This is a genomic window from Vulgatibacter sp. (assembly GCF_041687135.1).
Classification (GTDB): Bacteria; Myxococcota; Myxococcia; order Myxococcales; family Vulgatibacteraceae; genus JAWLCN01.
The window spans coordinates 1-114,084 of record NZ_JAWLCN010000011.1 but is presented as its reverse complement, the minus strand read 5'-3'; the positions used below and the strand labels follow the sequence as shown (position 1 = coordinate 114,084).

The window sequence follows — 114,084 nt, the reverse complement described above, 5'->3', positions numbered from 1 at the left end:
CGTAATCCTCGAAGTGGTAGTGGCCATGGCACTGGCTGAAGACCAGGTGCGGGTTGCCGCTCGGCGGCCCCACCGCCAGGTCGGCGGTGCCGAGGTTCGGCGTGCGGGTGGAGAAGCGCAGCAGCCTGCGGTCGCCGGTGCCGGCGACGCAGCCCTCGACCACCGCGCAGGAGTTCGCCTCGAAGTTGGTGACGAGGTAGTTGAGCGAGCTGGAGAGCACCCCGGCGTCGACGCTCAAGTCCGGCAGCGGCATCGTGGTACAGACGCCCTTCACGCAGCCCTGCCCCGCGTCGCACTCCACGCCGCAGGCGCCGCAGTGGAGCGGGCTGTCCTGCAGGTTGGCGCAGAAGCCGTCGCAATCGGTCTCGGTGGCGCGGCAATCCTCGGTGCAGCCGCCGTCGAGGCAGCGCTGCCCGTTGCCGCAGACCGTGCCGCAGCCGCCGCAATTGTTGGGGTCCGCGGCCAGGTCGGCGCAGTAGCCTTCGCACGCGGAGGTGGGCTCGGGGCAGGCGCAGCCGCCGTCGATGCAGACCTCGCCGAGGCCGCAGGTTGTGCCGCAGGCGCCGCAGTTCTCGGGGTCGGTGCCGAGCGCGACGCAGCGGCCGTCGCAGGGGCTCTCGTTGCCGAAGCAGCGGAGCTCGCAGACGCCGTCGCTGCAGCGCTCGTCCTCGGCGCAGGCCTTGTCGCAGGCGCCGCAGTGATCCTCGTTGTCGAGCACCGGAACGCAGGTGCCGCCGCAGGCGAGCTCGTCCGCCCTGCAGCCGCAGGCGCCGGCGCTGCATTCCTGGTTGCCTTCGCAGGCGTCGTCGCATGCGCCGCAGTGCAGGCTGTCGCTCTGGAGGTCCACGCAGCTCGTGCCGCAGGCGGTGCGGCCGCCCCGGCAATCGAGGACGCAGGCGCCCTCGCTGCAGACCTCGCCCGTGGCGCAGGCCGTGCCGCACGCGCCGCAATTGGCTCCGTCGCCCTGGAGGTCGACGCAGGTGTTGCCGCAACGGGTCTCGCCGCCGCAGTCCGCGCAGGCGAAGCCGTCTCCGTCGGCGGCACAGACCTCGGTGGCGCCGCAGGCGACCCCGCAGCCGCCGCAGCTCTCCCTGGCCCCGGGGTCGGTGCAGACCCCGGCGCAGGCGATCGCACCTTCGGCGCAGCAGACGCCGTCGGTGCAGGCGCTGCCCGGCTCGCAGACGTTGCCGCACGCGCCGCAATTCGCCTCGTCGCTCCCCGTGTCGACACACGAGCCACCACACTCGGTCTGCGCACAGCTCGCCTCGTCCTCGCCGCAGCCCGTGGCCGCGATCGCGACGACGAAGAGCAACGCCAAACGGCACCACCGCTTCATGGGGACCCCTCCCGTTGACCTGGAGGGGCGATTCTTCCACCCCCGCTGCCCAAAAGAAAAGCGGGCGCCCTCACGAAGAGGACGCCCGCCCTTTTACTCGCCGTATGTCGGCCGCTTACGGGCTGACGAGATCCGCCGGCCCATGAACGACGCCGCATCACATCACTGCTGCAGCACCAGGTCCTCGGTGGAGAAGGGCAGGAGGTTGTACCGCTGCTGGTACTGGTTCTGGATTCCCGTGATCGAGCTGAAGACGTCGCCGACCTGGTAGTTCCAGTTGCCCAGCGCCGAGTTGCCGTAGTCGTCGACCACCACACCACCAGTGACGACGAATTCCTTGTACTGCGCGTCGGGTGGCGAAGTGACGGTGACGTTCTCGATCCGGAGGAGCACGCTCTCGTAGGCCTCCGCCAGGGCGCCGGTGGGCGCGATGTCCGCCGGATTGACGACCGTCGCGGCGGGAATCGTTCCGGCGCCGATGGTGGTCACCTGCGGCGACGTGATCTCCGAGAGGTTGTTGTACTCGACGTAGCTGCCCGAGATCCGAACGTCGTCACCGAGGGCAACCGTGGGCGTCGTACCCGTGTAGACGTAGATCCCCGACCACGGACCACCCGCGCGGTCCTGGCACCAGAATCCGGTGCTCGACCGGATGCGGCTGACGGCGCATTCGATGCTGACGTTCGAGCCTTCGGGCACGGGGTTCGTCTGGTCTCGGTTCTGGATCTGCGCGATCGTGACCGGGCAACCCATGGCGCCGGGGTTCGCCACGTCGGGGCAGAGGTCGCATAGGTCGCCCTTGCCGTCGTCGTCGGCGTCGGCCTGGTCGGCGTTCGGAAGGCCGGGGCAGTTGTCCTCGATCTCGTCGACGCCGTCGCCGTCGCGATCGTCGAGGCTCGCCAGGGTGCAGTCCTCCGTGCCGGCGTTCATCGGGCAGACGTCGCAGACGTCGCCGCGGGCGTCGCCGTCGAAGTCCGGCTGCAGCCCGCCGTCCATGGGACGGATCGGGTTGAAGACGCTGGGGCAGTTGTCGAACTCGTCGGCGATCCCGTCGCCGTCGCGATCCCCTTCGACCGCCTCGCCCGTGTAGAAGGTCGAGCCGAGCTCCACCGGGTCGGGGAGCGAGGAATCGGTGTTGTCGCGGCTGGGAACACAGGTCGGCTCGTTCTCCGGCGCGCCGCAGAAGAAGAGCGGGTAGGCGGAGCCGTTGCTGCCCTCGAGCGTGGCGAAGCTCGCGCCCACCTCGTCGGAGAGGCAGACCTTCTTCTGGTTGCCGCAGACGTCGACCGCGTCGCAGCCCGCCTCGGCGCGCAAGCCATCGACGAGGTCCGCCTCGCCGTAGAGGAGCTTGCCCGCGCGGAAGACGGCGAGCACGTCCTGCGCCTCCGCCTCGAGGACCGCGCGGTGATCCGCGTGGCCGCCGCCGACGAAGAGCGAGAGGTCGGCGACCTTGCCCACCTCGATGGTGCCGAGCACGTCGCCGACCGCCATCGCCTCGGCGCCGTTGCGGGTCGCCATCAGCCAGAGCTGCTCGTCGGTGAAGTAGGAGCCGTAGTAGGTCTGGTTGAGCGAGTCGATGCAGGCGAGCTCGCGCAGCATGTTCATCGAGCCGGACTGGAGCCAGTCGGTGCCCAGGGCGATGGTGACGCCGAAGGAGTCGTACTGGGTCACGGCGGCGGTGTCGCCGTAGAGGCTGATGTTGGTGCGCGGCGACCAGACCAGCTTGCTGCCGGTGGCGGCGAGCTCGGCGATCTGCATCGGGTCGAGGCCGACGCCGTGGATCAGCGCGGTCTGCGGCTCGATGAGGTCGTTGTCGCCGCTGCGGATGCACTCGAACTCATTGCGGGCGGCGGCGTCGATGCCCTCGCCGACGTGGGGCGCGTAGCCGTCGTAGCTCGAGAAGTAGCTCGGGGTGCGGATGTTGCCGTACTGGCAGCCCGAGGTCCGCTTCGCGCCGTTGGAGTCGCCGAGCGGGAAGGTGTCGTAGCGCACGCCCCGCTTGCCCGGGAGGCCGAGCAGGCTCGCGGCGTGGTCGAGGTTGCGGAGCAGGCCGACGATGTTGTTGCCCGAGACCGAGCCGTTGGTCGCGGTGGCGCCAGCCATGAGGAAGCGCAGCTCGGCCCACTGGAGCGCGGGGATGCTGCTCGTGGCGCCGCCGGAGGAGAGCTCGTCGTGCCCATCGGCGCCGGTGCGCCAGTCGTGGCGGTGCTCGTACTTCTCGGCGGTCCGCGGCTGCGGCGCCTTGAGGTAGGTGATGTGATCGTGGGCGTTGATCAGGCCCGGCGAGAGGACGGCGTCCTCGCAGGCGACGCGGCTCGCGCCAGCGGCGAGGACGTGCTCCTCACAGCCGCAGCCGACGCACTGGATCACGCCGTCGGCGTCGACCAGCACCTGGCCGCGGCGGAAGACCTCGCCGGGGACGAGGATGTCGGCGGTGACGAGGAGGTTGCCGTCGCCGGCGGTGGCCTCGCAGCCACTGGCGGGAACGGTGTTCTCGCAGGTGGTGACGGTCGGGAGGGGATGGCCGCTGGTGAAGTCGCCGCCGGTGCCACCGGTGCCGCCGCTTCCGCCAGCACCGCCCGCTCCGCCTTCGCCACCCGCGCCGCCGCTGCCGCCCATGCCGCCATCGCCGCCGGCGCCACCCACGCCACCGTCACCGCCGGTACCACCGCTGCCGCCGGTCGCGCCGGTGCCGCCCTGGCCGCCGTGGGGCTCGGTGTCGCCGCCGCAGGCAGCCGTGCCCACCAGCGCCAGCACCGCGAGAATTGCGAGCTGCTTCTTCATGGTTTCTCCCGATCCCCCAGCGTTTTCGGCTTTCGTAGCCCCAAAGCGCCGCAGCGCGAGGGCCCAAGGCGCGCGTCTCATACCCCACAGTCGGACTTTGCCGCCAGTCCGGGTCCGGAAACGTCACGCGCGCGTTGCACGCTGTGCGGGCAGGCGCCCGCATGTTAGTTGGCGGCCCGACCGCCGGAGTGCGGCAGGAGGTCCCCGTGGCAGCTCGGATCATCGACGGCAAGGCGATCGCGGCACAGGTGCGCGGCGAGGTGGCGGAGGGCGTGCGCGCCTTCGCCGCAGCCCACGGCAGGGCGCCGCGGCTCGAGTTGATCCGGGTCGGCGACGACCCGGCCTCTGCCAGCTACGTGCGGAGCAAGCACAAGGCCGCCACCGAGGCGGGGATCGAAGTGGCCGAGCACCACCTCCCGGAAGACGCGGGGACGGCCCAGATCCTCACCCTGATCGAGCGGCTCAACGCCGACGAGGAGGTGGACGGCATCCTCGCCCAGCTGCCCCTGCCCGCAGGTTGCGACGAGCAGGCGGTGCTGGACGCCATCGATCCGGCGAAGGACGTCGACGGCCTCCACCTCGTCAACCAGGGAAAGCTCCTCGCGGGCAGGAAGGACGGCCTCGTCGCCTGCACCCCCGCCGGCGTGATGCGCCTCCTCCGCGAGGCGGGCTGCGATCCCAGGGGAAAAAAGGCGGTGGTGATCGGCCGCTCCAGCCTCGTCGGCAAGCCGGTGGCCCTGCTCCTCCTCCAGGCGGACGCCACGGTCACCATCTGTCACACGAAAACGGCGGATCTGGAGGCGGAGGTCCGCGCCGCCGAGATCGTGGTCGCGGCCGCGGGAAGCCTGGGCCTCGTCCGCGGCGCCTGGATCCGGGAGGGCGCCTGGGTGATCGACGTGGCGATGAACCGCGACGAGGCGGGCAAGCTCGCCGGCGACGTGGAGTTCGCCGCCGCCGCAGAGCGCGCCGCCGCGATCACCCCGGTGCCTGGCGGCGTGGGGCCGATGACGATCGCCCTCCTCCTCCAGAACACCCTCCGCGCCGCCGTTCTGCGCACCGGCAGCGATTGACTCTTCGAGGCGTAACGGCCACTTGTCGCACCACGATAGCGGCTGCTTGACACTTCGGTCGCCGCCGATAGCATGCGCGCCGATTTCGCCCCTGGGAGGGACCCACATCATGGCCAACTCGCGTCGAACCCCGCTCTACGAGGCCCACAAGCGTCACGGCGGCAGGCTGGTGGAGTTTGCCGGCTGGGAGCTCCCCGTGCAGTACGCCGGCGTGATCGAGGAGCACAAGGCCGTGCGCGAGGCCGCCGGCCTCTTCGACGTCTCGCACATGGGCGAGGTGTGGTTCCTCGGCGAGGGCGCGCTGGAGGCCTGCAACGAGCTGGTCACCAACGACCTCGCCCGCCTCGCCGACGGCCAGGCGATGTACGCCGGCCTGCTCAACGAGCGCGGCGGCTTCGTCGACGACGTGATCTGCTACCGCTTCTCGCCCACGAAGATCCTCGTCTGCGTCAACGCCTCCAACGCCGACAAGGACTACGCCTGGATGCGCGACCACGCGCGCGAGGGCGTCACGGTGAAGAACGAGAGCGACGACTGGGCGCAGCTCGCGCTGCAGGGCCCGAAGGCCGTCGCCATCGCGCAGAAGCTCACCTCGCACGATCTCTCCGCGATCAAATTCTTCCACTTCGCGGAGATCGAGCTGGGCGGCAAGGCCGTGATCATGGCCCGCACCGGCTACACCGGCGAGGACGGCTTCGAGATCTTCTGCCAGCCGGGCGACGCCGAGACGCTCTGGGAGGCGCTCCTCGAGGCGGGCAAGGCAGACGGCCTCCAGCCCGCGGGCCTGGGCGCCCGCGACTCGCTGCGCACCGAGGCGAAGCTCGCCCTCTACGGCAACGACATCGACGACGACCACACGCCCCTCGAGGCCGGCCTCGGCTGGATCGTGAAGTGGGACAAGGGCGACTTCATGGGCAGGGACGCCCTCGAGGAGCAGAAGGCCGAGGGCGTGCAGCGCAAGCTCGTCGGCTTCACCCTCACCGAGCGCGGGATCCCGCGCCACGGCTACCCGATCCTCAAGGACGGCGAGCGCGTGGGTGAGGTCACCTCCGGCACCCAGAGCCCCACCCTCGGCATGCCCATCGGCCTCGCCTACGTGCCCACCGAGCTCGCGGCGGAGGGCTCGACCTTCCACGTCGAGATCCGGGGCAAGCCCGTCGCCGCCAAGGTCGTGAAGACTCCCTTCTACAAGCGGCAGGCCTGAAGCCCGCCCCTCACCCAAGGAGGCCTGCGATGGCCGACTACCCCAAGGATCTGAAGTACACCAAGGACCACGAGTGGGCCCGCATCGAGGGCAACCAGGTCACGGTCGGCATCACCGCCTTCGCGCAGGAGAGCCTGGGCGACGTGGTCTACGTGGAACTTCCCGAGGTCGGCACCGAGATCAAGGCGGGCCAGCCCTTCGGCGTGGTCGAGTCGACCAAGGCCGTGAGCGAGCTCTTCGCCCCCCTGAGCGGCAAGGTCGTGGAGCGGAACGACGCGGTCGTCGACTCCCCCGAGACCGTGAATAACGACCCCTACACCGCCGGTTGGATGATTCGCGTCGAGGCGAGCAACGAGACGGAGCTCGCGTCGCTGCTGGATCAGACCGCCTACACCCAGTTCGTCGAGGAACAGGGCCACTAGGCCCTTCCCCTTCTCCGCCACATAGAGAAAGCCGGTCCATGCGCTACCATCCCCACACCGAGTCCGACATCCGGGAGATGCTCGCGAAGATCGGGGTCCAGAGCCTCGACGAGCTCTTCACCTCGATCCCCCAGAGCTTGCAGATGGACCGGCCCCTGGCCGTGGAGCCCGCCCTCGACGAGCGGGCTCTCATGGAGCACCTCGAGGAGCTCGCTGCGAAGCAGCCGAAGGCCGTCCCCTTCCTCGGCGCCGGTGCCTACCCGCACCACGTGCCGCCCTCGGTGGATCAGCTCCTGCTCCGCGGCGAGCTCTACACGGCCTACACGCCCTACCAGCCGGAGATCGCGCAGGGCACCCTGCAGATCACCTTCGAGTTCCAGACCTTCGTCACGCTGCTGACCGGTCTCGAGATCGCCAACGCCTCGATGTACGACGGCGCGTCGGCCACCGCAGAAGCGGCGCTGATGTCGATCAGGGTCGGCAACGGCAAGCGCAGCAAAGTGGTCGTCTCCAAGGCGCTCCACCCCGAGTACCGCGAGACGGTGCGGACCTACCTGGGCGAGGGCTTCGAGCTCGTCGAGGTGGCCTTCGACCCGCTCACCGGCAAGACCGACCTCGCCGCCCTCGAGGCTGCGGTGGACGCCAACACCGCCGGCGTGATCATCGGATACCCCAATTTCTTCGGCGTGGTCGACGATCTGCCCGGCGCCTCGAAGATCGCGCAGCAGCACGGCGCGCTCTGCATCTCCGCGACCACCGAGGCGCTGGCCTTCGGGCTGCTCCAGGCCCCGGGCCAGCTCGGCGCCGACATCGCCGTGGGCGAGATGCAGTCCTTCGGCAACGGCGTGAACTTCGGCGGGCCGGGCCTGGGCTTCTTCGCCACCCGCGAGAAGTTCCTCCGCCAGTTCCCCGGCCGCGTCGCCGGCGCCACCGTGGACAGGAAGGGCGAGCGCGGCTTCGTGCTCACCCTCTCCACCCGCGAGCAGCACATCCGCCGCGAGAAGGCGACGTCGAACATCTGCACCAACCACGGCCTCAACGCCGCGGCGGCGACGATCCACCTCTCGATGCTCGGCAAGCACGGCCTGCGCGCGATGGCGCTCCTCAACTGGCGCCGCGCGAAGTACGCCCGCGAGCAGCTCGCCGCGAAGGGGCTCGAGCCCGTCTTCAGCGGCCCCGTCTTCAACGAGTTCGCCGTCCACGCGCCGAAGGATGCGGTGCAGCGGATCGGCGAGGCCGGCCTCGCCGGCGGCCTGAAGCTCGACCGCTACTACACCGAGCTCGGCGATGGACTGCTGCTCTGCGTCACCGAGCTGCACGACAAGGCCCGCATCGACGCCCTCGTGGCGGCGCTCTCCTAGAGGTACACCGACGTGGCCACCGAACGCTTCTTTCCCAAGTCCTCCCCCGGCGCTCACGGCATCCAGTACCGCGAGCCGCTGATCTTCGAGCGCTCCGAGCAGGGCCGCATGGGCGTCTCGCTCCCGGACGCCGGCGTGCCCGAGGCGGATCCCGCCAGCGAGATCCCCGCGGAGCTCCTCCGCGGCGAGATCGAGAACATGCCCTCGGTGACCGAGGTGCAGGCGGTTCGCCACTTCGTGCGCCTCTCGCAGCTGAACTACTCGGTGGACACCGGCTTCTTCCCGCTGGGCTCGTGCACCATGAAGTTCAACCCGAAGGTGAACGAGTGGGCGGCGCGCCTCCCCGGCTTCGCCGGCGCGCACCCCTACCTGCCGGAAGAGCAGAGCCAGGGCGCGCTGGAGCTGATGTACCGCCTCGAGCGGATGCTCTCCGAGATCGCCGGCCTGCACGTCACCACCCTCGAGCCTGCAGCAGGCGCGCAGGGTGAGCTCTCCGGCCTGATGATGATCCGCGCGTGGCACATGGCCAACCACGGCAAGCCGCGCAAGAAGGTCCTCATCCCCGACTCCGCCCACGGCACCAACCCCGCGTCGGCGGCGCTCAACGGCTACGTCGCCGTCGAGCTCAAGTCGAACAAGGACGGTGTGCTCGAGCCCGAGACGGTCGCCGCGGCGATGGACGAGGACGTCGCCGCGATCATGATGACCAACCCCAACACGCTGGGCATCTTCGAGACCCACGTGAAGGAGATCGCCGAGATCGTCCACGCCCGCGGCGGCCTGGTCTACGGCGACGGCGCCAACATGAACGCGCTGCTCGGTCGCGCCCGCCCCGGCGACATGGGCATCGACGTGATGCAGTACAACCTGCACAAGACCTTCTCCACGCCGCACGGCGGTGGCGGTCCCGGCTCGGGCCCCGTCTCGGTGGCGAAGACGCTGGAGCCCTTCCTCCCCCGCCCGATCGTGGTGAAGGACGGCAACCACTACCACCTCGAGTTCGACCGCCCGCAGTCGGTCGGCAAGCTCCGCACCTTCTGGGGCAACTTCGGGATGATGGTCCGGGCCTACACGTACATGCGTGAGCTCGGCCCCGAGGGGCTCAAGGCCTGCTCCGATCTCGCGGTGCTCAACGCGCAGTACATCCGCGCGCTGATCGAGAAGGAGTGGAACGTCCCCTACGGCAACCGCTCGCTCCACGAGGTCGTCTACAACGACAAGAACCTCAAGGAGACCGGCTGCACCACGATGGACGTGGCCAAGGCCCTGGTCGACCACGGCTACCACCCGCCCACCGTCTACTTCCCGCTCATCGTCCCCGGCGCGATCATGGTCGAGCCGACGGAGACCGAGACCAAGGAGACGCTGGAGAACTTCGCCCAGGCGATGATGGCGATCGCGGCGCAGGCCCGCGAGGAGCCGGAGGCGCTGAAGGAGATGCCGAAGAAGCCGATCGTCGAGCGTCTCGACGAGACCCGTGCCGCCCGGAAGCCCGTGCTGCGCTGGACCCCGGGCTTCGGCGCCGAGGAGTAAGCTTCCCGGAACGAGCACGTCTACGGCGGTGTCCTTCCCGGGCGCCGCCGTTTTCGTTCCTGCCCGGGCGACAGCAACCGATCGGAGGACCGCGCATCCGTGCAGCCTTCGGTCGTTCGGAGACGAGAGGAAGACGCGATGAAGTGGAACCACCTGCCGGCGATGACGCTCTCCGCTGCGGTGCTGCTCGCTGGCTGCGCCCATGGCGGCGAGGAGAAGAAGGCGGGCCCTTCCACCCGTGCGGTGAAGCAGGGCGGCCTCGACGCGCGCCTCACCGGCTACGACTACCCGTTCCCCGTCTCCACCTTCGTCGTCGAGGCGCAGCAGCAGAAGCTCGAGATGGCCTACATGGACGTGCGCCCCGCCCAGCCGAACGGCAGGACGGTGGTGCTCCTCCACGGCAAGAACTTCTCCGGCGCCTACTGGGCCGACACCATCGAGCTGCTCCGCGACGCGGGCTACCGGGTGGTCGTCCCCGACCAGATCGGCTTCGGCAAATCCTCGAAGCCCGAGCGCTTCCAGTTCTCCTTCCAGCAGCTCGCCGCCAGCACCCGCGATCTGCTCGACTCGCTCGGCGTCGGCGACTTCTCCGTGGTCGGCCACTCGATGGGCGGCATGCTCGCCACGCGGATGGCGCTGATGTTCCCCGAGCGCGTCGAGAAGCTCGCGCTCGTGAACCCGATCGGCCTCGAGGATTGGAAGCAGCACGTCCCCTACCGCACCGTCGACGAGTGGTACGCGCAGGAGCTCCGCGCCACGCCCGAGGGCGTGAAGCGGTACATGGAGCAGAACTACTTCGACGGTCAGTGGAAGCCCGCCTACGACGCCCTCGTCGAGATGCCGATCGGCTGGATGCAGGGGCCGGACTGGCAGCAGGTGGCGTGGAACGCGGCCCTCACCTACGACATGGTCTTCACCCAGCCGGTGGTGCACGAGTTTCCGGAAGTGAAGGCGGAGACCCTGCTCGTCATCGGCCAGCGCGACCGCACGGCGGTGCGCACCGGCAGCGACGCAGCGGTCCACGCCCGGCTCGGCAACTACCCGCAGCTCGGCCGCAAGGCGGCGGCGGCGATCCCCAACGCCACGCTGGTGGAGCTGGCGGGGATCGGCCACCTGCCGCAGGTCGAGGCCTTCGACGCCTACGCCGCTGCCCTCGTCGGCTTCCTGCGCTGATTTTAGCGCGCCGGCGGCGCCGGCGGCTCGGCGCTGCCGGTCTGGCCGTCGGGTCGCGCCGCCTCGCCCCCCGGCGCGAGCTGCGGATCGCGCAGGCCGAAGCCTTCGCCCGGGGTGCTGAGCACCGCCACGTCGTTCGCCACCGGCTGGCCCTCCTCGACCACGAAGGAGGCGCGGACCTCCGCGCCCTGCTCGAGCTGGTCGGGCGCCATCAGGCTGCCACCCAGCGTCACCTGCGACGGACTCTCGAGACGCAGGCTGATCGGCTGGCCCTGCTCCGGCTGGATCCGCAGCTGGTCTTCGCTCACGCCGACCACGCGGCCGCTCACCTCCTCGAGTGCCGAGGCGCTGGGGTCGAGCTGCGCGCCGCCGGCGTCGTAGCGCTCGTAGAGCTGCCAGGGCTGGGCCTCCTCGACGTCCACGTAGGCGGCGGGCGCCTCCGCGCTCCCCAGGGGACGCTCCTCGCCGAGCGCCCGGCTGGTGGCGGCGTTGCCCCGGTTGTCGATGGGACCGCCGGGAGCGAACGTGCCCTTCGGCGCTGCGCCGTGCTCCCGCGAGCAGGCGACGAGCACGAGGGCCCCGACGACGAGTACGAGCGTGCGGCGCATCGTGTGAACCTCCTGTTCCCGATCAATCTGGGCAGGAGGGAGCGGGCGCTGCACGGAGGCCGGGACCTCGATCAGCGGAAGATGCGGAAGCCTGCCCGTCCGGTCTGCAGGTAGAAGCCGAACTGGAAGCGGATCTGCCCCCGCTCGTCCACCAGGCCCCGCGGCGGGTTGGGAAAGGGCTGCGCCCGCTCGAAGGCGGCGATCGCCTCGCGGTCGAGGAAGTCCACGCCGCTCGACTGCTCGACGTAGACGTCGCTCACCTTGCCGTCCGGCGCGAGGACCACGGTGAGCAGCGTGTGGCGATCCTTCCAGGCGTAGATCTCGCCGGTGGGATCGCGGCGCCGGAGCGCCTGGATCGGATCCCAGGTCTCGGAGACGTGGCGCTTCACCCGGTTGAAGAACGAGGCGTATTTCCACTCGCGGGTGTTGAGGAAGGTGGCCTCGCCCTCCTCCATCCCCTCGACGTGGTCGGGTGCCGGGCCGCCGGTGATCCGGTCGAGGGAGGCCTGGCTGGGAAAGAGCCTGGCGAGGGGCAGGCCGCTGCCGGCGGGGCCGCCGGCGCCGGTGGCGGCGTCCTCGCCCTCCCCTTCGCCCTGCTGGATCCGGAAGCGATCCGAGTTGCCCTGCAGCGCCTCGGACTCCTCTCGGTTCTCGAAGCCGCCGGCGCCCTTCGGGTTGTTCTTCAGGGCGAGCTCGTCACGCTTCTCCACCGAGGGGATCTCGAGCTTGTTGCCGGCCTTGCCCTTGCTCGCGTCCTCCCCCTTGCCAGCATCGCCGCGCGCGAGGCCGTCGCCGGTCTTCCCCTTCGGCGGACTGTCGGCGGGCTCGTCGGTGGGCTTCTGCGTGGTGGTCTGCTTCGGCATGGTGACCTTCGCCCCCGGCGCGCGGTTGCGGGCGATGGTCTCCTTGTCCGTCTGGTTCGAGCTCTCCGCGGCGAGCTTCGCGTTCGGATCCTCGCGGCCGTTGCCCGGCGCCGTCTCCACCACCTGCCCCGGCGGCTTCTCCGGCTTCTCCTCTTCCTCGGGCTTCTTCTCCTCCGGCTGCTTCTCCCGCGAGGGCTTCGGACCGATGGCCTTCGGCCCCTCGCTGCGGGCGGCGCCCATGGTCGCATCCCATTCGGACGCGGGGATCTCCACGAAGGAGACCTTCGGCTCCGGGGGCGGCGCGCTGGAGGCGGGGCGGAGGGTGAAGAGGAGGGCGAGCGCGGGCACACCGATCAGGTGGGCGAGGAGCGCGAGGACGATCGCGACCCAGGCCCGCCTGCGATTCCAGGTGGCGGCTTCTTTCCGCCTGCGCTCGCGAAGGTTCAAGTCCACCGGCAGACCAAGCTAACGCGCGGCAGGGGGGAATTCACTCCCTCGAAAGCGGAGCGAGCGGTCTCTTTTCAGTAGAGCTTCGTGGGCTCGGCGCCGTTGTAGTAGTGGCGCAGGATCGCCCGGTGGTCGTGGCCCCGCTCGGCGCGGCCGATGGCGCCGGTCTGGCACATGCCCACCCCGTGGCCCCAGCCCGCGCCCCGGAAGCGCCACCCGGTCGGTCGCTCGGCAGGCCCCTCGCGCTCCACCACGAAGAGGGCGGAGTTGAGGTTGCCGAGGAGGCGCCGGATCTTGAGCTCGCCGCTGACCACCGTGGCGCCGCCGGTGCCGGTGAAGGCGAGGCCCAAGGCCCGCCCCGAGACGCCGCGGCCGGTGACCTCGAGGTGGCGGATGGCGCCCACGCCGAGCCTCGAGCCCACCGCGTCCATCTCGGCTGCGGTGAAGCGGCGCTCCCAGCGGTATTTGTCCGCCCGGGAGAAGCTCGACTCGCGGCACATGCTGGGGACGTCCGAGGCGAGGAAGGTGTGGACGTCCTCCACCTTCGCCTCGAAGGGGACCAGCGGCGCCGGGTGGCCGAGCCAGTCGGGGACGCCGCGGAGGCTGGGGTTGGGGGGCGTGCCCCAGACCGCCTCGTTGTTCTCGGTGTGGCCGCCGCAGGTCGAGGAGTAGACCGAGTCGACCAGGGTGCCGTCCTGCGCGAAGAGCGCCTCGCCCCGGGAGGCGGCGATCGCCTGGTCGGTGCGCGGGTGCTCGCCGGAGAGCCCCTTGTAGACCTGGCAGTGCTGCTCGGCGCAGAGGAGGAAGGGGTCGCCGGTGTGGCGGGCGCCGATCTTCGCGAGGATCTCGCCCCGGGCGGTGACCGCTTGGGCTTTGAGCGCTTCGAGGGGCGCGGTGGCGAAGATCTCGCTGGGCACGATGCCGCGGATCAGCTCCTCGAGCGGAAGGGCGTTGACCACGGCGACGCCGCCGGCGGCGTCGACGGTGACGAGGAGGCGGCCGCGGTAGGTGCGGTCCTCGCGGCCGTGGGCCGCGTAGCCGATGTCGTGCTCGACGGCGTGGACGACGATGCCGCCCTGCGCGTCGACGGCGGCGGCGTTCTTCGCGGTGATGATGCGCTTGCCGGCGGCGTCGAGGATCTCGATGGAGCCGCTCGGCCGCCGCGCGAGGGCCGAGTGGAGCGTCGGCTGGGCGTCGTCGAACTTCGCCGCAGCCGCGTCGGCGAGGGCCTGCGCCTCGGCGCGGGTGCCCTTGCGGCCGATCAGGATCACGTAGCGGCGGTTGTCGAGGACGCGGCCGTGGAGGCCGAAGACCCCGCCGATGGTGGCGGCGCGTACGGGGTAGCCGCGCGCCGCCCACTTCGCCAGCGCGGCGCGGGCAGCGTCCTTGTCGTGGAAGGGAAGCTCCGCCACCTGCGCGCTCCAGGCGACCTCTGCTTCGCGGGTCTGCCTCGCGCGGAAGCGGAGCGTGGTGCCGGGGGCGACGGGGATGCGCTTGCTCCCGACCTCGATTGCGCCGGCGCCCTTCGCGGTGAGGCGGATCTCGTCCTCGCCCTCGTCGATGCGGACGGTGACGAGCGGGCTGCCGTCGGGAGCGAATTGGAGCCTATGGGCCCAGAGCGTCTCCATCGGATCGCGCGGCTCCACCTCTGCGGCGCTGGCGGCGGCGGGAAGGAGGAGGAGCGTGGCGGCGAGGAGAAGGGAGCGCATGGAGCGAGAACCGCGCGCACTCTAACAGAGCGATCCCCGTGACCCAACGCGGGCGGTCGGCGAGGCTGTGGGCCGTCGTGCGGCTACCAGCCGGTGCCGGCGTAATCACGGGCGCCCTCGATCGCCACGGCGCCGAGCTGGCGTTCAGCCGCCGAGGCCCACCGAGCGGCGGGCCCAGGCGCGGAAGGCGGCGGTGATCCGGCGCACGACGGGACCCACCTTGCCGCCGCCGAGCAGGTGTTCCTCGTCCTCGATGCCCACGCGGACTGCAGGGACGATCTCGCGCACGCTCGAGGTGATCATCGCCTCGTCGGCGCCGAGGAGATCGGCGGGGAGGAGGTGGCGCTCCTCCACCGGGATCCCTTCGGCCTGCGCCACCTCGAAGATCACGCTGCGGGTGACGCCCTCGAGGATCCCCACCTCGGACGGCGGCGTGATCAAGCGACCGCCCTGCACCACGAAGAGGTTCGAGGTGGAGCCCTCGGTGATGCGGCCGTCGCTGTCGAGCATCACCGCTTCGTAGGCGCCGCGGGCCTTCGCCTCGCGGAGGGCGAGCACGTTGTTCAGGTAGTTGCCCGTCTTGGCCTTCGGATCGATCGCCTCCCGCAGGTTCTTGCGCACGCCCACCAGCTGCACCTTCACGCCCTGCTCGTACGCCTCCGGCGGCGGCAGGTGGATCGGCTGGACGATCACCAGCATCTGCGGGTCCGAGGCGAGCGCGGTGTCGAGGCCGATGGCGCCGGCGCCGCGGGTGGCGACGATGCGGACGTAGCTCTCCTCGTTGCCTGCTGCGGCGAGGGTGCGCTCCACCTCGGCGAGGATCTTCTCGTCGCTCCAGGGCAGCTCCATCCCGATCCGCTCGGCGGAGCCCTGCATGCGGAGGAGGTGGCGGTCCATCGCGAAGGGCCTGCCGCCGTAGGTGCGAACCACCTCGTAGACCGAATCGCCGTAGAGGAAGCCGCGGTCGAAGACCGAGATCGTCGCCTCCTGCGGTGGGACGAGCGTGCCGTTCAGGTTGACGAGAGTTCCCATGGCTTTTTCCACAGAGCGATATCGCCGCAAGGCTTGGAGGAAAGGTAGGACAGGTCCATCTTGGCCCGGTGTTCGGGCGACGGCGAGCAAGAGAGCAGACGACCACCGCGGACGCCGTGGAGTGCACCCACTGCGGCTGCCGGATGAGCAGCACCGCGGCAGCGGACGGCGGGCGATACTACTCCTGCCCGCGCTGCACCCGCACCTACGCATCGATCTACTCGGAGACGATCCGCAAGGCCGCGGGCGTCCGCACCCCGGCCTCCGCTGCGAGCACCCGCCCCGACGAGAAATTCGCCGAGGCGAAGCGGCGGCTCGAAGCCTGGCTCCGCAGGCTCGACGAGCAGGATCCCTTCTTCGTCCTCGGCGTGCGCCCCGGCGCGAACATGGATCAGGTGCGCTCCCGCTACCGCGAGCTGGCGCTCGTCCACCACCCCGACCGCGGCGGCGACGAGCGGCAGATGCGCCGCATCCTCCGCGCCTACGACCAGATCCGCGTGCTCCACGCCACCGGCCGCGCCCCAAAGGGCGAGCCGAAGCGCATCGCCGCCCCCCTCGTCGACGAAGAGGTCTGAAGGCGGCGCCTGCCCGCGGTCGATCCAACCGCTCTCGGAGGGCGACCGGCTCCTGGATTGCTGTCGCCGTGGGCCTGGTCGCGGTAGATCCCGGTCGATGGAATCGATCGAAGGAAAGCGCTTCTTCACCTCCTGGAGCGGTGGCAAGGATGCCTGCCTCGCCACGTGGCGGATGGTGCGTGCGGGCGGCCTGCCCCGTGCCCTGCTCACGATCTGCCGCGAGGACGGCGCCCGCTCCCGCTCGCACGGTCTGTCGCCGGCCGTGCTGCGGGCACAGGCGGACGCACTCGGGTTGCCGCTGCACCTCCGCGCCGCCTCGTGGTCGGACTACGAGGAGGAATTCGTCGACGCACTGCGTGCCCTCCGTGCCAGCGGAATCGAGGCCGGCGTCTTCGGAGACATCGAGGGTGAAGCGCACCGCGGTTGGGTGGAGCGGGTCTGCGCGCGCGCCGACATCGAGGCCCATCTGCCGCTCTGGGGCAACGAGCGCCGTGCGCTGGTGGGAGAATTCATCGAGGCGGGCTTCGAAGCGCGGCTCGTGGTTGCACGCCAGGGCCACCTCGAGGCGGGTCATCTCGGAAGGCGGTTCGATACGGACCTGCTCGCTGAGCTGCGGGCCCGCGGCGTCGACGTTGCAGGCGAAGGCGGCGAATTCCACACCGTCGTCACCGGCGGTCCGCTCTTCCGCAGCCCGATCTCCCTGCGGGAGGGGCGCCGGGAGCTGCACAGTGGCTGCTTCTTCCTCGAGCTCGAGGCCGCAGAAGCCGACTCGATGGGGCCGTCCGTGCCGATGGCGAAGACGAATCGCCGCTGAAGCTCCAGGCCACGCCACCGGCCGCACGCCGCCCCCCCTCTCCCACGCGGGGTAGCTGGCTTGCGCGTCAGCTCCGCCCGAGCGCCGCGAGGATCTCCGCCGTCGGCGGGTTGCCCTTCTGCGCGTAGACGATGCGACCGTCGAGGCCGATGCCGTAGACGATGCGCTGCTGCGGACCGAGACCGAGCAGCTTGCCGACGCCGTAGGCCTTGCGGATGCGCCCGCCCTCGTCGACCAGAAGCGGGAAGTCGTAGCCCTGCCGCTGGGCGAAGCGCTGGTGCGCCTCGAGGCTCGCCGGGTTCACGCCGAAGACCACCGTGTCGGCGCTCTCGTAATCCGCCGCCGCGTCGCGCACCGCGCAGAGCTGCTTCGTGCAGGTCGGCGTCTCGTCCACCGGATAGAAGATCAGCACCACCCTCTTCTTCCCCAGGTAGGCGGCGAGATCGATCGTCCCCTTGGTGCTCTCGGCGCGGAAGGTCGGGGCCTCGTCGTTCACTGCGAGCATCGATGTCTCCTCCACGGGCGGCCTGCCTGATTGCCTGCCCAGCGCCGGGGGTGGTACGACCTTGGGATCCCTACCGCATTCGAACGCTTCCCTAGGAGCACGAAAGCCATGCGTCGCCTTGCGATCCTCCTCGGCCTGGGTGCCCTCCTCGCCGCCTGCAGCCAGCCCGACTTCTACGAGATGCGCCCCACCTCGCTCTCCTTCGAGACCAAGGGCATGACCCGCACCGTGCGCGCAGTGGCCAAGGACCGCCGCGGCAACGAGCACCCGACCTCCAAGCCCCTCGAGTGGAAGTCGAGCGACGAGAAGGTCGCCACCGTCGACGCGAAGGGCGTGGTCACCGCGGTGGGCTCCGGCGTCGCCACCATCAAGGCGATCCGCGGCGACCTCGTCGGCGAGGTGATGGTCGACGTGAACGCGGTGGAGAAGCTGGTGGTGGAGCCGGCCACCGAGATCCGCCTCGAGCAGGACGGCAAGCCCTACGCCCCGGTGATCAAGACCCTCGACATCCGTGGCAAGGAGCTCACCGGCCGCATGGTCCGGGTGAAGTGCGCCGACGAGAAGATCTGCACCACCGACGGCGACAAGCGCATCTGGGCCCACAACCCGGGCGAGACCACCTACGAGCTCAACGCCGACGGCCTGAAGCAGACGGTGAAAGTTGTGGTCGAGGCTGCAAAGCGTCGTTGACGCCGGCCGACAAGCTCTCTAAATTGCGCGCCGATTCTTGGAGCCGCTAGCTCAATGGCAGAGCAACGGCCTTTTAAGCCGATGGTTGTGGGTTCGACTCCCACGCGGCTCACCAAGTGAAGAAAGGTCCCCATCGTCCAGAGGCCCAGGACGCTGCCCTTTCAAGGCGGTAACCGGGGTTCGAATCCCCGTGGGGACGCCATCTCGAAGGCCGGGTGCTCGCAAGGGCACCCGGCCTTCACCTTTTCCGCCACCTTTCGGCAGGCGCCAGCCCGCCCCGCCTTGACCGCTGCCCTCCCCGCGGCGAGCCTTTCAACATGTCCAAGGCATTCGTGAAGGAAGACGGCGAGGGCGAGGAGCTCCCGGAGCTCCCCGCATTCGACGAGAGCGACGACGACGACGAGGGAGAAGCCCGCCCCCGCGGCGGCCGCTACATCACCCCCGAAGGCTTCAAGGCCCTGCAGGACGAGCTCGACCACCTCTGGAAGGTGGAGCGGCCCAAGGTCACCACCGAGGTGATGTGGGCCGCGGCGCAGGGCGACCGCTCCGAGAACGCCGAGTACATCTACGGCAAGAAGCGCCTCCGCGAGATCGACCGCCGTCTCCGCTTCCTCTCCAAGCGCCTCGACTCCCTCACCGTGGTTCATCCCTCGCCCGAGCAGGAGGGCACGGTGCGCTTCGGCGCCTGGGTCACGGTGGAGGACGAGGAGGGCGAGCAGCAGACCTACCGCATCGTCGGCCCCGACGAATTCGACGTGAAGAACCGCAAGATCTCGGTCGACTCCCCGCTGGCCAAGGCGCTCCTCGGCAAGAAGGAGGACGACGTGGCGCTGGTGGTCCGCCCGAAGGGCGAGGTGGAGCTCACCATCGTCGAGATCCGCTACCAGTGAAGCTTCGGGTCCACGAGCGTCTGCCCGGTCTCCACCCGCTGCATGCCTGGCATCGCTGGCGCGACGAGCTGGTCCACCGGGCGGCGCGGATCCCGAAGGTGCGCGGCCTCCGGGAGCGCGAGCGCGCCGACGGCAGCCGCCTGCTCGAGGGGGCGGTCGACGTCGAGATCCCGCTCATGGCCCGGGCCTTCGTCCCCCGCGACGCCCTCGTGGTCGAGCTCCTCGAACAGTGGGACGAGGAGCGGGTCGGCTGCGTCTGGATCCTCCGCTCCCGCGGCTTCTCCGCGGAGGCCGCCTCCGCAGCGGGCGAGCTCACGTTCCGGGACGACGGCCTCCTCGTGGAGGGGGAGGTCCGCGTCGACCTCTGCGCGCTCCCACAGCTGCCGAGCGGCCTGGCGAAGAGCGCGGGCCCCGGCCTCGAACAGCTCCTCGCCCGGCAGATCGAAGCGGGTTACCGGCTCCTCGCCCGCACCCTGCTCTAGGCCCCCGTGCCTCGCCCGCCGAAACGGCAAGCCCCACCCACGCGAGGGGCACCCCCCTGCCCGCCCGTGCAAAAGGGTCACAGTTTGTAGCGGGTGATTGGCACGATCGAACGAATCCCCACCCCGCTCCTCCCCCAGCGCCTCACCCTGGACGCCCTCCCCCTGCGTCCGGTGGTGCGCCGCTGGGCGGAGGCCACCGTCCGCGAGCTCACCCCCGTGGTGAAGCGCGTCCCTTCCACCGGGCAGCGGCGCCTGCTCGCGATCTTCGTCGACGGTCTCGGCGCGAAGCTCCTCGAGAAGGCGGCCCGCGACGGCACCATGCCCTTCCTCGCCAGGCTCCGGGACAGCAGGGCGATGCGCGAGACCCGCACCTTCTCGGGCATGCCCTCCACCACCACCGCCTACCAGGCGGGGCTCTTCTACGGCCTGCGCCATCCGGACGTGCCCGCGTTCAACTGGCTCGATCGCAAGAGCCGCGAGCAGCGGATGATGTTCAAGCCGCAGCACGCTGCGCAGGAGGAGGCGCGGATCCGCGCCCTCGCCGGCGACGGCCTGATGAAGGGCGGCGCGAGCTACCTCTCGATCCTCCGCGGCGGCGCAGCCGACCACCTCAACACCGTGGGCGCCGCGGCGGTCCTCGGCCGCGAAGAGCTGCCCAACCTCGACCGCGAGGAGCTCCCGGCGCTCCTGCAGATCCACGGGCAGACCGCCTTCGCCCTGGCGGCGCGGCTGGCGATGGAGACGGGCCCCTTCCTCTGGGACATGCGCCGCTTCGTCCGCGAGAAGGCGTCGAGCCGCCACGAGTTCATGTTCCTGCTCAACCACCTGCTCGTCGGCACCCTGGTGAAGGAGGTGGCGCAGGGGCAGGCGATCGTCGATCTCGTCCGCGGCGTCCCCCGCGTCTTCCTCAACTTCCACGACTTCGACGAGGTCTCGCACCGCCGCGGCCCCGACCTCGCCATGGAGCAGGTGCTCCGCGGCATCGACCACTCGGTGGAGGCGATGTTCGCCATCGCCGCCGCGGTGGACGATCCGGTGGACGTCTACGTCTTCAGCGACCATGGCCAGATCGAGGCGGTCCCCTTCGAGCGCGAATACGGCATGACCTTCGCCGACTGGATCCGCGGCCTCGGCGATGGCGGCAAGGCGCCGCCGGAGCTGCCCCGGAGCGTGGAGGTGGCGGTGGGCGCCAGCGCCGGGCCGCCCGCCTTCGAGCCCGACCTGCAGATCGTCGACTGCGGCGACTACGCGCAGATCTACTTCGAGGACGGCCCGCCGCTGGACGCCAGCGCCATCGTCGAGCGCCACGCCCGCACCTTCGCCCGGATCCTCACCTGCCCTGGCGTGGGCCTCGCCCTGGTGCGCCACGCAGGCGCCGCCCTCGCCTTCGATCCCGGCGGCAGGCTGGTCGATCCCGAGGATCCCGCCACCGTCCCGAAGGGCTGCTCGCCCCGCGGCGTGGCGGCTGCGCTGGAGGAGCTCGCCAGCTCGGAGGCAGCAGGCGACGTGCTCGTCTACGGGAGTTGGCGCGAGGGCGGCTGCGTTTCGCTTTCGTGGGAGTGGAGCTCCCACGGCGGCCCGAGCTTCGACGAGACGGAGAACTTCCTCCTCCATCCCGTGGGCATTCCCTTCGATGCCGCGCGGATCTCACACGCCGCCGATCTGCACCATGCGTTCCGGTCGCTCTACGGCGGACCGGCCTAGAGGCAAGGCGAGATGGCGAGCCCGAACCAGCAGCGACTCACCACCAGGCGGCGGCCACCCGATCCGGCGCGGGCGCCGTGGACGGTGGGCCGCGTACTCAAGCGGCTCGCCCTCGCGCTGGTGGCGGTCTCGCTCACCGCGATCCTCATCGGCTCGGCCTTCTTCAAACCGGTCTTCGCCGGCGGCTTCCGGATCGAGCCGCGCTTTCCCATCGGCCAGTGGTTCGCCGACCTGCCCAGCCACCTGTGGTGGGTGCTCGTCTTCGCGATCTTCACCGCCTCGATGGCGCCCTTGCGCGCCTGGCGCTGGGGGTTCGTGCTCCCACGGCCGAAACCGCACTACGAGGATCGCTACCACGCGGTGGCGATCGGCCTGCTCGCCAACAACGCGGTGCCGGGAAAGCTGGGCGAGGCGATCCGCTCGATGTCGCTCACCCGCTTCTCCGAGCAGCGCGGCAGGGCGATACCCTTCGCGCAGAGCCTGGGGACGGTGCTCGTCTGCAAGCTCATCGACGTGATCGCGCTCCTCACCCTGGTGAGCCTCTCGCCGAGCGGCCCCTTCTTCGGCGCGACCACGAGCCTCAAGGGCGGCTTCGTCGGCGTGGTGATCGTGCTGCCTGTCCTGATCGCGCTCCTTTTCCTCACCGCGCGCTACGCGCCGAAGATCGCCGACTGGCTCCACGCGAAGGGACGCTCGCCGAAGCTCGAGAACACGCTGCGCGAGCTGGCGGTGGGCGTCGCAGCCAGCGGCTCGCTCCTCCACGTGGGCAAGGCCTTCGGCGCGACGTTGATCGCGATCGGCGCGGTGGCCACCGGCTACACCTTCGCCATGTACGGCGTGGGGATGGAGCCCGGGGTCACCGCGGGCATCGTGATGCTCGCCGCAGTGACGCTGGGACAGAGCCCGCCCGGGGTTCCGGCGGGGCTCGGCGTCTACTACCTCGCCGCCACCTGGTCGGCGCGGCTCCTCGGCGCCACCGCGGAACAGGCGGCGACGCTCGCCGTGCTCACCCACCTCACCACCGTGCTCACGCACATGAGCGTCGGGGGTGTCTCGCTCTTCGTGCGCAAGGTGCGGCTCCGGGATTTCCTGCCGAAGCGGAAGAAGAAGCAGGGGAGCGACGAGGTGGTCGCCGAGGGCGCGAGGCTTCCGGCGTAAGAGGCTCCCGGCGTAGAGGGTCCCGGCGTCGAGGCGCCCGGCGGAAACGCTGCGCAAAGGCGGCGGCGCGGGTAGGATGCGCCGCCATGATGCACGAGCTCTTCCTCCACCCGCCCGCAGGCGAACTGCCCCGCTCCTTCCACGACGTGCAGCGCGTGCTGCGCGAAGCAGAGACCCTCGCCCCCTACGTCAACGAGGAGGCGAGCACGCCGGAGCAGGTCGTCCTCACCGACGGCGACACCGGCGTCTGGGCGATCCTCGCGCCGCGCTTCCTCGGCGAGGAGGAGGAGGAGGAAGCCGAGGAGCCCGGCGTGCTCCTCCTCCTGATCCCCTACGGCAGGCCGCGCTTCTTCGGCATCGAGGGATCCCTCTTCGCCGTGGCGCTGCAGCAGGAGCTCGGCTACCTGGTGGAGGATCCGCAGGCGCGCGATCCGGCGCCGCGGGCCCGGAGCGAGGAGGAGCTCCTGCCGTCGTGGGAGGCGGGCAACCGCGCCGCCCTCACCGAGCTGCGCGAATCGGGCGCCGCGCCGTCCGAGCTGCCCACCGCCGTGGACGCGAACCTCCTCGCCCAGGTCTTCAGCCACAACCTCCACCGGCGCGAGGTGCGGATCAAGGCGGGGCCCGACGTGCAGATCCCGCGGCTGATGCTCGCCTCGGTGGCGCTGCGCAAGGAGCCGGCGGTGATCGGCCGCTACGAGGCGGGGGCGCCGCTGTGGCTGCCGCAGGTGGCGACCCATCTCCTGCTCCGCCGGGAGAAGAAGACCTGGCTCGGCACGAAGGAGGAGTGGGTCCGGGTGGAGGTCGATGCGGTGCGGGCGCTGCTCGAGCCGTGGGCGAAGGCCGACGAGGCGCCTTCGGGGATGATGGCCTACCGGCCCGAGGCCGCTGCGAAGGATCCGCTCTGGAAGGGGCTCGAGGGGCCGCCTGCGCGGGAGACGGCGCTCATCGACTGGAACGGCGTGGTGGACGAAGGGGCGTGAAGCGCTCGCTGCGCGGAAGGTCGACGCGGGCGCGCCTGTTCGCGGGGCTGTCGCGGCGCGGCTTTACAGCAGCCGGCGCCACCGCCATTCTGCGCCGCCCCGCAGGGCCGAAGGGAGCACCATGAAGAAGCTCGGCTGGCTGATCGTGAACGCAGGACAGGCAATCTTCCTCGGCGTCTGGACCGCGTTCTGGATCTCGGCCGCGCTGCTCGTGCTCGCCGTCACCTTCCGTCGCGACCTGCCGCTGATCATGGCCCGCACCTGCTGGGCGCCCGGGATCCTCTGGGGCGCCGGCGCCAAGGTGCAGGTCGAGGGGGGCGAGGGGATCGACTGGTCCAGGCCCCACATCTTCCTGATGAACCACCAGTCGGCCATCGACATCCCGGTGGCGTTCCTGGTGCTGAAGACGCCGCTCCGCTTCATCGCCAAGCGCATCCTCGCCAGGGTGCCCTTCCTCGGCTGGTACATGTGGGCAACGGGGATGATCTTCGTCGAGCGCGAGAAGAGCACGAAGGCGGTGGCGAGCCTCCAGCACGCAGGCGAGCGGATCCGCGCCGGGGCGAGCATCCTCGCCTACCCGGAGGGCACGCGGTCGCGGAACAGCCGGATCCTCCCGTTCAAGAAGGGCACGTTCGTGGTGGCGATCGAGGCCCAGGTGCCGGTGGTGCCGGTGGCGATCTCCGGCGCGGACCAGGTCCTCTCCAGCACCGGCTTCCGGGTGCGCCCGGGGACCATCCGCGTGAAGATCGGCGATCCGATCCCCACCGCGGGCCTGAAGCGCTACCACCGCGAGGCGCTGCTCAAGCAGGTGCACGACGAGGTGATCGACATGCACCTCGCCATCGGCGGCCCCGGCGGCGATCGCCACGCAGCGGTGGCCGCCCGGGGCAAGCTCGGCGTCCCCGCGCCGGAGAGCGAGCAGCTCGCCGACGAGACCGAGCCGCCGGTCCGGCAACGGTCGGCTTGAACCCGGCGGGGGGCTGCCGCCTCGCGCAGGCGCGGCCTTAGGGTGGCGCCCATGAGCGAAGACTGGCGCAAGAACCTGATCGAAGACGACGAGGACCGGATCGCCGAGCTGCTGCGCGGCGCCAGCCGGGTGGCGGTGCTGGGCATCAAGACCGAGGCACAATCCGGCCAGCCTGCGTTCTACGTGGCGAAATACCTGGCCGAGGCGGGGCTCGAGGTGGTGCCGGTGCCGGTCTACTACCCGGAGGTCACGACCATCCTCGGCAAGCCCGTCTACCGCAAGGTGGCCGACGTGCCCGGCGCGGTCGACATCGTCGACATCTTCCGGCGGGGGCCCGACGTGGCCGGGCACCTCGACGATCTGCTGGCGAAGAAGCCGCGGGCGGTCTGGATGCAGAGTGGGATTCGCAACGATTCGGTGGCGGAATCGTTGGCGAAGGCGGGCATCCTCGTCGTCCAGGACCGCTGCCTGATGGTCGATCACCGGCGTTATCGGGCCTGAAAGCGGCGTTTTCGACCTTTTCCAGTTGATTGCGTTCCCCCTGCCCCTACATGCGGGGCGGCGGCGTCTACCAGCCGACGGTCGATTTGTATCGCCGTTGGAGTTGTGGCAGATCCCGCGCCACTCCCGGTGAACCCGGGCAGGAGGGATCGCAGCGATGACCAACAAGATGATGTGGGCGGTGGCCCTGATCGCTGCCGCCTCGCTGGCCACTGCCTGTGGCGACGACGGCGGCGACGACAACACCGGCGGCTCGGGCGGCACCGGCGCGACCGGCGGTACGGGTGGCACCGGCGGTACGGGTGGCGCCGGCGGTATGGGTGGCGCCGGCGGCACCGGTGGTACCGGCGGCACCGTCGAAGAGATCTGCGACAACGGCGAGGACGACGACGCGAACGGTGACACCGATTGCGACGACGCCGCCTGTGCCGAGGACGCTGCGTGCACCGGCTGCCAGGACAGCACCGACTGCGAAGCCGGCGTCTGCGACACCACCACCAACACCTGCGTGGTCTGCACCGCCGAGGCGGGCTGCGAGGATCCGACCGGCACGTGTGACACCTCCGTCGAAGGCGGCGTCTGCGTGGGCTGCCTCGCCGATGCGGACTGCAACGGCGGCGTCTGCGACACCACGACCAACAGCTGCGTCGAGTGTCTCGAGACCGCCGACTGCACCGCCGGCGTCTGCGACACGGAGGCGAACGCCTGCGTGACCTGCACGGCCACCGAGGGTTGCACCGACAGCGTCTGCGACACGAGCGTCGCCGGCGGCGCCTGCGTCGAATGCATCGTCGACGCCGACTGCGCCGATGACGAGGCCTGCGGCGTCGACAACGCCTGCGGCGTCCGGGGCAGCGTCGAGATCGCCGCGCTCCGCGCAGTGACGCCGGTCTCCGGCCTCAACTTCCCCGTCACCGACGTCACCGTGACCTATACCCGGCCGGCGCTCGGCAACCTGAGCAACGACCCTGCCGGCTTCTTCGTGCAGGCCGAGCAGGACGGCCCTGCCCTCTTCGTGGCGGTGGACCCCACCGGCACCTCCCCTGCGCTCCAGGCTGGTGACGTCGTGTCGTTCACCGTCACCGACTCGGTCGGCACCTCCGGCATGGTCCGCGCCACCGCGATCAGCGGCCTCAGCGTCGCCACCACCGGCACCGACGTCGCGGCGCTGAAGCAGGACGTCTCGGCAGCCACCGACCTGATCACCAACCTCGGCGGCTACGAGGCGGAGCTGATCGCCCTCACCGGCACGGTGGCCGAGGACTTCCGCAGCGCAGGTTCCGAGCACGTCTCCGCGCTCTTCGCCACCGAGGGCCAGGCGACCGACAGCAACCTCAAGGTCCGCATGCCGGCAGCGATGCAGGCCGCGCTCGACCTCGCCGAGGGATGCGTGATCACCCTCGACCAGGCGGTGATGTGGCGCTTCAACAACCAGGCGCAGCCCTCGGCCTTCGCCGCGGACGACGTCTCCGTCGCCTCCTGCCCGGCGCCGAACGTCCTCGGCGCCGCTGCCGCCACCTCGACCGAGGTGGTGGTCACCTTCGACCGCATCCTCGACGAGGAGAGCGTGCAGGCCACCGACTTCACCATCACCCCCGCCCTCGCGGTGGACGGCATCGTGGTGAACGGCAAGACCGTGACCCTCACCACCGCGGCGCAGGGCGCCGAGACGTATACGGTGACGGTCGCCGGCGTCACCGACCTCTACGGCGCCGCAATCGGCTCGGGCGACAGCGCCACCTTCTCCGGCGCCGGCGTGCCCCGCGCGCAGCTGCTCATCACCGAGGCGAACGTCAACGTCGGTAGCGGCCGCGATCTCTTCGAGCTGTACGCGGTGACCGGCGGCACGGTGCAGGACTACCGCCTCCGCACCATGGACGGCTCTTCCGGCCAGACCCTCGCCACCCTGCCGAACGTCACGGTCGCCGCCGGCGACTTCATCGTCATCCACATCAACCCGGACGCCACCGTGACGGCGGAGACCACCGCGATCGACGAGCACCCGCAGTCGAGCGCCGCTGGCAACTACGACACCGCCTGGGACTTCGTCGGTGGGGCCACCGGTGTGGCCTACTCGCACCGCGTCGTGGTCGTGGAGGATCACGTCGGAGCGATCGTCGACGCCGTGCCCTTCGCCCACGTGACGATGACCGGTACGCCCCCGGGCTACTTCCCGGCCAACCTCCAGAGCCTGCAGAGCGCCGGCCTCTGGACTCCCGCCGACTGCGGCGGCTCGACCTGCGCCTACGACTCGGTGCCGAGCGCCCTCGACGTCAGCGCCTCCTGGAGCGGCGTGGGTACCACCGCCACCGGCAACAGCGCCCAGCGCGCCTGGACCGCCACCGGTCCCGCCGACACGATGAGCAACGCCGACTGGAATGCGGCTGCCGCCCCGACCTGGGGTGCGGCGACCGTGATGGCGCCTTGACCACGCGCCATCCGTAGCACGACGGGCCCGTCGCTCACGCGGCGGGCCCGCTTCGTTCCTACGCCCCGTTCATGAGCCCGCGCGCCAGGTGGCCCACCAGCCACGCGGCCCCGGCAGCCGCCATCGCCAGCGACACCACCTCCAGCGCCGAGCGCCACCGCGACCTGCCCACGTAGGGCGCCCGGGTCGCCCCCACCGCAGCCAGCGTCAGCGCCGAGAGCAGGAGCGCCAGCTCGAGCACCGAGAGCCTTGCCGGCCGTAGCGGCAGATAGGCGAGCAGCGGCACCGCTCCCGCGACCACGAACGCGGCGAGCGTCGCAGCGCCGTGGCGCCAGGGCTGCTCCTTGCGCACCGACTGCCCCTCCTGCTGGAGCTCCGACTTGAGGCCGAGGTAGTTGCTCACCCCCATCGAGAGCCCGTCCGCCACCAGGTTCGCCAGCCCGAGCACCAGCCCGACCCGCGGCTCGAAGGCGGCGCCGCTCGCGCCCGCCACCACCGCGAGCGTGGTGACCACGCCGTCGCTGGCGCCGTACATCATGTCGCGCAGGTAGTGGCCGAAGCCATGCTCCGGCCGGCCCGGTGGATCCTTGCGCCTGCCCTTCCGCGTCGTCATCGGGGGCGACGCTGCGCACCGCAGGAAGGATGGCGCGAGGGAGCTGCCCCATTCCGTGCGCTCCGCCTTCGGCTCCGCCGGGCAGGGGCCGCCCCCCGAAACGTGCTCCCCACTCGGCCAGCGGGCGCACCGATGCGATGGCATGGCGCCATCCCTACTCTTTTCGACGGGAAGGAAGGGGTGGCGGCGATGGTGAAGGACAACCAGGATTCCTACAAGCGCGGTGGCCGGAGCGGCGGCCCCGGTGGCACGCGCAAGCAGCACCGCTCGAAGCTCTCGCAGGAGAAGGCTGAGCTCCGCCGCGCCTCGCGCGAAGGCGCGACGCGGGCCGCGCTCACCGCGACGGAAGAAGCGGAGGCGCAGCTCCAGTCCCTCGGTCGGGACGAGCGACACGGCCGCTGGCGGAGCAACCAGCAGGCCTTCGAGGGCAGCGCCTTCGCCCGTGAGATCCGCGAGGAGGAGGCGCCCTTCGGCTTCGGCATTCCCGCCAGCGAGGACGCAGCGCTCGGCCACGAGCGCGAGCCCTTCGAGCGGGAACGCGGCGAGATGCTCCACGCTGCCCGCGATCAGGATCGGGAGCGGGCGGAGCGAAGGCTCTCGCCGACGCAGCGCCGCCTGGTGCGGACCTTCCCGCCCGTCTTCCGTGCAGTCGGCGACGCGGCCCGCGCGATCGAGAAGCCGATCCGCAACGCGCTGGAGACGCTGCAGCTCCTCGGACGTTCCGCACGCCGCACGAGCTGAAGCGACGCGCACCACACCGGGCCTCGCGCAGCGGCAGCGCGGGCCCATTGCACTGCACCCGGGGGGCGTGAGGCAGGGCTCCATGTTCGAAGACTACCCGCCGTCGGGCTCGTCCTGGCTCGAGCGTCCGCTCGCAGCGCTGGGCCGGCGTGGCACCGCGATCCGTCCGCCCTTCCGCGGCGGGCGGCGCTTCCTGATCGTGCACCTCGACGGCGTCTCCCGCGAAGTCCTCGGCCGCGCCATCGGCGCCGGCTACATGCCCTGGCTCGCCGGCGCGATCGAGCGCGGTGAGTACGGCCTGGCCGCCTCCCACGCCGGCACGCCCGCCTCCACGCCCGCCTTCCAATCCTCGCTCTTCTACGGCGACCACGGCGATCTGCCGGGCTTCATCTGGCACGACAAGCGGCGGGGCAAGGACGTGCGGATGGACGACGCAGCGGAGGTGCTGCGGCTCGAGGAGAGCATCGCCCGTCCCGGCCTCCTCGCGGGCGGCTCCACCTATTTCTCCATCGTCTCCGGCGGCGCCAGCGAGCCGGCGTTCTGCACCAGCCGCCTCGCCCGCGACCTCGCCATCGGCGGCCCCGACGAGAAGAACCTCTACGACCACGCCGCCTCGGCCATCGCCCACGCGCTGCCGGTGGTGCGCGGCCTCGCCAAATTCGCCGGCACCGCGGCGAGCGGCGCGATCAGCTCCGCGCGCTGGGCGATCGAGCAGCGCCGCCTGCGCCACGAGCCGCGCTTCGTGATCCACCGCGCCCTGCTCGGCGAGCTCCTCGCCGAGTTCGCGACCCACCTCACGCTCCTCGACCTGAGCCGGGGCGTGCCGGCGATCTACACGGTCTACGCGGGCTACGACGAGATCGCCCACCGCCGCGGCCCCTTCTCCGAGGAGGCGCTCGCCGAGCTGCGCGTCGCCGACGACGCGCTCGCGCTGCTCCACGCCGCGATCAAGGCGCGGCCCGAACGCCGCTACGAGATGTACGTGCTCTCCGATCACGGGCAGGAGCCGACCCGCCCGATCGAGCGCGTGCTCGCAGGGCCCAACCTCGCCGACTGGATCCTCGCCGCCGATCGCAGGGGAGGCGTCGACCCGGCGCGGGTCAAGCGGATCGCCCGGGACCGCCTCCGCCGGGAGCGCCTCGAGGCGGTGCCCTTCTTCAAGCGCCTCTGCGGCGGCGCGAGCCGCGAGGGCGGCGGCGAGGAGAACCGGCCGAAAGTGATCGTCTCCGAGGCGGGGGACGTGGCGCACGTCTACTTCACCGACCGCACCGCGCCGCTCACCTTCGAGGAGATGGAGGCGCGCTGGCCCGCGCAGCTCCGCGCGGTGCTCGAATGCCCTGCGAGCGGCATCGTCGCCATTCGCGGCGGCAGCGCGGGCTTCGCCTTCCTGCAGGGCAAGCGCTTCGACCTCTCCGATCCCGGCGCGCTGGAGGGCGTGCTCCGCTACGACGGGACGCGCCTGCGCAGCTACCTGCTGGAGATGCTGCAGATGCCCTCCGCCGGCGACCTGGTGGTCTACGGCGCCGGCGTGCCCGGCGGGGACGTGGCCTACGCCTTCGAGTTCGGTTCCCACGGCGGCGTCGGGGCCGGCGACGTGGAGACCTTCTTCATCCACCCCTGGCACGTTCCCGTCGGGGACGCACAGATGGGGCCGCGGGAGCTGCATGCCTTCTTCCGCGAGCGCTTCGTACCCGAGTACGCGGCGAAGGCGCCGACCATCGCCACCTTGGAGCACGGTCTGCACGATGGCAGGCATTGAGAGCGGCGGCGCCACCGAGCTGGTGGTCGCCACCTACAACATCCATGGGTGCATCGGCACCGACAAGCGCTTCGACCTCGGCCGCGTCGCCACGGTGATCGAGGAGATCGGCGCCGACGTGGTCGCGCTGCAGGAAGTGGGTGACGTCCGCGGCCGCGGCCCCGCCGGTGATTACGCGGCGGAGCTGGGCGACAGGATCGGCTGTTCGGTGATCTACCAACCGACGATGCTGCGCGGCGACCGTGCCTACGGCAACGCCATCGTCAGCCGCCTGCCGGTGGAGGGCAGCCGCTCCTACGATCTCTCGGTGCGGCGCCGGGAGCCCCGCGGCTGCCTGCGCGCGGATCTGCGCTTCGGCGAGAGCCCGGTGCACGTCTTCGGGCTCCACCTCGGCCTCGCCAGGGCGGAGCAGCGCGAGCAGGCGGCGATGCTCCTCGGCGCCGACATCGTCCGCGACGCCGCGGTCTCCTGGCCGCTCGTCGTGATGGGCGACTTCAATTTCTGGTTCAACGGGCCCATCGCCCGCACCGTGCGTCGTTCGCTCATCGACGCGGCGGTCGCCGCGGGAACGCCGGGGCCGACCTACCCCGCTCGCAGCCCGATCCTGCGGCTCGACCGGATCTACGTGGACGACGCCTGGGCCGCCGAGTCGACCTGGGTCCACCGCTCCGAAGCGGCCCGGGTGGCCAGCGATCACCTGCCCCTGGTGGCGCGGCTGCGCCTGCGGCGCGAGCAGATGGAGCTGCCGCCCGGCGCCGAGCGGGGCACCCTCGCTGCCGGCGCTCCCTGAGTGTGTTCCCCCTGTAGCCACTCCGCCCCAAGCGGGGTGGTTTCCAATGCAGGGGTCCGCGCCTAGGTTGGCTCTTCGTTGCGTGGGGCGGTCGACGCCCCCCGGGAGGACCCATGGGGCAGGAGAGCCGGAGCGCGTCCGTCCGCCGTGATCCCGAACAGATCCGGGCGGAGATCGAGAACGCCCGGGCCGAGATCGCCGACTCGCTGCTCTCCTTGCGCGACGAGGTGAGCGAGCGGCTCGACTGGCGCAATTTCGTCCAGCGTCGGCCCTTCGTCGCCGTGGGCATGGCATTCGCCGTCGGCTACCTGCTGGGCCGGCGCTGACGGCATACGAAAAGGGAGCACGACCGATGAACCAGGGATCGAGCGGACCGGGTGGGTTCGGGGGCAACGGCGCCGACAAGCGGGAGCGCGTGCAGCACTTCGCCCACGAGGCCTCTGCGCAGGTCGAGCATGCGAAGGTCGTCTTCGACGACATCAACAACCGCGCCATCGCCTTCATCCGGGAGCGCCCGGGCATGGCGCTGCTCGGTGCGGTCGCGGTCGGATACCTCGTGGGAAAGATCGCCTCGAAGGCGAAGTGAGGAGGGTGCGGTGGCCGAGATGAACCAGACGGATCGCAGCGTCGGCGACATCGCCTCGGAGCTGGGTGACGCGGCGGTCGAGCTCTACGAGCGGCTCGACGTCGCCCGGCAGCTGCAGGAGCACCCCTACCGCACCCTCGCCGTCGCGGCGGGTGTGGGCTACGTGCTCGGCGGCGGGCTCTTCACCCCGCTCACCGGTGCGCTGGTGCGGGTGGGCAGCCGGGCGATGCTGCTGCCGCTGCTGCAGAGCGCGCTCACCAACATGGCCGAGGCCGAGGACGAGTCGCAGCAGTTCTTCTGAGTTCCGCTTCGCCGTCGGCGGGGCCCTGCGCCTATCGCGCGGGGCCTCTTCGCGTTTCTACGGCGAATGCGCGGCGTCGAGGATCTTCGCCCACACGTCGTCGCGGCCGAAGCCCTCCTCCGCCGAGAAGCCGATCAAGGTGCGGGGGAGGAATTGCAGCTGGGCCTCGATCTGCCGGAGCCTGCCTGCGCGGTGCGCCTTGGGCAGCCGGTCCATCTTCGTGGCCACCACGATCGGCCGGCGGCCCGTGGCCTCGAGCCAGCGCAGCATCTCGATGTCGTCGTCGGTGGGGCCGACCTTGCCGTCGATGATCACCACCACCGCCTTGAGCGGCTCGCGCTCGGCGAGGTAGCCCTCGATCATCCTCGCCCACTGCGCGCGCTCTGCCTTCGAGACCTTGGCGAAGCCGTAGCCGGGGAGGTCGCAGAAGCGCAGCTTCTCCTTCGTGGCGGCGCGCTCGAGGGTGAGCTCGAAGAAATTGAGGGCGCGGGTGCGGCCCGGCGTTCCGGAGACACGGGCGATGCCCTTGCGGCCGGAGAGCTTGTTCAACATCGAGGACTTGCCGACGTTCGACCGGCCCACGAAGGCGATCTCAGGAAGATCGGCGGGGGGCCAGCCAGCAGGCGCGACCGCAGTGGTGACGAAATCCGCGGCGATGACCTTCATCGGTTGCTCCTTCGGGAAACGGTGGGCGCTACCACGAGGGACGGCCCAACGGCAAGCAGCGCGCCGGGAAGATTGCCCGCGGCTCCGCGAACCTGCTACGGATGCGGGCCTCGAATTGCCCGGGAGGGAAGAGCTACCTTGCAGCGGATCGGCCTCACCGGCGGCATCGCCTCTGGCAAGAGCACGGTGGCGCGCCTTCTCGCGGCGCGCGGGGTGCCCGTCATCGACGCCGACGCGTTGGCCCGCGAGGTGGTGGCGCCGGGGAGCGAGGGGCTCGCGGCGATTGCCGCACGCTGGCCGCAGGTGGTGCGGGACGGCGTCCTCGATCGCAAGGCGCTGGGGGCGCTCGTCTTCGCCGCCCCGGCGGAGCGCCTGGCGCTCGAGGCGATCACCCACCCGCGGATCCGGGCGGAGTCGACGCGGCGGATGGCGGCGGCGGAGCGCGCCGGCGCGCAGCAGGTCGTCTACGAAGCCGCCCTGCTCTTCGAGAACGATCTCGACCGGGGGCTCGACGGCACCATCCTCGTCGCTGCCGATCCGGCGCTGCAGGTGGAGCGGTTGCAGGGGCGCGACGGGCTCTCGGCCGAGGAGGCCGAGGCGCGGCTGCGGGCGCAGCTTCCCCTGGCGGAGAAGAAGGCCCGGGCCACCTGGGTGATCGACAACAGCGGCGACCTCGAGGCGCTCCGGCGCCGGGTGGACGAGGTCTGGGCCGAGGTGGTGCGCCGCACCTGATCGGCAGCTTTCGAGCGGGGAGAGCATGCGCAACGTGCACTTCGTCACCGGGTATCCCGGCTTCATCGGCAAGCGGCTCGCAGCGAGGTTGCTCGAGCGGGATCGCAAGGGCCAGCTCTACGTGCTGGTGCAGCCGCGCTTCGCCAAGGACGCACGGCGCGAGGTGGCCCGCCTCGATCCGAAGCAGGGGGCGCGGGTCACCGTCCTCGTCGGCGACGTCGTCGACATGCACCTCGGGCTGAGCGGCGAGGAGTACCGCAAGCTTGCCGACGAGGTGACCCACGTCTTCCACCTCGCGGCGATCAGCTACCTGGGCGTCGATCGGCGGACTCTCGAGCGCGTGAACGTCGACGGCACGCGGAACGTCCTCGAGCTGGCGCGGGACGCCAGGCACCTGGTGCGCCTCAGCCACATGTCGACCGTGCACGTCGCCGGCGACAGGCAGGGCGTGATCGACGAGGACGAGCTCGAGGAAGGCCAGCGCTTCCACAACGCCTACGAGGAGACCAAGTTCCGGGCCGAGGTGCTGGTGCGCAAGGCGATGGCCGAGCTGCCCATCTCCGTCTTTCGCCCCTCGACCGTGGTGGGCGATTCGCGGACCGGCGAGATCGATCGCTTCGACGGGCCCTATTACACCGCCTTCGAACTGGTCACCTCGCCGCTGCGGGTGCCGGTGCCGCTGCCGGGGGACGGCTCGTTCCCGCTGAACGTGGTGCCGTCCGACTTCGTGGTCGATGCGATCCTCGAGCTCGCCTTCCGCAAGGAGGCGGAAGGCCGGACCTTCCACCTCGTCGACCCCAACCCGATGTCGGCGCGGAAGGTCTACGAGTACGTCGCCCAGAAGGCGGGGAAGCGTCCGCCGCGGGCGCGGCTGCCGGCCAGGGCGTCGGTGGCGCTGCTGCGCCTGCCCTTCCTCGAGCGGCTCTCCCGGCCGCAGCGGGCGGCGATCGAGCACCTGAACGAGCTGGTGATCTACAACTGCCGCAACACCCTCGAGCAGCTCGACGGCACGGGGATCCGCTGCCCGCCGCTCACGGCCTATCTCGACAAGCTGCTGGCGTTCGTCGAGGAGCAGCAGCGGCTGCGCCGCGAGGCTCGCACGAGGCCCGAGGCGGCGCCGGAGGATCCGCTCGCGCCCAGCGAGGCGGCAGCGCCCGCCGAGGCCGCTGCCGAGGATGCAGAGGGCGCCGCGGAAGAGGTGCTCGCGGCTGTAGCGACCGTGGAGGGCGCCGAGAAGCGCCAGCGGCCCACCAGGCAGCGGCAGGCGCGGCAGGGCGCCGCCCGCCCCACCCGCCCGCGCAAGCGTGCCGGTGCCGGCGAGGGTGAGGGCGCCCCCGGCGTTGCGGCGGAGCCCGCAGCGCCAGCTGCCGTTTCCGCGGAAACGCCGTCCGAGGGCGCGGCGGAGCCCGAGGGGGCCTCTCAGCCGCCCGACGCAAGCGCAGCGCGCACGCGCTAGCCAGCCGCCCCGTTTCCGCGGAAACGCCCAGCGCCCCCCACGGGGGAAGGCCCGGTTTCCGCGGAAACGCCCAGGGCCCCGGACAGAAGAAGGCCCGGTCCCCCACGCGGGGAGCCGGGCCTTCTTCGTTGCACGCGCGGCCGCCGCTCAGCGCTTGCTGCGGCGGAGGGCGCGGATGCGCAGGCGCAGGGCGTTCAGGTTGATGAAGCCCGCCGCGTCGGCCTGGCGGTAGACCTCGTCCTTCTCGAAGGTCGAGAACTCCGGGGCGTAGAGCGTGTTCTCGCTCTTGCGGCCGGCGACCTGCATGCCGCCGCGGTAGAGCTTCATCCGGACCACGCCGCTGACGTCCGCCTGCGACTCGTCGATCATCGACTGGAGCAGCTCGCGCTCCGGGGCGTACCAGAAGCCGTTGTAGACGAGCTGCGCGTAGCGCGGGATGAGCGAGTCGCGGAGGTTCACCACCTCGCGGTCGAGGGTGATCGACTCGAGGGCGCGGTGCGCAGCGTGGAGCACGGTGCCGCCCGGGGTCTCGTAGACGCCGCGGCTCTTCATGCCGACGAAGCGATCCTCGACCATGTCGACGCGGCCGATGCCGTGGAGGCCGGCGATCTCGTTGAGCTTCGCCAGCAGCGTGGCGGGGCTCATGCGCTCGCCGTCGACGGCGACGGGGTTGCCCTTATCGAACGAGATCTCGACGTACTGCGGCTTCTCCGGCGCCTCGGTCGGATCGCGGGTCAGCAGGAACATCGAGGCGTCCGGCTCGTTCCACGGATCCTCGAGGACGCCGCCCTCGTAGGAGATGTGGAAGAGGTTGCGGTCCATCGAGTAGGGCTTGGCGCGGGTCGCGGTGACCGGGATGCCGTGCTTGTCGGCGTAGTCCAGCATCTCGGTGCGGCTGCCGAGGTTCCACTCGCGCCAGGGCGCGATGATCTTGATCGCCGGATCGTAGTGGTAATAGGTCAGCTCGAAGCGGACCTGGTCGTTGCCCTTGCCGGTGGCGCCGTGGGAGACGGCGTCGGCGCCGAATTCGCGGGCGACCTCCATCTGGTGCTTGGCGATGATCGGGCGGGCGAGGCTCGTGCCCATGAGGTACGTGCCCTGGTAGACCGCGTTGGCGCGGAGCGCGGGGAAGACGAAGTCCCGCACGAATTCCTCGCGCAGGTCGCGCTGCACGTAGGCGCTGGCGCCGGTGCGCTTCGCCTTCTCCTCCAGCGGGGAGAGCTCTTCGCCCTGGCCGAGATCGGCGCAGAAGGCGATGACCTCCGCACCGTAGGTCTCCTTGAGCCAGGTCAGGATGATCGACGTGTCCAGACCGCCCGAATAGGCGAGGACGATCTTGCGAACCGAATCGCGGCCGGCCATGCGCGCCTCCAGCAAACGACCTCGGGGATCGAGGGTGGCGCCTTGTAGCAGCGAGGGGCCGTGACGCGCAACGTCAGGTGGGAGGCAGTTCGCCAGCCCGCCTGCCCGGACGCCATCAGCTGCAGATCACGCCCTGCTCCACCAGCTCCGCGAGGATCTTCGCGGTATCGAGGCGGCTGAGGCCGGAGAGCGCGTAGAGGTCGTCGATGGTGATCGTCCCGTCGATCTGGGCGAGCACGAAACCCGCCCGGTGATCGAGGTTGAGCCAGACGATCTCGTCCGGGCGGAGCACCACCCGCGGCCTGCTCTCCAGCGAGCCGAGCTTCGACTCGTACATCTGGACGAGGGTGTCCTGGTTGCGCTCCAGGTAGCCGCGGGCGTCGCGGTGATCGGGCTGGAGCGAGAGGGCCTTCTGCACCAGCTCGAGGGAGCCCGAGAAATCGCCGAGGTCGAAGAGCTCCCGCGCCCCCTGCATCAGCGTATCGGCCTCCGCCCGCCGGCTCGGCCCCGGGGTTGCCAGGCCTGCGAGCGCCGGCGGCACCGCTACCGGCGCTGGCGCCTCCTCGTCGAGCATCAGAAGCGCATCGCCAGCCACGTCGTCGGCAAGAAGGACCGCCTCGCCGGTATCGGCGACGTCCCAGCCGGTGGAGCCGGGGCCCGGGGTCCACGGCTCCGCACCGATCGCCTCCATGGGCTCGGGCAGCGCGCTCCCCTCCGCCGTCCACGGATCGGCAGTTCCCGCCTCGGGCGGCAACACGTCCGACCACGGAGAGGCGAGCAGCGGATCGGCGTTGCCATGGCCCGCCCACCCGGGGGCATCGGGCGCCAGGGCCGGAAGGGGCGGCGGCTCTGCCGCGGCGTCCCACGCGGCGGGAGCGGAGGCGACGGACGCAGCGGCCTCCGCATCCCAGGGCAGCTCGCCGGTCGCGTGCAGCCCCGCCTCGGAGTGCCACTCCTGCCAGGGGAGCGCCCCTGCAGCCACCGGCGGTAGATCGCCGCCGTTCTGCGGCCCGTTGCGGTCGAACCAGTCGTCGAGGCGCAGGTTCGGGTCGGCCCCGGTCCCCGCGGGTGCGTCCTCGAACCAGGGCAGCAGTTCCGCGGCGGCGGGCTCCTGCGCGGCGGCGAGATGCGCCGGCGCGACGGCGGCGGCTTCGGAGACGCCGGCGCGGCTGGCCAATTCGAGGTAGTCGCGAGCGCGCTCGTTCTGCGGCTCGAGGGCCACCACCTGCTGCCAGGTGTCGACCGCTCGATCGAGCTCCCCGAGCGCGAAATGCCGGAGCCCTCGTTCGAGCAACTGGACGATGCGTGGGTCTGCCATGGCTCAGCTCCGGGGTGCGCCGACGCGCTGCAGCAGGCCCTTGCACAAAGCCAGCGTCCGCTCGAGCTGCTCCGAGCTGGCCATCATCGCCTCGAGGTCCCTGCCGGCAACGGCGTCGCGGGCCCGCGAGAGCGTCCGCTCCGCCTTCGAGATGGCATCGTTGCCGAACTCGCTGCCCTGCATGATCTCGCGGACGGAGGGAAAGACGCTCTCCACCTCGCGGAGCAGGTTCCGCACCTCGGCGCGGCGACGCTCCGACTCCTCGCTCTGCTTCTGCTCGACGAGGTAGTCCTTCTGCTCCTCGATGATGAGCTGCATCTCCTCCTCGGTGAGGCCGCTGGTCGCGGTCACCTGGATCGACTGCTGCAACCCGGTGTCGCGATCCTGGGCCGACACCGAGACGATGCCGTCGGCGGAGATGTCGAATTGCACCTCGATCTCCACCTCGCCGCGGGGCGCGGGGCGAAGGCCGGTGAGCATGAACTCGCCGAGGAGCTCGTTCTCCGCAGCCTTCTCCTCCTCGCCCTGGAGCACGAGGATCTTCGCCGAGGTCTGGTTGTCCTTGACCGTCGTGAAGATGTGCGAGGCCCTGGTGGGAACCGTGGTGTTCCGCGCGATGATGGTCTGGGTGTAGCCGCCCGCCACCATGATGCCGAGGGACTGCGGCGTCACGTCGAGGAGGAGCACCTCGCTCTCCTCGGTGGTGAGCGCATGGCCCTGGATCGCGGCACCGAGTGCGACGACCTCGTCGGCATGGACGCCCTTGCACGGCTCGCGGCCGAAGAGCCGGCGTACCGCCTCCTGCACCCGGGGCATGCGGGTCTGGCCGCCGACCAGCACCACCTCGGCGATGTCCAGCGGCGAGAGGCGCGCTTCCTCGAGCACCTTCTCGGTGAGGTGGATCGTCCGCTCGACCAGATCGCTCGCGAGCTCCTCGAACTTCTCCCGGGTCAGGGTCCGCTGCAGATGGAGCGCGGCCCCGCCGGTGGGCGGCGTGTAGAGGAAGGGCAGCTCGATGCGCGTTTCCCGCAGGGTGGAGAGCTCGCACTTGGCCTTCTCGGAGGCGTCCTTGAGGCGCTGCAGCGCCATCTTGTCCCGGCGGAGATCGACCGAGTGCTCCCTGGCGAAGTGGAAGACGAGCCACTCGATGATGCGGTTGTCGAAGTCCTCGCCGCCGAGGAAGGAATCCCCCGCCGTAGCGAGCACCTCGAAGACGCCGCGGCGCAGCTCGAGGACCGAGATGTCGAACGTACCTCCGCCCAGATCGTAGACCACGATCCTGCCGGAGATCTCCTTGCCGAAGCCGTAGGCGAGGGCCGCGGCGGTGGGCTCGTTGATGATCCGGAGGACCTCGAGGCCGGCGATCCGGCCCGCGTCCTTGGTGGCCTGGCGCTGCCCATCGTTGAAGTAGGCCGGGACGGTGATCACGGCCTGCCGGACCGGCTGGCCGAAATGGGCTTCGGCGTCGAGCTTCAGCTCCTGCAGGACCATCGCCGAGATCTCGGGGACGGTGAGATCCCTGCCGCCCAGCGCAATCCGCACGTCGTCGTGGGTGCCGCAGCCGATCGGATAGGGCAGCGTGTCGGAGGCCTGCTGCACCTCCTGCGAGGAGTATTTGCGGCCGATGAGGCGCTTGGCGGCGGCGACCGTCTGCTCGGGGTTGGTGATCGCCTGGCGCTTGGCGATGGAGCCGACCAGTCGCTTGCCGTTCCGGGCGACCGCCACCACCGAGGGGGTGAGGTGGTGCCCGCTCCGCGAGGGGATCACCACGGGCGTGCCGTCCGCGACGGTGGCGACCACCGAGTTGGTGGTTCCGAGATCGATTCCGATGGTTGGTTCGCTGGCCATAAACCGCCGCCCGGAAGCAGGGGCCAGATGCTCCTGCCCGCGTTTCCCTCAAGGAAACGCCAGCGACCGCCCCCTGTGGTGCGCCCACGATAGACGTGGGTCCGACCTCCGTCAAATCGCGTTCTACACTTCGCGTGCACCCCAGCCTACCACCGGACGGCGGCTTCCGGCGCCTCCGGATCGAGGAGGAAGAGGGTGATCGCGGTGGCGGAGAGGACGCCGGCGCCGACGAGCAATCCGGTGCCCCATCGCGCCTGGGACTGGATGGCGTCGGACTCCGACCGCGTCGCCCTGGCGGCCCGCTCCGAGGGCGCCACCCCGCCCCACGAACGCAGTTGCCCGCGCAGCGCCTCGTCCCTCGCCTTGCCGTCGAGGTGCAGGTAGAGCCCGAGGGCCCCGGCCAGCACGGCAGTTCCGCCGGTCCCCCACCGGGCGGCGGTCCAGACCGGATCCGCTCGCGTCGCCGGGGCGGCAGCTTCGACCGACCCGCGCTCCGCCACCAGGGGCTGCCCCACCGACGCCACCGGCGCCAGGGCCCCCGGCATCGCGTCGGTGAGGGCGAGGTGGGCGATCGATTCGACGCCGCCGGGGGCCCCGGGAGGAAGGGCGAGCTCCCGCCGGATCCGACCGTCGGCGTCGACGACCCAGGCGAGCCACCCCCCGTCCTCCGCCGCCTGCAAGGCCAGGACGAAGTCGCTGCCGAGGCGCCGCGCGACCTGCTCGACCGCCTGCCGGCGGGTGGCAGTCTCGAGCGCGGCGACGAGGACCGGCCCCTCTTCCGCGGAGAGGCTGCCTTCGACAGCCAGATCCACCGTGACGCGGCTCTCGTCACCAGGCCGCACCACCACCTCGTGGAGCAGCGAGCGTCGCTGCGGGTTCTCGAAGCGGTCGGTCACCACCACGCGGTAGCGCCCCGGCGACAGGGCGATCGCCTCCCCCGGGACTGCCACCGGGAAGGAGTCGAGGAAGACGTGGCCGCCGGCACAGGCCGGTTCGCAAGCGACACGGAGGAGGCCTCGCTCGCCGGCGTCCAGCAGCCGCCGCTGCTCGGCGTAGAGCTCGACCACCTCCGCGGGATAGGAGGCATCGGCGGGGCTCCACCGCGGCTGGATCCGGGCCACCGCTGCAAATTGCTCCGCGGCAAGGCGCTTGCCCGCCTCGTCCCTGCTGGCCAGGTGGATCATCCCGAGCAGCATCCGCGCTGCCCGCGTGCGCTCCCAGGCCTCCGGGATGCCGCTCGCGTGGCCGAGTTCCTCCAGGGCCTGCTCGAGGTTCTCGCGGGCCACCCCGAGCTCGAGCTGGAAGAAGTAGAGCTCTGCCGCGTCGATGCGGTCGCGCACCGAGCGAAGGCTCGCTCCGCGAAGGCCGAGCCGCAGCCCGGTCTGTTCCTCGTCGCGGACCACGCCGCTCCCGCGGGCGGAGAGCTCGAGGGAGAGCGCGCCCCGCAGCACCGCCACCTCCTCCCGGATCTCCGGCTCGCCGGCAGCGCGCAGGCCCACCACCGTCCAGCGATCGAGACGTCCCTCCGCAGCCCGTGCCGAGGCGGCGTCGAGGAGAAGCAGGGCGGCGCAGCCGATCCGCACCAGCCAACGGGCAGGCGTCTTCACGGGCAGCTCCCGTCGCTCGGATCGTCGCTGCCGCCCCACGTCCACCGCGCCTCGGTGGAGCGACCACCGAGACCGTCGCTCGCCCGGGCCGCGACCGCCGCCGTCGCGCCGACCGCGGTACCGGTGTCGAGGGTGCAATAGAAGCCGAGGTGATCGGCACGCCCCTGGAGCCTCACTTCGAGGGGACAGCGCCAATCGCCACCGAGCGGCGTGCAGGCAAGCGTCGCCGTCCCGCGCCAGGTCGTGCCGTCGCGCACCTGCGCCTCGCTCAGGTGCTCGTATCCGAAGCCGACCTCCAGCACGACCGGATCGCCATCCGGATCACGCACGGTGACCGCGTCCGAGAAGGTGAGTGGCCCGTTGGTCGAGCCCCAGCGCGTGGCGACGCGGGCATCCGGTTCGGCGAGGCATCCGACACCGCTGTAATGCGGAATGCAGCAGCTGAACGTCTGGCAGGAGCGGCCTGTGGCGACGCTGGCCGTCACCGGCCGGGTGATCACCTCCGGCGCCCGGTTGGAGACGAGCACGCTGCCGGTGGAGCTCGCCGACCCGCCCCACCCGTCGCTCACCCGGACGATCACGCGGTACGAGCGCTCGAGGAAATCGGGGCCGATCCCCTCGAGCAGATAGCCCCCCTCCTCCTCGACGAGGCGCACCACCCGCCCGACCGCCTCGGGGTCGAGAGGATCGAGCTCCACCGTGACGGCGAGCGGATCGCCGTCGGGATCGCTCGCTTCGAGGCTCTCCAGCGAGATCGCCTTGCGGTAGACGCGGCTGCCGTCCGCCTCCGTGCGCAGGTAGGAATGGCCCTCGCGCGGATCGCCGCCGAAGGTCGCGCTGGGCCCGGTGTTGCCCACGGGGATGGCCGCCCTGTCGGCGGCCTCGGCGCCGTTGATGTCCGCTGCCACCACCGCGAGCTCGATGGCGAGGAGCTCCTCCCGCGTCCCGATCGCGCGCACCAGGGTATCGAGCGAGGCAGGGTCTTCGAACTCGACGATCTCCGAGGTGCTGCTCCAGCGCACCGAGCCCGGCGCCGGGGGATCGCCGTCGGGATCCTCCCAGGTGATCACGCTGCCGGCAGCACGAGCGAGGAGGTAGCGAACCCCGCCCTCATCGGCGAGTGCGCTGTGCGGCACAGCGGAGCCGTCGTGGGCACGCAGCACCGGCGGCCGGTTGCGAACCTCCACTGCGAGCTGCCTGGTGGTGGCTGCGCCCAGCGCGTCGGTGGCAGTGACCTCGACCTGCCAGGTCCCGGCGATGGCGCACGCCGGCGCGCACACCAGCTCGAGCGTGGTGATGCCGCCCTCGTCCTCGACGAAGCGGTGCGCAACGTCGGTGCGATCCGAGAGGAGCCGGAAGGCGACGCTGGTCGGGCCGACGTCCTCCACCTCGACGGCGAGGGAAGCGCTCGCGCTGCAGGTGAACGGATCGCCGCCGCATTGGTGGTCGACCAACACCTCGGGCAGCACGATCGCGGGCGCCGCGTTCCGGGCCTGCAGCGTCACGCTCGCCTCACTCGCACCGCCCTTGCCGTCGAGGGCGCGCACCCGCACCGCGTAGCGGATCGCCTCGGTCCCAGCGACCGTGGAGAGCGTCGCGCGGTTGCCGGCACCGGCGAGGGAGCCGGCGCCGCCCTCGAGATCCCATTCGAACGAGAGCGGATCGCCGTCACCGTCGGTCGCCTGCGCCTCGAGCAGCACCTCCGCACCGGGCTGGAAGGGATCGGGCGTGGCGACGAGCTGCACCGTCGGCTCGCTGTTGCGCGCGGCGACGTGGAGCCGCCCCTCGGCCACTGCACCCGAGGCGCTGCGGGCGGTGACCACCACGTCGACGCCCTGGTGCGGAACCTGCCGCCGGATCACCGCCCGGCGGCCCTCGATCTCCAGCGAAGCGGCGCCGTCCGGCTCCACCCGGAATTCCATGCCCGCTGCGGCGGACGAGGCCCCCGCATCCACCACGACCGCCTCTCCGATCCGCGCCTCGCGCCGATCCGCCGTGAGCACGATCTCGGGCGCGGGATCCGCGACGCAGAGCCGATGTTTGCAGAGCGCACCCACGCCGCAATCGACGTCGGTGCTGCAGGTCGTGATCTCCTCGCCCCCGCAGGACCCGAGCAGCGCCGCCACCACCAACGAGACGAAAAACCGACCACCCCCACCACGCATGAGACCCCCTCCGCGTTCAGAAGCGCCCTGCCATCGAAAAGCCATCCGGGCCCGCCCGCACCGACACGCCGCCCTCGTCCGAGCCCGACGGCGCCAACCAGAAGAGTGCAGCGCCGCCCGCAACGAGGAGGACGCCGCTGCCGAGGAGCGCCGAGGTGGCGATCTGCCGCCGCTCGTACCGCTCCTGCAGCAGGCGCTGCTCCCTCGCCGCTCCTGCGGGAAACGCGCCGCTGCCCGCCCGCAATGCCTCGCGCTCCGAGCGGATCGACCGCGCGTCCAGGGCAGGCCATGCAGCGAGAGCGATCGCGGCGCCGCCGGCGCCGAGCAGCGACCACCGCAGCGGCTGCCACACCCCCTGCCCATCGCCGGGCGCCGGCTCGGGCGCCGCCGGCAGCTCCGCGGTGCCGACCACCGCCAGCTCGTCGGAGCGCGGCTCGACCCGGACCTGCGTCTGCCGATCGAAGTGGATCTCGACGTAGGCGCGCGCTTCGCCGAGCCCGGTCCGCGCGACGCGGAGCAGGTGCTGTCCCGGTGCGAGATCGCGAAAGTGCGTCGCCTCGGGCGCGATCCCGCGGCGCTCGCCGTCGAGCCAGATCTCCGAGCCCGGCGTCGCCTCGACCAGCAACTCCCCCACCCAGCGTGCCGGCGCCAGGAGCCGCACCAGGCGCTCCCGTACGGCGTGACGGAGGGCCTCGCCGCGCGGCAGCGGTTCGGAGAGGCGCGCGATGCTCTCGTCCTCGACCCCCACCCGGACGAGCAGCAGGACGAGGTTCTCGCCGACCGGACGAAGCGAGGCGTGGAGAACGACGTCCGCACCGGCGGCGACGCCAGCGGCGACCAGGCAGCTGCGTTCCACCGTCGGGCAGCGGGTGGCCCCGGGCTCCACGAGCGGCAGGAGCACGCGCGCTTCGGATTCGAGATGGGCGCCGACCTCCGCAGCGACCGCGGCTTCGACGGCGGGTGCGGCCAGGGGCACGAGCAGCAGCTGCTGCGCGGCGCTGGCGCGTGCCAACGCCGGGCAAACGAGCGCGATTGCCACGAGGATCCAGCGGATCCCGCGCATGCCCATCCCCCCCGGAAGCCCTATGGAGCCTTCCGCTTGCGGTGTTTCCGACCCGATTACCACGTGTGCCCCTGTAGGGCTCAACACGGCGGCCCCGGCCGGGCCGCCCTCGCGGAAGGCGATCGACCAGCGCCCGACAATTCGTCGTACGGAGGGGGGAGGAGCAACCGCCGTGCCGGGCGCAAGCGCCCGTCGTCACGGCGGCTGCGGTGGCCCGGCGGGCGGGCCGGGCCCGAGGTCAGACCAGCGCCTCGAGGATCGCCTTCTGGACGTGGAGGCGGTTCTCCGCCTCGTCGAAGACCGCCGACTGCGGTCCCTCGAGCACGTCCGCGTCGATCTCCTCGCCGCGGTGGGCCGGCAGGCAGTGGAGCACGATCGCCTGGCTGTCGGCGCCGCGCATCATCTCCGCATCGACGCGGTAGCCGGCGAAGGCGCGGGCGCGGAGCTGCGCCTCCTCCTCCTGTCCCATCGACGCCCAGACGTCCGTGGTGACCACGTTGGCGCCACGGGCTGCCTCGCGCGGATCGGCCACGAGCACCACCTTGCCCAGCCGGCGCTTCTCGGCCTCGCCGAGGAAGTACGCGTGGGGCTGGTAGCCCTCGGGGCAGGCGAGGCGCAGCTCGAAGCCGAGGATCGAGGCGGCCTCGATCCACGAGTGGGCCATGTTGTTGCCGTCGCCGATCCAGGCCACGACGAGATCCTCGACGGTGCCGAGGCGCTCCTGCGCCGTGAGCAGGTCGGCGAGGACCTGGCAGGGATGGAGCTCGTCGGTGAGGCCGTTGATCACCGGCGCCGTCGACCAGCGAGCGAACTCCTCGAGCTTGGCCTGGGCGAAGGTCCGCAGGACCACCGCGTGCAGGTAGCGCGAGAGCACCCGCGCCGCGTCGGGGATCGGCTCGCCGCGGCCGAGCTGCGTCTGCGCCACCGGCAGATCGAGCGCGAGCGCGCCGAGCTCGTGCGCGCCCACCGCGAAGGAGACGCGGGTGCGGGTCGAGGCCTTCTCGAAGATGAGCCCCACGCTCTTGCCCGCGAGGCTCGCGTGGCGCGTGCCCTGCTGCCGGAGCGCCTTGAGCGCCGCCGCGCGCTGGAGCAGGTAGAGGAGCTCCTCGCGCTGGTAATCGGCGAAGGAGAGGAAATCGCGCTTCTTCTTGCCGCGCTTCAGATCCACTTCAGGACTCCACGATGGCGCGTTCGATGACGTCGACCGCTTCGTCGATCTGCACGTGCTCGACGACGAGCGGCGGCGCGAGGCGCACCACCCGCTCGCCGGCGGCGTTGACCAGGAGGCCCAGCTCGCGGCAGCGGCCGATCACCTTGCCCGCCTCACCCGGCAGCTCGATGCCACGGAGCAGGCCCTGCCCCCGGGTCTCGACCACGCGATCACCGAGGCGCCGCGCCATGTCGCCGAGCCTGCCGGCCAGGTACTCGCCCGCGATCTGCGCGTGCTCGAGCACGCCGCCGGTGGTGAGCTCGTCGAAGACCGCGGTGGCGCACGCCGCAGCCAGCGGGTTGCCGCCGAAGGTCGAGGCGTGGGTGCCGGGGACGAGGGACTTCGCGATCGCCTCGGTGGTGAGCATCGCCCCGATGGGGATGCCGTTGCCGAGCGCCTTGGCCAGCGTCATCAGGTCGGGAGCGACGCCGTGGTGCTCGTAGCCGAAGAGCTTGCCGGTGCGGCCCATGCCGGTCTGCACCTCGTCGAAGACGAGGAGGATCCCCTCGCCGTCGCAGAGCGCGCGCAGGGCCTTCAGGAAGCCCGCGGGCGCCGGGCGGACGCCGCCCTCGCCCTGCATCGGCTCGACGATGATCGCGGCGGTCTGCCTGGTGACCAGGGCCCTGACCGACTCGATGTCGCCATAACGCGCGTGCTTCACGCCCGGCACCATCGGCTCGAAGCCCTTCCAATACTTCGGCTGCCCGGTGGCGCTCACGGTGAAGAGCGTGCGGCCGTGGAAGCTGCTCTCGAAGGCGATGATCTCGAAGCGATCCTCGCCGCGGTCGCGTTGGAAGCGCCGGGTGAGCTTGAGCGCCGCCTCGTTCGCCTCCGCGCCCGAGTTGCAGAAGAAGACGCGCTCGGCAAAAGAGGCGCCGGTGAGGCGCTCCGCCAGCTCGATCTGCGGCTCGGTGTAGAAGACGTTGCTCGCGTGCCAGAGCTGCTTCGCCTGCTTCTCGAGGGCAGCCAGCACCTTCGGGTGGCAGTGGCCGAGGGAGGTGGTGGCGATCCCGGCGATGAAGTCGAGGTAACGCTTGCCGTCGGCGTCCCAGACGTGGACGCCCTCGCCGCGGACGACGGCGATGGGCTGCTGCTTGTAATTGCCGACCAGCACCCGCTGCGCACGGGCTGCCAGCTGCTCGTTCTTCGTCGTCATCACTCGCTCCTACCGCCGGATGACCGTGCCCACGCCGCGGTCGGTGAAGATCTCGAGGAGGAGCGCGTGGGGCACCCGTCCGTCGATCACGTGCACGCTGCCCACGCCCTGCGAGAGGGCGTCGAGGCAGGAGCGCACCTTGGGGATCATTCCCCCGCTCACGGTGCCATCCTCGATGGCCCGCTCGGCGGCGCGCTCGTCGAGCTCGTTGATGAGGTTCCTGTCTCGGTCGAGGATCCCCTGGATGTCGGTGAGCAGCACGAGCTTCTCGGCGCCCAGCGCACCGGCGACGCGCCCGGCGACGGTGTCGGCGTTGATGTTGAGGGCGCGGCCGTCGGCATCCACCGCGACCGGCGCGATGATCGGCAGGAAGCCGTTGTCGAGGAGGGAGCGGATGAGCCTCGCGTCGACGCGGACCACCTCGCCGACGCGGCCGATGTCCGGCTCCCCTTCGCGCGGCTCGATCTTGCGGCCGAGGATGCAGGTGGCGTCGCGGCCGGAGAGCCCCACCGCGCGGCCGCCGGCGTTGGTCACGTTGGTGACGACCTCGCCGTTCACCTGGCCGGCGAGCACCATCTCCACCACGCCCATGGTCGGCTCGTCGGTGACGCGCAAGCCCTGGACGAAGGTGCTCTTGATCCCCATCCGATCGAGGGCGACGTCGATCTGCGGGCCGCCGCCGTGGACCACCACCGGCCGGATCCCGACGTGCTGGAGCAACACCACGTCCTGCGCGAACGAGGCCTTGCAGCTCTCGTCGGTCATCGCGTGGCCGCCGTATTTGATCACGAGGGTCTTGCCGGCGAAGGCGCGCAACCAGGGCAGCGCCTCCACGAGCGTACGGGCTTTTTCGAGCGCCTTTTCCATCCAACTGCCTCTGGGCGACCCGGGAACCCGGGCCGAAAGAAGCGGCGGAGTATGGGGCAAAGGGTCCGGTGTGTCGACAGGAGTCGGCAGGCTTCCCGGGAGCGGAATCAGAGCCCCGAGAGCTTGCCGATGATCTCCTTCATCACCTCGCTGGTGCCGCCGCCGATGGTGATGAGGCGCACGTCCCGCCAGGCCCTGGCGATGGGTGTCTCGGTGACGTAGCCCATGCCGCCGAAGAATTGCATGCAGTCGTAGGCGACCTGCTGGGCGAGGTCCCCCGAGTAGAGCTTGGCCATCGAGATCTCGCGGACCGGCGGCGTGTCGCCCCTGCCGTGGAGCCAGTCGTCGAAGAGCGCGGTGGCGTGGTAGCAGAGGTGCCTGCCCGCCTCGATCCCGGTCATGTGCTCCACGAATTTGTGGCGCCAGACCTGGAAGGTGCCGATCGGCCTGCCGAAGGCCTCGCGTTCGCGGCCGTAGCGCATTGCCTGCTCGACCATCCGCTCCATGCCCGCGTTGGCCATCAGGGCGCCGACGAGCCGCTCGCCCTGGAAGTTGGTCATGATCTGGTAGAAGCCGGCGTTCTCCTCGCCCAGCAGGAAGCGGCGGGGGATGCGACAATCCTCGAAGTAGAGGATCGCCGTGTCCGAGGAGAGGTTCCCGACCTTCTCGAGCTTCTTCGCCACCGAGAAGCCCTTCACGTCGGTGGGGAAGGTGACGAGCGAGATCCCGCCGTAACCCGCCTCGCCGGTCCGCACCGCCAGCGTGATGAAGTCGGCGCGGGTGCCGTTGGTGATCCACATCTTCGAACCGTTGATCACGTAGTCGTCGCCGTCCCGGCGGGCGGTGGTGCGGATGTTGGCCACGTCCGATCCGGCGTTGGGCTCGCTGATGCCGAGAGCGGCGATCTTCTCGCCGCGGATCGCCGGCTCGAGGAAGAGCTCCTTCTGCTCGGGGGTGCCGATGGCGTCGATGATGGGTGTGGCCATCTCGGCCTGCACCAGCAACGCCATGTTCACGCCGGCGTTCTCCGAGCGGACGAGCTCCTCGGTGAGCACGACCACGTACCAGTAGTCGAGGCCCGCGCCGCCGGCCTCGAGGGAGTGGCGGATCCCGAGGAGGCCCATCTCGCCTGCCTTGCGGAAGACCTCCGCAGGGAAGATGCCCGCCTCGTCCCAGGCGAGGGCGTGGGGGGTGAGCTCCTTCTCGACCCACTGCCGGACCGTGCGGCGGAACGCCTCGTGCTCCGCGGTGAACGGGTTGAAGGCCATGCACCCTCCCCTGCAAATGCTCGGTTGATTGGGAAATCAATCCGACGCTAGCGACCGGCGCGACCCGGTGTCAACGAGGGGCCTTCAAGCGGGTGGCGCGAGCTGGAGCCTTCCCGCGGTGGCAGCAGCCCGCTCCACCGCGGCCCTGCCGAAGGGCAGGGGCAGGTAATCGCCCTGCGCCCAGAGCGGCAGCTGATCCCGGTAGTGGCGGGAGAGCGGATCCCCCGATTGGCCGGAGCAGGTGATCACCCGGCTCCTGTCCCAATCGGCGAGGTCGAAGATCTGCCGGTAGACCGCGCCGACCCGGTGCTCCCAGGGCTCGGCGTGCACGTAGTGGCCGTTGTTGATGGTCATGCCGTCGCCGCCGGTCTCGAAGGGGCCGGGGGAGAGGAGCGGGCGAAGGGGGCGCAGCGGATCGAGGCGATGCCGGAGCCGCGCGGTGTGGAGCGCGCCCCACCGCCAACCGGCGGGGTCGGCGCCGAGCCGCTGGGTGATCGCTGCGGCGGCCCGGTCCAGGGCGCGGGCGCAGGCGGCCCGGCGATCCTCCGGCGAGAGCCAGGACGCCTTGCCCTCCACCAGCAGCCGCTCGATGGGGACCACCGAAGCGTTGAGCAGCTCGAGCCACGCACGCAGCCTGTCGCCCCCCAACGCCTCCTCGAGCAGCTCCCGGACGAGGGCGTCGTGGAAGAGGTAGAAGAGCGCGGCGCCGTCGCTCTCGCTGCGGGCGACGTGATCCCAGGCGAGGATCCTGGCGAGGACCTCCTTGCCGCGCTGGGTGAGGATCGAGCCCGACTCCTCCGCGGCGAGGGGCACGAGCAGCGCTTCGGTGAGGCGCTCCGCCCAGCCGCTGTAGAGATCGAGCTGCACCGAGATCATCTCCTCGGCGGTGAGGCGCCGCTCGCCGCCGAGCATCGAGCGAATCCGCCGGTAGCGCCACGGCGGCTCCGCCAGGTGGGTGAGGTGGTGGGGGTAGCTCTCGTCGACCACGAGCTGGTTGGCGGTGGCGACGATCCCCTCCGCGGGATCGAAGAGGCTGGGCAGATCCTCCCAGGGGACGAAGCTCGCCCAGCCGGGATCGGTGGCACCGTCGCGCACGGCGAGGTCGTCGCCGGAGGCGCGCCGGGGGACGCGGCCGGCGAGCTGGTAGCCGATGTGGCCGGCGCGGTCGGCGTAGCAGAAATGGAGCGCCGGCGCGCCGTGGTGCCGCAGCGCCGCGCGGAAGGAGCTCCAGTCGGTGGCCCGGTTGACGCCGAGGAGCGCGTCCATCTCCCGGGAGGGCTCCTGGCCGGTCCAGCGCAGGGCGAGACCGGAGGCGGTCTCGTGGGGCGGTTCGAAGAGGTCGGTGAGGAGCGGCCCGTGCCGGGTGCGGCGGATCTCCCGGATCACCTTCGTCGCCCTGCCCCGCACCGCGATCTCCGTCCGCTCGACCTCGAGGGGCAGGCGCCCGCCGTCCACGCGGTAGGTGCCGTCGGCGGCGATCGCCTCGGTGTAGAGGTCGGCGTCCTGCGCGAGCACCAGGGTGATCCCCCAGGCGATCTCCCGGTTGTGGCCGATCAGCACGCCCGGCAGCCCCGGCAGCGTGGCCCCGGCGACGTCGAATCCGTCGCCGGCCAGGTGGGCGAGGAAGAAGGGCCCCGGCGCGGTCAGGGGCAGGTGGGGGTCGTTGCAGAGCAGCGGCGCCCGGGAGGCCGAGCGCGCAGGCCCCACGGCCCAGGCGTTCGAGCCGACATGGGGCCCGCCGAGTGCCGTCTGGTGCTCCTCCGCCGCTGCGAGGGCGGCGAGGCGTGCTGCCTCGGGGACGAGGGGATGGGGTCCGACGGAAGCGATGGGGAGGAGCGCCGCGAGTCGCTCCGGCGCGGCGATTGCGGCGCGGAGCCCTTCGAGCGCCAGGATCGCGCGCCAGGTGGGGGCGAGCTCGAAGGCCAGCGCCCGCTGGACGGCGAGCGAGTCCTGCGGCGTCCAGGGCTCGGGCCGGTAGCGAAGCAGGCGGAATTCCAGGGGGAGCCGGCCCTCCGCGATCCGCGCGTTCACGCCCTGGGCATAACGCTCGAGGATGCGGCGCGTGGCCGGCTCGAGGAGCGGCCAGGAGGCGCGGGCCGCCGGTGCGATCCCCGCGAGGCGGAGGAGGTGGTCGACATCGACGGTGGTGCGGCCGCGGAGCAGGATGGTCAGCTCACGCCAGGCCACCTCCCGCTCACCGAGGATCTCGGCGAGGCGCCCCTGCGCTGCACGGCGGAGGAAGTCCATCTGCCAGAGCCGCTCGGAAGCGGTGAGCCATCCCTGCGCGAAGAAGAGGTCGTCCTCGCTGCTGGCGTAGAGATGGGGCACGTGCCCCTCGCTGTAGAGCACCTCCACGTCGGAGCGGAGGCCGGGGACACGAAGCCGTCCGCGCCGCCGGCGTCGGTTGCCGGCGGCACGGGTCACGGCTCTTGCGAGGGGTCGGACGGTGGCCAGGATCCCCAAACGAGCTCCCCCTGGCGATCGCACCCGATGGTCGCAGGTGCGATCGCCCGAGGGTCACCCGCTACCGGCGGCGGCGGACGCAGAGGCCCAGCAGCACCGCCAGCCAAGGTAGTGCAGCAGCAGGCGCGGTGCCCGCGGCGGAGCACCCCCCGCCGTCCTTGGTCTCGGGCGCCGGCGGCGGCTCCCAGGGATCGGCGAGGACCTCGACGGCGAGGGCGCTGAGGCCGTAGCCGCCCACCTCGTCCTGGATCTCGACCACGAAGTTGTGGGCGCCCAGGGAGGCATCGCCGGCGACCGTACCCTCGAGGAGGCCTGCCTCGCTGAGCGTGAGGCCCGACGGCATCCGGCCCGCGTAGAGGCGGTAGCGCGCGCCTTCGCCGGCGTTGCTCTCCAGCTGCATCTCGACGGCGTCACCGCGCTGCACCGCAGGGAGCGAGCGGGTGGTCAGACCGACGCGATCGCATTCCACGGTGAAGGGCAGGTCGGCGGTGTCGCTCTGGCCGGTGCCGTCCACCACGCCGACGACGACGCTGAAGCTGCCGCAGGCGAGCGGGGTACCGGTGAGGCAGAGCTTGTTGCCGACCTGCTCCTCGGCGAGTCCGGCGGGAATGCCCGACTCGGTGGTCCAGGCGTACTCGCCGTCGCCGCCGGTGGCGGAGACGCAGTCGAGGTACTCCTCGCCCGCGGTGGCCTGCTCGAAGCGCTGGCTGGTGATGAAGAGGTCCGCGGCGGAGACCACCATCAGCGAGAGCTCCAGGCCGGCCCGGTTGCCACGAGCATCCTGGACCTCCACGGCGAAGACCGCGGGCTCCGGGGTGATCACGGCAGGCACGCCTTCGAATACGCCACTCGGGGTAACCACGAGGCCCGCCGGAGCCGAACCCAGCAGCGTCCAGCTGTAGGGGGGCATGCCGCCGCTGGCAGTGAGCTGGAGCGAATAGCCCTCGCCCACGACTGCAGGCGGAAGCGTACGGGTGGTGACGGCGAGGGAGCCCATCGGCGGTCCGACGCGCAGGGCGAGGAGGCGCTTCGCGGTCACGTTGCCGTTGGTCACCTTGACGCCGAAGACGGCGGTGGTCTCGTCGATCGGGGTGCCGGAGATGGCACCGCTTGCGTCCATCGAAAGCCCCGGGGGAAGTGCCCCCTCGGTCAGCGTCCACTCGTAGGCGCCCGCGCCGCCGGCAGCCACCAGCTGGTGCCGGTAGAGGCTGCCCACGGTGGAATCGGGCAGCGTGCTGGTGACGATCCGCAGCGCAGCGGGCGCAACCACGATGCGGTGCGAGGTGACCAGGCTGTTGTTGCTGCGGTCGAGCTCGTTCAGTTCGTGGTCGGGGTCGAGCATGATGCCGAGGTAGTACTCGCCCGGCGCGACGTTGTCGGGGACGAGCACGAGGTCGGTCCGGTTGCTCTCGGCGAAGCTGCCGATCACGTCGGAAGCCACGCCTCCATTCGACTCCACCTCGAGGGCGATGTCCTCGGAGGTGACCGCCTCGTTGCTCGAGAGGTAGTAGCGGTAGGAGACCGTGCCCTCCACGTTGCCGAGGTTGCGGATGACGCGGAAGATCGACGTCACTTCACCGGCGGCGATCTGCGCCTGCGGGACGACCGCGACCGGCGCGAAGTCCATCGCCGGGTACCGGCAGAGGATCGGCGCGGCGTAGCGGCCGATCTGGTTGCCCTCGTTCTCCTCGTTCACCGCGTCGGTCGAGTCGGCGATCACGCCGAGGTAGTACTCACCTTCCTCGAGCGGCGCGCCCTGCAGATCGGTGGTGGGCATGGTGATGTTGCGCTGGCTCACCTGGCACTCGCCGGGGCCGACCACGTTCTGGCAGGAGAACATCAGCGGAAGATCCGGATCCGCCCTGCAGACGAGCCCGCTGCCGCCGCAATCCAGATCGGTCTCGCACGGCGCGTGGCAGGTGCCCAGGTAGCAGAAGGGCTGGCCACCACCGAGATCGCGGCACTCGGCGTCGGTGCCGCCGAGGCAGCTCTGCGGATCCGCGTCGAGCTCGAGATCGCTCGAGGAGACGACGTAGTTGTCCGAGAGGGCGACGCTGTTGACGAAGTTGCGCGCCGTCCCGAAGCCGCTGTTGCAGACGGTGAACTCGATCGAGAAGGGCTGGCCGAAGTAGCAGCCGAAGCCGAAGTCTGGCGTCACGGCCTCGGGGCGGAGCTCGGGCTTGATCAGCTCGATGTCGTTGCTCGAGACCGAGATGTTGTTGTTCTCGTCGATCTCCGCGATGGCGTTGCCGGCGTCCACCTGGAGGATGGCGTAGTAGCGGTTGCCCGGAATGAGGCGCGGAACGCGAACGGTCTGCACCGAGTTCCAGACTTCGGACCCCCCCAGGCTGCGGGTGCCGCTGTGCATCAGCTCGTCGCCGAGGTTGTACTCCTCGTCGGCGGAGAAGTAGATGCGCCACTGGAAGCTGGCCGTCGCGTCGGAGCCGACGTTGCGGATCTGGATCGGGATCTCGACGTCCTCACCGGGGGCGCCGAGAGGCGGCAGCGAGATCGCGCCCTGCAGCTCGGTGCCGACGAGAAGCGGCGTCGGGCTGCAGCTGCGGTTGTTGCCGTCGAGGCGCTCGACCACGGCGTTGGTCGGATCGACGTCGATGCAGACGTACCAGGCGCCGTCGGGCGGCCGCGGAATGACGAGATTGGCCAGCTGGCCCACGCTCGCGGTCGGGCCCACGCTCAGCGTCGGCGCCACCGCGCCCACCGAGATGTCGGTCGCGGGATCGAGGACGCGGTCGTTCGAGAGGTAGACATCCCAGCCGATGCCCGAGGCGCCGACGGTACCCACGTTGTAGACCGTGCCCTGCACACCCAGCTGCAGCTCCGTCGCGGAGCTCTGGTAGGAGGGCACCGAGACCTGGGGCAGGAGCTCGGGCTGGTTGAAGCTACCGAGCACGAAGAGCTGCTGTGCCGGGAAGTCGAAGTCGAACTCGCAGTTCGGGGTGCAGGAGAGGACGGTGACGCCCTCGCTCTCCGCCTGGTTCTCGAGGCCGACGCTGCCGCTGGGGTAGCTGCTCGAGATGCTGCCGTTGTAGCCCGACTCGTTGCCGCCGTTCGGCGTGCCGTCCGGACCGATGGGCGTGCCATAGCTGAAGATGATGGCGCTGTTGTCGGTGCCGTTGGACTCGACGATCCACGCCTGGAACGAATAGCTCCGGGTGGTGCTGCACACGTTGTAGATCGAGGAGGTCGACGAGGTGCAGTAGTAGTGGGTCAGGTTCTTCCACTGCACCTTGAGCACGCGGTTCGGCGCGGTGCCAATCACCTCGTAGAAGAGACCGCCGGGATGCGGCGAGAGCGTCGCACTCCGAGCGAAGTCGTCCCACCAGGGAGCGATGATCCCCTGCGGTCCCAGCGTCGACGGGAAGGGATCGTTCGAGGTGTCGACGTAGTAGTTGGCCGAGGTTCCGGGCGAGGCCGACGTGAGCGGAACGATGCCGCCGTTGCCGCTGATGCCGAGGTGGCTGTAGGTCGAGCCGAAGTAGCGGAAGGTGAATCCGGTGGGCAGCGCCACGTTCCACATGTCGCTGCTGCAGCACCAGTCATCGTCGTTGTAATTCGCCGGCGCCTGGGTGGCCGTCGGACCCAGTTCCTCGTAGGGGACCGCAATCGGTCCCGTCACGGGATAGGTCTGCGCCAGAACCGGCGCAGAAACGAGCAGCACCAGGAATGCGCATGCGGCGGGGAGGGATACGACTCGCATGGGTTCCTCTTCTTCGAGGCCAGGCCTCGATCGTTCATTCGTACAGCAACTGCGCCATCGGGCCTGTGCTACGGGCCCGTCGTGCGGGAGCGGAACGCCACCGAACCGCGAGGGGGTTCGCGCTCCCCGTGCCAGGGGCAACTCCTCCTTCCATCACCGGACGACGCAGCTGCGCATGCGGCTGGAGCGCTGCGACGTCGTCTGCCAATTTCGTGGTGACAGCATTCTGGCAAAAAAGAACGGCCGCCCCAAGCCCGGGGCGGCCGTTTTGTTGACCAGCTAGCGATCTCGAAGACTTAGCTCATTTCGAGATCACGTATCGACACGGTGCGTCGCTACACCCTGCGGCGGATCCCACGGCCCCAGGCAGCGAGGGCGACGAGAGCAGCTGCAAGCGGAGCAGCACCGGAACCACCGTCCGAGGTGGAGCAGCCGCCCTTCGGCTCGGGCTTGACCTCCTCCAGCTCGATCGGCTCCGGCACCACCTGGAGGGTGAGGCCGTCGAGACCGTAGCCACCCTCCTCGTCCTTCACCTCGACGATGAAGTTGAAGGCGCCGGCGACGGTGTCCTCGGCGACGGTGCCGGAGAGCAGACCGCTCTCGCTGAGCGTGACGCCGACGGGCAGCCTGCCGCCGTAGTAGCGGAAGGTCACCCCTGCGCCGGCCTTCGCCTCGAGCTGCACCTCGATGGTCTCGCCGGGCTCCACCGGAGCGAGCTCCTTCGTTGCCAGGCCGACGCGGCCGCAGATGACCGTGAGCGGAAGCTCGGCGGTATCCGACTGGCCCTGGCCGTCCTGGACACGGACCGAGACGTTGAAGCTGTCGCAGTCGAGCGGCGTGCCGACGAGGCAGGTCTGGGTGCTGAAGTTCTGCTGCGTGAGGCCGGCGGGGATCGTGGCCGGGTCGATGGTCCAGGTGTAGACGCCGTCGCCACCGGTGGCCTTGATGCAGCCGTCCAGGTACTCCTCGCCGGCAGTCGCTTCGGGGAAGCGCTGGTTGTCGATGAAGAGGTCGGCTGCGTCCACCACCACGACAGGCAGGGTGCGGGTCGCGACGTTGCCGAGGTGGTCACGGGCCTCGAGGATCGCTTCCATCGGCTCGCTCGTGGTCTCGAGGGGGCTGCCCTCGATCCGGTTGCCCACGATGGCGAGGCCCGCCGGCAGACGGGACGGCGAGACGAGCTTCATGTCCTGGTAGGGCGGCATGCCGCCTTCGACCGAGATGATCTCCGAATAGAACTTGCCGACCACCGCGGGCGGTACCGATCCGGTGGTGATGGCAAGGGCGCCGAGCGGCGGCAGTACCCGCAGCGCGTAGGGCTTGGAGGCCACGACGCTGCCCGAAGACGCCCGCACGGTGAAGACACCGGTGGTGACGTCGATCGGCGTGCCGTCGATCACACCGTCGCTGGAGAGCGAGAGCCCCGGGGGCAGGTTGCCCTCGGTCACCGACCAGACGACGTCGCCGTCCGCGCCGGCGGCGACGAGCTGGGCGCGGTAGTACGCACCCACCGTCGCGTCGGGCAGCGCGCCGGAGACGACCCGGAAGGCCGCCGCCATCACCTGCACGCGGGTGCTGGTGACGAAGACGTTGTTGCTCCGGTCGAGCTCGTTCAGCTCCTGCTGCGGATCGACGATGATGCCGAGGTAGTACTCCCCCGGCGCGACGTGATCCGGGAGGTAGACGAGATCGGTCGACTGGCTCTCGGTGAAGGCCGGGAGGGCACCGGTGCCGGGGCCGCCGGTCGCCTCCACGTCGAGGGGGATGTCCTCGAGCGTGATGTGCTCGTTGGTGGAGAGGAAGTAACGGTAGGTGAACTCGCTCTCCACGTTGCCGACGTTGCGGATCACCCGGTAGATCGGGCTCACCTCGCCGGCGGAGAGGCGTGCGGGCGGAATCGCCGTGATCGGCGCGATGTCCATCGACGGCTCGCGGCAGAGGTAGGGACGATCGGCCTTGCGGATCTGGTTGCCTTCGTTCTCCTCGTTCACGTTGTCCGCCGAATCGGCGATGACACCGAAGTAGTACTCGCCTTCGGGGAGCGTCTCGCCGCCGCGATCGGTGCGGGGCACGGTGATGGTGCGGGAGAACGTCTTGCACTCGCCCGGCGCGATGTGGTTCTGGCACGACCACATCAGCGGCAGGTTCCGGTCCTGGGCGCAGACGAGGCCGCCGGTGCACTCCGCGTCGGAGGCGCACGGGTTGTGGCAGGTGCCGAGGTAGCAGAAGCCTGCTCCACCGCCGGCGAGGTCCGGGCAGTCGGAGTCCTGGCCACAGGCAGCGGGGCTCGCGTCGAGCTCCGGGTCGGCGGAGGTGACCACGTAGTTCTCGGACATCACCACCGAGTTGACGAAATTCCAGGCGTTGCCCGCGCCGTCGTTGCAGACCTCGTAGGAGACGTCCATCGGCTGGCCGAAGTAGCAGCCGAAGCCCGCGTCCATCGTGAAGAAGTTCGGCTTGATCTCGGGCTTGATCAGCGTGATCTGGTCGTCCGAGATGTGGACGTTGTTGGTCTCGTCGATCTCGGCGACGGTGTCGTCGGCATCGATCACCAGGATCACGTGATACTGGTTGCCCGAGATGAGGGGCGGAACGAAGACCTGCTCCACCGAGTTGAAGACTTCGGAGCCGCCGAGCTGCCGCGTGCCGCTGTGGAGCAGCTGATCGCCGAGCTCGTAGGTGTCGTTGACCGAGAAGTAGATCCGGTAGGTGAAGGTCGCCGTCGGATCCGAGCCGCGGTTCCGGATGGTGATGGGGATGCCGACCGCCTCACCGGGCGAGCCGACCGCCGGCGGGTTCACCGCGCCGGTGAGCTCCGTTCCGACCAGGATCGGGCCGGGCGTGCAGTTCTTGTTGTTCCCCTCGAGCCGCTCGGCGACGACGTTGCTCGGATCGACGTCCGCGCAGACGTAGTAGAAGCCGTCCGCCGGACGCGGGATGATCGCGCTCGCGACCTGCGAAACGTTCGCCCCCCCGCTGGCGCTCAACGTCGGAGCGACCGAGGTCAGCGGCGTGTCGCTGGCGTCGAGGTTGCTGTCGGTGGAGAGGTAGAGATCCCAGCCGATGTTCGAGGCGGCGACGCTCCCGAGATTGAACACCGTGGTGTTCGCGTCGACCTGCAGATCGGTCGGCGTGCTGGCGTAGGAGGGCACCGTCACGGTGGGCAGCAGCTCCGCGCCGCTGATGCTGCCCAGAATGTACATCTGGTTGGCGGGGAACTGCGTCTCGTTGCAGTTCGGGGTGCAGCTCATCACCGCGACGCCGGTCGTACCGGCAGCATCCTCGATGCCCACCGACGCGGTCATGTTGTAGTAGGTGCCGGAGTAGGGATTCATCGCGCCGCCGTGCGGCGTCCCGTCGGGACCGATCGGCGTGGCGTAGCTGAAGAAGATGAGCGAGTTGTCCGTGCCCGTTGCGCTCGCTTCGTAAATCCAGGCCTGGAAGGAGAAGGCGCGCAGCTGGTTGCAGGGCGTGGTCGAGTAGCTGTTGCAGTAGTAGTTGACCAGGTTCTTCCACTGCACCTTGATGACGCGGTTCGGCGCGGTTCCCTCGACCACGTAGGAGAGGCCGCCCGGATGTGGTGCGAGGCTGGGCTCGTAGCCGAAGTCGGTCCACCACGGCGCGATGAAGCGGTTGGCGCTCCATGACGAGTTGTAGGGGATCGACTCGTTGTACGGGGTCAGGAAATCGGCGTAGTCCCAGTTGTTGTACGCCGTGACCGTGTTGGTGGCGATGATGCCGCCGTTCGGTCCGATCCGCATGTGGGCGTAATTGGTGCCGTAGAAGCGGAACGTGAAGTCGGTGGGAAGGGAGATTGGCCACATCTCCGAGTAGGGATCCCATTGCCAGACGTTGCTGGGATTCTGGGTGGCCGTGGAAGGAAGCTCTACATACGGAACCGCCAGGGGTCCCGTGACAGGGTACGTGGACTGCGCATCTGCGCGTGATGCCCCCAAGACAACGAGGAGCGCGCATGCGGCGGACAGGGCGACTCGCATGTTTTGCCTCGCGACTACGGTGACTACTGCTTCGGGTAAAACCTCGTACTGCTGGATGAACGGAAGCCTAAACGAAGAAGGGGCGTGGGAAGCGCTCTTACTGCCCACGCCCCTTCCAGAACTGCCGACTACTGGTTAGTTCGCGCTGATCGTCAGGCAGACGCCGACGTTCTGCGGCGCTCCGGCGAGCGGAACGCAGATGCGGTTCTCATCGTCGCACGGCGTCTCCGAGGAGGTGTCGCAGTACGGACGGCAGCGATTTGCGTCCGCGGCGGCGACGCAGTGGAGGCCGGGGGCGCACTCGGTCACTGCCGAGCAGTTGCCACCCTCCGGGACGGGGTTCTCGCCAGTCGTGGCGCAGAAGGCGCCGAGGCTGCGCTGCATCGGGTCGAAGAAGCAGCCGGCGCCCTCACCGCAGGTGGCCTGCTCGATCGGGCTGCAGGGGTTGGCGCAGGTGGCTGCACCGGAGATGTCGACGCAGACCTGCTGGTTGCCGCAGGTGTCGCCGCCGAGGCCGCCGCACTTGCACAGACCGTTCTCGGGATCGCAGGAGGTGCCGTTGCCGCACTCGACGGGGTTGCCGTCGGGCTGCGTGCACTGATCGCCGCCGAGGCACTGGTCGAGGGTGGCGTCGCAGGTCTGGCCCGCGCCGCAGATCGGGGCGGTGGGACCGACGCCGCCGCAGCGGCACTGGCCGTCGGCAGGGTCGCAGACGGTGCCGCCCTGGCAGCGGATCGAGGCGTTCTCGCAGAGGTCGACGCCGTCGCAGTACGCGGTGGTGCCGTCGTCCACGCAGGCCTGGCCGGTGGTGCAGACATCGCCGTCGACGCCGCCGCAGTGGCAGAGGCCGTCGTCGGGGTTGCACTCGGTGCCGGGGCCGCAGTTCACGCCGGCGCAGGCGTCGTCGGTGCAAGCGCCGTCCTGGCACGACTGGCCGAAGGTGCAGATCGCGCCGCCGCACTTGCAGAGGCCGTCGGCGGGATCGCAGGCCTCGCTGGCGCCGCAGGTCACGCCGACGCAGAGGTTGCTCGCCACGCAGGTGTTCTGCACGCACTGCTCGCCCTCACCGCAGGGCGCGCTGCCGCACTTGCAGAGGCCGTCGCCCGGATCACAGGCCTGGCCGCCGGTGCAGGTGACCAGGTCGCAGAGACCGGAGGTGCAGGCGGGGGCGGGGTCGACGGTGCAGAGCTGGCCGGGACCGCAGGCAACCGCGCCGGCGTGCTCGGGAAAGCCGCACTTGCAGATGCCGTCGGCGGGATCGCAGGCGACGTTCGGGTCGTCGCCGCACACGACGTCGTCACAGCGGGTCGGCTGCTCGGTCGGTTCGGTTTCGTCGTCGCCACATGCCGCTGCCGAGGCAGCGAGAAATGCCATCGTGCCAGCGACGAGCAGCCAGCGGAGCTTATGGGTCATTGGCAATTTTCCCTTGCAGGTTGACTGCGATGTCTTTTCAAGCGCGGCCAAAACCGCTCCTGGATTCACCCGTGGGCCGGGCGGCCGGCCCACGGGCGTTCTCGACCTACTTCTCAGCGCCGGCGGCGCCGGGCAACGAGGCCCAGCGCGAGCGCAACACCGAAGAGCCCCGGTGCAGCGGCACCCGCCTGGCAACCACCCTCGTCGTCGGTCTCGCCGTCGTTCTCCACGGGCTTCTCGACGACCGCCTCTCGCAGCGTAACCGAGAGGCCGGCAATCCCGATACGGTTCTGGCTGTCACGAACCTCCACGACGAAGGGGAAGGTCCGTGCCGTCTCGCCCTCGAGCAGGTCGGCACCGAGCAGACCCTCGATGAGGCCGCTCTCGTCCATGGAGAGACCGCTCGGGAGCTTGCTGCCGGGAGCGACGCGCCAGCGGAGGAGACCGTCACCGCCCGCCGCCTGCAGACGCGCCTTGTAGGGCACGTTGACGTCGGCATCGGCGAGGAGCTGGGTCACCACGGTGAGGCCCTGCTCGTAGACGACGTCGAGGCGCACGATGCACTGGTCGACTGCACGGTTGTCGTCCGAGACCTCGACGGTCCACAGGTAGCTGCCCGCTCCGGTGGGGGCACCGGAGACGACGCCGCTGCCGGAGAGCACGAGGCCCGGGGGCGGCTGGTTCACGAAGGTCTGGCCCTCGTCCGTGGAGCCGTTGGAGAGGCGGCGGGCCTCGACGCTGGTCCAGGTGTAGGGCTTGGTCCCGCCGGCTGCTGCCAGCTCCACGTCGAGGGTCTGGCCCACCAGGAGCGTGGGCAGGACGCTGGTCACGCAGCTCAGCCGCGACGGCGAGGTCACCTGCAGCTGCAGCTCCTCGGTGGCGACATTCTCCTGCGCGTCCTCGACCTGCACGGTGATGGCGAAGTTGCCGTCGACCTGGGGCGCACCGACGATCGTACCGGTGCTGGAGAGCCGCAGCCCGAGGGGCAGCTCACCGGCGACCAGGCTCCAGCTGTAGGGTGCCTGGCCACCGACCGCGAGGAGCTCGGTCTCGTAGGGCGTGCTGAAGATCGCGATCGGCAACTCGGACGAGACCACGGTGAGCGGCATCGTCGAGCGGGTGACCTCGAGCGTGAGCGCGCCGTTTGCGGTCGCACCGGCGGAGGCGACCTGCACCGCGAAGGTGTAGGAGCCAATCGCCGAAGGCGTACCGCAGAGGAGCGTGTTGCGCGAGGACTCGCGGAGCAGCCCGAGGCCGGGCGGGAGGGCCGAGCCGTTGGCCACGGTCCACGTGTAGTCGCCGTTGCCGCCGGAAGCGTTGAGCGCCACGCAGTACGAAGCACCGATCTGCGCCGCAGGGAGCGAGGTGGTGAGCACCTGGAGCGGACCACCGAAGGCATCGAAGGTGGTGGCGGAGGCGCCGGTGTTGTTGAGATCGTCGATCTCGTGGAGCACGTCGTCCGGATCGATGACGATGCCCACGTAGTAGCTGCCCGGCTGGATGTCCGAGGGCAGCTCCACCTGGACGTTCACCGGGGCGTCGGTGAGCAGATCGACCGAGAAGGTCCCGGCGCCGATCCGGCGATCGGTGGCGCTGATCAGCTCGTTGTCCGAGAGCACGACGGCATAGGGGACCTCCATCGCCGGCGCGTTGCCGAGGTTGCGGGCGGTCCATGCGAGGTTGAAGGTGCTGCCGATGTCCACGGCAGCAGGAGGCGTCACCGACTCGACGACGACATCGGGGGTCGGCTCGCCGATCGGGAAGGGGCCGTAGACGCCCAGGTTGTTGGCGGTGACGTCCTCGTCCACCGCACGATCCGGATCGGCCCGCGCGATGATGTAGTAGCTGCCCGCGCGAATCCCTGCGGGGAGGATGGCCTCGTGGGTGAAGCGGACGGTCGCACCGACGGCGGCGCTCTGGGTCACGCTGGAGGTGCCCAGATCGGCGTCGGCTGCGTCGAGGACGGAGTCGGTGCTGCCGTAGAAGCGGACGGTGAAGTCACCGGCTGCCTGCGCACCGGCGTTCCGCACGTCGGCCGCCATCTGCATCCGAACCCCGGCCCAGCCCACCGAATCACCGGTGGTGCCGGCGACGATCAGGTCGGCCTTCTTCTGGATCGTGATCGCCTGCTGCGCGGGGAAGTGGGAATCCACGTGGCAGCTCGGGGTGCAGGAGAGCGCGGTCACGCCCTCGCTCTCGCCGACGTTCTCCATGCCGACGCTGGCGCTCGGCCCGAGGGTGGCGCTGCTGCTCTTGTAGGCAGTCGGGTGGCCACCCCAGGGCGTACCATCCGGGCCGATCGGCGTGTCGTAGGAGAAGAGGATGGTGCTGTCCCGCACGCCGTCCGACTCGAAGATCCACGCCTGGAAGGAGTGGCTCCTCGTGTCCCGGCAGTGGTTGTAGCTGGTGGAGGACGAGCAGATGTAGAGGGTGAGGTTCTTCCACTGCACCTTGAAGATGCGATTCGGAGCCGTGCCCTCGACGACGTACGACAGACCGCCGGCGTGGGGCGAAAGCGTCGCGCTGCGGGCGAGATCTTCCCACCACGGCGCGATGACGCCGTTGGGCCCGAGGGTGTTGGGGAAGTCGTCGTTCGAGGTGTCGACGTAGAAGTCCGTCGCCGTGCCGGGGCTGGCACTGGTCAGGGGCACGAGCGCACCGTTGCCGCTGATCCCGATGTGGCTGAAGGTCGCGCCGAAGAAACGGAACGAGAAGTCGGTGGGCAGCTCGACGTTCCACATGTCGCTGCTGCAGCACCAATCGTCGTCGTTGTAGGCGGAAGGTGCCTGGGTCGCGCCGACGAGCTCCTGGTAGGGAAGATCGTAGGGGCCAGTCACCACGTAGTTCTGCGCCTGCGCACCACCTGCCACGGTGAGGACCGCGGCGAAAGCGGCAAAGCGGGCGAGGGCCGCCACGCGGCGGCGGAAACCCGCCGCCACGCGGCGGCGGAAACCCGCCGCCACGAGGCCGAGGAGCGCGACGGCGAAGGGCAGCGCGCCCGTCGCACCGTCGTCGGCGGTGGAGCAACCACCGTCGTCCGCCTTCTTCGCAGGCGGCAGCGTCGCGGGGACCCCGACCACGTTGAGCGCGAGGGCATCGAGGCCGTAACCGCCCTCGGTATCCTTCACCTCGACGACGAAGTTGTAGGTGCCGATGGCAGCATCGTCAGCGACGGTGCCGGCGAGCTTGCCGCTCTCGTCGAGAGCGATGCCGGCGGGGAGACGACCGGCGTAGACGCGGAAGGTCGGCGCCTCGCCAGCATCCGCCTCGAGCTGCACGTCGACACCGTCGCCCCGCTGGACGTCGTCGAGACGCTTGGTCTTCAGCCCCACGCGACCGCACATCACCGTGAGCGGGAGCTCGGCGGTGTCGGCCTGGCCCTGGCCGTCCTCCACGCGGACGGAGACGCTGAAGCTGTCGCAGACCAGCGGGGTGCCGATCAGACAGGTCCGGTTGCCGACGTTCTCCTGTGCCAGGCCGGCGGGGAGGCTCGCCTCCTCGATGGTCCAGGTGTAGTCGCCGTCGCCACCGGTGGCCTTGATGCAGCCATCCAGGTACTCCTCGCCGGCGGTCGCCTCGGGGAGGCGCTGGGTTTCGATGAACAGGTCGGCCTGGTCGACGATCACGAGGCTCATGTCACGCTGCGCCTTGTTGCCACGGGCGTCGGTCACCTCGACCTCGAAGAGGTGCGGGTCGACGGTGGCGGTGATGGGGGTGCCGGAGATGGTGCAGTCGGCGTTGAGGACGAGACCACTGCCCAGCGTTCCCGAGAGGACGCGGCAGGTGTACGGCGGCTCGCCACCGGAGGCGGCGATCCGACCGCTGTAGGGATTGCCGGCGACAGCAGGGGGAAGCGAGGTGGTGGTGATGGTGAGCGCACCCATCGGGCGCCCCACGCGCAGCGCGAGCATCGCGGAGTCGGAGGCATCACCGGAGGTGACGGAGACCGTGAAGACGTAGGTCCCCTCGTCCGCCGGGGTACCGCTCAGGTAGCCGTCGGCGGTGAGCGTGAAGCCGGGCGGCACGGTGTCGATCGACCACCGGTAGGTGCCGGCGCCACCGGTGGCGACGAGCTGGCGACCGTACCAGGCGCCGACGGTGGCGTCGGGCAGGTGCGTGGTGAGGATGTCGAGCGCCGCGTTCTCCACCCGGACGCGGGTCGAGGCGACGGAGACGTTGTTTTTCTCGTCGAGCTCGCGAACGGCGTTGTTCGCGTCGATCACCAGGCCGAGGTAGTACTCGCCGGGCGCGACGTGCGAGGGGATCCGCACGAGATCGGTGGCCTGCTGCTCGCTGTGTCCCGCGAGGTCGAGCGTGCCGTCGCCGCCGGTCGAAACCAGCGTGAGCGGGATGTCGTTCAGCGAGATGGTGTCGTTGGTCGAGAGCACGTAGCGGTAGGAAGCGACGCCGCGGACGTTGCCCAGGTTGCGGACGGTCCGGAAGAGGGCCGCGGTCTCACCGGCGGCGACACGGGCGGGCGGCACGACGGTGACGGCAGCCAGATCCGGCGAGGGGTAGCGGCAGACCACCGGCTCCTGCACCTTGCGGATGTTGTTCGCCTCGTTCACCTCGTTCACGGTGTCGGTCGAATCGGCGATCACGCCGATCCAGTAGCCCTCTTCGAGCTCCTCGTGGGGACGACCGGTGACGCTGTTGGTGCCCGGGACGATGAAGGTGCGGACGAAGGTCTTGCAGGCACCGGGGGCGAGGTGGTTCTGGCAGCTCCGGAAGTCGGGGAGATCCCGATCCGGCGCGCAGACCAGACCATCACCGCACTCGGCGTCGCTGGTGCACGGGTTGTGGCAGATGCCGAGGTAGCAGACGCCGCCGGCATTGCACTCGGCGTCGCTGCTGCCGCAGGCTGCAGGCGAGGTGTCGACTTCCGGATCACCCTGCCCGCCGTTCGGCATCGAGACGACGAAGTTGTCCGAGAAGAGGATCGAGTCGACGAAGTTCCAGGCGTTGCCGCCGCCGGTGTTGCAAACCTCGTAGGTGACGGTCATCGGCTCGCCGAAGAAGCAGCCGTTCGCCGTCTCGACCGTGCCGGGGTTCACGCTCAACTCGGGCTTGACGAGGGTGATCTGGCCGCTGGTCCGCGCGGTGTTGTTGCTCTCGTCGGCCTCGACGACCACCGAGCCGCTGTCGACCTGGAGGAAGGCGTAGAAGGTGGTGCCGGCGATGCTGCCCGGGACCAGCGCGTTGACCGTGCCGGAGAAGGTGTCGGTGCCCTGCAGGGAGAGCGTGCCGGTGTGGATCTGGGTGTCGTAGGCGTCGAGGCTGTCGTTGGCCGACATCCAGATCTTGTACTGGAACGAGCCAGTCGCGTCGGTGCCCTGGTTGCGGACCTGGATCTGGAAGGGAACGGTCTCGCCGGGCGCGCCCTGGCCAGGCATCGCGATCGAGCCGAGGAGGTCCGCACCGACGAGGAAGGGCGTGGCCATGCAGCCGCGGTTGTTGCCCTCGTTCGACTCGACGATTGCGTTCGCCGGATCGAGCTCCACGCAGACCCAGTAGCGCCCGTTGGCGGGCCTGGGCATGGTGACGGAGTCGGAGAAGGTGGCCTGGCTCTGGCCGCCCACGGTCTCACCGTTGACGTGCTGCACGAGCAGCGTGTCGGTGGTCGGATCGAGCACCGCGTCGGTGGAGAGGTAGACGTCGTAGACCAGGTTGGTGGCGGCGTTCTGGCCGAGGTTCCGCACGGTGGTGTTCACCGGGAAGGAGACGTCGCTGCCGGTGGTGGTCATCGCGCCGAGCGCGACCACGGGCAGAACGTCCGGCTCCACCGAGACGCCGTACTGGATCGTCGTGCCGCCGGGCCAATTCGCATTGGTGCAGCTGCTGCCGCAGGTCACGCCGTTGGGGCCGTAGCCCTGGAGGCCGACGCTGGCAGCCGCATTCTCGATGCCCATCGAGGCGGTGAAGGTGCTCGAGGTCACGGTCGAACCGAGCACGCCGTACTTGGTGCGGATCACCGAGGAGCCCTCGGTGAGCCAGAGCTGCGCCTGCCAGGTGTTGCTCGCGGTGCTGTGCCGGTAGCAATGCCACTGGATCACGAACTCGCGACCACCCGGCTGGCCGAGGGTCTGGGTCTGGATCGACCCGGCGGGGCAGTTCTGGTCGTCCCACCACACCGCGATCAGGTTGTTGGGGCTGGTGGTGCTGGGAAGCGCCTGGTTGCCGAGGCTGCTCGCGTTCTCGCTACCGAACGTCACGTACCCGTTCGTTCCGATGTTGATCGCGTTGTAGGTGGTTCCGAAGAAGCTGAACGAAAAGGGCAGCGCGTAGGCGGTGGCCGCCCCGTCGTCTGCCGAAGAGGTAGTGACGTTCGCTACCGTGCCGCCTCCGGGAATCGGAAGCGCCTGGTAGGTGCTGGGCGACGTGGAGACCACGTACTGCTGCGCGCTGGCCACCTCGGGCAACAGCAGCGCAGCACCGCACAGCGACAAAGCGAAAAAGCGGTTCATCGAGACGACTCCCGGGGAGAGAGAGGCCGGCCCCTGCCGGCCTCTCCCCCGCAGTGTTGCTAAGGGGGCCCGCTCGCGCGGGCCCCCGGATGCTGCTGGTTGTGGCGCTCCGACGCAGGTCAGAGGCAGGCCACCTTGTACGTGACCTCGATCTCGCTACCCGGCTCCGGAACGGAGAGCGGGTAGAAGTCGATGGCGTTCACGTCCGGCACGTACTCCCACACGCGGGTGCCGCGGGAGTTGATGGAGGGAACGCGGACACCGTTGATCCGGACCTCGATCTCGGGGTTCGTACCGCGGTCGGTGACGACGCCGTCGGCGTTGGTGTCCTCGGGCTGGTTGGTGAGGAAGAAGCGGGTCTTGAAGCCGAAGGCGTTGGTGCCGATGCGCTCCATCGCCGTCGACCAATCCTGGGTGCAGATGGACTGGAAGACGCCGTTCGACATCTCCGCGATGCCGTAGTAGCGCGGCGAAGCCTGGCCGTAGCCGCTGCCACCGTTGCAGCCCGTCACCGGGTCGCCGGCGATCGAGTGGGCCGAGAACATGTTGCTGTTCCGGAAGCCCTTAATGGACATGAAGAAGTTGTAATAGAACGACACGGTCTCGGGCGACTGGTCCTCTTCGTCGGAGAGGAAGACGATCGAGAGGTTCGCGTCACGGCGCAGGAAGCCGAGGTTGCCGTCGTTGGGCTCGGAGGTCCGCGGGTCGTCGGCGTTGTCGACGAGCGGCGACGAGAGGGCGCGGTAGGCGGCCTCGAGACCGAGCTCCGAACCGTGGCAGAGACCGACCTGCACGTTGGTGGACCAGGCCTCCTCGAGGTCCTGCGTCTGCGGAGTGAGGATCCGCGGCGTGGTGCCGATCACCGGGAAGAGACGGCCGTTCTCGCCACCGTTCACACCGCCGGGGCAGCCGCCCGAGGTGGTGATACCGGTGGTGGTGACGCCGAGCTGGAAGTCGATCTGCTGGGCGACCGCGAACGAGAGGAAGGAGGTCAGGTTCTGGGCGACCGCCGTCTGGAAGGGCGACATCGAACCGGAGTTGTCGATGACCCAGAGGAGGTCGACCTTCGGCCGATCGTCCTGCGAGAAGGTGTCGGTCTGGAGCGCGTCGTTGGCGCCGCGGCCCTGCAGGGTGGCCATGTAGGGCTCGGGAGCCCCGTCCACGGTCACGAACACCGAGCCCAGGTCCTCACCGATGTTGCCCGGCATGTAGACCATGGTGAACTCGGCCTGCGCGCCACGGGCGAGGGTGGTGCCGGGCATGGTCGGGCGCTGGCGCACGCCGAACTCGTTGCAGTAGCCCCACTCCACGGTGCCGTCACCGTCGAAGTCGTCCTCGCAGGGGTACTGGGCGGCGCCGGCGTTGAGCTCGATGCTGCTGAGAACCAGGGGCTCGTCGCAGATGTTGATGATGGTGAAGTAGCGCTCGCGGGTCGAGCAGCCGGGAGCCACGGTGCCGAAGTCGAGGTGATCCGGCGCGATGATCGCGCAGGGCTCGGCGGCGGCGCCACGGAGGGGAACGACCTGGTTCGGCGTGTCCGGATTCGAGATGTCGAAGAGGACGTTGCCGGTGTAGAGGCCGTCGCCGGTCACGCGCTCGGGGGCGTTGAAGGTCACCGGGAAGCGGAGCTCGCCGCTGCCGGGCAGGGTCGCGAAGTCGACCGGGTCGACCGAGAAGGCGGAGTTCTCCGCGTCCTCGACGCGAACATTGCGGACGAGGCACTCGGTATCGAGGTTGTTGCGGATCGCGAACTCGAGGGTCGCCGAGCGGCCCGGGGCCACGATGCCGAACCGGAGCTCGGGCGGCACGATGGTGAAGTCGCAGGGCGGCAGCTCGCGGCCCTCACCCTGCACGGTGGTGAGGTGCTCGGGGGTGAGCTGGTCGTTCGAGAAGATGGTGATGCCGGTGCTGTCGAAGCCATCGTCGATGGGCTCGTAGCGAACGTGGACGGTGAAGAACTCGCCGACCGCGTAGCCGGCGGTCTTGGGACCGTTGGTGCCGTCGGCGTTCTCGATCAGCGCGGTGAACTCGTCGGCGCCGGAGACCACGCTCTCGACGAAGAGGTTGTCGAGGGCGTCGACCGGGTTGTCGGTGCCGGCGTTGGTGCAGACGTACTCGCGATCACCCGGGATGCCGACGGCAACCGGACCGAAGTCGATGGTGCTCGGCGAGCAGGAGATGATCGGACCGCCGCCGTAGCCCTGGAGGCAGGCCCGGGCGACCGGGGTGCCGTTGGAGCTGTTGGTGATCTGGATCGTGCCCATCTTGCTGCCCAGGTCGAGCGGCGCGAACTCCACCGCGATCTCCGCCTCGTTCTCCTTCTCCGGGGTGGCCGGATCGTCGGAGGGGATGGCGATCGGGGTGCGGCTCTTGATCGTGAACGCAGGCGACGAGGCACCCTCGAGGGCGAGGTTGCTGACGTTCAGCGGCGAGGAGCCGACGTTGCGGATGGTGAAGGTCTTCTCGAGCTTCGCGCCGGGGGGCACGTAGCCGAAGTCGAGCTTGCCGTTGTTGGCGCAATCCGCGCTGACCTCGATGGCGCTGGTGATGCCCTCACCGCGGAGGCGGATCGTCTTCAGCGTCTTGCGGTCCTCGTCGTTCGCCCTCCCTGCGTAGAGGGTGAAGTGCGCGAGACGCTCACCGCGGCTGGCGGCGTTGTAGCTCACCGGGATGCGGATCGGCGTGCCGGCGGGGACGAGCACACCCTCGGGCGGGATCGCCGAGTAGGTGAAGAACTCGCGGTCCGCGCCGGACGGCTTGTCGGCGGTGAGCAGGGTCTCCAGCTCGGTGTTGTTGGTGCAGGTGACCTCGCCCTTGGCGATCTCACCGATTTCGACCTTGCCGAAATCGACCTCTTCGGGGACGCAGCTGAAGCTGGGGACCACACCCCTGCCGGTCAGCTGGAAGCCGATCTTCGCCTTGCCGCTGCCACCGCTGTAGGGCAGCTCGGCGACCTTCTCGAAATCGCCCGCCTCCGTCGGCGAGAAGAAGAGGGTGATCGGTGCGACGGCGCCAGGCGCGAGCTCGACGCCGTTGGCGCTGATGTCCGAGCCGAAGGGCGAATCCAGCAAAGGCCGCTGGACCGTCATCGCTGCAGAACCGTCGTTCCTCAGTTCCACGGTCCTTTCGCCGCGATCATTGACGGCGACCGCGTCGAAGGGGATCACGTAGACGGTCATCCCGTCCTTCTCGATCACCTGGAAATCTTTAGGCAAAGTCAGCTCGGCGATACGGGCGCTGGCGCCCTCACCGCCACACGAGCAGGCTCCGGCCATCATCGCGGTTGCCAAAAGCACCGCCAACGACAGCCGACTGTTCCGCGTACGCATCATGCTCTTCTCCGGTCAGAAGCTTCGCAGGCACACCTGTTACCCGGGGGATGGTGAATCGGACCAGCAACGTCATGGCACTGTCAAGACCTTGCCCCGACCCGTGGCAGCCCATCCGGCCCCACGTCCGCCACACCGTCGCCCGAAACGCGCCGAATCCCAAGGGTTCTACCCTTAAGTAGAAAATCCACCAGCCCCGGACCGGGTGGACGGAAGTTGGCAGGATGGGGCCCCGCGGCGGTAGGAAATTGGCGGCCAGTGGGTACGGGTGCGCGCAGGTGCGCCCCGTCCCACGAGGCTTCGCCAGCCTGCCGGCTGTCGAAAAAGGCGCCGCTCGCAGGCTCGGGACCTGCGAGCAGCGGCTCCTGGCTCCGGCACGGCGCCCCCGGGAGAGAGTCGGGGCACCGCTGCGGATCGATCGACTGGGATGGGCCTTCCATACAGCAAACGCCAGCCGCGTACCAGCACGCCACGAATCGCGCCGCCGGATCACTTCCGTCCGGCGTCGAGGAACGCGATCACGAATGACGTCGTCGCAACCGGCCGACAACGTTCCGGTGGAAGTCTTGTCGCAAACAAACCACCGCTCGCCAAAGAGCAAGAAAGTACAGAGACTTGCAGCGAATTCGCACCGAGTCGCATCGGTGTCCCGCTGTTGCATTCGCTTACTCCTTGTATAATTTGAGGCCGGTAGCTAGCATTCGAGACACACCACCTGTCGAAACAGGTGTGCAACCGCCCCATCCCACGGCGCGAGAGAGAAGAGGACCTCGATGCCCCGCATTTCGAGCAGCAACCCGCTGGCGCAGGCACTGGACAAGCGCATCCGCGCCGCGATCGACGAGACGATGGAAGAGGCGCTCCGCGGCTCGATCCGCCGGATCATCCAGGAAGAGCTCGCTGCGGCGCTCGGCACCGCAGCGGCTCCGCCCGCGATCGGCACGCGCCGCGCCGGCCGTCCCCCGGGGCGCAGGGTCCAGGCAGGCCGCAAGGCCCGCGGCGGCGCAGCAGCAGCCGAGGGCTCCAAGGTCTGCGAGGTCGCCGGCTGCAAGCGGCCGTACCGCTCGCAGGGCTATTGCGCGGCGCACTACCAGGCCGCCCGCAAATACGATTGGCCGCTTCCCGCCCCGAAGGGCTTCACGCCCCCGCCCCGCCCTGCCCGCGGCCGTCCGCCGAAGGAAGCAGCCGCACGGAGCGAGTGAGCACGCCGAAGCAATCGGCGCAAAGACGAACCGCCGGCGCACCCCAGGGTGCAGCCGGCGGTTTCGTTTTCGGCAGCGGGTCGCCGCCGGGCTCAGGGATTGACGCGCATCGCCACCTGCGAAGCGATCGATTCTTTGAGCGTCGGCGTGGGACTCTCGGGGCCGAGCCACACCCGCCAGAGCTTCGAGGCGATCTCCTGATCCTCGATGGTCCTGGCGTTGCCGGCGATGTCGATCACCAATTTGTCTCCGTGCGAGTGGAGCAGGATTCTCTGCCCGTCCTTGCCATCGCCCGGGATGGTGTCGATGAGCTTTTCGACCTTTTCCTTGGGAAGCACGTCACCGAGCGAATCGCGGAACGCACCGGCGATCTTGTCCTTGGAGATGTCGCGCACCAGCCGCATCACCACCAGCTTGTCGCCGGGGGCGTTGGCGAGCCGGTTGAAAAAGCGCTGGTCGGTGGCGAGGGCTTCCTCGAGCGCCTCCCCCTTCTTGTCCGGATGGTTCTTCTGCAGATAGCCGACGATCGCGTCGTCCACCTTGCCTTCCTCGAGGCAGTAGGTGACCGCGTAGGCCTTGAACAGAAAGACCTTGCGCACGCCGGCGCCGAGGCAGCGGTATTGCGTGCCTTCCACGGTGGTGACGGCGTCGAATTTCACGCCGGTGGAGTCTTCGACGATGGGCTTCGCCTCGGCCGCAACCGCGGGCGTCGCCAGGAGGAGGGATGCAGCCAGCAGGAGAGTTCGCATGACGCCCATCGTATAGGCCGACTTCGTCCGGCGTCAGCCCCCACCCGCTCCATCGGGGCTGCCGCCCTCCTGCAGCGCTTCTCCTCGCCGGGGGGCTAGCGTTCCGCGAGCAGCTGTGGCAAGCGCGCGCTGAACGCCCCGCGGGCGTGCACCTCGGAGGCGCCTGCCTCCCGCGCGGCGCGGATGCGATCCGCCTCCTCGTGGCGAACGAAACCGACGATCCGCACGCCGGGATCGGCGGCGCGGATCGCCCGGATGCTCTCCACCGGATCGAGCACCGCCGCGTGGAGATCGACGAGGACGAGGTCGGGCTTCTCGGCAAGGGCGGCCTCGGCCACCCCTTCGCGGACCTGCACCACGGTGGCGCCGGTGTGGCGCGCCGTCTCGACGATGCGCGAGGAGAAGAAGAGATCGGTACACGCGAGCAGAACCTTCGGGGCCACGCTCATTCCTCCTTCACCGGCGGGACCCAGTCGAGCTCGGCCGCACCGCCGCCCTCGAGGGCGAGGCGCGCGCCGAGCTGCAACCGGTCCCTTCGCACGTACCCCAGCGCGCGGGGTGGACCACCGGCGGGATCGGGATCGAGCACGCTGGTCAGCGTGCCCACCACCTTCTCCCCCTCGACCAGCGAGGCGCCGGGCTTCGTCCCGGCGGGCACCACGAGGCGCGCCAGCTTGCGCCGCACCTGGCCCCGGTAGGTGGCCTTGGCGATCACCTCCTGCCCGACGTAGCAGCCCTTGGTGTAGCTGATCGCCTCCTCGCGGTTGGCCTCGAGGGGAATGGTGTTCTCGTCCATGTCGGCGCCGTAGCGGGGCACGACGTTGTGCACCCGCGCCGCCTCGAGGACCTCGTCGCCTGCTGGCACCCCACCCGCCTCTTCCAACGCTGCGAGGAGCTGCTCCCACGCTGCCTGCGCGTTGGCTGCGGGCACCCAGAGCTCCCAGCCGGCAACACCTGCAGGCGCTGCGGCGAGGAGCATCGCCGGTCCGCCGAGGAAGGCCCCGTCGACATGGTGGTGGAGCGGCAGCTCTGGCGGCGTCCCGCCCATCACCGCCTCGATCACCTCGCCGGCCCGCGGCCCGTAGACACCGAACGCAGCCAGCACGCCGGTGAGATCGTGGAGCGTGCAATCCTCGGAGACCAGAAACTGATCGAGATGCAGCGCCACCGGCTCGTGCGCCTCGGGATCGAGATCGACGAGGAGCTCGTCGTTCTCCCTGGCGATGATGGTTCCCTCGCCGAGCATCTTGCCCCGCGCATTGATCACGGCGGCGCGGTTGCCCTGCCCCGCCCGCAGCGCCTTCACCTCGTTGGTCACCATGCCGTGGAGGTAGAGCCGCGCCTCGGGGCCCTGCACCGCGAGCAGCGCGCGGTGGGAGCGGTCGACGAGGACCGCAGCGCTCTGCAGCGCGCGCCACTCCGATTCGATGGGCCCGTAGCCGAGGACGAGCTCGGCGCCGGCACGGGCGCCCAGCCTGGCGCCCGCCTTTTCGTGGATGTCGTGGAGGAGGAGGTTGCGCATCGGCCGAGGTATAGAGGCCGCGCGATCCCCCCGCAAGGCGACACGAGCGCCGAGCGGCCCCGAGGGGCCACCTCTGCGGGCCTCGAAATGCAAGAAGGCGGGCGACCCACGCATGGGCCAGCCCGCCTTCCATCCTCGCGCCCGCAACGCGCGCCTACTGCATCGCGCCCTTGAGCGCCGCGACGAATTCCTTCGTCTTCGCCGAGCCGCCGAGGTCCGGCGTGAGCGACTTGCCCTCGGTCATCACCCGCTCGATGGCGCCGCGGAGCCGCTGCGCCGCTGCGTCCTCACCGAGGTGGTTGAGCATCATCTCCGCCGAGAGGAGGAGCGCGGTGGGGTTGGCGACGCCCCTGCCGGCGATGTCGGGCGCCGTGCCGTGGACCGCCTCGAAGACGGCGTTGGTGTCGCCGATGTTGGCGCCCGGGACCACACCGAGGCCGCCGACCAGGCCCGCGCAGAGATCGCTCACGATGTCGCCGTAGAGGTTCGGCAGCACCAGCACGTCGTAGCGGGTGGGATCACGGACGAGCTGCATGCAGCAGTTGTCGATGATCAGCTCGTTGTACTCGATTTCCGGGTAGCTCCGCGCCACCTTCCGACAGCACTCGATGAAGAGGCCGTCGGAGAGCTTCATGATGTTCGCCTTGTGCACCGACGTGACCATGCGGCGCTTGTGCTTGCGCGCATAATCGAAGGCGAAGCGGGCGATCCGCGTGGAGGCCTTCTCGGTGATGATCTTGATCGCCTCGACGACGCCGGGGACCACGATGTGCTCGAGGCCCGTGTAGAGGTCCTCGGTGTTCTCGCGGACGACCACGAGATCGACGTTGTCGTAGCGGGTCTTCACACCGGGCAGGTTCCGGACCGGCCGCAGGTTGGCATAGAGATCGAGCGACTTGCGCAGGGTGACGTTCGCGCTCTTCGAGCCCTTGCCCACCGCGGTGGCAGTGGGGCCCTTGAGCGCCGCGTCGTTCTTGATGATCTGCTCGAGGGTGGAGGTGGGAAGGTTCGAGCCCTCGCGGACCTCGACCTCGGCGCCGGCGTCGCCGCGCTCCCACTCGATCTTCACCCCCGTGGCGTCGACGACCTCGATCGCCGCCTCCACCACCTCGGGTCCGATCCCGTCGCCGGGGATATAGGTCACCTTGTGCGCCATGGTCGGTTCTCCTCTCGGGCGGGCCTTCTAACACACTCTGCGAGCCCGATGTCGATGCTTGACGAGGGTTCCGGGGGCAGTTAGCCCTGCGCATCCGCTGCGCCAGGAGGACCCGCCGTGCAGAGCAAGTTCAAGCGTCACTTCTTCGTTTGCCAGACCCGCCGGCCGGAGGGAGGCAAGCCCTCCTGCGGGAACCGCGGGAGCGAGGACCTGCTCAACCAGCTCATGGAAGCCCTCGGTGAGAGGCCCGAGCTCTGGGACGAGGTGGCGGTGACTCCCACCGGTTGCCTGGGGCCCTGCTTCGACGGGCCGACGATGGTCGTCTACCCCGAGGGTTTCTGGTACGCGCCGGTCAAGCCGGAGGACGTGCAGGAGATCGTCGAGAGCCATCTCGTCGCTGGCACGCCCGTCGAGCGCCTGCGCTACCGCTGGCCCTGAGATAGGGAACCCGACATCGCGCCGAAAGTCGCCTTGACGCATGGCAGGGGCGCCGCTTAGCTACAGCCCTTTCGCAACTTCCGGGGCAGTCGTGTACGCCCCTGCTGGAGGATGAAGATGGCCAAGTACGAGGCGAAGGACTTCAGCTACCTGCTCGGCAAGGTGGACGGTCTCTCCGAGGCGCAGCTCAAGGCCCACTTCGGGCTCTACCAGGGCTACGTCAACAAGCTGAACGAGATCTGGGAGAAGATGGGCACCGCCGACAAGAGCAAGGTGAACTACTCGTTCGGCGAGTACTCCGAGCTCCGCCGCCGCGAGCCCGTCGCCTACAACGGCACCGTGCTCCACGAGCTCTACTTCGCCAACCTGGGCAAGGACGGCGAGGTCTCCGCCGATCTGAAGAAGGCGATCGACGCCTCCTTCGGCTCCTTCGACGCCTGGGTGCAGGACGCGAAGGCGATCCTCGCCTCGGGCCACGGCTGGTGCCAGCTCGTCTACGACTGGAACTTCAACCGCGTCTCGAACATGTTCATCCAGAGCGAGCACCACGTCGGCCTCTGGCCGAACGTGAGCATCCTCTGCTCCATCGACGCGTGGGAGCACGCGTACATGATCGACTACGGCACCAAGAAGCCGGACTACCTCGCCAACGTGATGAACGCGCTCAACTGGAAGGTGATCAACGAGCGCTTCGATCGTGTGCGCGCCTCGGGCGGCGCGAAGTAATCGCGAATCGCACCGTCGGATCCATGGCGGCCCCGTTGCTTCGTGCGGCGGGGCCGTCGTCGTTCCCGGCGGGCCCTTGACGGCAGCGGTCGCGCCGTGCGGCGATCGGCCCATGCACGAGAGTCCCTTCCGTCCCGATTTCCTGCAGGGCCAGGTCGCGCTCGTCACCGGCGGCGGCACCGGCATCGGCAAGGCCTGCGCCCTGGCCCTCGCGGCCCACGGCGCAGCGGTGGTCCTCGCCTCCCGCAACGAGGAGAAGCTCGCGGCGGTCGCCGCCGAGATCCACGCGCGCGGCGGCGAAGCGCTCGCCCTCCCCTGCGACATCAAGGATCCGGGGCAGGTGGAGTCGATGGCGGAGGCTGCGTGGGCCTGGCGCGGCGGCGTCGATCTCCTGCTCAACAACGCCGGCGCGAACTTCCTCGCCCCGGCCCTGGCGATCAGCGCCAACGGCTGGCGGGCGGTGGTGGACGTGGTGCTCAACGGCACGTTCTACGTCTCGCGCGCGATCGGCAGCCGGATGGTCGATCGCGGGCGCGGCAGGATCGTGATGATGGCTGCGACCAACGGGGAGAACGGCTCGCCGCTCATGGCCCACTCGGGCGCGGCGAAGGCCGGGGTGATCAACCTGGCGCAGACCCTGGCGGTGGAGTGGGCGGCGAGCGGCGTCACCGTCAACGCCGTCTGCCCCGGCCCCGTCGCCACCGAGGGGGCCAACCAGCGGCTCTGGGCAGACCCGGCCACGATGGAGCGGATCGGCAAGCGCGTGCCCCTGGGCCGCTTCGCCACGCCGGACGATTGCGTGGGCCCGGTGCTCTTCCTCGCCTCCGAGGCGGCCTCGTTCGTCACCGGCGCCAGCCTGGTGGTCGACGGCGGGGACCGGCTCCGGAACCCGGCGGCGCTCTTCGAAGCGCTGTAGCTGGCGGGCAAGCAGGCCCCGGCGCCGCCGGCCGTCTCTTCCGCTTTCCGAGCCCTGGTGCAGAGCTTTCTCCTGGCGGCGAGAGTGTGCCGCCGCACCAGGAGGGAGCCTTCTATGAAGATTCGAATGATGCTCGTGCTCGCCGGTCTGATCGCCGTTCCGGGCCTCGCCACCGCGCAGATGGAGGAGGAGGAGCTCCAGATCGAGACGGAGCAGACCCAGCCTTCCCAGGATCCGATGATGCAGCAGGAGCCTGGCGCCGAGGTCCGCACGGGCATGGAGATGGGCGAGCCCCAGGTCGAGGTGTTCAAGAACAAGGACAACTTCGATCTGCGGGGCACCGTCTCTTCCGTGGATGCGCAGCAGAACATGATCACCGTGCAGCGCGAGGAGGGCCTGCCGCCGGTAGAGCTCCAGATCGCGCAGGGCACCGAGATCAAGATGGACGGCAAGCAGGCCTCGCTCCAGCAGCTCCAGGCCGGCAACGAGGTCCGCGCCAAGTTCAACGTGGCGCAGGACAAGCCGGTGGCCGTCGAGCTCGACGCGAAGCCGAGCAAGCAGCAGGAGCAGATGTACAAGGACATGGAGCAGATGGAGCGCGACACCGAGCAGATGCAGCGCTGATGCGTGCACCTGCGTCGAATTGAGACGCGAAACGGCGAGCCGTGGGGCGGAAAAGGGCCTCACGGCTCGCCGTGCTTCGTGCGGTCGGCCGCACGGGGTCCAAAGGCGCGCCGGGGAAGGCTCGGAAATCATTGACCCTGTGGAACGTTCTCCCGTAGGCTCCCAGCCGGTTCGGGAGGACCAGACCGGCGGCATCCCCAGCGGATCGCGAGCCAACGACACGATGAGCGACGAGCGTATTTCCGCATCCCGAGAGCCCCGCGACTCCGAACCCCGCCGGCGCACGCCGGAGGATCCGCTGCAGGCCCTCACGGCCTTTGCCGGAGAGACGCCGGATCTCCCGCTCGAAAAGCTCGACTTCGACGCCCTCAAGGTGGTCCAGCGCCTGCGGTCCTACGGCCACCAGGCCTATCTGGTCGGTGGCTGCGTGCGCGACCTCTCGCTGGGCCTCCAGCCGAAGGATTTCGACGTCGCCACCAGCGCCCACCCCGGCGAGATCCGGGCGATCTTCCGGAACTGCCGGCTGATCGGCAGGCGCTTCCGCCTCGCCCACGTCTATTTCCGCGGCGGCAAGGTCGTGGAGACGGCGACCTTCCGCGCCAATCCCAACGAGGACGTGGAAGCCTCGCAGGCGAACGGCGACCTCTTCATCACCAGGGACAACGTCTTCGGCACGGCGGAGGAGGACGCGCGGCGGCGCGACTTCACCATCAACGGCCTCTTCTACGACGTGGTCCTCGGCCGCATCCTCGACTACGTGGGCGGCAGGGTGGATCTCGAGCGGCGGCTCATCCGCACCATCGGCGACCCGGACGTGCGCATGCGGGAGGATCCCGTGCGGCTCCTCCGCGCGGTGCGCTTCGCCGCCAAGCTCGATCTGCGGATCGAGGAGAAGACCTGGGCGGCGATGCAGCGCAACAAGGGCGAGATCGCCCGCTGCGCTCCGCCCCGCGTCCTCGAGGAGATCTTCCGGCTGCTGCGCTCGGGCTATTCGCGCCGCTGCTTCGAGCTGCTCCACGAGATGGACGCGCTCTCGGTGCTCCTCCCGCCGGTCGCCCACTGGCTCGGCGCCAGCTCGGCGCAGGAGGGCCAGGCGCTCTTCGAGTCGCTCGGTCTGCTCGACGAGGTGGTCCGCAAGGGGCCCTGCCCCGACGACGCCGTGCTCCTCTCCACCCTCCTCATCCACCACTCGCAGCACCAGCTGGTGAAGGACGCGCCTGGGGGCGAGCTGGGCGAGGGCGTGGAGTCGGTCGAGGCTGCGGCGGAGGACGAGAGCGTCGAATCCGAGGAGGTCGCCGAGATCGAGGCGATCGAGCGGGCCACCGACGAGTCCATTCCCCTCCCCGAGGAGACGGCGGAGGACACCGCCCAGCTCGAGTGGAGCATCTCCGCCAGGGCGGAGAGCGTCGAGGAGCTGCTGGCGGAGCTGGTGCGCAGCGCCCGCCTCCCCCGCCGGATCGCCGAGCGGGCCCGACTGGTGCTCCACGCGCAGCGGATCCTCTCCGGGGTGCGCAAGCGCCGCTCCTCGCCGATGAAGTTCGTGCGGCAGCCCTATTTCTCCGACGCCCTGCTGGTGCTCGAGCTCTACGCCCGCACCACCGGCCACGGCCTCGACGCGCTGGAGCGCTGGCGCGGCCGCTACGCGCAATACGTGGCGGAGGCCCGGGCCAAGGGGCAGCCGCTGCCCGACGCGGCAGCGGAGATCCTCGCTGCGGAGGTGGAGGCGGAACTGCCCGCTGCCGCACCCGCCGCCGTCGCTGCCCCGATCGAGGGTGAGGCTGCCGGCGGCGAGAAGCGCAAGCGCCGCAGGGGCCGCCGCAAGCGCGGCCGCGAGGCGCCTGCCGCCGAGGTGGCCGCAGCTGGCGAAGCCGAAGCGGCTCCGGTCGCCGCTGCGGTCGCGGCGGCGCCGGAGAAGAGCGAGGGGCCCGAGAGCCTGCCGCCTCCGGCGGAGCGCCGCCCGCCCCCGGGCCCCGCGGATTTCCTGCCCTTCTGACGTCGCGCTGCAGCGCCAGAAAACGAAACGCCCGCGCCGGTGAGGCAGCGGGCGTTCGTGTTTGCAGCAGCGCGAGAATCAGCCCCGCGCCGGCGGCTGCGCGCTCCCCTCGGCGATGCGGCGCACCGCGACGCTCGCCGCCACCAGCCCGAAGGTGCCGGTGACGAAGCCCACCGTGCCGTTGATCACCGTGCGGTGATCGCAGGTGTGCATCCCGTTCTCCTTGTGGGGGCAGACGCAGAGGAACCCGTTGTGGTCATAGGAGAGCGGGGTCGGGTTGATCAGCCGCTCCGGGGAGAAGACGGTGGAGATCCCCGTGGGCTTCTCGGTGTCGACCCCGTATTTGCGCTTGAGGAGCTTGCGCACGTCCTTGGCGAAGGGGTCGTTCCAGGTCTCGCAGAGATCGGCGACCCGGACCTGGGTCGGATCCAGCCGCCCGGCGGCGCCCATCGAGGAGACCACCGGCAACTGCCGCTCGATGCAGGAGTGGAGGAGGTGGAGCTTCGCCTTCACGTTGTCGATGCAGTCGAGGACGTAGCTCACCGGTCCGCCGAGGAGGCGATCGGACGATTCCTCCGCGTAGAACTCGGTCACCGCCTGCACGTCGCACGCGGGGTTGATCAGCTTGACCCGCTCCGCGAGGAGCTCGGCCTTCTTCTTGCCGATGGTCCCCTGCATCGCAGGCAGCTGCCGGTTGCAGTTGGTGATGCAGACCGAGTCGAAATCACAGAGCAGGAGCTGGCCGACGCCGGAGCGAGCCAGCGCCTCCGCTGCGTAGGAGCCGACGCCGCCGAGGCCGAAGACGAGGACGCGGGCGCCGTGCAGGCGCTCCATCCCGCTCTCGCCGAGGAGGCGGGCGGTGCGATCGAAGCGGCGCTGGAGTTGGAAGCCGCGCTCCGCCGGGCGGGCTTCGAGATCGATGTCGAGGAGAGCCATGTCGTTCACCGCGGGTAGCCGGAAAGTGCCGGGCTCCTAGTAGCCGAAGAGCCGGCGGGCGTTCAACGTGGTTCGGGCCGCCAACTCTTCCGCGTCCTCGCCACGCAAGGCCGCGAGCGCCCTCGCCACCTCGGGGAGGAAGGCGGGTTCGTTGCGCTCGCCCCTGTGCCCGGCCGGCGGCTGATCGGGCGCGTCGCTCTCGAGGAGGAGCCTGTCGGCGGGGACCGCCCGGGCCGCCTCGTGGATCCGCCGCGACCGCTCGAAGGTCACGGGGCCGGTGAAGGAGAAGTGGAGGTCGAGCCTGCTCCACCGCTTCACCAGCTCCGCGCTGCCCGAGTAGCTGTGGAGCACGCCGCCTGCCGGGAGCTTGCCGAAGCGCTCGAGCACCCGCACCGCCTCCCCCTGGCAGCGGAAGACGTGGAGGATCACGGGGAGCTCGAGGTCGCGGGCGAGGCCGAGCTGCGCCTCGAGGAGGCGCACCTGCCGCTCCATCGATCCGCCGTTCTCCGCGGTGGGCGCATCGAGGCCGCACTCCCCGACTGCCACCGCGTGACCCGCCTCGAGCAGATCGCCGAGGCGCCGGATCGACCTGTCGTCGTCCGCCGGATCGAGCGTGGGGATCTCCTGCGGGTGGATGCCGAGGCCGCAGGAGAGATGGCCGCCGCCCTGCTCGACCAGCGCGAGGAGGCCATCCCACCAGGCGGGTCCGATCGCCGGAACGAGGACGTGCCCGACGCCTGCTGCCCGGGCCCTGGTGAGGAGCGCATCCCGATCGGCGTCGAACTCCGGCCGATCGAGATGGCAGTGGGTGTCGAAGAGTTCCATCACTCGACGGTGGTGCGCGGCGCCGGGGCCCCGGCCTCCGCCGGCTGCGGCAGCTCGATCGACGCGGCGTGGCGGGCCGCCTTCTCCTTTGCCGCCTCGAACGCCTCGAGACGGACCCGGCGCAGGCGTGCCTCGGAGAGGGCGGCGAGGGCCTCGTTGGCCTGCTCGACTTCGCGCACCAGCGCCTCGTAGCCCGCCCCGTCCAGCTGCTCCGGCGGCGGGACCTCGAGGGCGTAGCGCGGGGTCTCGTCGAAGGGCCGGAAGGTGGGCGCTGCCGCCTCCACCTCGATGAAGTCCATGCCCCGCTCCACCACCTGCACGATCACGAGCGGCTCCACCTCGGGCAGCGTGCGGAGGAAGGCCTCGATCCGCTGCGGCTGCAGCGGCGTGAGCGCGAAGCGGATCGGCGCCTCGAGGATCGCGTCCTGCTGCCGCACCGGATAGGGCGACGAGGGATGGAAGCGATCGGGCACGTCGAGCTGCGCCATCCGCATCGGCAGGAGCTGGAATTGCGAGAGCTCGAGGCGGTGGGTCTGCGCGTGGGCCGCGAGCCTTCCCTCGACCAGGTTGCGATCGAAGGGGGTGACGATCACCTGCCGCGCCTCGTCCCAGGCGGCCTCGTCGGCGGCGAGCGCAGCGGCGGCGTCGCGGGCCGCGGCGGTGATCGCCGCCACCTCGGTGCGAGCGTCCGCGAGATCCTGCTGGCCTGCTGCGGTGCCGCCCTGCTGCGTCGACGGCGCAGACTGGTTGCCGCCACTGGCACAGGCGGCGGCGAGGAGCAGGGCAGGCAGCACGAGTGAGCGCATCGATTCCTCCGCGATGGCGCACGTGAGACGCGCGCCGGGCTTGCGATTCACGCGAGCGCGTCGACCACCGCCTGCAGATCGGGTGGGAGCGGCGCCTCGAAGAGGAGCGCCTCGCCGGTGCGCGGGTGCAGGAAGCCGAGGCGCGTGGCGTGGAGGAAGAGCCGGTGCAGCCCCTCGGGCCGCGCGCCGCCGTAGAGGTCGTCGCCGGCGACGGGGTTGCCCAGGTGGCCGAGGTGGACGCGGATCTGGTGCATCACGCCGGTGGTGATGGTGCAGCGCACCAGCGTCCAGCCGACGAGGCGCTTCTCGACCTCGACCAGGGTGTGGGCCTCGCGGGCGCCCTTGCGCTCGAGGAGGCGCTCCTGCGCCACCGCACGGGCCTTGCCCGGCGTGCCGGGATCGGAGCCGATCGGGACCGTCACCTCCACCGGGCCGAAGACCGCGCCGGCTGCGAGGGCGAGGTATTCCTTGCGCACGCTGCGCTCGGTGAATTGCTGCCGGAGCGCGTCCCAGGTCGCTCGGTTGCGGGCGGCGACGACGAGGCCGGAGGTGGGTGTGTCGAGGCGGTGGGCGACGCCGCCCTCGCGCACGTCGGGCGCTGCCTCGGCGCATTCGGGATAGCGGGCCACCAGCGCGTTGGCGAGGGTACCCTTCTCGCCGGGCTCGAGGGGATGGGTGGGCCAGCCGCTGGGCTTGTCGACCACGACGAAGTCGGGATCCTCGAAGACCACCCGCAGCGGCAGCTCGGGCTGGGGCTCCGGCGGCGTCGCTGCGGGAGGCAGGGCCACCGTGACCTCCTGCCCCGCCTCCACCGGCGCGCCCTTCTTCGCGCGCCTGCCACCGACGCGGACGTGGCCCGCCTCGATGGCGGCCATCACCCGGTGGCGCGGAACGCCGAGGACGTCGGCGACGAATTTGTCGAGGCGGGTGCCGGCAGCGTCGGCGGGCACCTGGAGGCGCTTCTCTTCGAGGGTCTCTTCCACCCGGCGCACACTAGCCGAAGAAGACGCTGGCCAGATCGTAGAAGCGCGGATCGAGGGTCTTGAGCCCCCGGGTCGCCTCCGCCAGCGGCACCGCGACGATGTCGTTGCCCTGGAGCGCGGCCATCATGCCCCACTTGCCCTCCGAGACCATGTCGGCAGCGGCGACGCCGTAGCGGGTGGCGAGGATCCGGTCGTGGGCGGTGGGCGTGCCGCCACGCTGGATGTAGCCGAGGACGGTGACGCGGCTCTCGATCCCGGTGCGCTGCTCCACCGCCCGGGCCACCCGCTCCCCGATGCCTCCGAGCTTCATGTGGCCGAAGTCGTCGTAGCCGTCGGCCACCACCTTCGCGCCCTCGCCGAGGTCGACCATGGCGCCCTCGGCGCAGACGATGATCGAGAACCTGCTGCCCCGCTGCCTGCGGCGCTCGACGCGCTCGACCACCGCGTCGATCGTGGTGGGACGCTCGGGCACGAGCACCACGTCCGCTCCACCGGCGAGCCCGGCGTAGGCGGCGATCCAGCCGACGTGGCGTCCCATCACCTCGACCACCATGCACCGCTGGTGCGACTCGGCGGTGGAGTGGAGCCGGTCGATCGCCTCGGTGGCGATCGAGACCGCGGTGTCGAAGCCGAAGGTGAAGTCGGTGCAGCCGAGGTCGTTGTCGATGGTCTTGGGCACGCCGACGATCTTCACCCCGAGCTCGTGCATCTCCCGGGCGATCGAGAGGGTGCCCTCGCCGCCGATGGCGATCACCGCGTTGACGTTGTGGCGCTCGAGGGCCTGGATCACCCGCTGCGGGCCGTTCTCCACCGCCATCGGATTGAGCCGGGACGTGCCGAGGATCGTTCCGCCGAGGTGCAGGATGCCGGCGACCCGGCGGCGGTTGAGGCGCTCGTGGTTGTCCTCGAGCAGCCCCTCCCAGCCGTCGCGGATCCCCATGATCTCGAGGTTGCGCTCGGCCCCCCGGCGAACGATCGCCCGCAGCACCGCATTGAGGCCGGGGGCATCGCCGCCGCCGGTGAGAACGGCGACCTTCTGGATGGCCAAGACTCCTCCCAACGTGGCCGTTTCGTACCTTCCGCAGGAATCTACGGGCCCGCGATCCGGGGGGGCAAGCACTCTTCGCCGCAGATGCGGCCGTGATGCAGCCCAACGCACATCGGCACGGGGCCTGCCGGCTTGGGGCCCCGGGCATGAAAGCGGTCGCGAAGCGATTGAAAGCACCGCCGCGGCGGCGGTATGTATCGCCGGCCGTTTTCCACCTTCTACGCGAGGCAAGTGACGCCGATGGCCTCCCTCCGTCCCCTGATTCTCGAGCTGATCCGCAACACCTCCTCGGGCCTGCCCGAAGACGTCCTCGACTCGCTGGCGATCGCCCGCGACAAGGAAGACGAGGGCTCCCGCGCCTGGTCGACCTTCGAGCTGATGATCCAGAACGTGGAGGAGGCGCGGAAGGCGAGCGCCCCCATCTGCCAGGACACCGGCACGCTGATCTTCTACGTGGACTACGGTCCCGACCACACCGCGCACCAGCTGGAGAAGGACATCGTCGCCGCCGTCCGCGACGCGACGAAGAAGAGCTATCTCCGGCCCAACGCCGTCGACTCGATCACCGGGGAGAACTCCGGCGACAACGTCGGCAACGGCTCGCCCTACATCCACTTCCACGCCCGCAAGGAGAAGGGCGCGCGCGTGCGCCTGATGATGAAGGGCGGCGGCTGCGAGAACATGGGCGCGCAGTACTCGCTCCCCGACGAGAGCATCGGCGCAGGGCGCGATCTCGACGGGATCCGCCGCTGCATCATCGACGCGGTGCAGAAGGCGCAGGGCTACGGCTGCGCCCCGGGCACCGTCGGCGTGGGCGTCGGCGGCGACCGGGTCACCTCGGCGATGGAGTCGAAGGAGCAGCTCTTCCGGGCGCTGCGCGACACCAACCCGAACCCGACGCTGGCTGCGCTCGAGGAGGAGCTCACCGAGTCGCTGCAGGGCCTCAACATCGGCCCGATGGGCTTCGGCGGGAAGACCACCGTCCTCGGGGTGAAGATCGGCGCGCGGCACCGGGTGCCGGCGAGCTTCTTCGTCTCGATCGCCTACATGTGCTGGGCCTACCGCAAGGGCGAGCTGCAGGTGAAGGGGAACAAGGCGCTCCTCGAGGGCCGGCAGCTGCCGACGGCGGTGCCGGCTCGCAAGGTGGCGGCTTCCGCTGCGGCGCCGCGCAAGAGCGCCGCCTCCGCCGGCAAGAAGACGGCTGCAGGCAAGGCCGTGAAGGCGCCCGCGAAGAGGGCGCCCGTCGCGAAGAAGGCAGCGGGCAAGGCGCCTGCCGGCAAGGCGGCGAAGGGCATTGTGAAGACGGCCACCGCCGCGAAGGCGAAGGCCCCGGCGAAGAAGGCCCCCGCAGCGAAGGCGGTCGCGAAGAAGGCCCCCGCAGGCAGGACCGCGAAGACCACTGCCCGCAAGGCCACCGCCTCCCGGACCGTCAAGGCGTCCAGGCAGGCCCCCGTCGCCCGCGGCACCAAGCAGAAGGGGCCGGCGATCGAGATCCCTTCGCGCCGCGCCAGGCGGAACAAGCTCCCCGTTCTCTGATTCCAAGGGGGCGCCGCGCATCGCCGCGGCGCCGCCAGCAACTTTCGCCGGCCCGGCGCCGGCACGGGATCGACAATGCCCAAGAAGATCGAGCTCCCCATCAGCGAGTCGGCGATCCGCGAGCTCCGCATCGGCGACGAGGTGGAGATCAGCGGCGAGATGGTGCTCGGGCGGGACGCAGCCCACAAGCACCTGGTGAAGACCTTCGACACGGCCTTCGAGAAGCTCGCCCGCGACCGCTTCCTCTACCACTGCGGCCCCGTGGTCCAGAAGCAGGCCGACGGCACCTACCGATTCGTCGCCGCGGGCCCGACCACCTCGATCCGCGAGGAGCCTTACGAGGCGCACGTGATCGAGCAGTACGGCGTGCGCGGCGTGATCGGCAAGGGCGGCATGGGCCCCCGGACGCTGACCGCGCTGCAGAAGCACGGCTGCGTCTACATCCACGCCATCGGCGGCCTCGCCGTGGTGCTCGCCCAGAAGGTGGTGCAGGTCAAGGGTGTGCACATGCTCGACGAGCTCGGCGTGCCCGAGGCGATGTGGTCGATCGAGGTGAAGGATTTCCCCTCGGTGATCACCATGGACAGCCACGGCGACTCGCTCCACGAGGTGATGTTCCGCGACTCGCGCGCCGCCGCCGAGGCGCTGATGCAGCAGGGCGTGCGCGGCGCACCGAGCAAGGCGCTCAAGGTCGTCTGAACCGCCGCGACGGACGACGCGAACGAAGGGCACGGGCGGCGATCGTCCGTGCCCTTCGTCGTTTCAGCGCCGCGCGGTCACCATCTTCGCCGGGCCGTAGAAGAGCTGTGCCTCGGTGAAGAGCACCCGCCGCCCCTGCCGCGTGGGCATCCCCGCCTCGTCCACGTGGTGGAAGGGCGCCGGCCGCTCGAGCCAGTGGCGCATGATCACCTCGCCGTCGAAGGCCAGGGCCTGCAGCAGCTGCTGCGGGCATTGCGGCAGGTAGCGGTCCACCAGCGGCCCGAAGGCCTCCTGGAAGGCCCTGCCCGGAAGCTTCGCGTGGCGCCTGCCCCTGTGCAGGGTGCCGTCGAAGCGCGTCGACATGTGGAAGAGCTCGTGGAGGATCGTCTCCACCCGCTTCTCCGGCGTCGAGCGCAGGAAGAACATCGGGCGGAACGAGACCACGTAGAGCATGCGCCGCCCGGCGATCTGCACCACGGGCTTGGCCCGCTTGCGGTCGGTGGAGAGGCGATCCCGCGAGTCGGCGAAGGCGAGCGGGCGCACGGTGGCGCGGCTCGCGCGGCGGGCTTCGCCCGCGACCACGAGGATGCGGGAGGCGTCGACGTGCGCGAACTCGGGGAGCTTGCGCGCCACGTCCCGCATGACGGCCTTGATGGTGGTGCCGAGGTTGGGCCGGTGCGGCCGTGCCATGCGGCGGATGGTAGCCACGGCGAGAGGCCGCGTCGACGTGAATGGCAGCGCCGGAGACGAGCTTCTTTTCCCCTGCCGCTCCTCTGCTATGCTGCGCTCTCCGCAACGATCGGGCCGAAGAGAGGCCCCTGGAGTCCCAGCATGGTGAAGCACCGGGTGGCGTTCGCCGCCACGCTGGCCGCAGCGCTCACGGCCTGCGGCACCGACGATGCCCGCAGCGACGTGCAGCCGGAGCCCGAGCTCGAGAACCCGGAGGCCTACTTCGGCCTCGACGTCTGCACCTGCTACGAGTACGTGCCGGTCGGCGGCGGCAACGAGGTCCTCGGGATCGCGGTGGAGTCGGTGACCGACACCGTCGCCGGCAGCGGCGGCAACATGGAGCACGTGGTCCGCTACCGCCGCAACGGCGCGGAGATCCGGCAGGACGTCTACCGCCCCACCGATCCCGATCTGCTCCTGCGGCAGGTGACCATCGGCTCCCCCGCCGCCGGGACGATCTGGCAGAGCAGCCCGCCGGTCCCCTGGCTCCGCTTCCCGGTGGAGTCCGGCAAGCAGGTGACCCAGGACGCCACCTTCACCGAATTCGGCGGCGACCAGACCGAGGAGGTCGCCTTCGTCGCCAACTACCTCGCGGAGCAGGTGCAGGCCTCGACCGACGGCGGCGAGCCCGAGACCTTCGACGCGGTGCGGATCAGCTACCAGGGACTGCCCTTCAGCGAGCTGCCGCGCTGGTTCGTGCCGGAGACCGGCTTCGTCCGGGTGGAGCTCGACATCGAGGGCACCCGCACCCGGTGGCAGCTCGCCAACAAGCGGGTCCTCGAGGGTGGCTGCCCCTGGGAGCCCGGCGAGCAGATCGGCGACACCTGCAGCCTCCCCGACTGAGAGTTTGTGAAACAAACTCTCCAGCGTAGCCGAAGGCGGAGCGATCGTAAGATGGAGCGTCTCTCGCGCGAAGCGCGAGCGAAGAAAGCGGGCCGGCGCTTGCCGGACCGATTTCTTCACACGCTCTGAGCAAGCCTTCCGGAAAAGGAATCGTCCATGGCCCTCGCCAACCGTTTTGCCCACGTCCTCGCCGCGGCGCTCCTCGTCACTGCCTGCAGCAGCGCGCCGGAGGTCCCGGATCGGCCGCCGGTGCAGCAGGCGGAGGTGAGCCGGGTCGAGATCCGCGACCAGAGCTTCACCGGGTTCACCGCGGTCTCCCACGTGCAGATCGACACGCAGCAGGCCGTGCAGGCGACGCAGGCCCGCTACGAGCTCGTCGTCGACGGCGAGCCCGCGGGCTCCGGCACCCTGCCCCTCTCCCAGGCCATCCCCGCCGGCGGCGGCATGGTCGAGGTGCCGGTCACCGCCTCCTACGGCAAGGGCGAGAAGCTGGCGCAGGTGCTGGAGAGCCAGCAGCCGCTGGCGATCGTGATGAAGGGGGCGGTGGAGACCAGCGACGGGACCTGGTGGGAGTTCCAGCGGGCGGCCCGGGTCCGGGCGCCCCGGGTGCCAGAGGTGAAGGTCTGGCACGTGGAGGCAGGTGCCTTCCCCGACGAGAACCGGGTGGGCCTCGTCTTCTTCGTTCGCGTGGAGAACCGCAACCCCTTCGACATCCAGATCGAGCAGATGACCTACGATCTCTCGATCAACGGGAAGCGGATGATCGAGGAGGGCACCGCCGGCAGGAAGGAGAAGGTCCCCGCAGCGTCGGTGGCGCAGCTGGAGATCCCGCTCGACCTGAGCGAGCAGAACTTCCCCGACGTGAAGAACGCGATCCGGCGCGGCGGCGGCCTCGATTACACGCTCGACGGGATCGTGCGCCTCGCGATCGGCCGGATCCCCGTGGAGCTGTCCGGGCCCATCGAGTTGGGCAAGGGCGCGCCGGACGGTACTTGAGCGTGTTCCCGATGCTCATCGCCGGGGCGGCCGCCCTGGCAGCAGGAACCGGCGCGGTGATGCTCGTGGTGCGGGAACGGGCGGCGCGGGCTGCGCGGATCCGCCAGCTCGAGGAGGTGGTCGCCCTGCAGATCGGCCAGAACCGCAGCCTCGCCGCGCAGATGGCGCGGCTCGAGGGGCTCCTCGTCGACAAGGGGCTTCTCGATGCGGGGGAGTTGGAGGGAGGCGGGCAGCAGAAGCCCGAGCCCAGCGGCAGCCGCGATCTTCACTGACCTCGAGCGTTCAAGCTGGCGCGGGCGCATCCGGATCGGATGCGCCCGACGCGTCCCTCAGCGACCGTGGCGACGCGGCGGCAGCGCAGCGCCGGTGCCGCTGCGGCGGGGCTGGACCACGGCGGTCTCGCCGCCCGACTTGCGAGCAGGCGCCTTCCGCGCGGGGGCCTTCTTCGCCGGGGCCTTCCGGGCAGGCGCCTTGCGGCCAGCGGGCTTCTCGTCGCCGGCGCCCTGGCTGATCGCGCGCCTGGGCTTGCGGGCAGCGGGCCTGTCGCCCTCGCCGCCGATGTGACCGTGGAGCGCTGCAGTCGGCGGCTCGCCGATGCGGATCTTCGGCTCCTTCGGGTTCGGCTTGTAGAGGAGGAAGGTGCGGCCGAGCACCTGCGCGAGCTGCGCGCCGGTCTCCTCGGCGAGCTTCGCCGCAGCCTCCTTGCGGTCGACGGGCGCTCCCTCGAGGACCTTGACCTTGATCAGCTCGTGGTCATCGAGGGCGTCGAGCGCCGCGTCGATGATCCCGATGGTGACCCCCTGCTGGCCGATCTGCACCACCGGCTTGAGGTGGTGACCGAGGGCGCGCAGGGCCCGGCGGTCCTTTCCGGCAAGTTCGCTCACTTCGAAATCCTCGATTCGAGCAGGCGCAGCTCCCGCTGGGCCTCCAGGTTCGTCTCGTCGACTGCGAGACAGCGCCTGTAGTACTTGATCGCGTCGTCGGCGTCACCGAGAACGGTGGCGATCCGCGCGGCGAAGAGGAAGGCCGGGGCGCAGCGGCCGTTCAGGGCGAGCGCATGCTCGATCTCGGCCATCGCCTCGTCACGGGCGAGCCGCTTGTCCAGCGAGGCGGAGAAGCGGGCGTAGCCCCGCCAGGCGTAGAACTCGCCCTCGTCCGGATTGAGCGCCACCGCGCGGTCGAGCTCGGCCAGCGCCTCGGCGAAGCGCCGCGCCTTCACCATCACCGTGGCCTGGTGGAAGAGCTGCTCGGCGACGAGGAGGTTCGCGACGTCGATCGCCTTGCCTGCCCCACCCGCCTCCAGCTCTCCCAGGTAGGCATGCCGGCGCGCGTCGTCGGAGAGGCAGGACCAGGCCTCGTTGAGTCGGGCGGTGATCGCCTCGCGGAGCTGCCGCACTTCGGGGCCGCCGGCGCCCGCGAGGTCCGGGTGGAAGGCGCGCGCCCGCTGGAAGAAGGCCTGCTTGATCAGGTTGGGCGTCGCTGCCCGCGGGAGCCCGAGCACCTCGAAATGGTTCTTCCCCTCGAGCTCGCCGAGGAAGGCGCGCAGCCCCGGCTCGTCGGTGGGGTAGCGGCCCGGCGGGCTGGCGAAGCTGCGCGCTGCGCCCTGCTGCACGTGGGCGTGCTGCTTCGGCGGCGCCGCCCGCTGCTGCTTCGGCGGCGGCGGGGCCGGGGCTTCGGCCCTGCCGCCGCCGGGAAGCGGGGCGCCGGTGGGCCGGGGCAAGACCGCCCGGGCGAAGGAGGCGAAGCCGATCTCCGCGAGGAAGAGGCCGGTGCGGTAGATCACCGCGGCCTCGCCCTGCTGCTCGAAGGCGAGCTGCGCCAGCGAGCGGGTTCCATCGAAGCGCGAGAGCGCCCGGGCCTCGTGGGCGGTGAGCCCGAGGCGCTCGATCGGCACCAGGCCATCACCCGCGCGCATCACGGGGCAGTCGATCCGATCGCCGAGCCGCCTGGCGACCGCGTCGTCGCCGAGGCTCCGCCCCGCGGCGCAGAGGAGCGCCCACTTCTCGCCGAGGGGGAAGGTGCCCGCCGGCACCGCCGCCTCCGGATCCCAGGTGAAGCGGCCGTGCTCGCAATGGAGCAGCCGCTGCAGCACCGCCTGCCCGTGGCCGCCGAGATGCCCGAAGAGATCCGCTGGCGGGATGAGCCCCTGCATGATGAGCGCGCCGACCGGATCGCCACCAGCCTGGGGAAGCGCCGCCTCGGCCCTGGCCGCTGCTGCAGCGTCGAGGATCCCCCTGCCGGCGAGCCAGGGCAGCAGGCCCAGGGCCGGGAGGGTGGTCCGGGCCTGCTCGGGGACGCCGCGCTTGCAGAAGAGCTCGTGGCGGAGGCCGTCGGCCTCCTCGATGACGAGGCGGCCGGAGACACTCTTCGCTGCGAGCAGGTAGTAGAGCCGCAGCGGCGTGCCCGCCACCACCGGCCCGGCAACGGTCAGCTCGGGGAGCGGCGCTGCCGCCATCTCCTCCTCGGACCGCGCCCAATTCCGCTGCGAAACCACCCCTTCGGCCATCGAACGCTCCCCCGGCCGCAGCCGCGGCACAGGGGGGCAAACTAACACGGGGACAGGTCGCCTTCCATGGGCGGGCGGACCCGTCCCCGGGGCCGAAGCCCTTAGAGAACGACCTCTTCGCGGTGCTCGCCGAAGACCTCGCGCATCGCGTCGCTGATCTCGCCCAGCGTGCAGCGGGCCCGGACCGCCTCGAAGATGAGGGGGATCAGGTTCTCCGTGCCGCCGGCCCCAGCCCGAACCGCGTCGAGGGCCCGCGCCGCCTGGTCTGCGTCACGGCGCTTGCGGAGCTCGGCGAGGCGCTCCTTCTGCTGCGCCTCGATGGCGGGATCGATCTTGAGGAGGTCCGCCGGGGCGACCTCCTTCTCCTCGACGAATTCGTTGACGCCGACGATGACCCGCTCGCCCCGCTCGATCTCGGTCTGGTAGCGGAAGGCCGCATCCTGGATCTCGCGCTGCGGGTAGCCCTCGGAGATGGCGTTCACCATCCCGCCCATGTCGTCGATCTTCTGGATGTAGGCGAGGGCCTTCTCCTCCAGCTCGTCGGTGAGGCGCTCGATGTGCCAGGAACCGCCGAGGGGATCGATGACGTCGGCGACGCCGCTCTCGTTGGCGATGATCTGCTGGGTGCGCAGCGCCAGCTTCGCCGAGGACTCGGAGGGGAGCGCGAGGGCCTCGTCCTTCGAGTTGGTGTGGAGCGACTGGGTGCCGCCGAGCACGGAGGCGAGCGCCTGCAGCGCCACGCGGACCACGTTGTTCTCGGGCTGCTGCGCGGTGAGGGTCGAGCCGGCGGTCTGCGAGTGGAAGCGCAGCATGCACGAGCGCGGGTCCTTCGCCTTGAAGCGCTCCTTCATGATCCGCGCCCAGAGCCGCCTCGCCGCCCGGAACTTCGCGATCTCCTCGAGGAAGTCGTTGTGCACGTTGAAGAAGAAGGAGAGCCGCCCGGCGAAGGCGTCCACGTCGAGGCCGGCGTCGAGCGCCGCCTGCACGTAGGTGATGCCGTCGGCCAGGGTGAAGGCGATCTCCTGCGCCGCGGTGCTGCCGGCCTCGCGGATGTGGTAGCCGCTGATCGAGATCGGGTTCCACCGCGGCATCTCCCGCGAGGTGAACGCGAAGAGATCGGTGATGATCCGCAGGGAGGGCGCCGGCGGGTAGATGTACGTGCCGCGGGCGATGTACTCCTTGAGCAGATCGTTCTGGATCGTGCCGCCGAGCTTGCGGATGTCGAAGCCGCGCTCCTGCGCGTGGACCGCGTAGAAGGCGAGGAGGATCGAAGAGGTGGCGTTGATCGTCATGGAGGTGGTGAGGTCCTCCATGGGCAGATCCGCCATCAGCACCGCCATGTCCTCGATCGACGAGATGGAGACGCCGACGCGGCCGACCTCGCCGCGGGCCCGCGGGTGGTCGGCGTCGCGGCCCATCTGCGTGGGCAGATCGAAGGCCACCGAGAGACCGGTGGTGCCGGACTGGAGCAGGTATTTGTAGCGGCGGTTCGACTCGGTGGCCGAGGCGAAGCCGGCGTACTGCCGCATCGTCCAGTGTCGGCCGCGGTACATCGTGGGCTGCACGCCGCGGGTGAAGGGATATTCGCCGGGGAAGCCGATCCGCTCGAGGTAGCGCTCCTCCGGCGGCGCGCCGGCGGGGGTCACCACCGGCGGCAGCTCCACGCCGCTGGAGGTCTCGAACTTCGGCTGGCGCTCGGGGAACTTCTTGACCGCCTTGCCCCAGGTCTGCTCCAGCCAGCGCGACTCCTCGCCCTGGATCTTCTTCCGCGTCTCGTCCGCCACGCGCGACCTCCGTTCCTGCTCTTGCCCCAGCGGGGCGGCGTTACTCCACCACCACCAGCTTGGCGCCCGACTCCACCGAGGTGTTCTCGACCGCGACGATCTCCTTGATCACGCCGTCCTTCGGGCTCGCGAGCTCGTTCTCCATCTTCATCGCCTCGACGACCACCAGGCCCTGGCCTTCCTTGACCTCGTCGCCGACCTTGCAGAGGATCTTGACCACCTTGCCCGGCATCGGGGCGACGACGGTCTGGGGGCCCTCCACGGCGAAGCGCCCGCCCGCTGCGCGCATCCGCAGGCGCCGCTCGTCGAGGACCTCGACGGGGAAGACCTGGTCGCGGACGAGCACGTTGACCAGGCCGTCGGCGCTGTCCTCGAACTCCACCGAATAGGAGGCATGATCGACGATCAGGCTCACCGCGCCGTGGTCGAGCTGGAGGGCGTCGACGAGGTGCTTCTCGCCGTCGAGGAGGACCTCGTAGATCCCCTCGCCCTTCTCCTTCACCTCGATCTCGTGGGCCTGCTTCGACAGCGTAGCCTGGTACTTCACCGCACACCTCCGCGACCGAGCGCGCGCATCCGGCCCATCTCGGCCCAGCGCGAGTGGGACGCCTGCGCGCCCTGCGCGCGATCCTGCAGCTTCCGGGAACGAGCCTGATCGAGCTGGAACTGGTGGATGGCAGAGGCCATCAGCGCCACCTTCGCCATCTGCTCGGAGGGCTCGCTCTTGAGCTCCTCCGCGCGGCGGGCGAGGAAGGTGGTGTCGTAATCACCGCTCCGGAACTCGGGGTGCTCGATGATCTGGCGCAGATAGCCGATGTTGGTGGTGATCCCCTTCACCACGTAGTCGGAGAGCGCCCGCTTGAGCCGATCGATCGCCTCGTCGCGGGTCGGCGCCCAGACGATCAGCTTGGCGATCATCGAGTCGTAGGTCATCGGCACCGTGTAGCCGGGGTAGACGCCCCCGTCGATCCGGGTGCCGGGACCGCCGGGCAGGCGCATGTAGGTGATCTTGCCGGGGCTCGGCATGAAGTTCTTGTTGGGATCCTCGGCGTTGATCCGCGCCTCGATCGCGTGGCCGCTCGAGGGGATCTCGTCCTGGGCCAGGGGCAGCTTGCCGCCTGCCGCCACCTCGAGCTGCCACTTCACCAGATCGAGGCCGGTGCGCAGCTCGGTGACCGGATGCTCCACCTGCAGGCGGGTGTTCATCTCGAGGAAGTAGAAGTTCCGGTGGGCGTCCACGAGGAACTCGCAGGTGCCGGCGCCGAGGTAGTTCACCGCCTTGGCGGCGCGGACGGCGACCTCGCCCATCTCCCGGCGCATCTGCTCGTCGACGATGGGCGAGGGGGTCTCCTCGATCACCTTCTGGTGGCGGCGCTGCACCGAGCACTCGCGCTCGAAGAGATGGACCGCGTTTCCGTGGGAATCGGCGAAGATCTGGATCTCGACGTGCCGCGGCTTCTCGAGGAATTTCTCGATGTAGACCCGGTCGTCGCCGAAGGCGTTGGCGGCCTCGCGCTGGGCGCCGCCGAAGGCCGCCTCGAACTCCTGGAGCGAGTCGACCCGGCGCATGCCCTTGCCGCCGCCACCGGCTGCAGCCTTGATCATCACCGGAAAGCCGACGTTCTCGGCGAAGGCGCGGGCCTTCCCGATGTCGTTCTCCGGCTCGGCCATGCCCGGCACCACGGGCACGCCCGCCTCGATCATCCGGCGGCGGGCCTGGGTCTTCTCGCCCATGGCGTCCATCGCCTCTGCGGGCGGGCCGATGAAGACGATGCCCGCCTTCTGGCACTCGCGGACGAACTCGGCGCGCTCGGAGAGGAAGCCGTAGCCCGGGTGGATCGCCTCGGCGCCGGTGGCCTTCGCCGCCTCGAGGATCTTGTCGATCCGCAGGTAGCTCTCCCGCGAGGGAGCAGGGCCGAGCCGGACCGCCTCGTCGGCGGTGCGCACGTGGAGGGCGCCCCGATCTGCATCGGAGTAGACCGCGACCGTGCGGATGCCCATTTCCCGGCAGGTCCGCATCACACGCACGGCGATCTCGCCGCGGTTGGCCACGAGGATCTTGCGGAACACGTTGCCTCCAGCTGAGGGACTCTCCCTCGAAGGGTGAAACGCTCTTGCGCGCCTCGGCGCGCGTCCCTTCCCTGGCTCGGTGGACCTTGGCGAAGGGTGCGAGGGCACGGGGGCGCCCACGAAAGGGGCGCATCCTAGTCGCATCGCCTGCGGATCGGAAGGCTTACGAGCGCCCCGCGTGCACGTGGGACGGGAGGGTACCGAGATGGCCCGTTGGCTCCTGCTTGCGCTGGGCGCCCCCGCCTGGCTTTCGGCCTGCGGCCTCGATTGCGACGAGTATTGCGACAAGATGGCGCAGTGCGGCGGCGGCGACTGCGACCGGGGCCGCTGCGAGGACCTCTGCGAGGAGACACTGGACGCAGGCTGGGATCAGGGCTGGGAGGACCAGGCGCAGTGCGCGCTGGACGTCTCCTGCAGGGATCTCGAGGACGACGCCTGCCTGCCCACGGCGCGCCTCGGCATCCAATGGTGCTCGATCGAGTGACGACGAGCCGGGCACGGCCCGGTCGGTCAGCGCCGCGGCGGGCGCGCGCGGCGTGTTCGCGGCGCCGGCCACGCCGCCATCGCCGCCCCGGCGATCGCCTGCAGGTGCGCGCGCCCGGCGCCGTCCCGGGCCTGCTGGGACATGCCCTCCATCACCGTGGCGACGAATCCCGCCAACGACGCTGCGTCCGCCCCCGGCGGCAGCTCGCCCTCCGCAGCGGCGCGTTCGAGGCGGCGCCGGATCACGGCCTCGCTCGCCCTGCGCATGCGCCGGAGCGCCTCCTCCACCTCCGCGGCGGCGGCGGAACAATTGGTCGCGCCCGAAAATACGAAGCAGCCCGGCGGGCGGCCGGGCACGGTGTATTCGGCAGCGGCCTCGTGCAGGATGCGCTCGATCGCGCCCCGCGCCGTCGGCTCCTCGGCGAGCGCCCGCTCCGTGAATCCACCGTAGCGCTCGACGTAGCGGGCGACGGCCTCGAGAAAGAGCTGCTCCTTGTTGCCGAACGCCGCGTAGAGGCTCGGCGGCGCGATCTCCATGGCGCGGGTGAGATCCGCGAGCGAGGTCGCCTCGTAGCCCTGGGTCCAGAAGAGCTCGAGCGCCCGCTCCAGCGCCACCTCCCGCTCGAAGCCTCTCGGCCTGCCACCACGCCGCCCGGGCTTTGGTTCCCGTGATTCCATAACGACCACTACATAAGACGCTTGACGGCCCGTGGCCACCCTCTTAGTTCCTTAGCGACCGCTACATAACTCAGAGGTGACCGATGGAACGAACGATCGCCGGACGCTCCGGCTCCCCCGCTGCCCTCCTCCTCCACCCTGGCGACGACAGCCTCCCGCACTCGATCGCCCTGCTCCTGCTGCGGGTGGTCGCCGGCGGCGCGATGATGCTGCACGGCGCCCCCAAGATCGTGGCGCCGACGAGCTGGATGGGCGAGAGCGCGGTACCGGGCCTGCTCCAGCTCCTGGCCGCAGTCGCCGAGTTCGCCGGGGGGCTCGCCTGGATGCTCGGCCTGCTGACGCCGGTGGCCGCAGCAGGCGTCGTCGTGACCATGGCGACCGGCATCCTGATCGGCCACGTGGCCGTGGGCGACCCGCTCATCCGGCTCACCGTCACGGGCGATCCGTCCGGCAGCGGCGCGCCGTGGGGCGGGCTCCCGGTCTGGCTGGTCCGCGCCGACGGCAGGGGCGCGCCTGGCTCCGGCTCGTCCGAGCTGGCGCTGCTCTACCTCGGCATCGGGGTGATCCTCGCCTGCGTCGGCGCGGGCCGCTTCTCCCTCGACCGCGTGCTCACGCGGCGGCGAAGCGAACGTTGACGCCTGCCGGTGGACCGGATGCGGGGGCGCGCCGTCGAAAATCCGTTCCGACCTCGATTTTCCGTTCCCCACTTCCACGCTTCTCTCCCCGACGGGAGCTACGTGGAGCTACGTGGCGGTGAAATCGGCTGGCACAGCCGTTGCTCTTCCCGGGGCGTTCCCCAACGAAGGAGTGACGATGTCGATGCGCCCCCGCCGGCCGCGGCTTCTGCTGGCCGGTCTGCTCTCCCTCTCGCTCGCAGGCAGCGCCTGCGGCACGGACGACGACGAGCCCGCAGCGAGGACGCAGCCGGAGCCGAAGGTGCCGCCCACCTGGGAAACGAGCGAGCTCCGCAGCAGCTGGCATGCCCCCGGCTTCGCCGAGAATTTCGGTGCGCTGGCTGCTGCGGACCTCGACGGCGACGGTGACGAGGAGCTGCTCTACGGCGGCCGTGGACTCGCCGCCTGGGATCCGCAGGACGGCAGGCTCCTCTGGAGCTTCCGGTCGCCCAGCGCCGGCGACGACAGCTGGATCACCGAGATCCGCGCGATCGCCTCGACCTCCGGCGACGAGACGCCCGAGCTCCTGGTCAGCGACGCGGAGAACGATCTCCACCTGATCGACGGCGCCACCGGCGAGGCAATCTGGAGCCGTGCGGTCGACTCGTTCCTCTACACCACCACCTTCGCCCTCGTGGACGCGGACGGGGACGAAGTGCCGGACGTCTTCCCCGCCTACGGTTCGCGGGCCTACGCCGGCGCCAGCGGCGACGAGCTCTGGCGTGTGAGCCTGCCGCGTGAGGCCAATTTCGTGGCGCAGGCGGATCTCGACGGCGACGAGCGCCTCGATCTCCTCCTCGGCCTCCAGCCGCCCTCCGTCATCGGCGACGCCGAGCCGATGGATTGGGATCAGCTCTACGGCATCGCCGCCGACGGCACCGAGCTCTTCCGCTTCACGCCGGAGGTCGGCCGCGTCTTCCACGTGGTGGCGGCGGATCTCGAGGGCGACGGCACCGACGAGGCGATCTTCGTCACCGAGCTCGGCGACGTCTACGCGGTGGCCGCGGACGGCAGCGAGCTCTGGCGGACCCACGTCTTCGACGGCGACTTCGACTTCACCGTGGTGGCCGACACCGACGGGGACGGCAGGGAGGAGCTCTTCGTCGCCGGCGCCGATTGGATGAAGGGTTACAGCGCGGTGCGCCTCGAGGCCGACGGCTCGGTGGCCTGGACCGCGGCGCTCGCCGACAAGATCTACACGCTGCAGCCGGCTGGGGACGTCCTCCTCGTCGGCTCCGGCGACGAGCTGCCCTGGCAGATGCGCGGCAGGATCACCGGCCTCGAGATCGCGACCGGCGACGAGCGCTGGAGCGTCGAGACCGAGCGGAGCGTCCGCGAGCTGGCGCTCGTCGCGAGCGCGGGCCGCACGGACGTGGTGCTCGGGCAGAACGACGGGATCGTGCGCGCCTTCGATCCGGCCACCGGCGAACCGCGCTGGGATTGGGCGACCGGCGGCTTCGTCGTCGCGGTGGCCACCGGTGACCTGGACGCCGATGGTGTCGACGAGATCGTGCGCGTCGACGACTTCGGGTACGTGACCGCTTACGGCGCCGACGGCGCCCGGCGCTGGAGCTGGCGGCCCGACGTGGGCAACGGCGGCTGGGCCACCGGCCTCGCCGTCGGCGATCTCGACGGCGACGGGAGCCCCGAGGTGATCGCGACCGGCGAGCGGGTCGGCGAGGTGGAGTTGGGCATCGTCGCCGCGCTGGCGGCGGACGGCTCCACCCTGCTTTGGTCGACCCGCGTCGACGGCGCCACCCACGACCCGCGGATCGCGGACCTCGACGGCGACGGCACGGCGGAGGTGATCGTCGGGGAGCGCTCCGTCTACACCTGCAGCGTGCGCGCCCTCGAGGCGAGCGGCGCGACGCGCTGGTCCCGCGAAACCAACGTCTGCGATCGGCCCCAGCTCTCCGTTGCCGACGTCGACGCGGACGGCCTCCCGGAGATCGCCTTCGGCGGCCAGGACGTCGTGGCGCTGCTGGGTGCCGACGGCGGCATCCGCTGGCTGGAGGAGGTGCCCACGACCTTCTGGATCCACCTCCGCCCCGACGGCTTCTTCCACGGCGGAAGCCTCCCCGGCGAGGTGGGCCACGTCACCACGCGCGATGTCGCGAGCGGCGCCGCGATCCACGCCACCCGGCTCGAGCCCAGCCCCTCGGATGTCGAAGGCGCGCCCTTCGCCGGGACGAGCCACTACGCCGCCGACGTGCCGGACACCAACGCCGACGGCATCGCCGAGCTCGCGGTGAGCAGCAACAACGGCGCGGTCTACCTCGTCGACCCCACCAGCGGCTCGATTCTGTGGGTGACCCGCCTCGAGCCCACCGGCCTCTTCAGCGGCGACGCCCACCACGCGGGCCCGCTCGCCTGGGTGCCCGAGACCGAAGCGGGGCCGGGCTTCCTCGCGGTGGCGCAGACCACCTACGTCCACAGCACCGCCGCGGTCTTCGCGCTCGGGCTCGACGGGACGATCCACGGCAGCGCGCCGATGACGGGCGAGGGTCGCGGAATCGAGGTCGCCACCACGGCGCAGGGCAAGGCCGCCGTGGTCGGCGCCGGCCTCGGTCTCTACGTGATCGAGGCGGCAGCACGGCAGTAGGGCAGCTGCGCGCGGCCCTGCCCTGGCGCAGGGCCGCGCGCGATCAGGCGTGCTGCTCCCTGGTGGCGCGGCGCGCCGCCGCCGCCCTGCGCCGCTGGAGCCGCCGCCTGGCGAAGCCCATCGCCAGCCCCCCAGGAGCTGATCACGGCGTGGTTGAAGCGCCCCAATACGATCAGCGAAGCGATGGTCCAGATGATCGCCAGCCGCTCGCCCACCGTGTTGCAGGCGAGCAGCAGCCAGGTGAGGATCGTCATCAGCCAGCCGGCGAAGATGGCGCGGACGAAGGCCTCGCCCCACCCCATCGACAGCTTGTGCTCCGCCACCGCGATGATGTCGGCGGCGGCCGCGGGCTCGAGGACGCCGGGCAGCCCGATCAGCAGGGCGAAGACCGCGGCCCCGAGCAGGTTGAAGGTGAGCGAGACCGTCCAGAGCCGGAAGAGCGAGCGCAGCGGCGCCCGGCGCTGGAGGACGCCGAGCACCGGGAGCAGGAAGTTCTCGGTGAAAAGCTCGCTCTTGCCGATGAGCAGGATCACGAATCCCACGGGAAAGGCGAGCGCCCCGAGGAGCCGGCGCAGGGCCTCGCCGCCGAGTTCCTCGCCGATGCCACCGGCGACCGCCATCGCCACCGCGCCGAAGGAGATGCTCATCGCCCCGACGAAGGCCGCCAGGGCCTCGGGCAAGAAGGGCCGGCTCAGCCGCGCGGTCCCCACCGTCGTGCCCTTGGCCACGATCTCGGGGGTCTCCGCCCCGAGCGGTCCGGCAGCCTCGGGCTCGACCAGCTTGCTGGCAGCAGGGTTGACGCTCTGCTTGGGCTTGTCCATGTGCCTCCCGGGCCCACCCCAGCCCTAAGACTGGGCATTTCCTTCTCAGGCAGCCATGCAAACCTTTCCCGAGCCGGGGCATGCGCCCCGATGCCGGAGGAGGATGGGATGCGCTACCTGACCCACGACCCGAGCGTGGTGCGGCGCTGGGCGGAGCAGCGGGGGGCCCGGCCGGCCCTGAGCGACGACGGCTACCTGCAGCTGGCGATGCCGGATCGCGAGTACACGGTGGAGTCCCGGCTGAGCTGGGAGGAGTTTGCGGGCCTCTTCACCGCCGAGAACCTCGCCTTCGTCTTCGACGAGGTCTCCGGCTCCGACTTCTGGGCGATCGGTCCGGAGGTGGAGGTCCGCCCCTTCGTCGAGGAGGCGATCCCCGAGCACGTGCCCTGAAAACGCAAGCGGGGCCACCCGATGAACGGGCGGCCCCTGCCTGGTGATCACGATCGCGCTCGCGCTCTCGATCAGAGCGGGATGTTCCCGTGCTTCTTCGGCGGGTTCTCCTGGCGCTTGTTCTTGAGCATCTCCAGGGCGCGCACGAGGCGGCCGCGGGTCTGCTCGGGCAGGATCACCTCGTCGATGTAGCCGAGCTCCGCCGCCTTGTAGGGGTTGGCGAACTTCTCGCGGTAGTCGCGGACCAGCTCGTCCTTGCGCTTCACCGGATCGGCGGCCTTCTTCAGCTCGTCGCGGAAGATGATGTTCACCGCGCCGTCGGGACCCATCACCGCGATCTCGGCGGTGGGGAAGGCGTAGTTGATGTCGGCGCGGATGTGCTTCGACGCCATCACGTCGTACGCACCGCCGTAGGCCTTGCGGGTGATCACGGTGATCTTCGGGACCGTGGCCTCGGCGAAGGCGTAGAGGAGCTTCGCCCCGTGGCGGATGATCCCGCCCCACTCCTGCGAGGTGCCAGGCAGGAAGCCGGGCACGTCGACGAAGGTGACGAGCGGGATGTTGAAGCAATCGCAGAAGCGCACGAAGCGCGCCGCCTTCACCGAGGCGTCGATGTCGAGCACGCCGGCGAGGACGAGGGGCTGGTTGGCGACGATGCCCACCGGGCGGCCGTTCAGGCGGGCGAAGCCGATGACCATGTTCTTCGCGTAGTGCTCCTGCACCTCGAAGAAGTGGTTGTCGTCGACGACCGTCTTCACGATCTCCTTGATGTCGTAGGGCTTGTTCGGATTCTCGGGGACGATGGTGCGGAGCTTCTCGTCCTCGCGGAAGGGGTCGTCGTTGCACGGCTCCACCGGCGGATCGTCGGCGTTGTTGAGCGGCAGGAAGGAGAGGAGCTCGCGCGTCATCCGGATCGCGTGGGCTTCGTCCTCCGCCGCGAAATGCGCCACGCCGCTCTTCGCGTTGTGGGCGCTGGCGCCGCCGAGGTTCTCCTTGCTCACCTCCTCGTGCGTCACCGTCTTGATGACGTCGGGGCCGGTGATGAACATGTACGACGTGTCCTTCACCATGGCGATGAAGTCGGTGATCGCCGGGCTGTAGACCGCGCCGCCGGCGCAGGGCCCGAGGATCAGGCTGATCTGCGGGATCACGCCGGAGGCCAGGGTGTTGCGGAGGAAGATGTCCGCGTAGCCCGCGAGGCTCTCCACGCCTTCCTGGATGCGCGCGCCGCCGGAGTCGTTGAGGCCGACCACGGGGGCGCCCACCTGCATGGCGAGGTCCATGATCTTGCAGATCTTCTGGGCGTAGGCGCCGGAGAGCGAGCCGCCGAAGACGGTGAAGTCCTGGGCGAAGACGAAGATCTGCCGGCCCTCGACGAGGCCATAGCCGGTGACCACGCCGTCACCGAGGATCTTCTTCTGCTCCATCCCGAAGTCGCTGCACCGGTGGGTGACGAATTTGTCGACCTCGACGAAGGTGCCGGGATCGAGGAGCAGGTCGATGCGCTCGCGGGCGGTGAGCTTGCCCGCCTCGTGCTGCTTGGCGATGCGCTCCTCGCCGCCGCCCAGCTCCGCCTCGCGGTGCAGGGCTGCGAGCTTCGCGCGCTTCTCTTCTTCGGGGGACATCGGCTTGTCGGCGAGATCGACGGACATGCGGGCTTCTCCTGAATCCGGCCCCGCTGGCGCGGGACCAGCTGCAGGCGAGGCGCGCTGCAACCCCGCGGAAATACGGGATTGCTCGCCAAAAGGGGCGGCATCCTAGCAACCGGCCGTCGGGGGGTCAACGAAGCTGAGGGCCCACGGCGCGGGGGAGAGAATCCGGCCCCGCGCGGGCCGGGCCCCTCAATTCTCCGGCGCCTCGAGCTTGTGCCCCAGGCGCTCGAGCATCCCCTTGAACTCGCCCTTGGCGACGGCCTTCTTCAGGGCCTCCTCGGGGGCGACGATCTCCTTCTTCACCAGCTCGAGGAGCGCGTCGTTCAAGGTGACCATGCCCTGGTTCCTGCCGGTCTGCATGATCGACGGCACCTGGAAGGTCTTGCCCTCGCGGATCAGGTTCGAGACGGCGCTGTTGCAGATCAGCACCTCCTGCGCCGCGGCCCGGCCGCCGCCCTTCTTCTTGCAGAGGGTCTGGGCGATCACGCCCTTGAGCGACTCGGAGAGCATCATCCGGATCTGCTCCTGCCGGTCCGGCGGGAACTGGTCGATGATCCGGTCGATCGTCGCTGGCGCGGTGTTGGTGTGGAGGGTGCCGAAGACGAGGTGGCCGGTCTCGGCGGTCTCGATGGCGATCGCGATCGTCTCCAGGTCGCGGAGCTCGCCCACCAGGATGATGTCGGGATCCTCGCGCAGCGCTGCGCGGAGCGCGTTCTTGAACGAGGCAGTGTGCACCGAGACCTCGCGCTGGTTCACGAGGCAGTTCTTGTTGGGGTGAACGAACTCGATCGGATCTTCGATGGTGATGATGTGATCCGAGCGGTTCCGGTTGATGTAGTCGACCATCGCCGCGAGCGTGGTCGACTTGCCGGAGCCGGTGGGGCCGGTGACCAGCACCAGCCCCTTGTGCAGGAAGCAGAGGTCGAGGATCGCCTTCGAGAGGCCCATGTCCTCGGCGCTCATGATCTTGGTCGGAATCGTGCGGAGCACGGCGCCGACGCCGCTGCGGTCGCAGAAGACGTTGACGCGGAAGCGCGACTCCTCGGTCTCGTAGGCGAAGTCGGTGTCCTTCTTCTCCTCCCACTCCTCCTGGTTCCGCTGCGGGGCGATCGACCAGAGGATCGCCTGGAGGCGCTCGTTCGGCAGCGTGCCGTAGAGGTTGACGGGGACGATGTCGCCGTCGACGCGGAGCATCGGCACGCAGCCGCTGGTGAGGTGGAGATCGGAGGCCTTCTTCTCGAGCATCAGCGAGAGCAGCTGCTCCATCGCCTTGCGGGGATCGCCGGAGAGCATCACCGGCACCGCGCCGGCCGGCGCCGTCACCTGCACCACGGGCTCCGGGGCCTTCGGCGGCTGGGGCTTCGGCGCGACGTGCTCGGGCTTGGCGGCGACCACCGCGTGGTAGGGCACGCCGCCGCGGCTGGGTGTACCGGCGGTGGGCTGCGGCTTGACGAGGACGCGGATGTTTCCGTCGCGGGCCTCGACGGTGATCTCCACCGCGCCGCCGGGCGCCACGTAGGGGAATTGCATCCGCGGCTCGTTGCCGAGCCGGCCCTGCAGCTCGGCGGGGGTGATCTCCGCGAAGGCGCCGAGGATCTGCGCCGTGGAGAGCTGCTGCTTGTAGACCGGGCGGTTGCCGCTCGCGGTGAGGAGGAACGCGGCGGTGCCGGTCTCGAAGACGAGGGCCGCGGCGCTCTCCTGGAAGATCCGATCGATGACGGGGTCGATGCGAGCCATGGCTTGTTTCTATTTCCGCACGGGGGCCACGAGGGCGACGTGGCGCTTGTTGACGAGGGAGACGCAATCTTCCTGCAGGACCCGGAAGAAGGGCGGACCGTCGTTCAGGAAGTCGATGAGCCGCGACCGTTCCGGCGGCATCACGAAGCTGATCAGGCCGGTGAGGCTGCTGCCGTCGACCAGCGTGATCTCGACCTCGAATTCGGTGGGCAGCGTGAACTCGGAGGCGATGTCCCGCTCCACCGAGCTGGCGACGCGGGCCACGGCGATCGCGGTGCGGTTGAGGATGGCGATCTCGTCGCTCCCCTCCTCCACCGCCGGGAAGAAGGCGGCGCTGCCGTTGAGGAGATCGGAGAGGCGTTCGCCGCCGGCATGCCCCGAGGCGAACTCCGAGAGAAATACGGCGACCTTGCGGGTACCGCCGCCGGGGAGGAGGACCTCGACCTCGACGCGCTGCTTGGGGACTCGTAGCTCTTTCACGGCGGCGGACTCTACCACCTCGCGGCGCGAGGCGAAGCAACCGGCCGGGCAGGGACGCCGGCCCATTGCGCCCGGGGCGCTCCACGGGTAGGAAGCAGCCCGCACGCAGCGGGGTTGAACGAGACGATGCGCATCGGTCCCTACGAGCTACGCAACCGCTGGATCCTCGCCCCGATGGCCGGGATCAGCGAGATGCCCTTCCGCAGCCTCGCCTTCCGGCTGGGCGCCGGCCTCTGCCCCACCGAGCTCGTCTCGGCCGAGGGGCTCATGCGCGCCTCCAACCGCACGATGCGCTACCTGCGCTTCGATCCGGTCTGGGAGCGCCCCTTCTCGGTGCAGGTCTTCGGCGGCAAGCCGGACGTGCTCGCCGAGGCCTCCAAGGTGGCGCGCGACCACGGCGCCCAGATCATCGACGTGAACATGGGCTGCCCGGTCCCGAAGGTGACCAAGAGCGGGGCCGGCTGCGCGCTGATGAGCGAGCCCTCCCGCGCCGCAGAGGTCGTCTCGAAGATCGCCGAGGCGACCGGCCTGCCCGTGACCGCGAAGATCCGCGCCGGCATCGACGCGAAGAGCATCAACTGCGTCGAGGTGGGGCTCGCGCTGCAGGCGGCGGGCTGCCAGGCGGTCGCCCTTCACCCCCGCACCAGGGCGCAGGGCTACAACGGCAAGGCCGACTGGTCGCTGATCAAGGCGCTCAAGGAGGCGCTCTCGATCCCGGTGATTGGTAACGGCGACGTGAAGAGCGTTGCCGACGCGCATCGGATGCTGGCGACCACGGGCTGCGACGCGGTGATGATCGGCCGCGGCGCCCTCGGCAACCCCTGGCTCTTCCGGGAGCTCGAGGGCGGCCCGCCCGCCACCGTCGCCGAGCGGCACGCGGTGGTGATGGAGCATTACGAGGCCCACCTCGCCTTCTGCGGCGACGAGCGGCGGGCGGTGCACCAATTCCGCAAGCACCTCGGCTGGTATGCGCGGGGCCTGGTGGGCGCCGCCGCCTTCCGCTCCGAGGCGATGCGGATCGAGCCGGCGGAGGAGCTCCGCGTGGCCCTCGACACGTTCTTCGCCAACGCCGAGCCGGACCGCCGCAACCAGGCGGAGCCCGAGGAAGAGGACGGCGTCGACTACCGCGCCGCCTACGGCTGATCACCCGGCTGCCGGAAAAACGGAACGGCGCGTGGCGGGGCCGGCGCAGTGGGGACACCGCCCAGTCCCGCGTGGCACACCGGGTGCGGCGGCGCGCCGCATGTCGCGGTGCTGCCTGCCCGCACCCGAGTCGCCTCCGGGGGCCGTTGCTGGCCTCGCCCGGAAGCGGCGTCGGCACCCGCCACGCGCTGCTCCACCCGGCCTTTGGCGGCCGGGGACCCGCTGCACGAGAAGGGGCGTCCGCCACGCACCTTTTCGCCACGAAGCGCGGACCATGCAGCGCCCCGAGGCGCTTAGAGGGTCCCGGCGCTCCACCGGGTCGCAGGTAACGTGGGGTGGGCGCTGCTCCGCGGCAAGCGCACGTGCCCGCTTCCGGCCCAGGTGGTCCACGCCCCGTTGGGGCACGTTGCGACGCGGGGTGGACGCGTCTCAGCTGCCGTGCTGCAGGTCCCAGCTTGCGTCGAAGCGATAGGTGCCCTTCCCCACCGGCGCCGCCTCCACCTGCAGCGGCCCGCTGCCCTGGAGCAGGGGGCCGAGCTGGAGCCGGACGGCGAAGAGCGAGCCGAGCAGCCCGCCCCGGAGCGCGTCGGTGACGGAGAGGCCGGCAAGGGCCCGCCCCAGCGCGGTGGGATCGATGGTGGCGGAGAGCGGCGCCCCCTGTCCGCTCGCAGCACCGCCGGTTGCGGCGAGAAGGCGATCCCGTGCGCCGGCGTCGCTGGCGACGAAGAGGCGCTTGCCGCGCAGGCCGAAGGAGAGGGGGCCGATCGGCGTGTCGACGCTCCGATCGACGCTGCCGGCGGCGCCGACGAGCTTCGCGGTCTGCTCGAGCCACAGCGCCGCTGCAGCAGGGTCGCGGACCGCCGCCACCCAGGCGAAGGGCGTCGCGGCGGGGCTCCAGCCCTGCTCGAGGGCCCGGAGCTCGAGGCGCGAGAGGGCCAGGGCAGCGGGGCCGGCGAGGAGCGGCGCGAGGGTATTTGCCTGGCGGGAGAGGGCGCGGGGATCACAGGCGGGGCACGCCTGTCCGAGCAGGAAACGAACGCCGCCAGCTGCGGGGCCGCCGGCCTTCCGGGCTGCGGGAGAGAGGGCGATGCGGGCGAGGAGCAATCCTTCGCCGCCTGCAGCGCCGGGAAAGGCAGCTCCCGTTCCCAGCCAATCGCCGGCGTTCCGGGCGGAGGTGCGGCCGCGGATCCGCAGGCGATCACCCTCGAGGCCGACGGCTGCGGCGGTGGTCCCGGCCTCGCGTCGGATCCAGAGGAGCCAGGGCGCAGCTGCCTCCCGCCGCACCGCGGAGAAGAGCGGCGCCGCCTCGAGGGAGCGGTTGCCGGCGCTGGCGTCGATCGCGGCGCGGAGGGTGGCAGCCACGTCGCCGCCTGCCGCGGCGAGGCGGGCGGTCACGGCCGTGGCGCCCCTGGTTGCATGGCCCGCCACCACCTTCTCGCCCCTGGTGGCGAGCTGGATCTTCCAGCCGCGGTGGACCTTGCCGGCTTGCACCTCGCCCAGGGGCTTCAGCCAGGCGGCGAGGTGCGCCGTGCCCTGTTCGCCCGGGCGGAGGGTGACGGAGGCCAGCTCCACGCCGCTGCGGGAGGCGATGGCGAGGGGCTGATCGAGGGCGACGCCTGCAGCCTCGAGGGTCGCTGCGTCGAAGGGGTCGAAGCCGAGGCCCGCCCGTAACCCGGCGGCGAAGCCCTGCTGCAGGCCGCGGGTATCGGCTGCCTGCTGCAGCGCCCGGCCCATCGCGGCGCCCTCCCCTGCCTTCGGGGCGAGGATCGCCCAGCTGGCGTCGGTGGGGACGGCTGCCGCGGCGCCGGCGAGGAAGGGCCAGGCGGTGAGGAGGAGGGCGAGCAGGAAGCGCATCGCCCGACGATACGAAGCGCCAGCGGTGCAGTGAAGCCGCATGGGCTCTTTTGCGGTGCCCACTCGGCGCGCTGGCGCCGAGCAAGCGGTCGACGTGGCAGGCTGCGCGCCAAAGCGTGTTGACATCATCAGGCTGCCAACACCGCCCTCCTCGGGCGTCGGGCCGAAGCCCTTTCTGCTTCAACGAGGACAGTTCCACGCGTGGGACGAGCCCACGCGCCAGCGCTCTCCTCTCGGCAAACGTTTTTCGTCTCCGCCTGCTTGGCGGCGACGGGAGGCCACTGCACCCCCGGGTACTGCGCGAGGCACGCGGCCGCATTGGTGTCGCGGTCGGCCTCGTGACCGCAACTACGGCAGCGAAAGGTCTGCTCCGCCAGTGGAATCGATTCGCCTACCTCCGAGCACGCGCTGCAGCGGCGCGTGCTCGGGTAGAAGCGGTCGAGATCCCCCCCGCCACTGCAATTTGTACGTAAGCGCATCGGCAAACTTCGCCCACGAGCTGTCGGCGAGGGAGCGGCCATGCGGGTCTGCATCAGCCCCGCCGTGGACAGCGTCTCGACCACCAGGTGGCTGTGGGTCTTGGCCAGCCGGCTCGATACGCGGTGCACGAACGCGCGGCGCACTTTCCCGATCCGCTGGTGGAACTTCGATAGGCGCAGCCACCACCTCGGGTCGATTCGCAGGGTGGAGCGCTGCCGCCTCGAGGTTGAGACTTACCGTCCACCGGCCGCCGGTCTCGTGGGAAATGGTGGCGAAGAGGATCTTCGCCCGGCCCCTGGCGATCATGCGGCGCAGCTTCCTTGTGTCCTCACGTACCGCCAGCAAGCCCAGCCTCGGCAGTCGGATGCTGCGCGGAGAGCCAGCGTCACCGACCGCGACGGCGGAACTGCCGCCGCTCGTCTTGTTCCGGATGCGGAACGCCTGCCGTGCGGCCGAGCGCTTCCACTTGTTGATGGAGTTGATCTGATCGAAGCCAGTCCAGGGGACGAAGACGTCTTCTCCGCGCCGTTTCGCCTCGAGCGCATCCTTCGCGAGGCGGAGCGCCTGGTTGAAGGCGAAGCGCGCCGCGCCTCCAGTCAGCACGTAGCGCACGAGACGCCCTCCGCTCGAAACCACGGCGTGCACTTTGGTCGTGAACCCGCCGCGCGATCGGCCGAGGGCCTCGCTGCTCTGTCCGCTTCGCGCCCCCGCCGCATGCGGATGCGCCTTTACGATTGTGCTGTCGATCAGCAGCAGCTCGTCGACCGCGCGATCCGCTCCAAGCGCCTGGCGTAGCGCCTCCCAACGGCCCGCCGCAGCCCAGCGGCGGAAGCGCTGGTACACGGAACCCCACCTGCCGAACGAGGCTGGCAGGTCCCGCCAGGGAGAGCCTGTACGCAGCAACCAGACGACGGCTTCGACGAAGCGTCGGTCGCTTCTTCCTCGCGGGCCCCGACGGTGCAGGGAGGCTACCAGCGGCGCCATGCGCTCCCACTGCTCATTCGAGAACGCGTTTCGGTCGGTCACACCTTGGAGCATGGCGGCGCACTGAACATCCGTCAAGGCTAAGCGTGCGCCCCGATTGAGCCGCCGATACTGTCGACACGCCCTAGATGGCTTTGCGTTCGAGCCCCGGGGGGCTCAGGCCGCAGGCTGCGCGGCGAGCCTGGCGACGGCGGCGACGTGGGGGTCCCGGTCGCTGGCGAGCCTGGCGAGGGCGGCGTGGGCAGCCGTGTCGGCGGAGCCGGCGAGGAGCACCGCGGCCCAATAGCGGAGCGAGGAGCTCGGCGAGCGGGCGGCGCTGGTGAGGGCGGGGATCGCCCACGGCCCCAGCGCGAGCAGCGCGTCGAGGAAGGCGCCACCCGAGACGGCGCCGCTGCCGTCGATGCGGAGCGGGCCCGGGAGCAGCGCGACCAGGAGCTCGGCGCCGATGGCGCCGCTGCCGGCGATGCGGGCGAGCGCAGCGGCACGTTCGGCGTCGCTGCCAGCGGCGAGGAGGGCCTCGACGCCGGCGCAGGCCTGCTGCAGGGCGGTGGCAGCGCCGCCGGGGGGCGGGAGCTGCGCCGCAGCCCGGGCCGCCAGGGCAACGGGAGCGGGCGCATCCTTCGCTGGAGGGGTAGCGTCGTCCGCAGCAGGCGCCGGTTCGCCGGCGGCTGGAGACTCGTCGGTGTCGAGCAGGGTCTCCGCCTGCGCCGGTGCTTCGGCTGCTGGGGCCGGCACTGCGGCGGGCGCAGCTACCGGCGCCGTCGATTCGGCGACCGCGACGGGCGTCGGGACGTCGGCGGGAGCAGCCACCGTCGCGGTCGGGTCGGCGACCGCGACGGGCGCCGGGATTTCCGCGGGCGCGGCAACCGGCGCAGGCGCGGGCACGGACTCCGACGTCGCCGCCACCGCTGCCTTCCTCCCGCGGATCAGCCGTTCGAGCGCGTGGCCGAGCGCCTGCATCACGACCATCGTTTCCGCAGCGGCCACCTGCGGCACCTCACCGGCGCCGTTGTCCGCCCAGATCAGCGCCACCGTTCGATCGCCCACCTGCACCGGGTGGACGAACGCCGTCTGCGGCGGCTGGCGCCCCATCCGCTCGACGAGGCGCAGGTTCGCTTCGGTGGGCGCGACCGGCCCGAGGTACCGCCCCTGGGTATGGACGACCGTGGAGAAGACGGTCTCCTCGTCGAGGGGCTGGACCACCTGCTCGACGCGGCGCTCGCTGCCGGGTTCCTCGCCCACCGCATCCCAGCCGATCGCCTTGCCGCCGACGAGGCCGAAGAGCGCCACCCAGGAGAAGTGCCGCCTGCCGAAGCGGAGGGCGACATCGATCGCTTCGTCGCGGTTGGAAGCGGACTCGAGGCGCGCGAGGGCCTCGCTCACCGTCCAGTCGGGCGCCACGCTCCGCTCGGGATCGCGGGGGGCGGGCGGCGCGGCGGGGAGATCGGCGGGACGCGGGGCCACCTCGGCGCCGCAGCGGCGCGCGAGTTCGTGCATTCGCGCGGAGGCGGGCTGGCCGTAGAGCCGTTCGATGGCGAGGCGTACCCGGAACTCCGGCGCGACCCAGGCCTCGATCCGCTGCGAGAGGAGAAAGCCCATCTCCTCGAGGAGCGCCGCGTCCGCGGGATAGGCGCACGCCATCCGCAGCGTCTTCTCCTCCTGCGCGAAGGGGACGAGGCCATGGCGCTCGGCGAGCCGGAGCGGAAAGAGGCGGCGCAGCCGCTGGTCGGGCGAAGCGAGCTGCTCCGGCGTCGCCAGGGGAAGGCCGCTCGCCCGGGCGAGATATTCCGCGAGCTGCGGCTCCTCGAGAGCGCCGAGCTCGAGCAGGCTCGAGTCGAGGGCGCCGCCGGCGAGGACCTGCCGCTGGAGCGCCTCCTCGACCACCTGGGGAGCGAGAACGCCGCCGCGTACCAATAGACCTGCGAGGAAGAGGGGCATTGCGGCGGCATCTTCGCTGCCGGCAACGGGCCCGTCAAACGCAGCGAATGGTGCGAGTTCCGACCACCTTGTCGTGGAGGGCCTCGCCGTTCGGATCGACCAGGGCCCAGAGCGGGCTCACGAAGAAGGCGAGGGTCCCGGCGATGGCGACAGCGCTCCGCACGGCAGCGAGCCGGAGCCCCGGCGGCGTACCGTGCTCGACCTCGACGGAGCGGAGCCCCGCCAGCCGATCGCCGAGGGTGCGGCCGCCGATGGCCAGGCCGAGCGTGAGGTAGACGAAGGCGGTGAGCAGGCCGAGCAGCGCTGCGGCGACGAAGATCGAGGGGTGCTGCGCTGCGGCGTAGAGGAGGTGGTCGATCACCGAGAGGCCGGGCCGCGAGAATGCGCTGGTGCCGGCGACCACCGCGACCGCGGGGACGGCGCCGACAACCGCGAGATCGACGATCCAGGCGAGGAGGCGTGCCTGCACCGGCACGTCGGCAGGATCGGGGCTGCTGCGACCGAGGGCGATCCTGCGCGCGGAGATGCTGGCGTCGTCCTGCTCCTGCACGGGCGACGGGGCGGCGGCGAGGGAGAAGCCGTCGGACGCGCCGCTGGAGACCGCAGCTGTTGCGACAGGCTCGGGGACGGGCGCAGCAGCAAGCGGCGGCGGAACGAACGGCGGAAGTGGCTCGGGCGTCGCCTCTGCTCCGAAGGAAGCGGATGATCCGGCAGGGCGCGGGGCGCTTTCCATCGCTGCGCCAACAGGCAGCGGAGATGGGGATGCCGTGCGGACAGGCGCAAGCAGCGGCACGACACTCGGACCGACGGGGAGGCGATCCACCGCGGGCGCCGCGGTAGCCCTCGCGACGAGCGCCGGCACGAGAGGCGCGCTGGCCTCGTCGCCAACCGGCGTGGCTAGCTCCTCGGCAGCGGGCGCGGTGAGGTCTTCGGCGACGCGTGCTGCCAGCGCCGGCATCTCTGCCGCGGGCGCAGCAGAAGTGGCGAGCGGGGCGGAGGGCGCGACGCCGCATGCTTCGACGGCACGCGGGCCTGCCGCCGCGGCCTCGACTGCAGCGGAGCGCGCCGCCTCCCACGTCTCCACCCGCTCGGCCTGCGCGGCGCCGAGCTCCCGGAGCTGGGCGCCGCGGCGACGAAGGGTCGGCGAGCTGGGATGCGATTCCGTCTCGGCCACCACCAGGTCGTAGAGATCGGCAAGCGCCAACCGCAGCCCGTGGGCAGCGGCGAGCCGCTCCAACGCCCGGACCGGGCTGGCGTCGAGGGGGGCGGCGAGCAAAGCCCTGCCGAATGCCACGAAGGCGGCGATTCCCTCGCCGTCCGCTTCGAGGATCCGGCCCTCGACGAGGAGCTCGCCGGCATCGTCGCGCTGCCGCTGCATCCGCTCGCTCACCGCCCGCTTCGCAGCCACGAAGGCGGGCTCCAGCGCCCGGGCTGCCGACTGGGCGAGAGGTACCAGCAACCTGCCCGCCAGGGCCTCGGCGCCTTCGTGATCGAGGCGCATCCGGGCAACCTTCGCTGCACGCTCCGGCGGCGCCACCGCCGCAGTGAGCCGAGGAACGAGGCGCCGATCGATGGAGAGGTCGACGGCGAGGGCAGCAGGGGCCGCGGCGCGGGCTCCGTCCCGTCGCCCGCCGCGGCGGTCGAGCGGAACCTCCTCGCCCACCGGGCGACGCTGCACCAGCTGCTCGTCGGGAAGGGGCATCGAGACGCCGCACGCGAGACACCGTCCCGCTCCCGTCCCCGCCACACCGCATCCCGGACACCGCATCACCGTCACCTCGCGCTATCGCCCGAGTCTCCGGCGGGGCGCCGATGTGGTCAAGAAACCGACCGGTGGGAACCGGGGGGGCTTGTGGAGCCTCCGGGGCCTACGGCTAAGATGGCGTTCTCCTTGCTCGTTTCATCCAGACGAGGTCGATTTTGCATCGTTGGCTCTGCCGCACCTTCCTCGCGGTCATCCTGTCCCAGCTCTGTGCGTGCTCTGCCTACAAGAGCGAGCTGCGAACGGCGGCGATCCGGCGCGGCACGACGCAGACCAACTCGCTCCGTGTGATGACGTTCAACGTCCGCAGTTGCTCGGAAGGGATCGATCGGGTGGCAGAGGCGATCCAGGAGGCCTCCCCCGACGTCGTCGCGCTCCAGGAGGTCGACAACGGCACCCGGCGGGCCGGCGGTCTCGATCAGGCCCGGGAGCTCGGCCGCCGTCTCGGCCTGCCCTATGCGGTGCACATTCCGGCCACCCAGATGCACGGTGGCGACTACGGCATGGCCCTGCTCTCACGCGTACCGGTCGTCTCCCTCGATCAACGCCCGCTGCCGGTGGACCGGGGGATGGAGCCCCGTGTCGTCGCGCGGGCGGTGCTGCTGGTCGATGGGGTGGAGGTCAGCCTCTACAAGGCCCACCTCAGCCCCATGCCGCAGCGCAGCGAGCTCCGGCGCGAGCAGGCCGCCTTCGTCGCCCGCCTGATGGCGGCAGACGAGAGGCCGAAGATCCTCGTCGGTGACCTGAACGACGTGGCGACGTCGCCTGCGGTCCGCCTCCTCACCAGCCGCCTGCAGGACGCCTGGGCGAAGGCCGGAACGGGTGACGCCGGCACCTACCCGCTGCCCCTGCTCGGAACCTTCCGGTACGACTATGTCCTCGCCTCCACGGAATTCGAGGTGCAGCGCAGCTTCGTGCTCCAGGGAGATGCGTCCGACCACTACCCGGTGATCGCCGACCTCGCGCTGCCGGTGGAGTGGCTGGCGACCAGCGACTGAGAGCGGACACACGATGGATGTCGCGGTCCTTCGTCGCCGCCGGCGCTCGCGTCGACACGGAGCTTAAAAGACGAAACCCCCGAACCGCGCTGGGCGGTTCGGGGGCTCGCAAAAAAAATCCGGCAGCGTCCTACTCTCCCACACGGTTTCCCGTGCAGTACCATCGGCGATGAGGGGCTTAACTTCCGTGTT

92 protein-coding genes and 2 tRNA genes (1 of these 94 only partly in view) are annotated in these 114,084 nt (G+C 70.5%); 44 read left to right on the top strand and 50 right to left on the bottom strand.

Features of this window, described 5'->3' with window-relative positions:
* Together ACESMR_RS20380 and ACESMR_RS20375 are read right to left on the bottom strand one after the other, a co-directional pair.
* Positions 1-1,336, bottom strand: the 5' portion of a protein-coding gene (locus ACESMR_RS20380; protein WP_373048962.1) for an MXAN_6577-like cysteine-rich protein. Its footprint begins 1,136 nt before the window's first position; 1,336 of the gene's 2,472 nt are visible here — the first part of the coding sequence; its start codon is at positions 1,334-1,336; its stop codon lies beyond the left edge, outside the window.
* Between the two features lie 162 nt (positions 1,337-1,498).
* Positions 1,499-4,120: an amidohydrolase family protein gene (locus ACESMR_RS20375; RefSeq protein ID WP_373048961.1), complete on the bottom strand. Its 2,622-nt coding sequence runs from the start codon at positions 4,118-4,120 to the stop codon at positions 1,499-1,501.
* A 206-nt stretch (positions 4,121-4,326) separates the two neighbouring features.
* On the opposite strand from ACESMR_RS20375, the gene folD reads away from it, so the two are divergent.
* From folD to ACESMR_RS20345, 6 genes are all read left to right on the top strand, one after another.
* On the top strand, positions 4,327-5,190 hold the full coding sequence (folD, locus tag ACESMR_RS20370) for a bifunctional methylenetetrahydrofolate dehydrogenase/methenyltetrahydrofolate cyclohydrolase FolD (protein ID WP_373048960.1): 864 nt from the start codon (positions 4,327-4,329) through the stop codon (positions 5,188-5,190).
* Positions 5,191-5,299: 109 nt separating this feature from the next.
* Positions 5,300-6,394: a glycine cleavage system aminomethyltransferase GcvT gene (gene gcvT / locus ACESMR_RS20365; RefSeq protein ID WP_373048959.1), complete on the top strand. Its 1,095-nt coding sequence runs from the start codon at positions 5,300-5,302 to the stop codon at positions 6,392-6,394.
* 29 nt (positions 6,395-6,423) lie between these two features.
* On the top strand, positions 6,424-6,816 hold the full coding sequence (gcvH, locus tag ACESMR_RS20360; protein WP_373048958.1) for a glycine cleavage system protein GcvH: 393 nt from the start codon (positions 6,424-6,426) through the stop codon (positions 6,814-6,816).
* A 38-nt stretch (positions 6,817-6,854) separates the two neighbouring features.
* Complete coding sequence (gcvPA, locus tag ACESMR_RS20355) at positions 6,855-8,177, top strand: aminomethyl-transferring glycine dehydrogenase subunit GcvPA (protein ID WP_373048957.1); 1,323 nt, start codon at positions 6,855-6,857, stop codon at positions 8,175-8,177.
* Positions 8,178-8,189: 12 nt separating this feature from the next.
* Positions 8,190-9,710, top strand: a complete 1,521-nt coding sequence (gene gcvPB, locus ACESMR_RS20350) for an aminomethyl-transferring glycine dehydrogenase subunit GcvPB (RefSeq protein ID WP_373048956.1) — start codon at positions 8,190-8,192, stop codon at positions 9,708-9,710.
* Positions 9,711-9,848: 138 nt separating this feature from the next.
* Positions 9,849-10,883 (top strand): alpha/beta fold hydrolase, encoded by a 1,035-nt coding sequence (locus ACESMR_RS20345; protein ID WP_373048955.1) that lies wholly within the window; start codon positions 9,849-9,851, stop codon positions 10,881-10,883.
* 2 nt (positions 10,884-10,885) lie between these two features.
* Here the strand turns inward: ACESMR_RS20345 and ACESMR_RS20340 are convergent, their stop codons facing one another.
* From ACESMR_RS20340 to ACESMR_RS20325, 4 genes are all read right to left on the bottom strand, one after another.
* Entirely contained in the window at positions 10,886-11,491 is a 606-nt protein-coding gene (locus ACESMR_RS20340) for a hypothetical protein (RefSeq protein WP_373048954.1), read from the bottom strand.
* Positions 11,492-11,562: 71 nt separating this feature from the next.
* Complete coding sequence (locus ACESMR_RS20335) at positions 11,563-12,801, bottom strand: energy transducer TonB (protein ID WP_373048953.1); 1,239 nt, start codon at positions 12,799-12,801, stop codon at positions 11,563-11,565.
* A gap of 74 nt (positions 12,802-12,875) precedes the next feature.
* On the bottom strand, positions 12,876-14,510 hold the full coding sequence (locus ACESMR_RS20330) for a SpoIID/LytB domain-containing protein (RefSeq protein ID WP_373048952.1): 1,635 nt from the start codon (positions 14,508-14,510) through the stop codon (positions 12,876-12,878).
* A gap of 144 nt (positions 14,511-14,654) precedes the next feature.
* Positions 14,655-15,542 (bottom strand): aminotransferase class IV, encoded by an 888-nt coding sequence (locus ACESMR_RS20325; RefSeq protein ID WP_373048951.1) that lies wholly within the window; start codon positions 15,540-15,542, stop codon positions 14,655-14,657.
* 143 nt (positions 15,543-15,685) lie between these two features.
* On the opposite strand from ACESMR_RS20325, the gene ACESMR_RS20320 reads away from it, so the two are divergent.
* Together ACESMR_RS20320 and ACESMR_RS20315 are read left to right on the top strand one after the other, a co-directional pair.
* Positions 15,686-16,117 (top strand): J domain-containing protein, encoded by a 432-nt coding sequence (locus tag ACESMR_RS20320; protein WP_373048950.1) that lies wholly within the window; start codon positions 15,686-15,688, stop codon positions 16,115-16,117.
* 97 nt (positions 16,118-16,214) lie between these two features.
* Positions 16,215-16,931: a diphthine--ammonia ligase gene (locus ACESMR_RS20315; protein WP_373048949.1), complete on the top strand. Its 717-nt coding sequence runs from the start codon at positions 16,215-16,217 to the stop codon at positions 16,929-16,931.
* Positions 16,932-16,998: 67 nt separating this feature from the next.
* On the opposite strand, the gene ACESMR_RS20310 is transcribed toward ACESMR_RS20315, so the two are convergent.
* A complete protein-coding gene (locus ACESMR_RS20310) occupies positions 16,999-17,436 on the bottom strand; it encodes a peroxiredoxin (RefSeq protein WP_373048948.1) in 438 nt (145 codons plus the stop codon).
* 108 nt (positions 17,437-17,544) lie between these two features.
* Between ACESMR_RS20310 and ACESMR_RS20305 the strand changes: the two genes are divergently transcribed.
* The 11 genes from ACESMR_RS20305 (at position 17,545) to ACESMR_RS20255 (ending at position 27,236) form a co-directional block, all read left to right on the top strand.
* Positions 17,545-18,126, top strand: coding sequence for an Ig domain-containing protein (locus ACESMR_RS20305; protein ID WP_373048947.1), 582 nt, complete (start codon positions 17,545-17,547; stop codon positions 18,124-18,126).
* Between the two features lie 40 nt (positions 18,127-18,166).
* Positions 18,167-18,241: transfer RNA gene (locus tag ACESMR_RS20300), tRNA-Lys, on the top strand.
* A gap of 11 nt (positions 18,242-18,252) precedes the next feature.
* Positions 18,253-18,328 (top strand) — tRNA-Glu (locus tag ACESMR_RS20295).
* Positions 18,329-18,443: 115 nt separating this feature from the next.
* A complete protein-coding gene (gene greB / locus ACESMR_RS20290; protein ID WP_373048946.1) occupies positions 18,444-19,016 on the top strand; it encodes a transcription elongation factor GreB in 573 nt (190 codons plus the stop codon).
* Positions 19,013-19,498 carry a hypothetical protein gene (locus tag ACESMR_RS20285; RefSeq protein ID WP_373048945.1) on the top strand — a complete coding sequence of 162 codons (486 nt, stop codon included), beginning with the start codon at positions 19,013-19,015 and terminating at the stop codon, positions 19,496-19,498. Before greB ends, ACESMR_RS20285 begins: the two co-directional genes overlap by 4 nt.
* Before the next feature lie 93 nt (positions 19,499-19,591).
* Complete coding sequence (locus tag ACESMR_RS20280) at positions 19,592-21,202, top strand: alkaline phosphatase family protein (RefSeq protein ID WP_373048944.1); 1,611 nt, start codon at positions 19,592-19,594, stop codon at positions 21,200-21,202.
* Positions 21,203-21,214: 12 nt separating this feature from the next.
* The gene (locus ACESMR_RS20275) at positions 21,215-22,360 is read left to right on the top strand and encodes a lysylphosphatidylglycerol synthase transmembrane domain-containing protein (protein WP_373048943.1); all 1,146 of its coding nucleotides are present in this window, start codon (positions 21,215-21,217) and stop codon (positions 22,358-22,360) included.
* Positions 22,361-22,446: 86 nt separating this feature from the next.
* Entirely contained in the window at positions 22,447-23,340 is an 894-nt protein-coding gene (locus ACESMR_RS20270; RefSeq protein ID WP_373048942.1) for a hypothetical protein, read from the top strand.
* Between the two features lie 121 nt (positions 23,341-23,461).
* The gene (locus tag ACESMR_RS20265) at positions 23,462-24,307 is read left to right on the top strand and encodes a lysophospholipid acyltransferase family protein (RefSeq protein ID WP_373048941.1); all 846 of its coding nucleotides are present in this window, start codon (positions 23,462-23,464) and stop codon (positions 24,305-24,307) included.
* Positions 24,308-24,358: 51 nt separating this feature from the next.
* The gene (locus ACESMR_RS20260; RefSeq protein WP_373048940.1) at positions 24,359-24,808 is read left to right on the top strand and encodes a CoA-binding protein; all 450 of its coding nucleotides are present in this window, start codon (positions 24,359-24,361) and stop codon (positions 24,806-24,808) included.
* 157 nt (positions 24,809-24,965) lie between these two features.
* Positions 24,966-27,236: an Ig-like domain-containing protein gene (locus tag ACESMR_RS20255; RefSeq protein WP_373048939.1), complete on the top strand. Its 2,271-nt coding sequence runs from the start codon at positions 24,966-24,968 to the stop codon at positions 27,234-27,236.
* A 58-nt stretch (positions 27,237-27,294) separates the two neighbouring features.
* Here the strand turns inward: ACESMR_RS20255 and ACESMR_RS20250 are convergent, their stop codons facing one another.
* Positions 27,295-27,849 (bottom strand): VIT1/CCC1 transporter family protein, encoded by a 555-nt coding sequence (locus ACESMR_RS20250; RefSeq protein ID WP_373048938.1) that lies wholly within the window; start codon positions 27,847-27,849, stop codon positions 27,295-27,297.
* A 189-nt stretch (positions 27,850-28,038) separates the two neighbouring features.
* Between ACESMR_RS20250 and ACESMR_RS20245 the strand changes: the two genes are divergently transcribed.
* From ACESMR_RS20245 to ACESMR_RS20220, 6 genes are all read left to right on the top strand, one after another.
* Complete coding sequence (locus ACESMR_RS20245; protein ID WP_373048937.1) at positions 28,039-28,590, top strand: hypothetical protein; 552 nt, start codon at positions 28,039-28,041, stop codon at positions 28,588-28,590.
* Between the two features lie 82 nt (positions 28,591-28,672).
* Positions 28,673-30,349, top strand: coding sequence for an alkaline phosphatase family protein (locus ACESMR_RS20240; RefSeq protein WP_373048936.1), 1,677 nt, complete (start codon positions 28,673-28,675; stop codon positions 30,347-30,349).
* Positions 30,336-31,139 carry an endonuclease/exonuclease/phosphatase family protein gene (locus tag ACESMR_RS20235; RefSeq protein ID WP_373048935.1) on the top strand — a complete coding sequence of 268 codons (804 nt, stop codon included), beginning with the start codon at positions 30,336-30,338 and terminating at the stop codon, positions 31,137-31,139. The genes ACESMR_RS20240 and ACESMR_RS20235 overlap by 14 nt, the downstream gene beginning before the upstream one ends.
* A 113-nt stretch (positions 31,140-31,252) precedes the next feature.
* On the top strand, positions 31,253-31,465 hold the full coding sequence (locus ACESMR_RS20230) for a DUF3618 domain-containing protein (protein ID WP_373048934.1): 213 nt from the start codon (positions 31,253-31,255) through the stop codon (positions 31,463-31,465).
* A 26-nt stretch (positions 31,466-31,491) separates the two neighbouring features.
* The gene (locus ACESMR_RS20225) at positions 31,492-31,725 is read left to right on the top strand and encodes a hypothetical protein (protein ID WP_373048933.1); all 234 of its coding nucleotides are present in this window, start codon (positions 31,492-31,494) and stop codon (positions 31,723-31,725) included.
* A 10-nt stretch (positions 31,726-31,735) separates the two neighbouring features.
* Entirely contained in the window at positions 31,736-32,026 is a 291-nt protein-coding gene (locus ACESMR_RS20220) for a hypothetical protein (RefSeq protein ID WP_373048932.1), read from the top strand.
* Between the two features lie 57 nt (positions 32,027-32,083).
* On the opposite strand, the gene yihA is transcribed toward ACESMR_RS20220, so the two are convergent.
* Positions 32,084-32,692: a ribosome biogenesis GTP-binding protein YihA/YsxC gene (gene yihA, locus ACESMR_RS20215; protein WP_373048931.1), complete on the bottom strand. Its 609-nt coding sequence runs from the start codon at positions 32,690-32,692 to the stop codon at positions 32,084-32,086.
* Between the two features lie 138 nt (positions 32,693-32,830).
* Between yihA and coaE the strand changes: the two genes are divergently transcribed.
* Together coaE and ACESMR_RS20205 are read left to right on the top strand one after the other, a co-directional pair.
* Positions 32,831-33,424 (top strand): dephospho-CoA kinase, encoded by a 594-nt coding sequence (gene coaE, locus ACESMR_RS20210; protein WP_373048930.1) that lies wholly within the window; start codon positions 32,831-32,833, stop codon positions 33,422-33,424.
* Positions 33,425-33,449: 25 nt separating this feature from the next.
* Positions 33,450-34,880, top strand: a complete 1,431-nt coding sequence (locus ACESMR_RS20205) for an SDR family oxidoreductase (RefSeq protein ID WP_373048929.1) — start codon at positions 33,450-33,452, stop codon at positions 34,878-34,880.
* Positions 34,881-35,027: 147 nt separating this feature from the next.
* On the opposite strand, the gene ACESMR_RS20200 is transcribed toward ACESMR_RS20205, so the two are convergent.
* The 16 genes from ACESMR_RS20200 to ACESMR_RS20125 all read right to left on the bottom strand — a co-directional run bounded on the left by ACESMR_RS20200 (position 35,028) and on the right by ACESMR_RS20125 (position 69,997).
* Positions 35,028-36,242: an argininosuccinate synthase gene (locus ACESMR_RS20200; protein WP_373048928.1), complete on the bottom strand. Its 1,215-nt coding sequence runs from the start codon at positions 36,240-36,242 to the stop codon at positions 35,028-35,030.
* Positions 36,243-36,357: 115 nt separating this feature from the next.
* Positions 36,358-37,560: a hypothetical protein gene (locus ACESMR_RS20195; RefSeq protein WP_373048927.1), complete on the bottom strand. Its 1,203-nt coding sequence runs from the start codon at positions 37,558-37,560 to the stop codon at positions 36,358-36,360.
* 3 nt (positions 37,561-37,563) lie between these two features.
* Entirely contained in the window at positions 37,564-39,408 is a 1,845-nt protein-coding gene (gene dnaK / locus ACESMR_RS20190) for a molecular chaperone DnaK (protein WP_373048926.1), read from the bottom strand.
* Between the two features lie 146 nt (positions 39,409-39,554).
* Entirely contained in the window at positions 39,555-41,015 is a 1,461-nt protein-coding gene (locus ACESMR_RS20185; RefSeq protein WP_373048925.1) for a hypothetical protein, read from the bottom strand.
* Positions 41,012-43,180, bottom strand: a complete 2,169-nt coding sequence (locus ACESMR_RS20180; protein ID WP_373048924.1) for a PKD domain-containing protein — start codon at positions 43,178-43,180, stop codon at positions 41,012-41,014. Before ACESMR_RS20180 ends, ACESMR_RS20185 begins: the two co-directional genes overlap by 4 nt.
* 16 nt (positions 43,181-43,196) lie before the next feature.
* Positions 43,197-44,243 carry a hypothetical protein gene (locus ACESMR_RS20175; protein WP_373048923.1) on the bottom strand — a complete coding sequence of 349 codons (1,047 nt, stop codon included), beginning with the start codon at positions 44,241-44,243 and terminating at the stop codon, positions 43,197-43,199.
* A gap of 238 nt (positions 44,244-44,481) precedes the next feature.
* The gene (gene argF, locus ACESMR_RS20170) at positions 44,482-45,411 is read right to left on the bottom strand and encodes an ornithine carbamoyltransferase (protein WP_373048922.1); all 930 of its coding nucleotides are present in this window, start codon (positions 45,409-45,411) and stop codon (positions 44,482-44,484) included.
* A 1-nt stretch (position 45,412) separates the two neighbouring features.
* Positions 45,413-46,609, bottom strand: a complete 1,197-nt coding sequence (locus ACESMR_RS20165; RefSeq protein ID WP_373048921.1) for an acetylornithine transaminase — start codon at positions 46,607-46,609, stop codon at positions 45,413-45,415.
* A 9-nt stretch (positions 46,610-46,618) separates the two neighbouring features.
* A complete protein-coding gene (gene argB, locus ACESMR_RS20160) occupies positions 46,619-47,476 on the bottom strand; it encodes an acetylglutamate kinase (RefSeq protein WP_373048920.1) in 858 nt (285 codons plus the stop codon).
* Positions 47,477-47,583: 107 nt separating this feature from the next.
* Positions 47,584-48,744 carry an acyl-CoA dehydrogenase family protein gene (locus tag ACESMR_RS20155; protein WP_373048919.1) on the bottom strand — a complete coding sequence of 387 codons (1,161 nt, stop codon included), beginning with the start codon at positions 48,742-48,744 and terminating at the stop codon, positions 47,584-47,586.
* An 84-nt stretch (positions 48,745-48,828) separates the two neighbouring features.
* Positions 48,829-51,168, bottom strand: a complete 2,340-nt coding sequence (locus ACESMR_RS20150; RefSeq protein WP_373048918.1) for a penicillin acylase family protein — start codon at positions 51,166-51,168, stop codon at positions 48,829-48,831.
* A gap of 100 nt (positions 51,169-51,268) precedes the next feature.
* Positions 51,269-54,925, bottom strand: coding sequence for a putative Ig domain-containing protein (locus ACESMR_RS20145; RefSeq protein ID WP_373048917.1), 3,657 nt, complete (start codon positions 54,923-54,925; stop codon positions 51,269-51,271).
* Between the two features lie 335 nt (positions 54,926-55,260).
* The gene (locus ACESMR_RS20140; RefSeq protein WP_373048916.1) at positions 55,261-58,749 is read right to left on the bottom strand and encodes a CARDB domain-containing protein; all 3,489 of its coding nucleotides are present in this window, start codon (positions 58,747-58,749) and stop codon (positions 55,261-55,263) included.
* A gap of 309 nt (positions 58,750-59,058) precedes the next feature.
* Entirely contained in the window at positions 59,059-60,336 is a 1,278-nt protein-coding gene (locus tag ACESMR_RS20135; RefSeq protein WP_373048915.1) for a hypothetical protein, read from the bottom strand.
* 113 nt (positions 60,337-60,449) lie between these two features.
* Positions 60,450-66,800, bottom strand: a complete 6,351-nt coding sequence (locus ACESMR_RS20130) for a CARDB domain-containing protein (RefSeq protein WP_373048914.1) — start codon at positions 66,798-66,800, stop codon at positions 60,450-60,452.
* 119 nt (positions 66,801-66,919) lie between these two features.
* Positions 66,920-69,997, bottom strand: coding sequence for a choice-of-anchor D domain-containing protein (locus ACESMR_RS20125; RefSeq protein ID WP_373048913.1), 3,078 nt, complete (start codon positions 69,995-69,997; stop codon positions 66,920-66,922).
* 905 nt (positions 69,998-70,902) lie between these two features.
* Here ACESMR_RS20125 and ACESMR_RS20120 point away from each other — a divergent pair.
* Positions 70,903-71,331 carry a hypothetical protein gene (locus ACESMR_RS20120; protein ID WP_373048912.1) on the top strand — a complete coding sequence of 143 codons (429 nt, stop codon included), beginning with the start codon at positions 70,903-70,905 and terminating at the stop codon, positions 71,329-71,331.
* 92 nt (positions 71,332-71,423) lie between these two features.
* On the opposite strand, the gene ACESMR_RS20115 is transcribed toward ACESMR_RS20120, so the two are convergent.
* The 4 genes from ACESMR_RS20115 to ACESMR_RS20100 all read right to left on the bottom strand — a co-directional run bounded on the left by ACESMR_RS20115 (position 71,424) and on the right by ACESMR_RS20100 (position 74,758).
* Positions 71,424-72,080, bottom strand: coding sequence for a hypothetical protein (locus ACESMR_RS20115; RefSeq protein ID WP_373048911.1), 657 nt, complete (start codon positions 72,078-72,080; stop codon positions 71,424-71,426).
* Between the two features lie 95 nt (positions 72,081-72,175).
* Positions 72,176-72,523 (bottom strand): hypothetical protein, encoded by a 348-nt coding sequence (locus ACESMR_RS20110; RefSeq protein ID WP_373048910.1) that lies wholly within the window; start codon positions 72,521-72,523, stop codon positions 72,176-72,178.
* Positions 72,524-72,525: 2 nt separating this feature from the next.
* Entirely contained in the window at positions 72,526-73,602 is a 1,077-nt protein-coding gene (locus ACESMR_RS20105; RefSeq protein ID WP_373048909.1) for a YgfZ/GcvT domain-containing protein, read from the bottom strand.
* A 154-nt stretch (positions 73,603-73,756) separates the two neighbouring features.
* The gene (locus ACESMR_RS20100) at positions 73,757-74,758 is read right to left on the bottom strand and encodes an isocitrate dehydrogenase (NAD(+)) (protein WP_373048908.1); all 1,002 of its coding nucleotides are present in this window, start codon (positions 74,756-74,758) and stop codon (positions 73,757-73,759) included.
* Positions 74,759-74,875: 117 nt separating this feature from the next.
* Between ACESMR_RS20100 and ACESMR_RS20095 the strand changes: the two genes are divergently transcribed.
* From ACESMR_RS20095 to pcnB, 5 genes are all read left to right on the top strand, one after another.
* Positions 74,876-75,196: a (2Fe-2S) ferredoxin domain-containing protein gene (locus ACESMR_RS20095; RefSeq protein ID WP_373048907.1), complete on the top strand. Its 321-nt coding sequence runs from the start codon at positions 74,876-74,878 to the stop codon at positions 75,194-75,196.
* Positions 75,197-75,313: 117 nt separating this feature from the next.
* Positions 75,314-75,922, top strand: a complete 609-nt coding sequence (locus ACESMR_RS20090; RefSeq protein WP_373048906.1) for a superoxide dismutase — start codon at positions 75,314-75,316, stop codon at positions 75,920-75,922.
* Between the two features lie 112 nt (positions 75,923-76,034).
* The gene (locus tag ACESMR_RS20085; protein ID WP_373048905.1) at positions 76,035-76,838 is read left to right on the top strand and encodes an SDR family oxidoreductase; all 804 of its coding nucleotides are present in this window, start codon (positions 76,035-76,037) and stop codon (positions 76,836-76,838) included.
* A gap of 114 nt (positions 76,839-76,952) precedes the next feature.
* The gene (locus ACESMR_RS20080) at positions 76,953-77,462 is read left to right on the top strand and encodes a hypothetical protein (protein ID WP_373048904.1); all 510 of its coding nucleotides are present in this window, start codon (positions 76,953-76,955) and stop codon (positions 77,460-77,462) included.
* A gap of 223 nt (positions 77,463-77,685) precedes the next feature.
* Complete coding sequence (pcnB, locus tag ACESMR_RS20075; protein ID WP_373048903.1) at positions 77,686-79,455, top strand: polynucleotide adenylyltransferase PcnB; 1,770 nt, start codon at positions 77,686-77,688, stop codon at positions 79,453-79,455.
* A 78-nt stretch (positions 79,456-79,533) separates the two neighbouring features.
* Here pcnB and ACESMR_RS20070 read toward each other — a convergent pair whose 3' ends face one another.
* Genes ACESMR_RS20070 through ACESMR_RS20050 form a run of 5 tightly spaced genes read right to left on the bottom strand, consistent with a single transcriptional unit; the run spans position 79,534 to position 84,053 of the window.
* Positions 79,534-80,391, bottom strand: coding sequence for a ThiF family adenylyltransferase (locus ACESMR_RS20070; RefSeq protein ID WP_373048902.1), 858 nt, complete (start codon positions 80,389-80,391; stop codon positions 79,534-79,536).
* Between the two features lie 36 nt (positions 80,392-80,427).
* Positions 80,428-81,216, bottom strand: coding sequence for a TatD family hydrolase (locus ACESMR_RS20065; protein WP_373048901.1), 789 nt, complete (start codon positions 81,214-81,216; stop codon positions 80,428-80,430).
* Positions 81,216-82,022 (bottom strand): hypothetical protein, encoded by an 807-nt coding sequence (locus tag ACESMR_RS20060; protein ID WP_373048900.1) that lies wholly within the window; start codon positions 82,020-82,022, stop codon positions 81,216-81,218. The genes ACESMR_RS20065 and ACESMR_RS20060 overlap by 1 nt, the downstream gene beginning before the upstream one ends.
* Before the next feature lie 47 nt (positions 82,023-82,069).
* Entirely contained in the window at positions 82,070-83,005 is a 936-nt protein-coding gene (locus ACESMR_RS20055) for an RluA family pseudouridine synthase (protein WP_373048899.1), read from the bottom strand.
* A gap of 10 nt (positions 83,006-83,015) precedes the next feature.
* Positions 83,016-84,053 (bottom strand): 6-phosphofructokinase, encoded by a 1,038-nt coding sequence (locus ACESMR_RS20050; protein WP_373048898.1) that lies wholly within the window; start codon positions 84,051-84,053, stop codon positions 83,016-83,018.
* Between the two features lie 240 nt (positions 84,054-84,293).
* On the opposite strand from ACESMR_RS20050, the gene ACESMR_RS20045 reads away from it, so the two are divergent.
* Positions 84,294-85,589: a fumarate hydratase gene (locus ACESMR_RS20045; RefSeq protein WP_373048897.1), complete on the top strand. Its 1,296-nt coding sequence runs from the start codon at positions 84,294-84,296 to the stop codon at positions 85,587-85,589.
* A 75-nt stretch (positions 85,590-85,664) separates the two neighbouring features.
* A complete protein-coding gene (locus ACESMR_RS20040) occupies positions 85,665-86,288 on the top strand; it encodes a FumA C-terminus/TtdB family hydratase beta subunit (RefSeq protein ID WP_373048896.1) in 624 nt (207 codons plus the stop codon).
* A 63-nt stretch (positions 86,289-86,351) separates the two neighbouring features.
* Here the strand turns inward: ACESMR_RS20040 and ACESMR_RS20035 are convergent, their stop codons facing one another.
* Complete coding sequence (locus ACESMR_RS20035) at positions 86,352-86,978, bottom strand: hypothetical protein (protein ID WP_373048895.1); 627 nt, start codon at positions 86,976-86,978, stop codon at positions 86,352-86,354.
* 141 nt (positions 86,979-87,119) lie between these two features.
* On the opposite strand from ACESMR_RS20035, the gene ACESMR_RS20030 reads away from it, so the two are divergent.
* The 3 genes from ACESMR_RS20030 (at position 87,120) to ACESMR_RS20020 (ending at position 89,128) form a co-directional block, all read left to right on the top strand.
* Entirely contained in the window at positions 87,120-87,860 is a 741-nt protein-coding gene (locus ACESMR_RS20030) for a hypothetical protein (protein ID WP_373048894.1), read from the top strand.
* Positions 87,861-88,016: 156 nt separating this feature from the next.
* Positions 88,017-88,856 carry an LEA type 2 family protein gene (locus ACESMR_RS20025; RefSeq protein WP_373048893.1) on the top strand — a complete coding sequence of 280 codons (840 nt, stop codon included), beginning with the start codon at positions 88,017-88,019 and terminating at the stop codon, positions 88,854-88,856.
* Between the two features lie 2 nt (positions 88,857-88,858).
* Positions 88,859-89,128 carry a hypothetical protein gene (locus ACESMR_RS20020; RefSeq protein ID WP_373048892.1) on the top strand — a complete coding sequence of 90 codons (270 nt, stop codon included), beginning with the start codon at positions 88,859-88,861 and terminating at the stop codon, positions 89,126-89,128.
* 57 nt (positions 89,129-89,185) lie between these two features.
* Here ACESMR_RS20020 and yhbY read toward each other — a convergent pair whose 3' ends face one another.
* The 5 genes from yhbY to accC all read right to left on the bottom strand — a co-directional run bounded on the left by yhbY (position 89,186) and on the right by accC (position 95,216).
* The gene (gene yhbY, locus ACESMR_RS20015; protein WP_373048891.1) at positions 89,186-89,740 is read right to left on the bottom strand and encodes a ribosome assembly RNA-binding protein YhbY; all 555 of its coding nucleotides are present in this window, start codon (positions 89,738-89,740) and stop codon (positions 89,186-89,188) included.
* Entirely contained in the window at positions 89,737-91,362 is a 1,626-nt protein-coding gene (locus ACESMR_RS20010) for a J domain-containing protein (protein ID WP_373048890.1), read from the bottom strand. Before ACESMR_RS20010 ends, yhbY begins: the two co-directional genes overlap by 4 nt.
* A gap of 101 nt (positions 91,363-91,463) precedes the next feature.
* Positions 91,464-93,146, bottom strand: a complete 1,683-nt coding sequence (locus tag ACESMR_RS20005) for a methylmalonyl-CoA mutase (RefSeq protein WP_373048889.1) — start codon at positions 93,144-93,146, stop codon at positions 91,464-91,466.
* A gap of 40 nt (positions 93,147-93,186) precedes the next feature.
* A complete protein-coding gene (locus ACESMR_RS20000) occupies positions 93,187-93,693 on the bottom strand; it encodes a biotin/lipoyl-containing protein (RefSeq protein ID WP_373048888.1) in 507 nt (168 codons plus the stop codon).
* A complete protein-coding gene (gene accC / locus ACESMR_RS19995; RefSeq protein ID WP_373048887.1) occupies positions 93,690-95,216 on the bottom strand; it encodes an acetyl-CoA carboxylase biotin carboxylase subunit in 1,527 nt (508 codons plus the stop codon). Before accC ends, ACESMR_RS20000 begins: the two co-directional genes overlap by 4 nt.
* 205 nt (positions 95,217-95,421) lie before the next feature.
* Here accC and ACESMR_RS19990 point away from each other — a divergent pair, with 205 nt between their 5' ends.
* The gene (locus tag ACESMR_RS19990) at positions 95,422-95,700 is read left to right on the top strand and encodes a hypothetical protein (protein ID WP_373048886.1); all 279 of its coding nucleotides are present in this window, start codon (positions 95,422-95,424) and stop codon (positions 95,698-95,700) included.
* A 26-nt stretch (positions 95,701-95,726) separates the two neighbouring features.
* Here the strand turns inward: ACESMR_RS19990 and ACESMR_RS19985 are convergent, their stop codons facing one another.
* The gene (locus tag ACESMR_RS19985) at positions 95,727-96,314 is read right to left on the bottom strand and encodes a TetR/AcrR family transcriptional regulator (protein ID WP_373048885.1); all 588 of its coding nucleotides are present in this window, start codon (positions 96,312-96,314) and stop codon (positions 95,727-95,729) included.
* 146 nt (positions 96,315-96,460) lie between these two features.
* On the opposite strand from ACESMR_RS19985, the gene ACESMR_RS19980 reads away from it, so the two are divergent.
* Entirely contained in the window at positions 96,461-97,012 is a 552-nt protein-coding gene (locus tag ACESMR_RS19980) for a DoxX family protein (RefSeq protein WP_373048884.1), read from the top strand.
* Between the two features lie 178 nt (positions 97,013-97,190).
* Positions 97,191-99,653 (top strand): FG-GAP-like repeat-containing protein, encoded by a 2,463-nt coding sequence (locus tag ACESMR_RS19975; RefSeq protein ID WP_373048883.1) that lies wholly within the window; start codon positions 97,191-97,193, stop codon positions 99,651-99,653.
* On the opposite strand, the gene ACESMR_RS19970 is transcribed toward ACESMR_RS19975, so the two are convergent.
* A complete protein-coding gene (locus ACESMR_RS19970) occupies positions 99,623-100,474 on the bottom strand; it encodes a formate/nitrite transporter family protein (RefSeq protein WP_373048882.1) in 852 nt (283 codons plus the stop codon). The genes ACESMR_RS19975 and ACESMR_RS19970 overlap by 31 nt on opposite strands.
* A gap of 108 nt (positions 100,475-100,582) precedes the next feature.
* Between ACESMR_RS19970 and ACESMR_RS19965 the strand changes: the two genes are divergently transcribed.
* Positions 100,583-100,864 carry a hypothetical protein gene (locus ACESMR_RS19965; RefSeq protein ID WP_373048881.1) on the top strand — a complete coding sequence of 94 codons (282 nt, stop codon included), beginning with the start codon at positions 100,583-100,585 and terminating at the stop codon, positions 100,862-100,864.
* 71 nt (positions 100,865-100,935) lie between these two features.
* Here the strand turns inward: ACESMR_RS19965 and ACESMR_RS19960 are convergent, their stop codons facing one another.
* From ACESMR_RS19960 to ACESMR_RS19950, 3 genes are all read right to left on the bottom strand, one after another.
* Positions 100,936-102,489 carry an acyl-CoA carboxylase subunit beta gene (locus ACESMR_RS19960; RefSeq protein WP_373049003.1) on the bottom strand — a complete coding sequence of 518 codons (1,554 nt, stop codon included), beginning with the start codon at positions 102,487-102,489 and terminating at the stop codon, positions 100,936-100,938.
* 216 nt (positions 102,490-102,705) lie between these two features.
* Positions 102,706-104,253: a type IV pilus twitching motility protein PilT gene (locus ACESMR_RS19955; protein WP_373048880.1), complete on the bottom strand. Its 1,548-nt coding sequence runs from the start codon at positions 104,251-104,253 to the stop codon at positions 102,706-102,708.
* Positions 104,254-104,262: 9 nt separating this feature from the next.
* Complete coding sequence (locus tag ACESMR_RS19950) at positions 104,263-104,733, bottom strand: hypothetical protein (RefSeq protein WP_373048879.1); 471 nt, start codon at positions 104,731-104,733, stop codon at positions 104,263-104,265.
* Between the two features lie 114 nt (positions 104,734-104,847).
* On the opposite strand from ACESMR_RS19950, the gene dusB reads away from it, so the two are divergent.
* On the top strand, positions 104,848-105,876 hold the full coding sequence (dusB, locus tag ACESMR_RS19945) for a tRNA dihydrouridine synthase DusB (RefSeq protein WP_373048878.1): 1,029 nt from the start codon (positions 104,848-104,850) through the stop codon (positions 105,874-105,876).
* 429 nt (positions 105,877-106,305) lie between these two features.
* Here dusB and ACESMR_RS19940 read toward each other — a convergent pair whose 3' ends face one another.
* The 5 genes from ACESMR_RS19940 to ACESMR_RS19920 all read right to left on the bottom strand — a co-directional run bounded on the left by ACESMR_RS19940 (position 106,306) and on the right by ACESMR_RS19920 (position 112,834).
* Positions 106,306-107,772 carry a hypothetical protein gene (locus ACESMR_RS19940; RefSeq protein WP_373048877.1) on the bottom strand — a complete coding sequence of 489 codons (1,467 nt, stop codon included), beginning with the start codon at positions 107,770-107,772 and terminating at the stop codon, positions 106,306-106,308.
* An 86-nt stretch (positions 107,773-107,858) separates the two neighbouring features.
* Positions 107,859-108,113: a zinc ribbon domain-containing protein gene (locus ACESMR_RS19935; RefSeq protein WP_373049002.1), complete on the bottom strand. Its 255-nt coding sequence runs from the start codon at positions 108,111-108,113 to the stop codon at positions 107,859-107,861.
* A complete protein-coding gene (locus tag ACESMR_RS19930) occupies positions 108,079-109,248 on the bottom strand; it encodes an IS5 family transposase (protein WP_373049001.1) in 1,170 nt (389 codons plus the stop codon). The genes ACESMR_RS19935 and ACESMR_RS19930 overlap by 35 nt, the downstream gene beginning before the upstream one ends.
* Positions 109,249-109,350: 102 nt before the next feature.
* Positions 109,351-111,132, bottom strand: coding sequence for a hypothetical protein (locus tag ACESMR_RS19925; protein ID WP_373048876.1), 1,782 nt, complete (start codon positions 111,130-111,132; stop codon positions 109,351-109,353).
* A 34-nt stretch (positions 111,133-111,166) separates the two neighbouring features.
* Positions 111,167-112,834: an RDD family protein gene (locus tag ACESMR_RS19920; RefSeq protein WP_373048875.1), complete on the bottom strand. Its 1,668-nt coding sequence runs from the start codon at positions 112,832-112,834 to the stop codon at positions 111,167-111,169.
* 218 nt (positions 112,835-113,052) lie between these two features.
* On the opposite strand from ACESMR_RS19920, the gene ACESMR_RS19915 reads away from it, so the two are divergent.
* On the top strand, positions 113,053-113,892 hold the full coding sequence (locus tag ACESMR_RS19915) for an endonuclease/exonuclease/phosphatase family protein (RefSeq protein ID WP_373048874.1): 840 nt from the start codon (positions 113,053-113,055) through the stop codon (positions 113,890-113,892).
* The last annotated feature ends 192 nt before the right edge of the window (positions 113,893-114,084 follow it).

What these genes read in the sequence shown, in the direction of transcription:
- ACESMR_RS19980 (WP_373048884.1), top strand. Translation starts at nt 96,461, where the DNA reads ATGGAACGAACGATCGCCGGACGCTCCGGCTCCCCCGCTGCCCTCCTC.
- ACESMR_RS20130 (WP_373048914.1), bottom strand. Translation starts at nt 66,800, where the DNA reads ATGAACCGCTTTTTCGCTTTGTCGCTGTGCGGTGCTGCGCTGCTGTTG.
- ACESMR_RS19975 (WP_373048883.1), top strand. Translation starts at nt 97,191, where the DNA reads ATGTCGATGCGCCCCCGCCGGCCGCGGCTTCTGCTGGCCGGTCTGCTC.
- ACESMR_RS20100 (WP_373048908.1), bottom strand. Translation starts at nt 74,758, where the DNA reads ATGGCGCACAAGGTGACCTATATCCCCGGCGACGGGATCGGACCCGAG.
- ACESMR_RS19940 (WP_373048877.1), bottom strand. Translation starts at nt 107,772, where the DNA reads ATGCGGCTTCACTGCACCGCTGGCGCTTCGTATCGTCGGGCGATGCGC.
- ACESMR_RS20255 (WP_373048939.1), top strand. Translation starts at nt 24,966, where the DNA reads ATGACCAACAAGATGATGTGGGCGGTGGCCCTGATCGCTGCCGCCTCG.
- ACESMR_RS19970 (WP_373048882.1), bottom strand. Translation starts at nt 100,474, where the DNA reads ATGGACAAGCCCAAGCAGAGCGTCAACCCTGCTGCCAGCAAGCTGGTC.
- greB (WP_373048946.1), top strand. Translation starts at nt 18,444, where the DNA reads ATGTCCAAGGCATTCGTGAAGGAAGACGGCGAGGGCGAGGAGCTCCCG.
- dnaK (WP_373048926.1), bottom strand. Translation starts at nt 39,408, where the DNA reads ATGGCCAGCGAACCAACCATCGGAATCGATCTCGGAACCACCAACTCG.
- ACESMR_RS20035 (WP_373048895.1), bottom strand. Translation starts at nt 86,978, where the DNA reads ATGGCACGGCCGCACCGGCCCAACCTCGGCACCACCATCAAGGCCGTC.
- ACESMR_RS19930 (WP_373049001.1), bottom strand. Translation starts at nt 109,248, where the DNA reads ATGCTCCAAGGTGTGACCGACCGAAACGCGTTCTCGAATGAGCAGTGG.
- ACESMR_RS20195 (WP_373048927.1), bottom strand. Translation starts at nt 37,560, where the DNA reads ATGGCAGACCCACGCATCGTCCAGTTGCTCGAACGAGGGCTCCGGCAT.
- ACESMR_RS20175 (WP_373048923.1), bottom strand. Translation starts at nt 44,243, where the DNA reads ATGCGCGGGATCCGCTGGATCCTCGTGGCAATCGCGCTCGTTTGCCCG.
- ACESMR_RS20140 (WP_373048916.1), bottom strand. Translation starts at nt 58,749, where the DNA reads ATGTGGCCAATCTCCCTTCCCACCGACTTCACGTTCCGCTTCTACGGC.
- ACESMR_RS20010 (WP_373048890.1), bottom strand. Translation starts at nt 91,362, where the DNA reads ATGGCCGAAGGGGTGGTTTCGCAGCGGAATTGGGCGCGGTCCGAGGAG.
- ACESMR_RS20060 (WP_373048900.1), bottom strand. Translation starts at nt 82,022, where the DNA reads ATGCGCTCACTCGTGCTGCCTGCCCTGCTCCTCGCCGCCGCCTGTGCC.
- ACESMR_RS20065 (WP_373048901.1), bottom strand. Translation starts at nt 81,216, where the DNA reads ATGGAACTCTTCGACACCCACTGCCATCTCGATCGGCCGGAGTTCGAC.
- ACESMR_RS20070 (WP_373048902.1), bottom strand. Translation starts at nt 80,391, where the DNA reads ATGGCTCTCCTCGACATCGATCTCGAAGCCCGCCCGGCGGAGCGCGGC.
- ACESMR_RS19925 (WP_373048876.1), bottom strand. Translation starts at nt 111,132, where the DNA reads ATGCCCCTCTTCCTCGCAGGTCTATTGGTACGCGGCGGCGTTCTCGCT.
- ACESMR_RS19960 (WP_373049003.1), bottom strand. Translation starts at nt 102,489, where the DNA reads ATGTCCCCCGAAGAAGAGAAGCGCGCGAAGCTCGCAGCCCTGCACCGC.
- ACESMR_RS20235 (WP_373048935.1), top strand. Translation starts at nt 30,336, where the DNA reads ATGGCAGGCATTGAGAGCGGCGGCGCCACCGAGCTGGTGGTCGCCACC.
- ACESMR_RS20165 (WP_373048921.1), bottom strand. Translation starts at nt 46,609, where the DNA reads ATGACGACGAAGAACGAGCAGCTGGCAGCCCGTGCGCAGCGGGTGCTG.
- ACESMR_RS20315 (WP_373048949.1), top strand. Translation starts at nt 16,215, where the DNA reads ATGGAATCGATCGAAGGAAAGCGCTTCTTCACCTCCTGGAGCGGTGGC.
- ACESMR_RS20045 (WP_373048897.1), top strand. Translation starts at nt 84,294, where the DNA reads ATGGCCTCCCTCCGTCCCCTGATTCTCGAGCTGATCCGCAACACCTCC.
- ACESMR_RS20270 (WP_373048942.1), top strand. Translation starts at nt 22,447, where the DNA reads ATGATGCACGAGCTCTTCCTCCACCCGCCCGCAGGCGAACTGCCCCGC.
- ACESMR_RS20030 (WP_373048894.1), top strand. Translation starts at nt 87,120, where the DNA reads ATGGTGAAGCACCGGGTGGCGTTCGCCGCCACGCTGGCCGCAGCGCTC.
- ACESMR_RS19920 (WP_373048875.1), bottom strand. Translation starts at nt 112,834, where the DNA reads ATGCCCCTTCCCGACGAGCAGCTGGTGCAGCGTCGCCCGGTGGGCGAG.
- ACESMR_RS20025 (WP_373048893.1), top strand. Translation starts at nt 88,017, where the DNA reads ATGGCCCTCGCCAACCGTTTTGCCCACGTCCTCGCCGCGGCGCTCCTC.
- ACESMR_RS20090 (WP_373048906.1), top strand. Translation starts at nt 75,314, where the DNA reads ATGGCCAAGTACGAGGCGAAGGACTTCAGCTACCTGCTCGGCAAGGTG.
- ACESMR_RS20245 (WP_373048937.1), top strand. Translation starts at nt 28,039, where the DNA reads ATGGTGAAGGACAACCAGGATTCCTACAAGCGCGGTGGCCGGAGCGGC.
- ACESMR_RS20250 (WP_373048938.1), bottom strand. Translation starts at nt 27,849, where the DNA reads ATGACGACGCGGAAGGGCAGGCGCAAGGATCCACCGGGCCGGCCGGAG.
- ACESMR_RS20115 (WP_373048911.1), bottom strand. Translation starts at nt 72,080, where the DNA reads ATGCGAACTCTCCTGCTGGCTGCATCCCTCCTCCTGGCGACGCCCGCG.
- gcvPA (WP_373048957.1), top strand. Translation starts at nt 6,855, where the DNA reads ATGCGCTACCATCCCCACACCGAGTCCGACATCCGGGAGATGCTCGCG.
- ACESMR_RS20240 (WP_373048936.1), top strand. Translation starts at nt 28,673, where the DNA reads ATGTTCGAAGACTACCCGCCGTCGGGCTCGTCCTGGCTCGAGCGTCCG.
- ACESMR_RS20040 (WP_373048896.1), top strand. Translation starts at nt 85,665, where the DNA reads ATGCCCAAGAAGATCGAGCTCCCCATCAGCGAGTCGGCGATCCGCGAG.
- ACESMR_RS20310 (WP_373048948.1), bottom strand. Translation starts at nt 17,436, where the DNA reads ATGCTCGCAGTGAACGACGAGGCCCCGACCTTCCGCGCCGAGAGCACC.
- ACESMR_RS20320 (WP_373048950.1), top strand. Translation starts at nt 15,686, where the DNA reads ATGAGCAGCACCGCGGCAGCGGACGGCGGGCGATACTACTCCTGCCCG.
- pcnB (WP_373048903.1), top strand. Translation starts at nt 77,686, where the DNA reads ATGAGCGACGAGCGTATTTCCGCATCCCGAGAGCCCCGCGACTCCGAA.
- ACESMR_RS20145 (WP_373048917.1), bottom strand. Translation starts at nt 54,925, where the DNA reads ATGCGAGTCGTATCCCTCCCCGCCGCATGCGCATTCCTGGTGCTGCTC.
- ACESMR_RS20120 (WP_373048912.1), top strand. Translation starts at nt 70,903, where the DNA reads ATGCCCCGCATTTCGAGCAGCAACCCGCTGGCGCAGGCACTGGACAAG.
- yihA (WP_373048931.1), bottom strand. Translation starts at nt 32,692, where the DNA reads ATGAAGGTCATCGCCGCGGATTTCGTCACCACTGCGGTCGCGCCTGCT.
- ACESMR_RS20340 (WP_373048954.1), bottom strand. Translation starts at nt 11,491, where the DNA reads ATGCGCCGCACGCTCGTACTCGTCGTCGGGGCCCTCGTGCTCGTCGCC.
- ACESMR_RS20330 (WP_373048952.1), bottom strand. Translation starts at nt 14,510, where the DNA reads ATGCGCTCCCTTCTCCTCGCCGCCACGCTCCTCCTCCTTCCCGCCGCC.
- ACESMR_RS20200 (WP_373048928.1), bottom strand. Translation starts at nt 36,242, where the DNA reads ATGGCCGGCCGCGATTCGGTTCGCAAGATCGTCCTCGCCTATTCGGGC.
- ACESMR_RS19990 (WP_373048886.1), top strand. Translation starts at nt 95,422, where the DNA reads ATGGCCCGTTGGCTCCTGCTTGCGCTGGGCGCCCCCGCCTGGCTTTCG.
- ACESMR_RS20180 (WP_373048924.1), bottom strand. Translation starts at nt 43,180, where the DNA reads ATGCGTGGTGGGGGTGGTCGGTTTTTCGTCTCGTTGGTGGTGGCGGCG.
- ACESMR_RS20225 (WP_373048933.1), top strand. Translation starts at nt 31,492, where the DNA reads ATGAACCAGGGATCGAGCGGACCGGGTGGGTTCGGGGGCAACGGCGCC.
- ACESMR_RS20265 (WP_373048941.1), top strand. Translation starts at nt 23,462, where the DNA reads ATGAAGAAGCTCGGCTGGCTGATCGTGAACGCAGGACAGGCAATCTTC.
- ACESMR_RS20205 (WP_373048929.1), top strand. Translation starts at nt 33,450, where the DNA reads ATGCGCAACGTGCACTTCGTCACCGGGTATCCCGGCTTCATCGGCAAG.
- gcvT (WP_373048959.1), top strand. Translation starts at nt 5,300, where the DNA reads ATGGCCAACTCGCGTCGAACCCCGCTCTACGAGGCCCACAAGCGTCAC.
- argB (WP_373048920.1), bottom strand. Translation starts at nt 47,476, where the DNA reads ATGGAAAAGGCGCTCGAAAAAGCCCGTACGCTCGTGGAGGCGCTGCCC.
- ACESMR_RS20230 (WP_373048934.1), top strand. Translation starts at nt 31,253, where the DNA reads ATGGGGCAGGAGAGCCGGAGCGCGTCCGTCCGCCGTGATCCCGAACAG.
- ACESMR_RS20080 (WP_373048904.1), top strand. Translation starts at nt 76,953, where the DNA reads ATGAAGATTCGAATGATGCTCGTGCTCGCCGGTCTGATCGCCGTTCCG.
- ACESMR_RS20085 (WP_373048905.1), top strand. Translation starts at nt 76,035, where the DNA reads ATGCACGAGAGTCCCTTCCGTCCCGATTTCCTGCAGGGCCAGGTCGCG.
- ACESMR_RS20105 (WP_373048909.1), bottom strand. Translation starts at nt 73,602, where the DNA reads ATGCGCAACCTCCTCCTCCACGACATCCACGAAAAGGCGGGCGCCAGG.
- ACESMR_RS20260 (WP_373048940.1), top strand. Translation starts at nt 24,359, where the DNA reads ATGAGCGAAGACTGGCGCAAGAACCTGATCGAAGACGACGAGGACCGG.
- gcvH (WP_373048958.1), top strand. Translation starts at nt 6,424, where the DNA reads ATGGCCGACTACCCCAAGGATCTGAAGTACACCAAGGACCACGAGTGG.
- ACESMR_RS20155 (WP_373048919.1), bottom strand. Translation starts at nt 48,744, where the DNA reads ATGGCCTTCAACCCGTTCACCGCGGAGCACGAGGCGTTCCGCCGCACG.
- ACESMR_RS19965 (WP_373048881.1), top strand. Translation starts at nt 100,583, where the DNA reads ATGCGCTACCTGACCCACGACCCGAGCGTGGTGCGGCGCTGGGCGGAG.
- ACESMR_RS20135 (WP_373048915.1), bottom strand. Translation starts at nt 60,336, where the DNA reads ATGACCCATAAGCTCCGCTGGCTGCTCGTCGCTGGCACGATGGCATTT.
- ACESMR_RS20345 (WP_373048955.1), top strand. Translation starts at nt 9,849, where the DNA reads ATGAAGTGGAACCACCTGCCGGCGATGACGCTCTCCGCTGCGGTGCTG.
- ACESMR_RS20375 (WP_373048961.1), bottom strand. Translation starts at nt 4,120, where the DNA reads ATGAAGAAGCAGCTCGCAATTCTCGCGGTGCTGGCGCTGGTGGGCACG.
- ACESMR_RS19955 (WP_373048880.1), bottom strand. Translation starts at nt 104,253, where the DNA reads ATGGCTCGCATCGACCCCGTCATCGATCGGATCTTCCAGGAGAGCGCC.
- ACESMR_RS20275 (WP_373048943.1), top strand. Translation starts at nt 21,215, where the DNA reads ATGGCGAGCCCGAACCAGCAGCGACTCACCACCAGGCGGCGGCCACCC.
- ACESMR_RS20325 (WP_373048951.1), bottom strand. Translation starts at nt 15,542, where the DNA reads ATGGGAACTCTCGTCAACCTGAACGGCACGCTCGTCCCACCGCAGGAG.
- ACESMR_RS20305 (WP_373048947.1), top strand. Translation starts at nt 17,545, where the DNA reads ATGCGTCGCCTTGCGATCCTCCTCGGCCTGGGTGCCCTCCTCGCCGCC.